Below are 81005 nucleotides of genomic sequence, written 5' to 3'. Positions count from 1 at the left end.
ATCAATTGCACTCAAAGATTAATGATTTATGACTGATTGATTGCATTAATCCATTTTAATAATCCTACTTCTGCAGCCTCTTCCATACAAATCACACCATGCGCTTTGGCAGCAGCAGGATATTCTTATCAATAAAAATAATTTGCGGATATTTTCCTGCAGATCGGATCATCGCAATCGGATTCACCACATTCAGGCTAGTGCCTACAATCACAAAAGTATCCGTGCTTTTTAAATCTTCAATCAGCCAGTGTAAAGCTTCATATTCCGGTGCCATTTCACCAAAAAATACAATGCCGGGCTTTACCATTACACTGCCACAGGCCGCGCATTCACCCGGCTCAAATACATGATCGGCAATATTCCAATAGTGGTAACACTGGCACAAGACATCTGATCCACTCTGCCATGCAATGTAATACATCAGCTGTGCCCGCAGCCTCATGCAATAAATCGATATTGGTTGTAATCACTTTAACCGGCTGTTGTTGCTGGTAATTTTGCAATCGCGGACATAGCCCGCATGAGGTTTTGCCTCAGAATATTGCAATTTACGCTCATTATAAAACTGAAAAGTTAAATCACGAATATTCTGCTCTTTAATAAATCGGGGGAAATTACATACTGATTAATATCATAATTTTCCCAAAGCCCGCCGGTATCCCCTAAAAGTAGGCAAACCCGAATCAGCCGCCATTCCCGCACCGGGTAAAAATATAAATCATCGCATTCACCCCTCTCTGGCCTTAAATATCATGATATTAATCATACGCTCATGCTGCAATTACGATGGGCTGGTGTCCATTTGGGGCAGGTTTTGTAGGTTGGTTAGCAGTCTGCGTGCGAGGTTTACCTCGCTCAGCGATAATCGCGTAACCCAACATGCAAATCACTTTTCTTCCGCGCAAAGCAAAACCCCCGCCTCTTTCGAGTACGGGGGTCTTGGTACGGCTTAGGGTGTCTGGCAATGACCTACTTTCACACAGGTAATCTGCACTATCATCGGCGCTAAGGTGTTTCACTGTCCTGTTCGGGATGGGAAGGAGTGGGACCCCTCGCTATGGTCGCCAGACTTTAACGGGTTAACTCGTTGCACTTTACTGCTCTGCAACGCGTTCAGTTCAATAGAAGAAGTAATATATTACCTTGTACTGCTTGTTTCTCAATTCAGCTCTAATCTTGGGTAGATTATACCGTCGCACACACGCGCTTCAGGTTATAGGATCAAGCCTTACGGGCAATTAGTATCGGTTAGCTTAACGCATTACTGGCGCTTCCACACCCGACCTATCAACGTCCTGGTCTCGAACGACCCTTTAAAAGGCTTAAAGCCTTGGGGAAATCTCATCTTGAGGCGAGTTTCGCGCTTAGATGCTTTCAGCGCTTATCTCTTCCAGATTTAGCTACCCGGCGATGCCACTGGCGTGACAACCGGTACACCAGAGATCTGTCCACTCCGGTCCTCTCGTACTAGGAGCAGCCCCCCTCAAATTTCCAACGGCCCACTGCAGATAGGGACCAAACTGTCCTCACGACGTTTTGAACCCAGCTCACGTACCACTTTAAATGGCGAACAGCCATACCCTTGGGACCGGCTACAGCCCCAGGATGTGATGAGCCGACATCGAGGTGCCAACTCCGCCGTCGATGTGAACTCTTGGGCGGATCAGCCTGTTATCCCCGGAGTACCTTTTATCCGTTGAGCGATGGCCCTTCCATTCAGAACCACCGGATCACTATGTCCTGCTTTCGCACCTGCTCGACTTGTCTGTCTCGCAGTTAAGCCGCCTTATGCCATTACACTATCAGTACGATGTCCGACCGTACCTAGGCGACCTTCGAGCTCCTCCGTTACAATTTGGGAGGAGACCGCCCCAGTCAAACTGCCTACCATGCACGGTCCCCGATCCGGATAACGGACCAAGGTTAGAACCTCAAAGGGGTCAGGGTGGTATTTCAAGGACGACTCCACACAGACTAGCGTCCATGCTTCAATGTCTCCCACCTATCCTACACAAACCACTTCAAAGTCCAATGCAAAGCTACAGTAAAGGTTCACGGGGTCTTTCCGTCTAGCAGCGGGGAGATTGCATCTTCACAAACATTTCAACTTCGCTGAGTCTCAGGAGGAGACAGTAGGGCCATCGTTACGCCATTCGTGCGGGTCGGAACTTACCCGACAAGGAATTTCGCTACCTTAGGACCGTTATAGTTACGGCCGCCGTTTACTGGGACTTCAGTCAAGAGCTTGCACCCCATCATTTAATCTTCCAGCACCGGGCAGGCGTCACACCCTATACGTCGTCTTTCGACTTTGCAGAGTGCTGTGTTTTTGATAAACAGTCGCAGCCCCCATTTCTCTGCGACCCATGTCAGCTCCAGCCGCAAGGGCCTTCACCTAATATGGGCTCACCTTCTCCCGAAGTTACGGTGATAATTTGCCGAGTTCCTTCTCCTGAGTTCTCTCAAGCACCTTAGAATTCTCTTCCTACCCACCTGTGTCGGTTTGCGGTACGGTCAATATAAAGCTGAAGCTTAGAGGCTTTTCTTGGAAGCATAGGATCAATCACTTCAGTCCGAAGACTTCGTCGTCACGTCTCAGCGTTAAAGCAGCCCGGATTTGCCTAAGCCACACGCCTACTCGCTTAAACCCACTATTCCAACAGTGGGCTGACCTACCTTTCTCCGTCCCCCCATCGCACTTTATATCGGTACGGGAATATTAACCCGTTGTCCATCGACTACGCATTTCTGCCTCGCCTTAGGGGCCGACTCACCCTGCGCCGATGAACGTTGCGCAGGAAACCTTGGGTTTTCGGTGTGCGGGCTTTTCACCCGCATTATCGCTACTCATGTCAGCATTCGCACTTCCGATACCTCCAGCATCCTTCTCAAGACACCTTCGCAGGCCTACGGAACGCTCCTCTACCATATGCACATCGTGCATATTCGCGTCTTCGGTTATCAGTTTGAGCCCCGTTACATCTTCCGCGCAGGACGACTCGACCAGTGAGCTATTACGCTTTCTTTAAATGATGGCTGCTTCTAAGCCAACATCCTGGCTGTCTATGCCTTCCCACCTCGTTTTCCACTTAACTGATTATTTGGGACCTTAGACGGCGATCTGGGTTGTTTCCCTCTTGACCATGGACGTTAGCACCCACAGTCTGTCTCCCATGCTCGCACTTGACGGTATTCAGAGTTTGCCATGGTTTGGTAAGTCGCGATGACCCCCTAGCCATAACAGTGCTTTACCCCCGTCAGTGATACATGAGGCACTACCTAAATAGTTTTCGAGGAGAACCAGCTATTTCCAAGTTTGTTTAGCCTTTCACCCCTATCCACAGCTCATCCCCTAATTTTGCAACATTAGTGGGTTCGGACCTCCAGTGCGTGTTACCGCACCTTCATCCTGGCCATGGATAGATCACTTGGTTTCGGGTCTACGCCCAGCAACTATGCGCCCTATTCGGACTCGGTTTCCCTACGCCTCCCCTACTCGGTTAAGCTTGCTACTGAACGTAAGTCGCTGACCCATTATACAAAAGGTACGCAGTCACCCCATTTTTCAAGGGCTCCCACTGTTTGTATGCATCCGGTTTCAGGTTCTATTTCACTCCCCTCCCGGGGTTCTTTTCGCCTTTCCCTCACGGTACTGGTTCACTATCGGTCGATGATGAGTATTTAGCCTTGGAGGATGGTCCCCCCATCTTCAAACAGGATTTCTCGTGTCCCGCCCTACTTGTCGCATGCTTAGTACCAACCAATCTTTTTCGTGTACGGGGCTATCACCCACTGTCGCCAGACTTTCCAGACTGTTCCACTAAAGTTTGATTTATCACATGCAGGCTCTTCCCATTTCGCTCGCCACTACTTTGGGAATCTCGGTTGATTTCTTTTCCTTCGGCTACTTAGATGTTTCAGTTCGCCGAGTTCGCTTCTCATGACCTATGTATTCAGTCATGGATGACCCAAAAGGGCCGGGTTTCCCCATTCGGATATCACGGGATCAATGCTTATTTGCCAGCTCCCCCGTGCTTTTCGCAGGCTAACGCGTCCTTCTTCGCCTATCATCGCCAAGGCATCCACCAGATGCACTTAGTCGCTTGATCCTATAACCTCAAACACGTGTCTTGTTCTATTCATCAATAAAGATAAATAAAGCGATTCACATCTTTAAAGTATCTGATTTCGCTTTGTTTGCGACATCGATTATTCAGTTCTGACTTCGAACAATCGATTTTGATACAATCTACCCTTATTTATTTCTAAATTTGAGTATTACTTCTTCTATTTTTTTAAAGATCAAGTTACTGTCTTGCTGATTTTAGAAATCAGAAATAAACCATCGTCCCAAGCTTTGAATCTCTCTTGAGACAGTGTGTTATTTCTAGTTTCTTTATTCCACCAACCCAAGGGGATGGTGGAGGCTAACGGACTCGAACCGTTCACCCCCTGCTTGCAAAGCAGGTGCTCTACCAGATGAGCTAAGCCCCCAATTACTGCTTACTTTCTTGCAATCAAAACCAAACTGGTCGCTCTGTTGACAGAGCCTTCCAACCATTAAAAAATTAATGGTGGGTCAGACAGGAATCGAACCTGTGACCCCCGCCTTATCAAGACGGTGCTCTAACCGACTGAGCTACTGACCCATTTCAGAATACTCAGGTAGCTAATCTACGCCGCCCGAGCTACTGACCCAATCTGATTTTGTATCTTTGTTTTTTTACAGTCGATGAGTGTGAGTACTCAATCCAAAAGACTTTTCTCTTGAAAGGAGGTGATCCAGCCGCAGGTTCCCCTACGGCTACCTTGTTACGACTTCACCCCAGTCATGAATCCCACCGTGGTAAGCGGCCTCCTTACGGTTAGCCTACCTACTTCTGGTGAAACCCATTCCCATGGTGTGACGGGCGGTGTGTACAAGGCCCGGGAACGTATTCACCGCGACATGCTGATCCGCGATTACTAGCGATTCCGACTTCATGGAGTCGAGTTGCAGACTCCAATCCGGACTACGATCGGTTTTATGAGATTAGCTCCACCTCGCGGCTTGGCAACCCTCTGTACCGACCATTGTATGACGTGTGAAGCCCTAGCCATAAGGGCCATGAGGACTTGACGTCATCCCCACCTTCCTCCGGTTTGTCACCGGCAGTCTCCTTAAAGTGCCCAACTAAATGGTAGCAACTAAGGACAAGGGTTGCGCTCGTTGCGGGACTTAACCCAACATCTCACGACACGAGCTGACGACAGCCATGCAGCACCTGTGTTCAAGTTCCTTGCGGCACTCCCCAATCTCTCAGGGATTCTTGACATGTCAAGGCTAGGTAAGGTTTTTCGCGTTGCATCGAATTAATCCACATCATCCACCGCTTGTGCGGGCCCCCGTCAATTCCTTTGAGTTTTAGCCTTGCGGCCGTACTCCCCAGGCGGTCTACTTCACGCGTTAGCTGCGTTACTAAGGAACGAATTCCCCAACAACTAGTAGACATCGTTTAGGGCGTGGACTACCAGGGTATCTAATCCTGTTTGCTCCCCACGCTTTCGTGCATGAGTGTCAGTATTAGCCCAGGGGGTTGCCTTCGCCATCGGTGTTCCTCCGCATCTCTACGCATTTCACTGCTACACGCGGAATTCCACCCCCCTCTGCCATACTCTAGTTGACCAGTTTGCAATGCAATTCCCAGGTTGAGCCCGGGGCTTTCACATCACACTTAATTAACCACCTGCGCACCCTTTACGCCCAGTAATTCCGATTAACGCTTGGACCCTACGTATTACCGCGGCTGCTGGCACGTAGTTAGCCGGTCCTTATTCTTCCGGTACTGTCATCCCCAATGGATATTAGCCACTAGGATTTCCTCCCGAACAAAAGCGCTTTACAACCCGAAGGCCTTCTTCACGCACGCGGCATTGCTGGATCAGGCTTGCGCCCATTGTCCAAGATTCCCCACTGCTGCCTCCCGTAGGAGTCTGGACCGTGTCTCAGTTCCAGTGTGGCGGATCGTCCTCTAAGACCCGCTACAGATCGTTGCCTTGGTGAGCCTTTACCTCACCAACTAGCTAATCTGATATCGGCCGCTCTAATAACGAGAGGTCTTGCGATCCCCCTCTTTCCCCCTCAGGGCGTATGCGGTATTAGCTATCCTTTCGGATAGTTATCCCCCATTACTAGGTACGTTCCGATATATTACTCACCCGTTCGCCACTCGTCAGCGGTGCAAGCACCCTGTTACCGTTCGACTTGCATGTGTAAAGCATGCCGCCAGCGTTCAATCTGAGCCAGGATCAAACTCTTTAGTTTAATCGCTAAGCTAGTACTTACTGGCTTACTTTATTCGGCACATCCATCGCTGAATGCACCTTACTAATGCAAGCACTTGTTTCGCTTCCGAATCAAGCACTCACACTCATCGACTGTATTTTTTTAAAGATCGTTTCGCTACTGCTCGAACACCGTGTTGCTGTGTGTGCTGCAGCGAGAGGCCGAAATATACGGGCCTAGAGCGTAATGGTCAACACCCTGCTTGCAATAAAGCCAAGGCAATACGGTAAGTATATGATTTTTAATAGTAAGAAAATTATGCAACTAGCGCCGGCAAGCTTCACGGCCAGATAATTTGTGGAGCACACAATAGCAACACCATGTAAATTACGGATCGATTTCTATATTTCCCCCTAAACCAGAGCACCCCATGCCTACTGAGAAGCAGAGCATTACTATAAACAAGGAAATCCGTACGGCTATTTTAAGACTCCACCAGTTGGATGAAGACGAGTGCGCAGAACTGCTGGCTAGCCTGCAAGACATAAGCCTGAGTGATGATTGCTCTATCTTGGAAATCATCGGACTGAACGCCGCTACTGGCTCCGTCTGGCAAACGCTGCAAATGGGTGAATTGAAAACGTTGCTGGCTTTAGCCATTGGCGACAAACACGCTACGCTGCAAGGCTGCGACTGGGTACATCACTTTAGCCAGATGGAAGAATCCCGCCGACGTGTGTATCGCTGTGTGGATAGCCTAATTAATATGCACAAGACAGAGATGTTCCATCACTCATTAGAACTCATGTACGGCACGGAAACGCTATACCTTGCGATGGACTTACTCAAACGCAAGCAACGCTTCTTTGGCTTAGATAAATCCAACTCAGATACATAGCCCGATTTAATACATATTGATTGTTGGCTCAAGCTGAAATCCAACGTGCTGAAGCCCGCTTTAGCAAAATCTCCTATCTGCTCTGTTTGACCCTTACATACGACAGATAGGACAATACATTCCTTCGCGCTAAACGCGGATTTATTTTTTTATATAGTGCAGGCTGTTTTTCGTGCAAACAAATATGACTCCCCCCTCCCGCCGCTACAGCATCGCTCCTATGCTCGACTGGACCGATCGCCATTATCGTTATTTCGCAAGGCTGCTGACTAAGCACACTTGGCTGTACACCGAGATGGTGACCACCGGGGCGATTATTCATGGGGATAAGCAGCGCCATCTTAATTTTGATGAGATTGAAAACCCGATCGCGCTGCAGCTGGGTGGATCTGATCCGATGGCTTTAGCGACTTGCGCCAAGATTGGTGAGAGCTGGGGCTATAACGAGATTAATCTAAATGTGGGTTGCCCTTCCGAGCGGGTGCAAAACGGCTCGTTTGGTGCTTGCCTGATGGCAGAACCGCGTTTGGTGGCCGATTGTGTAAAGGCGATGAAAGATGTGGTGGATATTGATGTCACCATCAAGCATCGTATCGGCATTGATCATGAAGAAAGCTACGACTTTGTGCGCGATTTTGTCGGCACGGTGGCTGATGCAGACTGTAATACATTTATTGTGCATGCGCGTAATGCGATTTTAAAAGGCTTGTCGCCCAAAGAAAACCGCGAGATTCCGCCGCTTAAATATCATTATGCTTATCAGTTAAAACAAGATTTCCCGCATTTAGAAATTATTGTAAATGGCGGCATTACCACGCATGAGCAGGCGGCGGAGCATTTAAAACATCTGGATGGCGTAATGGTGGGGCGCGAGGCTTACCATAATCCCTGGATTCTGACGCAGGTAGACGAGTTGTTTTACGGCGGCGCAGCCCATACTGCCTCCCGCGTGCAAGTGATGCACGCGATGCGACGCTTTATTGAGGCAGAAATGGCGCAAGGCTTGCCGATTCGCTTGATCACCCGCCATATTCTGGGCTTATTCCAGCATCAGCCCGGGGCCAGAACCTGGCGACGGATGCTGTCTGATTCCAAATTGCTTAAAGATGCTGACTTTCAGCTGATTGAGAACGCTCTACGTGAAGTAACCAAAGGCCATCCTTAAATGAAGCGACTCGCCCTTTTACTGACCTTGATGATCCCGCTCGCATTCGCCACCGAAGTAACGCTGCTGGCGGCGATGGGCAATAAGGGCATTTTGCTGATTGATGGGCAAAAAAAGACTTTGGCAATTGGTCAACAAATGGGCGAGGTCAAGTTGCTGGCGGTGAGCAGCGAGCAAGCAACAGTCATGATAGGCACACGCCAGCGTCAGCTGTTATTGGGGCAGGGTTATATTGCCAGCACCAAGGCAGAGAGTGACAGCGCGGGCAGTCTTACGCTGAGCCCGGATGCACAGGGGCATTATTTTGCCGATATTGCCGTGCGTGGTATCAGCCAGCGCGGCATTATTGATACCGGCGCCAGTTTTTTATCTTTGCCGCGTAATCTGGCCAGCAATATGGGCGTGGATTATAAACAGGGCGAGGAAAGCCGGACGCAAACGGCCAATGGCACGATTAAATCTTGGCAGCTTACGATTGCACAAATTCGTATCGGCTCCCTACTACTTAATAATGTGCAAGCCAGCATTCGCGACCAAGATAATGGGCCTTTATTGATTGGCAATAGTGTCTTAAACCGCTTTCAAATGAAACGCGAGCAAGAGCTGCTTATCTTACAAAAGAAGAATTACCAATGATGAAACGCATCGTTTTAGCCAGTAATAATGCAGGTAAGGTCAAAGAATTTAACCGCCTATTTGCCGCACTGGATATCCAGATTGTTCCACAGGGCGAGTTGGGTGTGGCCGAATGCGAAGAGCCGCACCACACTTTTATTGAAAACGCCTTGGAAAAAGCCCGCCACGCCAGCAGGATTACTGGCCTGCCTGCGCTGGCCGATGATTCCGGCCTTTGCGTGCATGCACTGGGCGGCGCACCGGGTGTGTATTCGGCACGCTTTGCGGGTGAGCCAAAATCGGATGCGCGAAATAATCAAAAATTGCTTGAGAGCCTTGCCGGGCAAGCAGATCGCAGTGCTTATTACTATGCCGCGCTGGTGCTAGTGCGCCATGCGGATGACCCGCAACCGCTGATTAGCGATGGCATTTGCCAAGGAGAAATCCTTGAAACCAGCAGGGGTGAGGGAGGTTTTGGCTATGATCCGCTGTTTTTGCTGCCGCAGTTTGGCAAAACCGCCGCAGAAATCAGCGCGGATGAAAAAAGCCAGATCTCGCATCGCGGCAAAGCTTTGCGGAAGTTGATCGCTAAACTACAGGAAACAGGCTTATGAGCGCGGCTATCAATCAAGGCGAAACCCGCTGGGCTACTTGGCTGAGAGACGATGCATCGGTGGTGTCTTGCACCGAAAAAGTAAAAGTCATGAATGAGAATTTGGACGAGCTCAAACAAATGGCGCAGGATTTACTAGAAGACGGGCTGCTGATGGAAGTATCAGAAGCCCAGATCAAAGCCGTGCTGCACCGGCTAGTGGATGAGCTGCATAACCCGTATCAGAAATAACGATTTAGCATCAATCAAAAAGGTCTGTAGACACGGAAAATATCGTGTCTTTTAGCTCCTCTTGTTTTGACCACGCTGGCTGTATAGGGGCTTAAAAATCCCCCTTGAAGCACGCCGAACGAGGAATAATCAGCACGGGGTTTCGACGAAGGGGTAGCGAGGCAGCGAGCGAGCAGCCGTAGTCGCCGGGCTGATTATCCGCAGAGAGGGGCCTTCGTGCTGGCTGGGGCGGCTTTCTTTGCTTACTTTCTTGGCCGTTCAAGAAAGTGAGTCCCCGCGGGGACACCGCACCGAAATCAACGAGCCGAAGGCTCTAACAAAGGTTTTCTGTGTTTTCAATTCGCCCCAATGAAGTGGAACCAGCAGTTTTACACGATTTATTACATAAACTCGGCGGGTTTCACCCGCCCTACGATGACACCAAAAGCAATACCCATAAGAAGTGAACACCATGCAATCGATTTCCATGCCCATCGGCAAAGCTAACTGGGCGCTTTCTGCCTTACCGCCTTTGGCGCTGTATATTCACTTTCCCTGGTGCATTAAAAAATGCCCTTACTGTGATTTCAACTCGCATGCGCAAAAAGGCGCGTTGCCGGAGCAGCAGTACATTGCCGCCCTGCTGGCCGATTTGGAATCCTGTTTGCCGCTGATGTGGGGCCGGCCAATCACCAGTATTTTTATGGGTGGCGGCACGCCAAGCCTGTTTTCTGCTGAAGCGATTAATCAATTACTAGAGGGGATTCGGGCGAGAGTGCGCTTGCACCCCGATGCCGAGATCACGCTAGAAGCCAACCCTGGCACCTTTGAGAGCGAAAAATTTGCTGGCTACCGCGCCGCAGGCATCACCCGTTTATCGATTGGTATTCAGAGCTTTAACGCCGAGCATCTTCAAGCGCTGGGCCGTGTGCACGATGATAAAGAAGCGCACCGCGCTATCGAAATCGCCCATCAGCATTTTGATAATTTTAATCTCGATATTATGTATGCCCTGCCTAAGCAAACGCTGGCCGAGGCGCTGCTCGATATCCGCACCGCCATTGCTTGTAAATCCACACATCTTTCGGCTTATCACCTCACCTTAGAGCCTAATACCCTGTTTCACCGCTACCCGCCTGCCTTACCGGATGAAGATTGCAGCGCGGATATGTCGGATGCCATTGAGGCTGAACTGGCCGCCGCAGGCTTTGAGCATTACGAAACCAGCGCCTTTGCCCAGCCCAAGCGCCAAGCCAAGCACAATTTAAATTACTGGCAGTTTGGCGATTACCTGGGGATTGGCGCGGGCGCACACGCCAAGATCAGCTTCCCGGATAAAATCATCCGCCAGATGCGCTATAAACAGCCGACCGAGTATTTGCAAAAAATGGCGGCGGGTTCGGCCATCCAGACAGAAGAACACATCACGCTAGAGCAGCTGCCCTTTGAATTTATGCTCAACGCCCTGCGCCTGACTGGCGGATTTGATTTAAGCCTGTTTGAAGAGCGCACCGGCTTGCCGCTGACTAAAGTCATCCACCGGATTGAACGCGCTGTTGCAGACGGCTTACTGGAGCGCCAACTTAATCATATTCAGCCTACCTTACGCGGCCAGCGGTTTTTAAATACGCTGCTGGAGCGGTTTTTGCCCTAAACAAGGGTATTACGCGTCAAAAACCAGATCTTGAAACACTTTTCTTCCCCACAAGACACGGAGTTTCACAGATAAAAGCCGTTTTATAAGCGAACCATTTGTTTTTGCCATCACCAGCCCCCTGCCTTTCGCCGCAGGGGGCTTTTTTATTTGCCATTCACTGCCGATTAACGGCAAAGCCAACCACTCAACCTTAAAAAAACTCCGCTGCTCGCATGCTTTAGCTAAATCATGAAATGCTGATTAATATTCCATAGGAATAACAAGCAAATGAAGCAAATCGACTAAGGCAAACGAGGCAGATATGCGAAACCCACACGGATTTACCCTGATTGAAGTCATGGTCACCATCGCCATCGTCGGCATTCTGGCCTCGATCGCCATTCCTCAATACACCGACTATGTAACCCGCAGCCGCCTAGTAGAGGCACAAAGCAAGCTCAGTGATACCCGGGTGCGGCTGGAGCAGTTTTTTGTAAACAACAGAACCTATGTTGGCTTCACCTGCACACAGGCCGCAGTAGGGAATGAAAACTTTGGCATCACTTGTACCACGCAGACGGCCAATACCTTCACGATCACGGCAACAGGCACCAATAAAATGACCGGGTTCAGCTTTACGCTGGATGACCTTAACCAAAAGACTTCGGCGATTACGGCAGCAGGCTGGTCTAACCCTTCTCCCAATAATTGCTGGGTCAGCAGAAAACCGAATATTTGTTAGGCGAGCCTGCAAAATGAACTCCTCCCTAAAAAAGCACCATGGTTTCAGCCTGATAGAAGTCATGGTTGTGCTTGTTATCTTTGGCTTACTGGCCGCGATTGCCATGCCCGGGTTTCAAGGCTGGGTACGCAGCGCTAAATTGCGCAGCTTTGCCGAATCTTTTCAAACCGCAGTTCAAACAGCACGATCCGAGGCCATTAACCGCAATGCCTATATAGAGCTTGTTTTAACCAATAGTGCGGTTGGGGCAGATGGCGCCAGAAATGCAAATGCTGTAACGGTCAGTGCAACAGGCACGGCCTGGCTGATCCGCGAATGCACAACCTGCGCCAATATCACCACCGCGGCCACGGCAGCTGAAACCTATCCCTTTATAGGCGGCAAAGTGCTGGCTGAAGGTGGCAGCAATAATCCCCCGGCTCTTAATGCCAGCGCGGGCTTAATCCGCTTTGACGGCTTAGGCAGGGCCGATGCCGCATTTAACTTAATAGTGGCCGATACCGCTGCTGCAGCAACCCCTGCATCATGCAGCCTTGCAGGCGCCGGGCCGGTGACTGATCCAGCCAGAGTTTGTGTCGTTTTAGACAGGGGGGGAAACGCCAGAATGTGCCTGCCCGATGCACCGGCAACCCACCCCAGTTCTTGTGCCAGGAGCTAGAGGCCATGATTTATAAGCATTCTCGCACTAAGCAAGGCGGCTCCATGCTGCTGGAAGCCATGGTAGGCATCACGATTTTTTCATTTGGCGTGCTGTCTATTCTGGCCCTGCAAGGCAACGCCATGCGGCATGTATCCAGCACCTCTTCACGTACATCGGCCATGCAATTGATGCAAAGAATTGATGGCCTGATGAGGGTGAATCCGCGCACCGCCAATTTAGATAGCTTCCGGATGACCAGCTGCACATCTGCCGCCGCAACGTCCACCGCAGGAATTTGGTCCAGAGCCGTTGCCGCGCAGCTGCCCGGCGCCACATGCACCATAGCCATTGATAACGATAACGCAGCCGGGCGCACGATCCGGTGCTTTCGCCGGGCCACCGTAACCATTTCTTGGCCGGTACGGCGTGGTGATCTAACCGGTGCCAGCGGCATTACAGACAGCAGCGGCGGGCAAATGAATGTCGCCACCAATGTGGCTGATATCCAGACGGTGTGGAGCGACACCCCTAACGGCACTCTGTGCAATAACTAAAGAGACATGCTATGCGCCAGTCCAGCGGTTTTGGTTTAGTAGAACTCATGGTTTCAGTGGTTGTTGCACTGGTATCCATGATTTCTATCTATCAAATATTTGGTGTAAATGAGGCCTACCGGCGCAACAGCATGGGCGGCTCAGGCGCGCAAATCAATGGCGGGATTGCCGTGATGCAGATACAAAAAGATGCAGAACGATCCGGCTTAGGCATTGGGGATGCGGGCGCGCTCAATTGCAATGTGGTTTCTAGGGTAGCTGCTCTGAATAATGTGCCGCTTATCCCGGTTTTAATCCAGAGCGCGGGCACATCAGACAGCCTCACATTTTTATACGGCAGCAGCATCATTGGTGGAGGACAGGTGGCCCAGCTAGCAGATATTGAGCACGGCAATGCCGATACTCAATTTGCCAATGTTTTAGGCGGGCAAAGCATGGCCGTCAATGATCTGGTGATTGCATGGCAATCGGGGCTGGCCAATTGCCCGGTGTTTCAGGTGACCTGTACCAATGCCACGCCGTGCGCTGGTACACCCGCTTCAACCGATGGTTTTGCAATTGGCAATGCAGCAAATGCCTGGAACTCTGCAACGCTTAACTCCCCCTTTCCGGCGGCTTTAAGCAAAATCACCCGTTTATATAATTTTGGCCAACTCACCCGGCGCACTTACTGCGTTTATCTCAGTGGCAACAGCAATGGTTGTGCGGGGGCCGGTACCCAAATCCACGGCTCGCTGCTAAGTGCGGATGCGCTGAATGCAACAGCTGCAGCCGATGGCGCATGGCAAGTTGTGACAGAAAATGTGATTCAAATGAAAGCCGAATACGGTTTAGACACCAATGTGGATGGCGATACGATTCCAAATAACGTGGATACATGGCAAAAAGCCGACCCGGCCCAATGGGCACAGGTATTAGCCATCCGCTATGCCGTGCTGGTTCGCGCCAGTAACCCGCAAAAACCCAACCGGGCAGGCACCTGTGTTAACGACAGCGCAAATAACTACACCGCCGCCACGCCCAGTGATGCGTTTACCCTCACCACGGCGGCCTACTACTTAGGCTGGTCAGGCGCTGATGTTTTTACACAGCCCACCAATGCCGACTGGCAATGCTATCGCTACAGCGTGCATGAAACTGTAGTACCGCTGCGCAATCAGATTTTGCTCAATCAGCCCACTACTAATCTCTAAGGAAGACGACAGCATGAGCACGCCACGTATTCCTGCCCGGAGCCACCAACAAGGCTTGGTACTGTTTATCTCTCTGATTGTGCTGGTGATTATGACCCTGGCGGGTATCGCCATGATCAGATCCATCACCACCAGCACCCAGGTTGCCAATAATCTGTCGCTGCGCCAGGGTACTACAGCCGCTGCCGATGTGGCTCTTGAAACAGCACGCCAATGGCTGATTGCCATTTCTGGCACATCACCCGCCACATTAAATGCAGATTCTGCAGTCAATGGCTATAGCGCCACCAACACCACCAGCCCGATCAACCCGAATGACGGCACACAGTGGCGGGCAGGCAGTAACTGGGTTTGGGTGGCCACCACATGCACTCCCAAACCCTGCACACCCGCCGCCATGCCACAAGCCACCAGTACGACTACAGTCACAAACCCGAATGGCTTTAGTGCTTCTTATTTAATTCAGCGTAGCTGCAGCAACGCCGCTGCCCCCACGCTGGTGATTGATACCGTTGCGGCCACGGGCAACCCTTGCAATCTGGTGAAAGCCTGCCCCAATTGCCTGAAAGAAAAAACTTCTTTTAATGTGAATTACCTGATTACGGTAAGAATTCAAGGCCCTAAAAACACCGTCAGCTTTTATCAAGCCTCTATTTATTAGCACACAACAAGTTTCACCCGGCAGCCCGGCATACAAGCCGTTTTTATTAAGGACCAAGCATCATGAAACTCAATCTGTTTACCCTGGGATGGCTTGGCCTTAGTGTCAGCACCTTCGCCGCACAAACTGCAGATAAACCGCTATCAACCTTAACCACAGGCGATGTAAAGCCCAATATTATGTTTACGATTGATGATTCCGGCTCGATGGCCTGGAGCCATATGCCAGATAGCGTGAGCAACTGGCGAACCAAAGTGGGCTATCACAATTCCTATTGCAATGGGGTGTATTACAACCCGGCCACCACCTACCTCCCCCCAAAAAATGCCGACGGCACAAGTAAAGCCAATGCCAGCTACACTGCGGCATGGTATGACGGATTTAATACAGGCACCTCAGGCGGCCCCAATAACAGCAGCACCTATAATTTATCCAGCAATTTCTTTGCTTATGACAATGTAACCGGCGGTGCCAACGCGCCGCTACAAACGGCTTTTTATTGGACTTATTCCACCAGCACACCACCCGATTCGGAATGCAACACATCGCTGCCCTCATCGACCAGCACACTCACGACCGGCTCCTGGACAAAAACAAAAATCCCCAGTGATGCCAGCGCGGCATCAGTGGCTGCACGGCAAAATTTTGCCAACTGGTTTAGCTATTACCGCACCCGTATGATGATGATGAAATCCAGTGCCAGCCTTGCTTTTGCGGATATGGACAGCCGCTACCGTATCGGTTTTTCACGGATCGGCAGGCTGTCTTCCAATAACTTTGCTAGCTCAGGATTTTTAAATATTTCTGATTTTGACGGCACGCAAAAAAGCGCCTGGTACACCATGCTTTTTGGCGTTCCTCCCAGCGGTGGTACGCCTTTAAAAACAGCATTACAAGCCGTTGGGGAGATTTATGCCGGCAATAAAAGCGCGGTGACCGACCCTATCCAGTACACCTGCCAGCAAAACTTTGAAATTTTAACCACCGACGGCTACTGGAATGCCAGTGGCGACAGTGTCTCTGTAGGCAATCAGGACACGGGTTCCGGCGTACCAAGGCCCATGTACGACGGAGCAGGTCAATCAAATAATCTGGCCGATGTGGCCATGAAATACTTTAAAACCGATTTACGTACGGGCATGGCCAATAATGCGCCGGGCATCCCTGCTTTTGATACCGGCCCTGAAGGCAGGCAAATGATGCGTACCTATACCTTAGGCCTAGGGATGGATGGCACGCTCAATTATGTGGATGATTACGAAACCAACAGCAATGCCAGCTTAAATGACTTTGTAGGGATAAAAAATGGCACAAAAAACTGGCCAACTGTCGTTGGGGATCAATTAACCACCATTGATGATTTATGGCATGCGGGGGTGAATGGCGGAGGTAAATATTTTAGCGCCAAAGACCCTAATGCCGTGGCAGCCAGCTTGAAAAGTGCGCTTAACGATATCAGCTCTAGGCTGGGATCGGTGGGCGCGCCTGATGTATCCAACGCGTTTATGACCGCAGCAGACAATAAAGTTTACAACAGCAGCTATAAAACGCGTGACTGGACCGGGGATGTAGCGGCCCGAACTGTTGATGTGAATAGCTCAACCTTTACCACCACAGCTCTTTGGTCGGCGCAGGATTTGCTGGCCACACGCTCATTAACCAGCAATCCCCGTGCTATTTATACCTGCACAGGCAGCTGCACCAGCTTCACTACTTTTGACGCTGCAACCTATGGCAGTAATGCATCCATTACAGCGGGGGTCACCAGCTTAAAAACAGCAAACTCACTGAACGCAGCCCAGCAGACTGCCATTACGGGCAGTAAACTGGTTGATTACTTGCGGGGTGATCAAAGCAATGAGCCCACTACTTCAGTACCTGATTTAGCCGCAACCACAGCGCTCTTTCGCCAGCGCACCAAAATCCTTGGTGCGATTATCCATGGCGGGGTGACCTATGTTAAAAAATCTGAAAAAGCTTATCCGGATGCCGGCTATGGTGCATTTTCACGGACCAACTTAAGCCGCCGAGCCATGCTTTACGCACCGGGCAATGACGGCATGCTGCATGCCTTTGATGCCGCAACAGGGCAAGAAATATGGGCCTTTATCCCACCCAGCCTGTTGCCCAGCCTGTGGAAACAAGCCGACAGAAACTACGACAGCAACTTCCAGTATTTTGTAGATGGATCGCCCACCATTGCCGATATCAATAATGGCAGCAGCTGGAAAACCATTCTGGTAGGCGGCTTGCGAGGTGGTGGCGGTGAGTACTATGCGCTTGATATTACCAACCCTTCGGCCACTGTGCCTGCCGCCCCTTTATGGAGCTTTAAAGACAGCCGCCTTGGTAAAACCTACGGTTTTCCGGTGGTGGGTAAAATAGCAGGACAATGGAAAGTCTTGCTTACAGCGGGCTATGACAATAGCGATAACAAGGGCTACCTTTTTGTTTTAAACGCCGATACTGGCGCTCTGGAAAAAACCTTTACCACTACCTGCACCGCTACCGATGGCACGTGCGGCCTTTCCAAAATTGGCGCTTTATTTACTGAGCCAGATGTTGATGACACCATCAAGATGGTCTACGCGGGTGATTTAGCCGGTAATTTATGGCGCTTTGATGTGGCTGGCGCACAGGGCAATGGCGTATTAGCGGCAACCACAGGCACAAGCGCACTGCGCCAGCCCATCAGCTCTGCCCCGCTGATTAAAGAAATGCCTGCCTATAAAAACAGCAGCGGCATTCCCGCCCATTATGTGAACTTTGGAACGGGTCGTTTTTTAAACCAAAATGATATGAGCAATAGCGATACACAAACCATTTATGGATTATTAATAGATCCCAGCTTAGGCGCTATTGATTCTGCCTTTAATAATTTGGGCACATCCGGTTCTTTAATTGAATTAATTATTGATAAAACCTGCGACAAAACCATTAAAGACAATTTGGGAGGCACAGTCAGCACGCTCGATGGTATTGATGGCACCAGCTTATCTAATAACTGCCCTAATTCTGTTGCGGGTGACTTTAGTAATGGCGATGGCAATTTTGATACGATTACTTTAAAAAGAGCGGCCAATTCTGCATTAGGTACTGATTTAAGCAGCTGCAAAAACAGCACAAAAGGATGGCGGGCTGATTTGCCAATTAGTAAAGAACGAATTCCTAATGACCCATTTCCTTTTGATACCTATGGCGTATTCAGCTCGATTGTTCCCGGCGCAGATTCCTGCACACCAGGCGGGATCAGCCGCGAATACAAAATGCCGCTTAATTTAAGCAAAGACTGGCTATGCGCGAACCCATCAACCAATGTATTTATCAGCGTAGGCAAAAATTCGGATGGTAAATTATCTGATGATCCATCACGCCGAGTTTCAATTACAACGTCTAAATTTGACAGTATTAAAGTCAATGCAGATGGCACAGGCTCTGTTGACTCGGCAAGGCTCAATACCCAAGTAAAAGGAAAACGCTCTTCATGGAGTGAAATTCTGCGCTAAGCCCAGCCCACCTCACCGGCACTTGCATCCGTACCTGTGAGGTGGTTTGATATTCGAAGCGATAAAGAGCGCTGATTTATCAGGCCCTTAGCCCTGAGGAATCAACAGCAGATAAATATTTTATGCGTGGTTTTTTAGCAACAAACATTAGAATTTAATGATATTTATCATGTAAAGCACCATCTAACCCAAACCGAGCCCGCCTCTTTCCCCCTGTTTTTCAGCCTAAAACATCAAATAATCGTTTAAAACCTGCAATTCAAAACTGCAACTACCGTTCGTCCATAAATATTGACCGATGATCAAAATCCATAGGCATTTTAGCCTACTGGATAAATGCTCAACTTGTAAGCATTATGCCCTCAAATACAGTAGGAGCAATAATGCGAGTTTCAGCCGGTTTTACCCTTATCGAAGTCATGATCACCGTAGCAATTATCGGCATTTTGGCGTCTATCGCCATCCCCAGCTACAACGATTACGTCACCCGCAGCCGCCTAGTAGAACCCCAGAGCAAGCTCAGTGAGACGCGAACACAACTTGAACAGTTTTATATGAACAATCACACATATAAAGACTTTGATTGCAAAAGAGACGCAAAACCATCAGAAAGCTTCAGCATCAGTTGCAATCCCCTGAATGCAGAAAGCTTTACCATTATCGCCACAGGTAGCGGAAAAACAGCGGGCTTTACCTTTACGCTGGATGATCAGGGCATTAAAGCCACCACCGCAGCCCCCAGCGGCTGGGCGAAATCTGACAACTGCTGGGTCAGCAAAAAGTCTGGCTGCTGATCATGGATTTACTTATTCCTCAACGCAATCAGCAGGGTTTTACGCTGGTCGAAATCCTGATCACGCTGCTTATTTTTGGCATTTTATTATCGCTGGCTGGCCCGCCATTTCAGGGCTGGGTACGCAGTACGCAGCTTCGAACCTATGCTGAATCATTCCAAAGCGCCGTGCAGCTGGCCCGTGCCGAGGCGATTAAACGCAATGGCTATGTCGAGCTAATCCTTACAAATGACGCCGTTGCAGCCACCAATCGCAATGCCAATAATGTGAGCCCCAGCGCGAATGGCACGGCCTGGCTGATTCGTGCCTGCCCTGCCTGTGCCAATCTCACCACAGCTGCGCCCGCCGGAAGCCGCTACCCCTTTATTGAAGGCAAAACGGTTGCTGAAGGAAACTCGGCCCAATTTAAGCTTAACGCAGATCAATCCATGATCCGCTTTGATGCACTGGGCAGAGCTGATCAGTCTTTGCTACTGATTGTCAGCCAAGATAAATCGGCCGTAGCAGACTGCAACAAGCCCGCTGACGATAACAACATCGTAAAAAACCCGGCAAGGATTTGCATGCGCGTTGATGAAGGCGGCAATACGCAGCTTTGCCTGCCCGATGCCCCGAAAAAAAATCCAGCCAGCTGCTCGAGGTAAGCCCCATGACTATCCATTATTCCCAACGGGGATCGATGCTGCTTGAGTGTTTAATTGGCATCAGTATTTTTTCATTTGGCATTCTGGCCATTAGTGCCCTGCAAGCCAACGCAATGCGGCACTCGGTGAGCAGCAGCTCCCGCACAACAGCCACACAGTTAATCCAGAGATTAGACGGTGAAATGCGCAGCAATGTATCAAGCCTGGACAGCTTTGCTATTGCAAGAACCGAATGTAAGAGTGCAGCGCCGTCCTCTGATGGCGCCCAGAGATGGGCAAAAGCAGTGAGCACAAGCCTGAACGATGCCATTTGCACTGTGGTCGTTCAAAAAAACATCCCCGCCACCAGCACACCATGCTCGCGCCAGGTAACGATCAGCATTAACTGGCCAACACCAAATGGAGCCAAAACCGGGGTCGCTGCTGGTAAAAACGAAGGCATGAATGAAGCCACTACCGTGATTGATATTCCCACTATTTTAGAAACCAGAGACCCACTGGACACGGAGCATATACGCTGTGGATTATAAGATGCGCCCCTCTTATGGCTTTGGCCTGATCGAAATCATGGTTGCCATTGTGATTTCACTACTGGCTTCTCTTGCCATCTACCAGACCTTTAATACCAGTGAAGGCTTTCGCCGCTCTACCTTGGGCAATGGCAATGCTCAAAGCAGCGGCGGGATTGCCATTATGCAAATCCAGAAAGAACTGGAGCGTGCAGGCTACGGTATAGGCTCAAACCGCGCACTGAACTGCAATGTGGTTTCGAAAAACCCCAATTACACCAATTTTCCTCTTGTGCCTGTAAGCATCACATCTCTAGCCGGTGGTTCTGATCAAATTTCTATGCTGTACAGCACATCACCAGCAGCGGGCATGCCAGCCCTGTTTGGTGATGGAACGACGCACACCAATAATGATGATCAATTCGTCAATATCTTACTGGCAAGCCAGTACCGGGCTGGCGATTTAGTTGTGGTATGGCCTGATCCGGGTAAGCAGGCACAAACCGCCTGCCCTTTATTCCAAGTGACTTGCGCCAATGCCGCTTGCACAGGCACAGGCACGCCCGCCTCAACAGGTAAAGACTTTTTACTGCGCCACACCACCAATGCGCTTTGGAATGGCACTGCATTAAACCAGCCTTTCCCTGCAGCGCTGCCAATGAACACCACCCGCTTATTTAACTTTGGCACGATGGTTCGCCGCACCTACTGCGTGTATTTAGCAGGCAACCCCAATCAATGCAGCCAGGCGGACAATAAAACGGATGGCAGCCTGATCAGCATGGATGTGCCTAAAGATAAAGCCATCGATGAAAGCAGCTGGAGCATTACCACAGAAAATGTCATCCAACTAAAAGCAGAATATGGCTTTGATACCAATACAGATGGCGACAATATTCCTAATAACGTCAGCAGCTGGAGTAATACAACCCCCACTACCCTTCTCGGATGGCAACAGCTGATCGCAATTCGCTATGGCGTACTGGTGCGCAGTAACTACCCCGAAAAACCCAAACGGGATGGCAGCTGCAGTACAACGGCAAGCAACGCTGAATTTACATGGGCAGGAGGCTCATTCAGCAAACCCGGCAATGCTCAGCCCAGCAATACCAACTGGCAGTGCTACCGCTACACCGTACACGAAACCGTTGTGCCGCTGCGTAATCAGAAGTTTGCCAATCAGCCTAATTTAATCAGCACGGCTGCGCCGTAAAACAGGTGCCCAATATTGTGAAACCCATTTATAAACGAGCATATATGCCATCTCAAGCGCTGAAAAACAGGCAAAAAGGGCTGGTACTGCTGATTTCCCTGATCGTACTGGTGGTGATGACATTAGCCGCCATTGCCCTTGTCCGATCAATGATAGGCAGCAACCAGATTGCAAATAATCTAGCCCTGCGCCAAGGCACAACCGCAGCAGCGGATATAGCACTGGAAAAGGCCCGCTTCTGGCTGGTAGACAGATCCCAGGTCGCCCCAACTGAGCTCAATAGTGCATCTGACAACAATGGCTATAGCCCGACAAACACCGCCAACCCCATTGCCGGCAATGCATGGGCAGGCGGCATTAATTGGGTTTGGGCTAATCCCCAAACCGGAAACGCCCCATTAGCTCAGGCCAGAAGAAATGAAGCGCTCAATGCCAATGGATACAGGGCAGCCTATTTTATTCAGCGCAGTTGCAGCACGGCAGGGCAAAAAACCCCAAACCGAAGCGCTTGCGACCTGCAAAAAATGTCGCCGAATGAGCCTGAAGGGAATTCCGAATATCAAATGATTTACAAAATAACCGTACGAATCGAAGGCCCCAAAGACACGGTTACTTTTTATCAGGCCACGCTGTTCTAAGCTATTTGAGGTAAAACCATGAAAATTATTGCACTCAGTATTCTAAGCATCAGCCTCAATAGCTGGGCAGCCCAAACGGCAGACAAACCGCTCTCTACGCTCAGCGTGGGTGATATCAAACCCAACGTTATGTTTATCATTGATGATTCTGGCTCTATGGCATGGAGCTTTATGCCAGATAGCGTCATTAATTGGCGCAATAGTGTCGGCTACTATAATTCATCCTGCAATGGCGTGTATTACAACCCTAAGACCACCTACCTACCACCCAAAAACGCCAATGGTACGGACATGCCGAATGCCAGCTTTACAGCGGCCTGGTATGACGGCTTTAGCAGCGGCAGCACTGCAACCTACAACCTGAGTCGTGACTTTTTTGCCTACGACAAGGTTACCGGAGCCAACAATGGCAACTCAAGCAGAGAAGCGGCGTTCTATTGGAACTTTAAACCTGCCAAGGCACCATCTGATGATCAGTGCGCTCAGGGATTGAATTGGCCCGGCTCGGATTGGGAAAAAATAGTTATCCCGCAAGACAATAGCGCAAAATCAGCCGCAGAAAGGCAAAATTTTGCCAACTGGTTCAGCTATTACCGCACGCGCATTTTGATGATGAAATCCAGTGCAGGTGCGGCTTTTTCCAGCATTGGCGACCGCTATCGCGTCGGTTTTTCTTCAATCAACAATCTAACCAGTGGCTACTACAGCGGCGACCGCTATCTTAATATTGATAACTATGCCAACCCTCAAAAAGCGGCTTGGTATGCCATGCTCTATGGCACCTCACCAGGCGGTGGCACACCACTAAAAAGTGCGCTCAACGCAGTAGGAAAAATTTATTCAGGCCAACTCCCCTCTGGAGTGAGTGATCCTATGCAGTACACCTGCCAGCAGAACTTCACCATCCTTACAACAGATGGTTACTGGAACAGGGGCAATAATGCCGGTATTGGCAAGCAAGATAACGCCAGCAATATCCCATACCCAATGAGAGATGACACAAATACAAGTGAAACACTGGCAGACGTGGCCATGTATTACTTTAAGAATGATATTCGCAGCAGTATGGCCAATAACGTGCCTGGAGTAGAGGCCTTTGCAGATGGTGCCAAAGGGCGTCAGCTTATGCGGACCTATACGCTGGGCCTAGGTATGGATGGCCAGCTAAAAAGAAGCGACTACGAGCCACTAACGAATAAACGCGTACCCTGGCCCCAAGTAGTTGGCGACACCCTTACCACCATTGATGATTTATGGCATGCAGCCGTGAATGGCGGTGGTGAGTACTTCAGCGCCAAAGACCCTAACGCCGTAGCGGCAGGGATCTCTAAAGCGCTTAGCGATATTGAGGCTAAAACAGCCTCGGTGGGATCGTCCGATGTATCCAGCTCGTTTATGAGCGAAGGGGATAATTCTATTTATTCCAGCTCTTTTAAAACCATCAGCTGGACGGGCGATGTACAAGCACGCACCCTCAACCTGGAAACCAGTGCATTAGAGGCTGTCACCTGGTCTGCAAACGCTAAACTAGGGGTGCTGGGCCATGCTAACCGGAAGATTTATACCTGCACGCCTGGAGCCTGCACCACTCTTACGGATTTTAACGACCAAAACAGTGCGCTTCGCAGTGCCATGGCCGCAGGCGTTAACGCACTTAAAACCAGCAATGGCACACTCAACTCCGCACAACTTAACCAAAATACAGCCAGTGCACTGATTAATTATTTGCGTGGCGATAAAAGCAATGAGATCAAGCCGGATGCAAAAGATCCAAACTCCTTATACCGTGTGCGTACAGGCTTTTTAGGCTCGGTCATTCATGGTGGCGTCAGCTATGTGAAAAAACCAAACAAAGCTTACAGCGATGCAGGCTATGCTGATTTTGTACGCAGCAATACAAATAGAAAGGCTATGGTTTACGCCCCGGCCAATGATGGAATGTTGCATGCCTTTGACGCAGTAACCGGGGATGAAAAATGGGCTTTTGTTCCTCCAACCGTTATTCCACGCCTCTGGCAGCAGGCCGAGCGTGCTTACACTAACGATTTCAAATACTTTGTTGATGGTGCCCCCACCATTGCCGACATCAAAGTAGGCAATACATGGAAAACAATTCTGATTGGTGGTTTACGTGGCGGCGGCGGTGAATACTATGCGCTGGATATCACCAACCCGACCACTCCAGTCCTTTTATGGAGCTTCAGTGACACACGTCTTGGCAAAACCTATGGCTTTCCTGTTGTAGGGAAGGTTAACAACACATGGAAAGTCTTACTCAGCAGCGGCTACGACAATGCGGATAATAAAGGCTATATTTTTGCCTTAAATGCTGCAACCGGGGTACTTGATAACACCTTCACCAGCAGCTGCAACAACAATACCGGCCTGTGTGGTTTATCTAAAATTGGCGTTTTATTTGAAAACAGAAACGTGGATGACACCATTTTAATGGCCTACGCAGGTGATTTAGCGGGCAATTTATGGCGCTTTAATCCCAAAGATGGCAGCGGGGCATTAGTTGCTAAAACTGGGTTAGACCAGGCGCCACAAGCCATTACCACAGCCCCTATGGTTAAAGCTACAGAATACAAAACCACTTCTAACGAAGCCATGCACTATGTGACCTTTGGAACCGGGCGCTATTTAAATCAGGCTGATATTGCCAACAGCGACACCCATACTTTTTACGGCTTATTAGTTGATCCAAGCGCCAGCGTTATCGACACCGCATTCACTGCCTTACGCAGCTCTCTGGCACTGAACGAGCTCCAATTTGAAAAAAATGGGAATGATATCCAGTTAACCCGCAAAGGCGACAGCAGAGCGCTTGATACACCTGCGGCGCTACTGGAATGCAATAAAAGAACAAGGGGCTGGCGGGCTAATATGTTCATCAACAAAGAACGCCTTGCGAATGATCCGCTGCCACGAGGAGAAAAAGCACGCTTCTTTACCTCTATTCCGGGTGGGGATGCATGTGAAGCGGGCGGGCTCAGCAGAGAATATTTATTGCCACAGGAGATCAGCAGCAATTGGATGTGTGCTAATCCGAAATTTGACCGGTCTATCAATACAGGCAGCGATGTAAACGGCATTATGCTTGATGATCAAAAGCAAATCCCAAGTGTAATCACTGAAAAAGACGATAGCCTCGATATCAAACCAGATGGCACACCAGAACACGGGAAAGCACTTCTCAGGCCCGATTTAAGAGGCCGCCGCTCAGCGTGGACTGAGATTGTGAACTAATAATTTAAAACCTAGAATGGTGAGCAGGCCTTGCTCACCATTCTCAACTAAAAAAACAACAATACTCTTTATAAACCATAATCAAATAACCTTAGACCAAATATAAACATAAATAATTCGAAATCTTATTTCCGCAACACTTTCTAAGCCCTAGACCTAATTGCTTTTTTATCCCGCCTCGTACTCAACCATGCATACTAAAATAAATAAATTCTTTCATAAGCAAAAACCACACAGTTAAGCAAAAAATTAAATTGCTCAGCAGGGATAAAATTTTTTACGAAGATTGCTATATTGCAATCAATATCGTTTAATCTATCTATATCGGTTTAAAAGTGTCAATCTATTGGGCAAAACTGCCCCCTAAAAAAAGTAAAGGAGTATGCAGTGGAACGAATCAACTTCAACGGCAAAGCCGCGAGAAAAGTCGCCGGCGGACTGCTGCTGCTGGCAACGATTATGTTGACGGCTTGCAATGGATCATCTGGTGGCGATAGTTCATCCACTACACCAACGCCAACGCCAGTTCCTAACGCATCGGGCGTTGCTGCAAAAATGGAAGTATTGGCCAGTACACCTAACCTTGCCTCTGATGGCAACACCCCAGTAGTTATAACAGCCAGAGTAAAAGACGCTAATAATGTTGTACTGGAAGGGCAAACAGTCATTTTTAGTACTCAAGACAGTGCACAAATTGCAGTACTGAATGCTGGCCTCACCGATAAGACAGGCAGTGCAACAGCCAATGTCACCACAGGTAGTGATCAATCCAGCCGAAGTATTACAGTCAAAGCAACAGCTGGTGCCATATCAGAGAAAGTAACCATTACTGTAAGCGGAACAAAAATCACGCTTAACGGCAGTAACTCTCTTGTGCTGAATAAAGAAAGCTCGCTGACAATTAGTTTGAAAGATGCTGCAGGTAAAGGCGTCGCAGGGCAAAAAGTAGCATTAACTTCTGCCTTGGGAAATACGTTCAAAGTAAATAACGTCGCAGCAACTGAAGCAACAACTGGGGATAACGGACAAGCCACAATCACATATCAAGCCATTAAAGCAGGTGCCGATGTTGTAAAAACTACGGCTCTTGGTGAATCAGCAACATTAGATATTTCAATTAGCAACAATACTTTTGATTTAACACCCAGCTCTACCTCACAAGGTGCCGTAAATTTTGGCAAAATCCCCGCGGAAGTAAATCTGGATAGTTTTGTTAAACTCGACCTGCTGTATTCAATTGCTGGCGTCCCGCAAAGCAATGTACCTGTCTCTTTCACAGCAACCCGTGGCAATTTAGTGGCCTCCTCAGGTAAGACAGATGCAAATGGTAAAGTATCAGTAACAATCACCAGCACAACAGCTGGTGCATCACAAATCACAGCAACGGCCAGCGGAATAAGCAACAACTATGATGTTGAGTTTGTAGCTACAGCGCCAAGTAAAGTTGTAGTTCAGCCAGATACAACAGTTGTTCGTGCAGGCGCAAGTACGGCCATCACCGCCATTGTTCGAGATGCCTCCAGTAACTTAGTAAAAAACCAAGCCGTCAACTTCAACCTGATTGACCCAACAGGTGGCAGGCTTAGTATTGGTAGTGGTATCACGAACAGCTCAGGCCAAACCAGCACCAATTACACGGCAGGCAATAGCAGCAGCGCCAAAGATGGCGTAACCATTACGGCCACACTGGCAAACAACCCATCGATTAATGCCAAAACTCAGGTTACCGTTGGCGGTAAGTCATTATTTATCCGTTTAGGTACTGGTAACCAAATTGAAGATAAAAACACAACTCAAAACATTACTCCTTACAGCGTAATTGTCACAGACGCAGCTGGTAACCCGGTTGCAGGCGTACAAGTGACGCTCGCGGTTATTCCGACAAAGTACTTAAAAGGAATTTACAAACCGGATGGCGATAGCGATGGCGATGGTAAACCTGACTTCTGGTTACAACACCCATCAGCAACCTGCCTGAGTGAAGATAAGAATAATGACGGTATTCTTGACCCGGGTGAAGATGATCCCGCAGATGGCAATGGCAACGGTAATGGCACACTGGAACCAGGTTTTGTTGCAACGGTCTACGATGCGCTTAACCCAACCAGTAATACAGTAAAGACGGATGAAACTGGCAGCGCATTTATTAAAGTACTTTACGGAAAGAACTACTCGTCTTGGGCAATAGTAAAACTTCAAGCCACAATCAGAGTAGAGGGAAGTGAGTATTCAAATGCTGCAGTATTTAACTTACCAGGCCTAGCTAAAGACTACAACGATATCAAAATTCCACCACCTGGAGTAACAAGCCCATTTGGCACGGCTTCTGTTTGCACTAATCCAAACTAATTCTGCCAATCATTACCCCCACCTGAATCAGGTGGGGGTTTTTCATTCCCCATCCCACAAATACACCTTCAAATCAATCTTCCCCCCCTCCCCAAACATCACGCCCTCGCACTGCAGTAAAAACCGTTGTTCATCATCATTGCCATCCAGCCCACGCGGGCTGACTTTGCCTTGGCCGTTGATGACGCGCTGCCATGGCACAGGCGCGTCTTTATCGTGCAGGCAGCGGCCGACAAAGCGGGAGTGATTGGGATAGCCAGCTAGTTTAGCGATCTGGCCGTAAGTGGCCACTTTGCCGTAAGGGATGCGGGCAATGACGCGGCGGATGGCTGTTGCGATGGCGCTCATAGGCTGACCTTTCAACAAAAGTTCTGTAGGCACAGAGGGCGGGAAGAACACAAAGCGCACTGAGAAAAACGAATCGATATGTAACCGAGCCCGTCATTCCCGAATGCTTGTGTCGGAAATCCAGAGGTACAATGTGGCCCCCAATCCTGTCAACGTAGAGAGACAAAGCTTGGTTTTTATAGGGTGTGCAAGTCGTTTTTCTTGCGCATAGCTCTTGGTGCGCAACGACTACGTCGTTGTACACCCTATAAACTGCATAGGTACAAAAACCCAAATCTCAAACCACGGAGGACACTGAGAACACAGCATTTCACGGAGAAAACACAAGCCTGATTTTTGCTTGGTTTTCTCTGTGTTTTCTCAGCCTTTCTCCATGCCCTCTGTGCGTGCAGATCTTAGGTTTCAGCCTAGGCTTAACCCTTACGCTCAACCTGGCTGACATCACGCACCGCACCAGTATGGGCGGAGGTAGTCATGGCGGCGTAGGCGCGTAAAGCTGGCGAGATATAACGCTGGCGATCAACGGGTTTCCAGGCGTTTTTGCCACGCGCTTCCATGGTCGCTCGGCGGTTTTCCAACATTGCATCATCCACGGCAAGGCGGATGCTGCGTTGTGGGATGTCGATTTCGATGGTGTCGCCCTCACACACGAGGCCAATCAAGCCGCCATCGGCCGCTTCTGGGCTAACGTGGCCAATGGATAAGCCAGAGGTGCCGCCAGAAAAACGCCCGTCAGTGAGCAGCGCACACGCTTTGCCCAAGCCTTTGGATTTTAAGTAGCTGGTTGGGTAGAGCATTTCCTGCATACCGGGGCCGCCTTTCGGGCCTTCATAGCGAATCACCACAATATCGCCCGCCACGATTTGGTCAGCCAAAATACTAGCGACCGCATCGTCTTGCGATTCAAACACCCGGGCACGGCCAGTAAACTTAAGAATGGAATCATCCACGCCTGCGGTTTTAACAATACAGCCCAGCGGCGCGATATTACCCGACAGCACAGCAAGACCACCGTCTTGGCTGTAAGCATTTGCTTTATTACGGATGCAGCCATTTGCACGGTCTAAGTCCAGCTCTGGCCAGCGCATCGATTGGCTAAATGCGATGGTAGTGGCCACACCGCCAGGGGCTGCGCTAAAGAAGCGATGCGCTTCGCTTTCCTTATCGTTGACCACGATATCCCACTTTGCCAACGCTTCACCCATGGTTGGTGCATGCACTGTTTTGGCATCCGTATGAATCAAGCCAGCACGGTTTAGCTCGGCCAAGAGCGCCATCACGCCACCTGCACGGTGCACATCTTCCATATGATATTTTTGCGTAGCGGGTGCAACTTTTGCGAGGCACGGCACGCCGCGCGATACGCGGTCGATGTCCTGCATGGTGAAATCAACTTCAGCCTCAAACGCCGCAGCCAGCAGGTGCAAGACGGTATTGGTCGAGCCGCCCATCGCTACATCTAAACTCATGGCGTTTTCAAATGCGGCCTTGGTGGCAATACTGCGCGGCAGGACAGAGTCATCATCCTGCTCGTAATAACGCTTGGCGATTTCAACAATGGTGCGGCCCGCTTGCAGGAATAATTGCTTGCGATCGCCGTGCGTGGCCAGCATCGAGCCATTGCCAGGCAGGGATAAGCCTAATGCTTCGGTTAAGCAATTCATCGAATTTGCTGTAAACATGCCCGAGCAGGAGCCACAGGTTGGGCAGGCAGAACGCTCTACGGCGGCGACTTCTTCATCGCTCACCCGGCTGTCCGCGGCTTCCACCATGGCATCCACCAGATCCAGCTTACGCACGCCGCCTTTCCAATCTACCTTGCCCGCTTCCATCGGCCCGCCGGAAACAAAAATCACCGGAATATTCAGGCGCAGCGCGGCCATCAGCATGCCGGGGGTAATTTTGTCGCAATTGGAGATACACACAATCGCATCGGCACAATGGGCATTGACCATATATTCAACCGAATCGGCAATCAGATCTCGGCTGGGCAGGCTGTAGAGCATGCCCGAATGCCCCATGGCGATGCCGTCATCCACGGCAATGGTGTTAAATTCTTTGGCGATGCCGCCCGCTTTTTCGATTTCTCTGGCCACCAGCTGGCCTAAATTGTGTAAGTGCACATGGCCAGGCACAAACTGGGTAAACGAGTTGGCAATGGCGATGATGGGCTTATCAAAATCGCCATCTTTCATGCCAGTTGCACGCCACAGGGCGCGGGCACCGGCCATATTGCGGCCATGCGTGGTAGTGCGGGAACGATAAACAGGCATTTTTTAGATCCTTGCAGCGAAGTAATCAATCAGGAAAAAAACTTCAAATATCTGAATAGCCGCTTCTATGGTTTGGCACATCAAAGCTTGGGTAAAAGTGGGACGGCAGTCATAAAAACGGCTGATCGACTCTGCGTAGTTAAAAGTGATTTTGTCACTCCAACATACAGGGCTGGCAAGCCTAAAGGAAATATTCAGACTAAGTGCTTAGGGTATAATCGGCCCATTTTATCGGAAGGCTGGTTTGCATGCTAATTCATCCGCAATTTAATCCCATAGCCATCCAACTTGGCCCCGTGGGTATCCACTGGTACGGGCTGATGTATCTCATTGGCTTTATGCTGTTTTTGTTTTTAGGCCGAATGCGCGCCAAAAAATCCAATAGCTGGAAACCTGAAGAGCTGGACGATCTGCTGTTTTATGGCGTACTGGGGGTAATTCTGGGTGGGCGGCTGGGCTATGTGCTGTTTTATAAACCTGACTTTTACTTCTCGCACCCTCTGGACATTCTGAAAGTTTGGGAAGGTGGCATGGCGTTTCATGGCGGCTTTCTGGGTGTATTGGTGGCGATGTGGGTATTTGGCCGCAAAACCGGCCGTAGTTTTTTTCAAGTCACCGACTTTATCGCCCCGCTGGTACCACTGGGCCTCGCGGCCGGCCGTTTGGGCAACTTTATTAATGGCGAATTGTGGGGGCGTGTTACTTCGGCAGACATGCCGTTTGCGATGATTTTCCCGCAAGCGCACGACGGGCTGCCCCGCCATCCTTCGCAGCTTTATCAGTTTGCTCTGGAAGGGATTAGCCTGTTTATTATTCTCTGGCTTTATTCTGGCAAACCGCGCCGTACCGGCCAGGTTTCTGCGTTATTTTTATTAGGCTATGGCATATTCCGATTTATCGCCGAATATGCCCGCGAACCCGATGATTTCCTTGGCTATCTGGCACTGCATTTATCAATGGGGCAATTACTCAGCCTGCCTATGATCCTGATTGGCATTCATTTGTTTTGGTGGAGCAGCAAAAAAACCCGCCATATTTAAGACAGGCATACTAGGAAGCCATTTCATTGGCAACAGACTAAGGCGCAATTTTTTGCGCCTTAGTCTTATAAGGCGACTATGCCCGATTGTTTTTTATCAAACCTGAGCAAGAACCTTTCAGCCACTTTGCACTCTGACCACCTCAGATAATTCATTCAGGAACAATATGCCCGACTTCTTAAGTGCAGAAACCGCCTGGTGGGTACTTGCCTGGGTTTTAATGATTTCTGGCCTCTTGGGCACCTTGCTGCCTTTTTTACCCTCCACCCCCTTTATTTTTGGCGGCATGCTGCTGGCTGCATATTTAGATCAGTTTGCACGAGTGGGCTACGGCTGGCTAACCGTACTGGGACTGCTGCTTATTCTATCCATGGTGCTGGATTATATTGCCGGGGCGATGGGAGCTAAAAAAGCAGGGGCCAGCCCGGCGGCAGTCTGGGGCGCCTTAATTGGGGGCATTTTAGGGATATTTGCCGGCCTGCCCGGCCTGCTTTTAGGGCCATTTGTTGGTGCCGCCATTGGCGAATTCTGGGCGAGGCAAGATGTGCTGCAAGCGGGCAAAGTGGGCATTGCCACCCTTATTGGCATGCTGATTGGTGCTGTCGCCAAAATTGCAATCGGCTTATCCATGTTTGCCGTCTTTGCTTTTGCATGGTGGGTTTAAATCTTTGCTCCGCCAGCTTATTCAACCTTGCTGCTTTCATTGCCTTTAGCGATGCTTATTAAGAAAATCACTTTAATCAGAGCGATTTCCAGCCCGATATTCTCTGATTAAATCATCCTCCCCAGATACTTTTACCCACAATCCAGCAGCAGATGCTGGATTTTTTTTGCGCGAATAAAATGAAACAGATCAGCTCTTGCCCTGTGAATTAAGGCGTATTAAATAGAGAAAATGCCATTAGCATAACCATTCGAAAGATAAGTTATATGTTCAAAAGCTTTCATAAAGCCAGTAAATAACGCCCTGCCATTTTTATTCAATAAGCATATAACCTACCGTTCGTCGGCAATACTGAAGGAGCTGGGCCGATTATTCTCTCTGAAATATTACATCTATATGATTAATGATTGTGGCATTTATTAAATATATGTATATTCAATATTTCACCAAACTTTCTTGTTTTATACAAATAATTCTGAATTTATTTATAAGACTTAGCAACAATGAAAGTATCACCTAAAGATGTAACCGGAGTGTAGTCATTGAATCAACCCAGAGCTCACGAATTTTCAGCACTTTCTTTTTTTAGCATGCAAAGAAAGCAAGACAGACGCAGCTTGATTAACCACCGTTTTCCCTGCTGTACCGAAGAAGGGCTGGTGCTGGCGGAGCGCCGGGAAGGCAAAGAGCGGCGTGCTCAGCCAGTAGATTCAGAACCAGCGTTTGGCCCTGAAATATAGCGTTAAACTCAGGCCAATCACGGCCATGCCCCCCAATACGGCAAAGTAGCCCCAACGCCAGTGCAGCTCTGGCATCACTTCAAAATTCATACCGTAAATCCCTGCAATTAAAGTGAGCGGCATAAAGATGGTTGTCAGTACCGTAAGCCGCCGCATTTCTATATTCATACGGTTGGATTGCAAAGACATATAGTTGTCTTGCAGTGAATTGACTAAATCCCGCAAGGCCTCACCGCTTTCAATCATTTGCACCACATGATCATAAACGTCACGCAAATAGAGCTGAGTTTCATCGCGGAAAAAATCAGCTTCATCCCGCTGCAAAGTATTCATCACTTCCCGCAGCGGCCACAGGCCCCGTTTTACATATTGCATGGTGCGGCGCAGCGCCTGAATTTCTTGCAGCTGGGCAGGATGAGGGCCGCTGGAAATCGCATCGTCCAAATCTTCGCAGCGCTCGCTAAGCGCTTCGAGCACCAAGAAATAGCGATCTACCAATTTATCCAGCAGGGTATAGACCAGATAATCTGAGCCAAACCGGCGCAGCTGTGACTGGCTGGATTTCAAGCCCTCGCGAATTTGATTAAATGTGCCGCTTGGCTGCTCCTGAAATGTCAGTACGTAATTACGCCCCAAAACAATACTGACATGCTCGCTGCAGATCTCCCCCTGCTCATTCACACTGACAAGACGCAAACAAATAAACACATAGCCATTAAATACTTCGACTTTGGGTCTTTGCTCGGTATTGAGAATGTCTTCCAGCACCAAGGGATGCAAGCCAAAACGCCGGCCTACTACTTTGAGTAAATCAATATTGGCAAGGCCGTGCAGATTCAGCCAAAGCAAGGGATGGCGAGGCTGATAATCTTCGCCATCAGTCAAAGAAGTGAAGTGGGTTTCCTGAAATTCTTCCGCACCATGACCATATTCAATCAGGGAGGCCAGCGTTGGATCGGCATCACGCGGGCCTACATAATGCAGGCTGCCAGGTGCCATACCAACTTTGCTGGCCGTTGGAACCGTTCTTAGCTTACGACGAGCTTCATGCCGATGTTTTGCCACGCGTTAACCTCCTCAGTAAGCGCGTAAGCGGTCAGCGGGTTTGCTTCCAGCCATGCACTGTCCAGCTCTAACAAAAACTGCTTACTATTGGCTTCGCAACGAAGTAAAGGCAGATCGATATCAGTACGTGAGCGGCAAAAAATCGTCGCCAGTCTCAGCGCTAAAATAGCCGACCATTCCACCAGATCGATCATATCGTCACCCAGCTTGCCCAAGCCGCCCCGGTGTGCCAGCACTAGCCGCGCCAGCAATGCCTGCTCGCGCTTGGAAAACCCCGGCATATCTGCATGCAGCAATATATAGGCCGAATGTTTGTGATAGCTGGCATGGGCAATAGAGCGCCCTACTTCATGCAAAGCCGCCGCCATATTCAGGCGATGTGCCCCAACCGCATCATCGGCCACCATACGGGTGAATAATTTACCCGCCAGTATGGCTACTCGTTCTGCCTGATAAGGGTCTACATGATAGCGGCGCTGAAACTGCTCAACCGAGCGATGACGAATATCATGCTCGGATTGCCGCCCGACTAAATCGTATAAAACGCCATCACGCAGCGCACCAAAGGTCACGCCCATACGTTCTACAGCCAGCATATCGAACACGGCCATCATAATGGCAAAGCCCCCTGGCAATACCGGGCGGCGATCAGCCCGCAGGCCGTTGAGCTGCACTTTATCCACATGCCCTGCCGCCAGAATATGCTGACGCAGCTTATCCATCCCCTCGCGGGTGATGCCCAGCGCAGAAAAATCATTCAGCTCTAAAATATCGGCAATCGAGCGGGCGGTTCCAGAGGTGCCCACCGCACGCTGCCATTGCTCATGATTAAAATCCGGCACCAGTGAAAGCAACATACCGCGCGCTGCAAGCTCGGCCTCAGCCAGACGCTCTGAAGTAATTACGCCATCAGGAAAAAAACGTAAGCTCCAGCTCACGCAGCCCATCGGTACGCTTTCAGTACGGAAAATCCTGAAGTGGCTGCCGGTAATCAGCTCGGTAGAGCCTCCGCCAATATCCACAACCAAGCGCTTGTCTCGCGTGGCGGGCAGGCTGTGCGCCGCACCGATATAAATCAGCCGCGCCTCTTCCCGCCCTGCAATCACCTCAATAGGAAAACCCAGAGCGGCTTCGGCCTGAGGCAGAAAAACACTGGCATTTTTTGCAACGCGAAATGTATTGGTCGCCACCGCGCGCACACATTCTACGGGCAAGCCACGCAAACGTTCACCAAAACGCGACAAGGCTTCAATCGCCTGTTGCTGCGCTTCTAGCGTAAGCGCGCCTGAGGCATCCAGACCCGCCCCTAACCTTACGGTTTCTTTCAAGGAATCCAGGGGAAACAGCGCGCCTTCAACCACGCGGGCGATTTGTAAGCGAAAACTGTTTGAACCAAGGTCGACTGCGGCAATGATAGGATAATCAGGCATATATGGCTTCAAGATGAGAGCATGGGCGTTAAGATAACGTGCGCCCGCCTTGCTGGCAAACAGGAAAATCCCCAGATGATAAAAAGGGCAAAGGCGGTTTGTGCCGCCTTTGCCCTTAAACTGCTAAAAATTTCATTTAAAAAAGTCTTAGCCTAAAGCGACGCGATCGACTTCTTCCTGGTTTTTATGACGAACATCCTGTCCTTTAACCAGGTAAATCACCTGCTCGGCAATGCTCACGGCCAAATCACCAATTCGCTCAATTGCTTTTGCAATCCATTGAATTTCAAGGGTAATTGTAATTGCGCGAGGGTCTTCCATCATCACCGTAATCAATTGACGCTGCAATGCGCGATATTCGTCATCAAGGCGCTCATCTGCACGTTTTACATCGGTTGCGGTTACGGCATCCATACGGGCAAATGCATCCAATGCACGAGACAACATATCCAGAGCATGCTCTGCAATATGGTTTAATTCATTAAAGCGGGGCACTTGCAAACGGCCTGCTTCATAAATGTTTTTAGCCCGCTTGCAAATACGCGTTGCCTTATCACCAATTCTTTCCAGATCTTCAACCGCTTTAATCACGGTCATCACCATGCGTAAATCAGAAGCCGCAGGCTGGCGGCGTGCAATCATATGAATACACATATCATCAAGCAATACATGCATTTCATTGACGCGATTTTCTTCTTCCAGCACATGATTAATTGTGCCCATATCGCCAGAAGCCAAAGCCTGCATAGACTGGCGTACTTGTTCTTCCACCAGACCAGCCATCCCCATCACCTGGGAGCGAATTTCTTCCAGCTCAGCATCAAATTGTTTTGAAATGTGTTCAGACATCAGAGAAATGCTCCTGCAGTATATAGATTACAAAATAGCACAAGTATATGACTATTTTATTGCAAGTATTTTGGAAATGGCTGGCAATACTGTATTTACTTCAGTGTTTGCACACCTTTACTGGTGCCTAATAACAAAACATCTGCACGACGATGAGCAAATAAGCCATTGGTAACCACGCCTACAATCTCATTAATCTGGCTTTCTAGTTTATTGGCTTCACTAATTTGTAGCCCATGCACATCTAAAATGATATTGCCATTATCTGTAATCACCCCTTCACGATAAGCAGGATGACCGCCTAATTTAACTAATTGCCTTGCCACATAAGAGCGCGCCATTGGAATCACTTCCACTGGTAAAGGAAATTTACCCAGCACATCAACCAGTTTGCTTTCATCGGCAATACAAATAAACTGCTCTGCTACCGCAGCCACAATTTTTTCACGCGTTAATGCAGCGCCGCCGCCTTTAATCATTTGCAATTGGCGGTTAATTTCATCCGCGCCATCCACATACACAGGTAAATGATCAACCGCATTTAACTCAAACACCGGAATGCCATGCGATTTTAATCGGGCCACACTGGCTTCCGACGAAGAAACTGCGCCTTGAATACGGCCTTTTATTGTGGCTAATGCATCGATAAAACAATTAGCAGTCGAGCCTGTGCCTACGCCCACAATGCAATTGTCCGGCACATAATCAAGTGCTGCACGGCCTACGGCTTGTTTCAATTCATCTTGATTCATTATTGATTCCCAGTTTGGTCATAAATGATTAAATCTATTGTAGCCCGGTAAAAAAACAGGCGTTTGTGCCGTATCAAGGCAGCGTAGCCAAATAATGACGAATTCCTGAAAGCAGCATTTCTACCGCAATCGCCGTTAAGATCAGCCCCATTAAACGCTCAAATGCCGTGGTGACTCGCTCTCCCAGCAAAAGACTGATTTTTTCAGAAAAAGCCAGCGTCAACCCACAAACCAGCATGGTCAGCGCCAACGCGCCTATCCACTCCCAAAGCCTCGCAGGCTCACGCGATACCAGCAATAAAACCGTCGCCAGCGCAGAAGGCCCGGCCAGCAAGGGAATTGCCAGCGGCACAATAAAAGGCTCGCCCTCAGCAGTATCGCCAAATACGCCTTCAGGGTGAGGAAAAACCATCCGCAAGGCAATCAAAAACAAGATTACCCCGCCAGCAATGCCTAAAGATGTTTCAGAAAGATGCATCAATTGCAAAAACTGCTGCCCGAACAGCATAAAAATGACCAGCACGCAAAAAGCCACCGAAACCTCGCGCACAATCATGCGGGTACGGCGCGCTTTGGGCACTTGCTTGAGCAAAGATACAAATAGGGGAATGCCGCCAAGTGGATCAGTCACAAGGAGCAAAAGAATAAAAGCCGAAGCAAAAGAAGAAGTTTCCATAGGCCCGATTCTAACGCGTACAGCATTAAAAACCCATTGGGAAAAACAGGGTGCTATGCCGCTGAATATCAGTAAACCCACGCTTATCCATTAGTCGGCCCAGCCTGCATGACAAACAGTGACAGACCATAGTAGACAAAGCAAAGCAGCATTCAATACTCAGCTGATATCAATCATCAGTAAAACTCACCTTTTACTTACAAAGGACCATAACCATGCCTTTAAGCGATAAAGATATTTCACTTGTAAAAGAAACTCTTGCCCTAGTTTTACCCATTGCAGACACGGCTGCCGAAATGTTTTATCAGCACCTGTTTGAAATCGCCCCTGAAGTAAAACCCCTATTTAAAGGCGACATCAAAAAACAAGGCGCCATGCTGATGACCAGTATCAAACTGGCTGTGGATAATATTAATAAGCCGGAAATCTTGCTGCCCGCCATACAAAAACTAGGCGAGCGCCATGCTCATTATCACGTACAGGAAGAGCACTACACCACGGTTGGGCAAGCGCTGCTCTGGACGCTGGAACAAGGATTAGCCGATGCATTTACCAGCGATGTTAAAAGCGCATGGGCAGCAACCTATACCACTCTGGCCTGTGAAATGATCAAAGCACAGCGTGGCACAGCATGATGGGTAAATAGCCACCGCAGCGGCCATGCCATACAAATATATTTAAGGTATGTGTAATTATTTGCAAATGCGCTCATGTAGAATACTTTCTGAAATACAAGCTGAAACTTAAAACAATATTTCAAAAAACCATATATGAGTAGAGCGAAACCATGCTTTTCAACCCAACAACCGCTTTAAAAAAAAGTCTGAAATACAGTTATCTCGTTCTGATTTGTGCTTTAAGTGCCTGTGGCGGCTCTGAAGAAGACAGCAGCCCAGGCGCAATTCTCAGCTCCAGTGCTTACAAAGATATGTGTGCCAGCCCAAGAACAGGAGCCGACCCCTATAACAATAACCGTGCCTACCCAGACCGGCAGGGTAGTTTAAAAGATGAAAAAAACTGGTTGCGGGCATGGGTAGATGAAACCTATCTCTGGTACAGAGAGGTTCCAAAAAACTTAAACCCGGATCACTACGCAAGTGCTACTGCTTATTTTGCCGCTTTAAAAACCCCTTTAATCACGGCCTCTGGTAAAGAAAAAGATCACTATCACTTTACAGAAAATACTGCTGAGTACAATAAACAAAGCCAGTCTGGCTTAGAGCTTGGCTACGGTATGGCCTATACCTTTATTGCTACAGATGTTCCCCGCAGATTAGTGGTTGCCTATGTGGAGCCCAATTCGCTCGCAGAAAATGCAGGCATCAGCCGTGGCATGGAAATCGAAAGCGTGGATGACTATGATTTACGCACAAGTAATAATACGGATGCACTCAATTCAGGGCTGTTTCCAACGATTGCATATCAACGCCACCAATTTGTTTTCAAAGATTTAAACGGTAAAAAACTTAATAAATCATTAACTGCACTCGAAGTTCAGACAACACCTGTTCAAAATGTAAAAAACTTTCTTAGCGTTAAAGGGAAAGTAGGATATTTAACATTTAACAGCCATAACGCCATTTCAGAATCACAGTTAATCAATGCCGTCACTCAATTAAAAAATGACAATGTATCTGATTTAATCTTGGATTTACGTTACAACGGCGGGGGTGCGCTTTATATTGCAGACGAGTTAAGCTATATGATCGCAGGGCCAGCGCAAACGCTGGGCAAGACCTTTTTTAAATTAAAATATAACGATAAAACGCCGGTTGATCCCAATAATACATGGCCGTTTTATTCAACGTCCGGCTCATCCGGCGCTTTATTGCCTACGCTTAATCTAAAGCAAGTCACCATCCTGGCTGGCAGCGGTACTTGTTCGGCCAGCGAAGCCATTATTAACGGCTTGCGCGGCGCGGATGTGAAAGTCAATTTAATTGGCGGGCAAACCTGCGGCAAACCCTATGGATTTATCCCTCAGGATAACTGCGGCACCACTTACTTTACCGTGCAATTTCAGGGTGAAAATCATAAAGGCTTTGGCGATTATGCCGATGGCTTTAGCCCGACATGTAAAGTGGATGAGGATTTCAAAGCCGCGCTGGGCGATAAGAACGAACGCCTTATTTCTGCTGCACTCAGCTACAACGCCACAGGCCAATGCCCGGCAAACGGGCAGACTTTGGGGCAGTCACGCAGCGAAAGTAGTGCTCCATTACGTCCTGCCCTGCGGGAAATAATGACTCTAGAAAAAGCCAGACGATGAAACGCCTTTCCCTCTGTCTGCTATTAAGCGGCTGCCAAGCATTTGCCCAACGGCCCATTGACGCTGTTTTGCAAAAGCCAAACGAAGAAATACCCCGCACCGTTGCCCAGATGCTAGGTGTTTCTGAAGTGAAGCTGGCAAAAAATGCCTTGATGAACGATAGCCAGCTGCTGATCGAGCGCTCGAAGTTACAAGGTTTAAGCCTAGAAAAACCGGAAGTTTTCAGGCTAAGCCTGCTTGGCAAGCGCTGCTGGTTAACAAGGGTGAATACAGGGGAAAAGCGGGAGTTGAAAGAGGTAATGTGTAAGGAAAAATAAAATCTCTGTGCCTATACCTTTCACCTAGGCAAGCTTTATTCATAATGAATGGCATCTGCAAGGCGGGTAAGACCCCAGTTACACTAAGCCCGCGCTGGCTAAGCGCTCCAAAATCAACGTGCCGAAAGCACTAAAAAGGTCTATTGATTTTGCTTAATGCGCATGGAGTGAAACCCGCCGAGCCCTGCGATGAAATATGAACACGGCGGCTTGCTCCCCCCTGCAGAAACAGCCGCATATCTACGCCATAAATGCACAAAGGGGAGAGCCATGGCCCTCCCCTTTGTTCTGCTCATATCAGACGCCGATTACCAAACGCCCAAAAACTCCAGCATGCCTTCTGCAGCCTGACGGCCTTCAAATACAGCGCGCACTACCAAATCTGCACCACGCACCTGATCGCCACCGGCAAATACTTTTGGATTGCTGGTTTGGTGTTTCAAGGCTTGCTTCTCTGGTGCAATGGTACGTCCACGGCTATCCACCTTAATACCCTGCGCTTCAAACCAAGATGCCGCTTCGGCTTGGAAACCAAAGGCCACGATCACATGATCGCATTCAATGATTTGCTCAGAGCCCGCCACTTCAACCGCTGCCTGGCGGCCATTGGCATCCGGTGCACCCAGCTCGGTGGTCACGAGTTTTAGCCCAAGACTGCCATCGCTGTTTTGGATAATGCCAACCGGCTGACGATTCCACAGAAACTCAACGCCTTCTTCCTTGGCGTTTAATACTTCACGCTTGGAGCCTGGCATATTGGCTTCGTCGCGGCGATAGGCACAAATCACCGATTGCGCCTGCTGGCGAATCGAAGTGCGGTTGCAATCCATTGCGGTATCGCCACCACCCAGTACCACCACGCGCTTACCGGCCATACTGATGTAATCTTCACCCGCTGGTAAGGTATCCATGCTGTTTCTGACGTTATTGATCAGAAACGGCAGCGCTTCCATCACGCCAGGCAAGTCTTCACCCTCAAAGCCACCCTTCATGTATTTGTAAGCGCCCATGCCCATAAATACGGCATCGTAATCACGCAGCAAATCTTCGATCGTAATATCTTTGCCGATTTCAGTATTCAGGCAGAACTCGATGCCCATCCCTTCCATGATTTCACGGCGGGTTTGCATCACTGATTTTTCTAGCTTGAACTCTGGAATACCGTAAGTCAGCAGGCCACCGATCTGCTCATAGCGATCAAACACCACCGGCTGCACGCCATTACGCACCAGCACATCGGCGCACGCCAAGCCTGCTGGGCCAGCGCCAATCACGGCCACCTTTTTATCAGTTTTTACCACGCCCGACATATCCGGACGCCAGCCTTGTTTGAAGGCTTCATCGGTAATGTATTTTTCTACCGAGCCAATCGATACCGCGCCAAAGCCCCCTTGATTTAAGGTACAGGCCCCTTCGCACAGGCGATCTTGCGGGCAAACACGGCCACAGATTTCTGGCAATGAATTGGTTTTATGCGATAGCTCGGCCGCTTCAAACAAACGCCCTTCATCCACCAGCTGTAGCCAATTTGGGATGTAGTTATGCACAGGGCATTCCCACTCGCAATAGGGATTACCACAACCCAAGCAACGCGCAGCCTGCTCACCGGCATCTGGCTTATTCAGCGGAGCGTAAATTTCTTTAAATACAATCTTGCGCGCGGCAGCGTCAACCTTCTCGCCCGGATTCCGGGCAACCTTCATAAACTGGAATACATCTGACATGATCTAAACCTCGGTATTTAAATTTGATGTTGGATTGTGTAAGTTGGGCTCAAGCTAGCCCAACATAGCGATCGTCGGTGAAAGTTGGGCAGATCAATCGCTAGCCCAACCTACCTCATCAATCCTTTAACAGATCATCCAACTTGGCCGCCTTAGGTTTCACCAGCCAGAAGTTATCCTGTGCTTCATCAAAATCGGCCAGGATATCAATGGCGCGAGTCGATCCGGTCAGCTTGGCGTGATCGCGCAATTTACCGCGTAAGAAGGCCCGCACTGCACCGTAAGACTCACCATTAATCAGATTAATATCCACCAGCTCATTATTAATACGGTAAGCAAAACGCTCTTTAGGATCGTAAACCAGCGCAAAACCACCGGTCATACCCGCACCAAAGTTGTAGCCCGTTTCACCCAGCACAATCACGCAGCCGCCGGTCATATATTCGCAGCCGTGATCGCCAATGCCTTCCACGATGGCTGTGGCGCCCGAGTTACGCACCGCAAAACGCTCACCCGCCGTACCTGCAGCAAAGAGCTCACCACCGGTTGCGCCATACAGGCAGGTATTGCCTACAATCACGCCAGCGTGCGATTCAAACTCTGAAGCTTTCGGCGGATAAACCACCACGCGCCCGCCGCTCATGCCCTTACCGACGTAATCGTTAGCGTCGCCTTCCAGCTCAATGGTCAGACCCTTGGCATTCCACACACCCAAGGATTGCCCAGCCGAGCCATGCAATTTGATATGCAGGCAATCATTTGGCAGGCCATCCGCGCCGTGTGCCTTGGCGATTTCACCCGACAAACGCGCACCAATGGAGCGATGAATATTGCGCACTGCATATTCAAGCTTTTGCGGTGTTTGGCTCTTAATACCAGCAATGGCGTCTTTAACCATTTGTTCGGCCAGCTCGCCCTTATCAAAGGACGGATTGCGCTCTTCCACACAGAAACGCGGCTGCGATTCTGGAATCGTGCCTTGGCTAAGCAAGACGCCCAGATTCAGACGGCCTTGACGTTCAGTCGCGCCCGCTGCCAGCTCCAGCATTTCGCTGTGGCCGATCAGATCGGATAATTGACGCACCCCAAGCGCCGCCATCCATTCGCGAGTTTCTTGCGCGATAAAGGTAAAGTAATTCACCACCATTTCTGGCAGGCCAATAAAGTATTTAGAGCGCAGCTTGATCTCTTGCGTTGCCACACCGGTTGCGCAGTTGTTGAGGTGGCAAATTCGCAAGAACTTACAACCCAGCGCCACCATTGGCCCAGTACCAAAGCCAAAACTTTCTGCACCCATCATGGCGGCTTTCACCACATCCAGGCCGGTCTTTAAGCCACCATCAGCCTGCATGCGCACGCGACCACGCAAGCCATTGGCACGCAAGACTTGCTGCGCTTCAGTTAAGCCCAGCTCAAATGGCGTACCGGCGTATTTTACTGACGCCAAAGGCGATGCCCCTGTACCACCGTCGTAACCCGAAATAGTGATCAGATCGGCGTAAGCCTTGGCCACACCCGCAGCAATCGTGCCCACGCCCGGCTCGGCAACGAGTTTCACCGACACCAGCGCATCTGGATTGACCTGTTTCAAGTCAAAAATCAGCTGGGCCAAATCTTCAATCGAATAAATATCGTGATGTGGCGGCGGGGAAATCAAAGAAATCCCAGGCTTAGAGCAGCGCAGCTTGGCAATCAGCGGGCTGACTTTATCGCCAGGCAATTGGCCACCTTCACCCGGTTTTGCACCTTGGGCCACCTTGATCTGCAAGACTTCGGCATTGACCAAATAATGCGGCGTCACGCCAAAGCGGCCAGAAGCCACCTGCTTAATCTTGGACATTTTCACCGTGCCATAACGCGCCGGATCTTCACCGCCCTCGCCCGAATTCGATCTGCCGCCAAGACGGTTCATCCCCTCAGCCAAGGCTTCGTGCGCTTCTGGGCTGAGTGCGCCCAAGCTCATGCCTGCAGAATCAAAACGCTTCAGAATCGATTCAACGGATTCGACTTCATCAATCGAAATCGCCTTCGCGACATCCAGCTTCAAGCCCATCAGATCACGCAACATGGCAACAGGGCGCTGGTTCACCAGATCGGCGTACTTGCGGTATTCCTTGTAATCGCCGTTTTGCACGGCTTTTTGTAGCTGCATCACCACATCAGGGTTGTAAGCGTGGTATTCCTCGCCAAACACATATTTCAACAAGCCACCCTGCGCAATCGGGCGCATGGTGTTGAAAGCCAGCTTATTCAGCTTGCCTTGATCTTCTTGGAAATCAGCAAAATTAGCGCCAGAAATCCGTGAAACCGTGCCGTTTAAGCACAGCTCAACCACTTCTTCATTCACACCAACGGCTTCAAATAGTTGTGAGCCACGATAGGAAGCAACGGTTGAAATGCCCATTTTGGAGAGAATCTTCAGCAGGCCTTTATTAATCCCCTTACGGAAATTATTGGCGGCTTTCTCTAATGGCAAATCAATCTGGCCGATTTCTACCAACTCTTTAATGGTTTGGTAAGCCAGATACGGGAATACTGCGGTAGCCCCATAGCCAATCAGGCAGGCAAAGTGATGCGGATCGCGCGTGGTTGCGGTTTCAACAATAATATTACTTAGACAACGCAGACCTGAATTGACCAGTTCATGGTGCACCGCCCCCACAGCAAACAGCGCGGGAATCGGCAAGCGGCCTTTTTGAATATTTTTATCGCTTAATACCACCACCACGGTTTTTTCATCGCGAACGCTGGCAAGTACATCAGCACGTAGCGCTTCGATCGCCGCTTTGAGCGTGGTTTGAGCCGGGTCAAACGTAATATCAAAGAAAGCCGCTTTGTAATCCGGATCGGTCATGGTGGTCAGGGCATCAAACTTATCTGACGACAAGACCGGCGAGCGAACTTCCAGGCGGCTGGCGTTAAATTCTGTTTCTTTAAACAGATTACGCTCTGGCCCAAAACAGGTGTTCAGCGACATCACGATCGCTTCGCGAATCGGATCGATCGGCGGGTTGGTCACCTGGGCAAATTGTTGACGCAAATAATCATATGGTGAGCGCACTTTCTCGGATAACACCGCCATTGGCGTGTCATCCCCCATCGAGCCGATGGCTTCTTGGCCGTCTGCGGCGAGTACGCGCAAGATTTGATCGCGCTCTTCAAAAGTCAGCTGAAATTGCTTTTGGTAAGTTAGCAGCTCTTCACGACTCATCGCTTCTAGCGGTGAGTTGTCTTCTGCCAGCTCTAAATGCTGGGCGTGTTTCTTTACCCAAGCGCGGTAAGGCTGGGCAGTTTTCAGACGGTTATCAATGGTTTCAGTGTCTAAGAATTCACCATTACTTAAATCGACAGCCACAATCTGGCCCGGTTTAACGCGGCCTTTCTTCACCACATCTTCGGGCTTATAGCCCCACACGCCGATCTCGGAAGCAATGGTCAGATGGCGATCTTTGGTAATTACATAGCGCGCTGGGCGTAAGCCATTGCGATCGAGGGCACAGCCTGCGTAACGGCCATTAGTCCACACGATACCGGCCGGACCATCCCACGGCTCCATATGCATGGAGTTGTATTCATAAAACGCGCGTAAGTCGCGGTCATTGCTATCGACGTTTTGCCATGCAGGTGGCACCAGCATACGGAAAGCACGGAATACATCCATGCCGCCCATCAGCAAGCCTTCGAGCATATTGTCCATCGACATGGAATCAGAGCCATTGGTCTGAACAATCGGACGCACCGTGTCCATATCCAGATGCTCGCTGTCCATAATCGCCTCACGGGCTTTGGCCCATAAACGATTACCGTGCAGCGTATTGATTTCGCCGTTATGCGCCAGATAGCGGAAAGGCTGAGCCAGCTTCCACTGCGGCCAAGTATTGGTCGAAAAGCGCTGATGATAAACGGCAAGCGATGATTCAAAACGCGGGTCTTTCAAATCCAGATAGAACTCTGGCAGATTATCCGGTGTAACCAAGCCCTTATAAGACAGCACATGCGGGCTTAAGGTTGGCATATAGAAAGCAGCATCGTCAGTACAGGCTTTTTCTGCCACACGTCGTGCTTGATAGAGCTTTCTTTCAAAAACCTGGCTTGTCATCCCTGCTGGCGCGTTCACAAACAGCTGGCCAATGGTTGGCAGTGTTTGTAAGGCATATTCGCCACAGGCCTCGATATTCACCGGCACACTGCGTACACCAGCAACTGATAAACCCTGCTCCTCCATTGCGGCAAAGAGCTTTGTTAATGATGCTTGCGCGTTGTAGAAAATAATCCCTACAGCGTATTCATCGGCCACCGTAAATTGGTTTTCTGCGGCCACGGCGCGCAAAAAACTGTCCGGTTTTCGAAACAGCAGACCACAGCCATCGCCTGACTTTCCATCAGCGGCAACAGCGCCACGGTGTGTTAGACATGCAAGAGAGCTAATTGCAGTAGAAACCAGCCAATGCGACGGCTTGTCATCCATTTGAGCAATCAGGCCGAAGCCACAACTATCTTGTTCGAACGTCGGGCTATACAAAGTGCCCTTTAACCAGCCTTGTCGATCCATCACAAAACCCTTAGGGGAAGCAGAAGTTTTTATATCAAATATGCGGCGAAATGGCCTTGATTCTATATGCCAAACCCAAAAGGGAGCAATGTTTTCAAGCAGGAAATCCCTTATATGCACAGATTAAAAGAATACGGGTTTTTACTTACCATTGTTACTGACAAATTACAAAAGAGAATAACAAGTATAAAGAAAGGAAAAACGGTAATACTGTTTATAACTTCATCAGATGCCACTGGTAAAAGGCATATCACAAACTAGAATTAAGCGATTAAATTTCCCCGTGACAGCGGAGGCTAAAATGAAGCCGCAATTTCCTTTACGCCCCTTAGTGCTCGCAATTGCAAGCGCCTTACCGCTGCTGATGGGTGCACCGGCCTTCGCTAATCCTGAGCATGCAAAAATCATTCATGGCTCAGCAGATATTCAGCAGGTGGGCAAAATGCTCACGATCAAGAGCACGCCCAACGCCATTATCGAGTGGCAAAAATTTAATATTGCCAAAGACGAGGCCACCCGTTTCCAGCAGGAATCTGCCAAAAGCATCGTGCTGAATCGCGTTAGCGGCATCGATCCATCACAAATCCTGGGCCAGCTCAGCTCGAATGGCCGTGTATTTCTGATTAATAAAAACGGCCTGCTCGTTGGAAAAGACGCCAGAATTGATACCGCCGGATTTGTTGCATCCACACTTGATATTAAAAATGATGACTTTATCAATGGGCGTTACCGCTTTGATGGCAGTGGCGGAAAAATAGCAGTAGAAGGCATGATACGCAGCCAGAATGGCGATGTTTTCCTGATCTCGCCCGATATAAAAAACAGCGGCCTCATCGAAGCCAGTAACGGTAATGTGGTACTGGCCGCTGGTAAATCAGTCGAGATCGTTAGCCTTAGCTTGGAAGGCATGCGCTTTACCTTACAAGCCCCAAGCGATAGTGTAATTAACTTGGGGCAGATCAAGGGCGATGCCGTTGGCCTGTTTGCGGGCACCTTAAAACACAGCGGAGATATCCGTGCTGTACGCGCCGAACAAGTGGGCGGCAGGGTTTTACTTCGCGCCAGCGATAAAATAGAAACCAGCTCAGGCAGCCGCATCGATGCCAGTGGCGCAGTGGCCGGACAAATTACACTCGACGCCGGGCCAGCAGGAACCCTGCTTGCCAGCGGCCAGATCAACGCAACAGGGCTGAAGGGCGGAGAGGTGCAGCTGCTGGGCAAGCATGTTGGTTTGTTTGATCATGCAGAAGTGGACGCCAGCGGGCAACAGGCAGGCGGCAGTATTTTAGTGGGCGGAGATTACCAGGGTAAAAATAATCTTATCCCCAACTCAGAAGCCAGCTACACCAGCGCAGACAGCACATTACGTGCCGATGCCCTTGCAGAGGGGGATGGCGGTAAAGTTATCGTTTGGGCAGACAAAACAACCCGGGTTAACGGCCAGATCAGCGCCAGAGGCGGTGCTTTGGGCGGGGATGGCGGGCTGATTGAAACCTCAGGAAAAGATTATTTAGATTTCAAAGCCAAAGCAGATACCTCCGCGCCTAAAGGAAAAGCCGGAACACTCTTGCTGGACCCCAACAATATCACCATCGCCACAACCGGCACGCCTGTGACCAATAGTGATGCGCTGGGTGTGTTTGACAATAGTACAGAGCAAAACAGCAGCTATGTTTTAACCGGTGATATTGATAATGCACTCGTTAATAATAATGTAACGGTAAAATCAAGCGGTACGATATCTCTTGCCAATTCATACACCTACAATTCAAGCCGTTCATTAACGCTGGATGCAAGTAATGCTTATCCGGAAAGCAACGGTATTACTACAACCGTTGCCTCAGAGCCTGCAATCTATAACGCCATAACAAATAATGGATTAGGCGATATTATTTTAAAAACTGCACAAAATGCAATTGAAGTGGGTGCTATTACTACAAATGGCAATATAAGTCTTGAGGCATTAAGCCTTACTTTAAATGGCAACATTACCAGTGGCAGCAATAAAAAAATATCAATTAAAGCATTGGGTGAAATAGAGTTTGATGATGGAACAGATACCAGCAAAATGCGGCTCAATGCCGCAGCACTTGCTAAGCTGAGCACCAGCAACCTTGAATTTAAAACAGATGATACGGTTTCAATCAAGCTAGCCATTGATCGTACTGGCAAAAATTTAAGTCTCTATGGCAAAGAAGGGATTAGTCAGTCTTCATCCCATTCTGGCACCAATTACATCACAGCCAGCCATTTAAGTGTTTCCACTCTAAGCCCTGCCCCTAGCGGCTCAACATATATTATTGATTTAGGAAAAGTAGCGAATCGGATTGATCAATTCAGCAGCAAAAGTGAAGGCCCGGTCTATTTAAAAAATGATAAACCATTAGAAATAGTGGCCCACCCAGAACTGACCAGCAGCAGCAAAATGGGCAACCAAAGCTGGATTGAAAACAATGGCAATATCAGCCAATCAGCAGCGATCACCCTTTCAACTAATGCTAATTTTCCGTCACTTTCACTATACACAAGCAGCGGCAATATCAATTTAGATAATAGCAATAATAATATTGCAAGGCTAACCGCAAAAACCGCCTCAAACGGAGCAAGTATTACATTTAAAAACAATAGTGATTTAACGCTTATTACAGACAGCAGTACCGGCCGCAGCGGAGGCGACAGCACAAGTAATATCTCGGACTTAAAAGGCGTAAGTACAAATAATGGTGCAATATCAATTGAGAACTCCGGATCAGTTACTTTTTCAGGTATAGAAGTAAATGCCGGCACTGCAAATACTAGGATTATCACCACGGCAGCCAATAAATCAATCACCATTCCAACATCCAGCTTAAGTGGTGATAAAAAAATAACGGCGGGAAATATAACCCTGCAAGCAGATCATATTAATCTAACTGATAACACAGAAGTAACCGTCTATGGCAGCCTAGCCGCTAGTGGAGGCACAGTCACTTTGCTTCCCACCACATCGGGCACATCATTGCAAATAGGCGGCACTAGCCGCAGCGGATTTGGCATCACCCAAAATGAATTTCAAAATATCACAGCCAATACCATCAAAATAGGCAGTACCTCATATCAGATGGGAGCCGTTGATATAGCAAGCCTAGATTTACTCACATCCAGCCCGAACACAGTATTAGAAATATATTCAATGAGCAGCATTAATCAAAGTGGCCGCATAAAAGCCAAGGGATTAATGGCAAAAGGATCCAGCATCACCCTGAATAATACGGGGAATGTATTCAACGATGGTATTTCATTGAATGCAAGCAGCGATATTAATATTGATTACTCCGGCATACTTAATCTTGGCTTTGTCGGATATACAGATGGATTAGTCAGCAGCAACGACATCAATGCAAGCTCCAGCGGTAATATCGTTATCAATAAAAATATTTCAGCCAAAAATTTAACCATGAATACCACAGGGGGCAGCATCAGCCAAAGTGGTGGCTTTATTACTGCAAACAAAATAACAGCCACATCAGCAAATGCAATCAGCTTGGCGCAGGATAATAAAACAGACACGCTTACCGCCAGTAATAATTCTGGCGACATTTCAATTAAAAACGGTAAAGCACTCACAGTAAACAGCCTGAAGGGAAACGGAAACATTGATTTAAATATTACAGGTGATTTACTTATCAACGGGGAATTATCGGCAACAAATGCCAGCACAATCAATTTGAAAGCGGCAAACTTAAGCGAGGGCAGCAGTGGCAGCGTTACAGCAGCCAATCTAAATATCACAGCAACGGGCGCGGTTGCACTTGATAAAACAAATCAAATCAGTAAGGCCGCCATAAGTGGCAGCAGCCTTAATTTAAATAATAATCAGGCCCTCACACTTGGGGTAATCAATACAGGCTCTGGTGACGTAAAAGTCAGCAATGCAGGCAGTATTTTACTTAATGACACCTTAACAGCAAACACCAGCAACATCAGCAGCGATAATAATATTGATGCCAGTAATACAATAAACGTAAGCACTGCTATATTCAACGCCACAAATAAATTTAGCCAAAGCGGAAAAATAAACAGCAGCACTAGCACCATTAATGCAGGAAACTTAGAATTAAACGGCATAATTAACGCAGACACTACAACACTAAGCGCAAATAAAAACGATATAGTTTTAGGCGGATCGATCCTTAGCAAAACAAGTACCATCAGTGCAACAGCAGGCAGCATCAGTGAACTAAGCAATGGAGCAATCAGCAGTAATCAATTAAATGCTACGGCAGCAACAGGCATCACTCTGGAAAAAAACAATACGATTGACAGCGCTTCACTCAAAACAACAAAAGGCAATGTTTCACTCAATAATAGCAAAATATTATCTTTAGAACAATCAAGAGCTGAACAATTTAAATTAATTAATAGCGAAGGATTAGTACTAAAAGGAAACTTAAGCGCCAGCCAAATTGATATAACAGCAAAAAGTATGAGTGATAGCACTACAGCAACGCTTACCGGTAGTGCAAAAATCAGCAGCACGGGTGACATTGTTCTTAATAATTCCACCCATACTTTAAGCGCACTGGCCGCATCAAGCAGTGGTGATTTAATATTAAAAAACAAAGGTACGCTATCTCTTTTAGAAATAAAAGCTAAGGGTGTAAATATTAGCAATGAAGGCAAATTAAGCACAGATGGCAGCTTTAGCAGCGCTGATATCGGCCAGCTGCAATCAAGCACAGGAATTAGTATTAATAACACGGTTACAGGCAAAAATATAAACTTAAAAACTGATCAGTTTAATATGGGCTCGCAAGGAAAAATAGAGACTACTGATTTTATTTATACGCCAATGACAGCGGATACCATCAAAGTAAGTCTAGGTGGTAATACTAAATCCAATACAGGTGTTGAACTGTTACAAAGTGATTTTGACAGAATAAAAGCCAGCAAAATCATCATTGGCGATGCCAAGGGAAGTAAAGTAGGCGACACTCAAATTAAAGGGTTTAACACTGGAAGTGCTGATTTATTTATTAATAGTAGCGGGGCTCTCAGCCAGAGCAGTGGTGGCAAACTGATCAGCAAAACACTGAATGTTCAGGCGGCAAGCATTAAGCTGACTGAAGAAAATACTGTTGATCAGTTTATACCTGTCAGCAATGGGGATATTTTCTTTTCAAACAGCACCACGCTTGCCCTTGGCGCAATAAAAACCTCAGGATTATTAGCAATTAGTGCCAAAGGGAATATTGGAATCAATGAGCAAATTTCCGCTCAGTCTGTTGCCTTTAATGCAAGTGGCAATGTCAGTGAAATTGCAAACGGTTCCATAAATACAGAACAATTAGCGATCAATGCTGATAGTGGTATAAAACTTGAAAACAGCAACAAAATAAGCCAGACCATTTTAACCAGCCAGACAGGGGATATCTCGCTAAATAACAATAGCGCTTTATTTTTAAGTGATGTAATTGCCAATCAGCTTAAAATAAAAAACAGTGATGCCCTGCTTATTGGTGGAACACTCAACACTAATAAATCAGATATCAGTGGCAGCTCTGTCAGTGACAATAACAAGGCCCAGCTTATGGGCGATGCCATTATAAAATCAGCGGGCGACATTATTTTAAATAACGCCACTCATAATATAAATAAAATATCTGCTTCGGCGGCAGGTGTTTTTTCATTAAAAAATAAAACAGATCTTTCGCTGCAAGATTTCAGTACAAAAAACATGCAAATAAACAGCGATGGGAAAATAGCAGTCGATGGTGTATTAAGCAACACTGAGCTAGCTAAATTACAAGCAGCTGGCGGGATAATGATCAACAATAAAATTAGCAGTAAAAGCATCAATTTTGTTACCGACAAGCTGGCAATGGGATCGCAGGCACAGATAGAAGGCAGTGAATTATTTTACACCCCGCTAAGCAATAATAATGTCAAAGTATTTTTAGGTGGAAATAGTCAATCAAATACCGGGTTTGTTTTAAACAACAGCGATTTAAGCCGCATTAAATCTGCCAATATTATTATTGGTGATGCTAAAGGCAATAAAACGGGTGATGTTCTGATTAGTGGTTTTTCGATTGGGGATGGAAGTCTAACTTTAAATAGTACAGGTGATATTCGCCAGACGGCGGGAGGAACCATTAATGCAAAAAGCCTTAATGCGCAATCTGCCAGCATCAATCTTGGGGAAGCCAATACCGTTGATCTATTTTCCCCCACCAGCAGTGGCGATATTGTTTTTGCCAATACCAAAACACTTGCTTTAGGCGCTATTAATACAGCAGGCCAGCTGCAGATCAGTACAGATGGCAATCTGGGTATAAATGATACGATCGTTGCGAAAAATATAAACCTGAAAGCAAATAGCGGAACAATCATCAGCCTTGCAAGTGGCACACTCAGCACAGATACCTTAAGTGCCACAGCCGGAAAAGGAATTAAGCTGGATAATGAAAACACAATTAATCAAGCCAGTTTAAGCAGTGCAGAAGGTGATGTTTCAATTAATAATGCCAAAGCTCTGACTTTAGGTAAAACAAGCAGCAATGCTAATTTACGTATCAGCGTAAAAGGCAGCCTGACAAGTTCAGACGCAATCAGCAGTAAAACGCTTGATGCAAAGGCCAGCGGCGATATTACGCTTGAAAAAGAGAATGTTTTAGATCAGGCAAGATTAATCAGCGATAGTGGCAACATCAGCTTGGTTAATAATAAGGCACTGGCTTTAGAAGGAAGTAGTAGTAATGGCGGTATAAAAATAAATAACACTGGAGATTTAAATATAAAAGGAAGCTTAACTGGAAAACAACTGCAATTTAAAATATTAAACGGCAGGCTGACTGAGGCCAATGATGCAGTGTTAGCGGCCACCGCATTTGTTGCCGATGCAGAGCTGGGCATTAATTTACAAAACAATAATACTGTTGATACTGCCGGGCTGACAAGCAAGGGTGACATTAACTTTAACAACAGCAAATCAATTGAGCTGGCTGGTGTTATTAGCGGTGGTAGCGTAAATATTAATTCAGCAGATACATTAAAATTAAACGATCAGCTGCAAGGCGGCACTGTTATTCTGAAAGCGAACTCGATTATTGACAGTAGTCAGGCAAAAATAAAAACAAATTCTCTTCAAACTGTTGGGCTAAATCAAATTTCTTTAGACAAGGGAAATCATAGTATCTCCCAATTTTCAGCCAGTAGCAGTGGCGATATTTCATTGCTTAACAATACGGATCTTACAGTTCAGACAATCAATAGCAAGGCTGCTGTGTTAATTGATAACCAAGGCACGCTCAGCGTTATTTCGCCCTTCTCTGCTGATGATACCTCTTTGCTGAGTAAAGGCGATTTAAGAATTAACAGCGGATCATTTAAATCAACAGGCACAATCAAACTCACCAGCAGGGATACGGGTGCGAATAATGACAATATTATTCAAAATACAGATCTGATTGCCGCAGGCGACATCAAAGTAAATGCAAATGATACATTTATTCAAAATGCCAACTTAATTGCAGGTGCCACACAGGCCCAATTAAATTCGGGCAGCAATAATGGTGCACGGGCAGGCGCGCAGCGGGGAGTAAAAGGGACAACCGGTGAAATTTCTGTCGATGCGGCGGTCATTCAGGTCGCCAAAGGTGTGAAAGCGATTTCGGCCAGCGGGGGTGCCATCAGCTATGGCAGCGCCAGAACCATCAGCAATAATATCAGCCCCGATCAAATTCAAACCACGGGCGTTGTTAATAAAATTGGCAAGAATCTGGATTCGCCTTTACTGAATAATCTGCCCTTAACGGCAAGCCCTGAGCAAGTTGAGCAAATTGTTAAAATTATTGTTTTGCAAAACCAAGATCAGCAAAGCCATTTCCAAATTATTGGCACCGGGCAATTACCCTTTGAAGCAAAAAAACCAGAAGAACTTGAGCCCCCCAAAGAGACCATACGCGTTGCCGGAGAAGACGATGCCAACTGCCCTTAAGCTCTTTTTTATTATTTTTTTACTGCAAGTGCCAAGCTATGCGGCCATTGTGGCCGAAGTGGCTTCGGTGCAAGGCGCGGCTTCGGCTCAGGGTAAAAGTGGCGGGCTTAAGCTGATTGGTAAAGGCTCGATTTTAAATGAAGGCGATGAAATCATTACCGCGCCCAATAGCCACGCCGTGCTGAAGTTTAATGATGGTGGCCAGATTACGGTACGCCCTGATACCAGGATGAAAATCGATAGTTTTGCCTTTGGCCAAGCAGGGCGTGAAGATGGCATGGTTTTGGGCCTGTTTAAAGGTGGCCTGCGAGCGGTTACCGGCTTAATTTCTAAGCAATCTGCCACCGCAGCTAAAATTCAAACCTCCAGCGCCACCATCGGGATTCGCGGCACTGATTTTGATGCAAGGCTTTGTGCCGGCGATTGCGCGCAAGAAGCAAAAGAAGCCCCCACTCAGCAAAACAAGGCCATTGAAGTCGCTGCCGCTGCCCGTGTGGTCAGCCTGTCGGGCAAAGCCAATGCCAGAAACAAGGAAGGCGTATTACGCATTCTGGTGCAAGGCGGCGCAGTGTATGTGGGCGAGCGGGTTGAAACCACCGCCGATGGTGCGCTGGTACTGGCCTTCAGGGATGGGGGCAAGGTGTCTTTACGCAGCGACACACAAATGCAGATTGATCGCTTTGAATACAAAGCCACCGCTCCTGCAGAAGGCAGCTTTGGCCTCTCCTTATTCAAAGGGGGGTTACGCGCTTTAACGGGCTTAATTGGCAAAGCCAAACCCGATGCGGTGCAATACACCACCAAAAGCGCCACGATTGGTATCCGCGGCACAGGGGTCGATTTTGAATGCACTGCCGCCTGCGCAGATCCAGCCCTACCCGGCATGGATGGCTTTGGTGCTTATGTATGGGAAGGCCGCATCACGGTCAGCCCTGTAAATGGCCCTGTTCAACAGCTTAATCCTGGTGAGACAGTTTTGATCCGCATCTCCGGCATTATCCGCCCGGCCACACCGCCAGCTGGGCTTGGCAATATGCCTGTGCCACGGCCAGATACTATCCCTGTTGATCTGCAACTCTTATTTGGTCAAAGCGAGGGCAGTAATGATATGCCAGGGCTTTATGTACACGTTCGAGATGGGAATGTTAGTCTTACTGACAATAGTAGCCAGCAGGTGCTATTTTTAGGGAAAGATGAAACAGGGTTCTCAAACAAGAACAACCCAATTCGCTTACGCGAGCTCCCCGTATTTATTGAGTTTGATAAAACCCCCATCGGCATTGTAAAGATTCCGCTGCGTGACATTCTGAGCAAAAACGGCATTCCCTCAAACCTTGGCTGCAAACCGGGTGCGGTCAAATAAACAAGAGCTCCTTCACCTTATGAAATTTCGCCTTTGTTTACTCGCCAGCATAATTTCAGGCTTTGTATGGGCCGAAGAGCCTCTTTTTAATGTGACAGCCTTTAATGTAAGAGGTGAAAATCCTCTTTCTATTCAAGACAGCCAGCAGTTATTGCAAGCTTATCTGGGTAATAACCGCTCGCTAAGTGACTTACAACAAGCCGCCAGCACGTTTGAATCTGCTTTAAGAGAGCGCGGCCATGGCTTTTTACGTGTCACCCTGCCCCCCCAAGAGGTGAGCGGCACGATTACTCTGGAAGTACTGAGCTTTAAACTCAGTAAAGTGAGCATCAAAAACAACACTTTTTTTGATGAAGAAAATCAAAGAAACAGCCTGCCTGCCCTGCAAGAAGGAGGCTCGCCCAATTTTCAAGCCATGACCACTCAGCTGGTTATAGCCAATGAAAACCCCGCAAAACAGACCACCCTCACCTTTAAAGAAGGCGATGCAGACAGCATTGAAGCGATTCTGGATACCCAGCAGCAAAAACCATGGAGTATTTTTGTTTCGGGTAATAACTCTGGCTCGGACGATAACGGCCGCTTGCGTCTTTCTTTAGGCTTGCAGCACGCCAACTTATTTAATAGCGATCATGTTGCCACAGTCAGCTACTCCACCGCCCCCAGCCAGCCAGATAATGTAAGCCAGTATGGTGTTTTCTACCGCTGGCCCTTGTATCAGCTGGGTGGCAGCCTGTCTGCCTATTATGCGCAATCCAAAGTGGATTCCGGCAGCTTGGGCGAAGGCTTAACCATCACAGGGAAAGGTGAATCAGGTGGGCTGCGCTATACCTACTATCTGGCCCCACAGGGGCAATACCGCTCGCAAATTGAAGCCGCAATCGACGATAAATTATTCCGGGGCACAGATATATCCGGTGTTGGCCAGCTCAGCCCCGATGTACGAAGCCGCCCGCTGACTATTGCTTACAACGGCCATTGGCAAAGCGAAGATATCGAGATTAATTTTGGTCTTGATTACACGCATAATCTGCCATCAGGCGTGGGCAATGATGATGAAGCCTATCAGGCCAACCGCAAAGACGCATACAGCAACTGGCAATCATGGCACGCCAAGGCTGAAGGTCTGTATCGCTTTGCAAGCGACTGGCAAGCCAGCCTAAAACTAAGTGGCCAGTTTTCAAATGAAGCACTGATCGCGGGAGAGCAGTTTGCATTAGGGGGCAATAACTCTTTACGCGGCGTGAGTGACCGAAGTGCAACGGGGGACAGCGGAGTGCAAAGCACAATAGAAATCAGCACCCCCAAAATTTATGAAGGCTTACGCTTGCTCAGCTTTATAGACACAGGCGCCATCCACAGACGCTCCCCCGATGCCGGATCAAGTAGCCAGGAAGCGCTCAGCAGCGTGGGTCTTGGATTACGCTGGCAAATTCAGGACTGGGGATTAATCAGCGCAGACTGGGGCTATATCGTGGACGGCAGCAGCTCGCCCAAGATTGAGCGCGGTGAAAGCTTTGGGCATTTAGGGTTTTATATGAAGTACTGATAGGTGGTTAAGTCATGCAGATACTGAGCTGCACAGTGAAAGCCATAAAATCGTTGGTTTTTTTCTCTGTGTAGCTCTGTGTTTTTTGTAGTTCAAGATTTAACTTTCTGACAAAATGGCCACGTGACATACCAATTGGGATTAACTAAAACCATTGCTAGGTTTTCTCAGTGTGCTCTGTATTCTTCCCAATCTCTGTGCCTACAGATCTTTTGCCTTCACGCAGCCCGACTCGCAGGCGGGCGTTTGCAAACCCGATATTGCAAGCGGCTCAGATCAGCCACATGATCACCCTCAGCCTCAACCACTAAAATCTCTGAGGCGATTGCGCCAAAATCGGCACGAAAATGCACGCTGCTTTTTAAGACCAATACCTCTGCCTCGCTGGGCTCTACCCCCAGATGATGAAACATAGCTTGATCAGCAGCCTGCTGCTTACGGCTGCTTACTAATACAGTGACCCCTTTGCATTGCAGGCAGGCCATAGGGCCTAAATCCATCTGGCAGCCTGCATAAAATGGCCCGGTGGCCGCAAACTGCCCAGAGCCCAAACTGATCACCCGCCATTCCCCCTTAGCCTTTCTTCCCTGGCCTATGGCCCGCGATAAAACCCCGCCTACTCCAGCCGCGTGAGCAGCCTGTGCCGTGGCTGGATCGCAGAGAATGCCAACCACCATGGCGGGCATGCCCATCTTCAAGCCATCACTAATAATCCCTGCCGAATCACTACCTGCCCCGCCGCCTGCGTTATCGCAGGTGTCCGCCAAAATAATGGTTTTACCCTGCCCAGCGTATTGCTTGGCGTAGCTTAGCGCCTCATCCACCTGCCACAACCGGCCTGCAAACTCCGGCTCTGCCGCAAGCACTTTTTGCGCCAAAATCTGGGCGGTGGCCTCTGCAAGACGGGCGCTTTGGGCATAGGCCAAGAGGCTAGGCCCGCCATCGGCCACATCCGCCAAGGGAAAGCCGGGGAAGAAACTCACGCTCACAACATCGCCCGTTTCAGCCTGCTCCGCCACCTGCATCAGCCTAGCCACTGGCTCGATTAAGGAACATTGCCATGGCATAGAAATCAAAAAAGGCAGCTGTACAAATGCCGCATGCAGCACCTCTCCTGCCAGCAGATGCTGCAACAAGCTAACCGCCCTTGCCCCCGTTTCGGCCATGTCCACATGTGGGTAGCTGCGATAACCGACTAGGGCGCTGGCTGAACTCACCATCAAAGGGCTGACATTGGCATGAAAATCGAGAGACGCCACGATAGGGATTTGTTTACCCAATAATGCGCGAGTGCGGCGCAACCATTCTCCATCGCCATCGTCATAGCGCTCCGAGACCAAAGCGCCGTGCAAGTCTAAATACACGCCATCCAGTGGGCCAGCTTTTAAAATCGCCACCTCAAACATCGCCCATAGCGCTTCAAATGCGGCATCCTCTACCCGCCCGCTCGGGTTGGCCGAAGCCCAAAGCAGCGGTAAGACTTGAAAATGAGCCGCCTCCAGCGCGTCAACCGCCCCGGCCAAGGGTAAATTAGCCCCCGCCACCGCCGCCAAAACCGCCTCGCCCGTCGTCAGCCCCGGCCAAGCATCTGCCTCGATAAAATGCTGCGTCGTGGTAGGAGCCGCCGAAAAAGTATTGGTTTCATGCTGAATACCCGCTACCGCAATCCGCTGCATAGCTGCTCCAGTGGGGTGATGTTCAGATCTGTATGTGGAAGTTCGCGAACTGGCTAAGCACAGTGCCCCCAAATACAAAAAGAATTTTTTAGTGCCTTCGGCACGTTGATTTAGGTGCGGGCGTCCCGCTGGACCTTCCTTTCTTGTGTGGCCAAGAAACGAAGCCAAAGAAGGCCACCCCACGAAACACGAAGGCCCCTTCGCTGCGGACAATCGAGTCGGCGGCGGGCGGGATTGGCTCGCTGCCTCGCTCCCTTGCCGAAACCCCGTCCCGCTTGTTCCTCACTCCGGCGTGTTTCAAGGGGAAATTTAAGCCCCGTGCTACTAGCGGCGATGCGAATCCTAATTACAGGGTTTTGAAATACTTAAAACCTAGAAAACAACATAATTCAAGGCTTGTTTTTCTCCGTGAAACTCCGTGTTTAAAGATTTGGGTTTGGCAACGCAACATCTGAATGCACACCCCAAACCCCTACAACAATCCATCCAAAGCCGCAGCGCAAATGGCGCGATATTGCTGCGGGGTAAACGGAATTGGATTGGTGCCGTGCGAGCCATCCGCCACGGCCTCGGAGCCTATGGTTTCTAGACAAGATTCGTTAATGCCTATGCTTTTAAGCGTGTGAGGGATACCCACTTCTTCTCTAAGGCGCAGCACCCAGTCCAGGAATGCGGCAAATGATGGATTGGGCAGGCCCAGATAGCGGGCGGCGGCGGTGATGCGCTCGTCTATTTCGGCCTGATTGGCTTTTAAAACATAGGGCATCAGAATGGCATTGAGCATGCCGTGGTGGGCATCGAAACGCGCCCCCAGCGGATGCGCCAGCGCATGCATCGCCCCTAAACCACGCTGAAACGCCGTCGCCCCCATGCTGGAAGCCACCAGCATTTGCATCCGCGCCTCCAGATCTGTGCCATCGGCAACGGCACGCGGCAGCCATTCGCGCACCAGCGCCATGCCTTCCAAAGCAATACCACTGGCCATCGGGTGATAAAACGGCGAGCAATACGCTTCTAAGCTGTGGCTAAGCGCATCCATACCGGTGGCTGCGGTAAGCCTAGCGGGCAGGCCGGTGCTGAGCACAGGGTCTAAAATCACAATCGCTGGCAACATACGTGGGTGAAAAATAATCTTTTTAGCGTGCTCAGCTTCATGGGTAATTACCGATGCACGGCCCACTTCAGAGCCTGTGCCTGCCGTGGTGGGAATCGCCACCAAGGGTGCCATGCCTTCGGTTTTAATCCTCAGCCAGTTGTCGCCTTCATCCACATAATCCCAAAGCGGCCCACTTTGGCCCACCATCATCGCCACTGCTTTGGCTGCGTCCAAAGCCGAGCCACCGCCTAAGGCAATCACGCCATCAAAACCACCTTCCCGATAGGCAGCTACACCGTCGGCCACATTCTGCCCTGTTGGGTTGCCCTTAATCTGGTGAAACAAGCCAGCGTGCAAATCGGCCCCATCCAGCAAGGTCAGGGTGCTGAGTACGGGCGATAAAGTGGCCAGCCCCGGATCGGTAATCAGCAGCGGTTTTTTAATGCCTAAAGATCGTGCCAGCTGCGGCAAATCCTGCACCCGCCCCACGCCACATTTCACATTGGTGGGGTAATTCCAATTTACGGTGTAGCGGTCGAGATTCATTTAAGTACCTATTAAGTAGGGTTGATTTCAACTTCCGCAAACAATGAAAAAACGTAAGAACCACGCTATTGGCGTAGGGCTTAAGAGTCCCCTTGAAACACGCCGAAGCGAGGAACAAGCGGGCGGGGTTTCGGCGAGGACTGTCTGAGCGAAGCGAGTTCCGCAGCCGCCGCTCGATTGTCCGCAGATGAGGGGCCTTCGTGTTTCGTGGGGCGGCCTTCTTTTGGTTCTTTTCTTGGCCGTTCAAGAAAAGAACGCCCCAGCGGTGGCTACCGCTCCAAAATCAACGTGCCGAAGGCACTAAAAAGAACTTTTTAATTTTGTTTAGCGCACAGAAGATTAGCCCTCATCCAATATAAAACTTAAAGCTCACCTCTAAGCCATAGAAAAAATACCCACTACATCTGCTTCAAATGAAACGACTTCGGCCTTGTCAGGTAGTCATATCCCAGTACCGATAAAGTCGCTCCCCGCCCGGTTTGTTTAATCCCGGTCCAAGGTAGCGCCGGGTCGAGATAATCGCAGCGGTTCATAAAGAAGGTGCCGCATTCCAGTTGATTGCCAATATTGAGCGCGATATTTTCATCGCGGCTAAATACGGCGGAAGTCAGGCCGTAGGGGCTGTCGTTCATCAGGCGGATGGCTTCGTCGTCGTTTTTCACCGGCATGATGCCGACCACGGGGCCAAAGCATTCGTCGGCCATCAGCTGCATCTGGTGATTAACGCCGGTAAAAATCCTCGGGGCCAGATATGCGCCTTTGCCGTCGTCCAGCGCAAAGCGGCGGGTATCGACAATCTGGCTTGCGCCTTTGGCCAGCGCATCAGCCTCTACCGCACGCACCGCATTGGCGGCTGCAACCCGCACCACGGGGCCGAGGGTGGTGGTGGCGTCCAGCGGATTGCCCAAAACATATTGCTCGGTCAGCGCCAGCGCGCGATCAACAAACTCCTGATACACAGCCTGATGCACATAGATGCGCTGAGTGCCGCAGCAGCTTTGCCCAGAGTTAAAAAACGCACCATCCACCAGCGTATCCACGGCGTGCGCCAGATCGGCATCGCTGCGCACCAGCGCCGCATCGTTGCCGCCTAGCTCCAGCCCCACACCAATAAAGCGCCCTGCTGCGGCTTGCTCCACGGCGATGCCGCCTGCCACCGAGCCGGTAAAACAAACATGCTTGATTTCTTTAGCCTGAATCAGCTTTTGTGTGCTGGCGTGATCGGTGTGCAAATACTGGAACACGCCAGCTGGCAGGCCAGCCGCCACAAAGGCAGCGTGGATTTGCTCGGCACAAAGCGGGGTTTGCGCCGAGTGTTTTAAGATCACGGTATTGCCCGCCATCAGCGCAGGAATAATCGCGTTCACCGCAGTCAGCAGCGGGTAATTCCACGGCGCCACCACCAGCACCACACCCAGCGCTTCGCGGCGGATAAAGCGGTTAAAACCATCAATGGGTGTAGGCCGGATATCGGCCAAGGCCTCAGGCGCAATCGCCATCATATGCCGCGCCCGCGTATCAAAGCCGACCACTTCATTGGGTGAATAACGAATCGGCCGGCCAATCTGGCGGCTAATCGCCTCGGCAATGGCATTTTTATTGGCAGAAAAAGCATCCACCGCACGGCTCAGTACCGCCATGCGTTCGACCAGAGAAACCTGCCGCCAATCCCGTTGGGCAATCTTGGCACGGCGCAAAGTGGCCGCTATATGGTGCTCATCGGCATACGCCCGCCGCACCACTTCGCTACCATCGATAGGACTAATCGTGATCAGTTCAGACATAGCTACTCCAAGTGAATGGAATGGATTTTAAAAAGGTTTTTTCGACCTTAGATAATTTCAAAATAGCGTTTTAATTCCCAATCTGTAACGTGTTTACGAAATTCTCTTTCTTCCCATTCGCGGGTGGCGGTGAAGTGCTCTACAAAGGGGGAGCCGAATAAGGCGCGGGCGGCTTCGGATGTTTTAAGGCGTTTTGCGGCCTCACCAAGTGAATTAGGCAGATGCAAGCGCTCGGGAAAGGTTTGCGTATAGGCATTGCCCACCACCATTTCTTCTGGCTCCCACTGCTGCTCGATGCCATAAAGCCCAGCGCCTAAGGCCGCGGCCAGTGCCAAATAGGGGTTAGCATCGGCAGATCCAATACGCACTTCGATGCGTTGGGATTTAGCTGAGCCGGGGATGAGGCGTAGTGCGGTGGTACGGTTTTCCAAGCCCCATGTGGCATCTAGCGGCGCCCAATAACCCGGCACCAAGCGGGTATAGCTATTCACCGTTTGCGCAAACATCGCCATAAATTCAGGTAATAAACGCTGTACGCCCGCTAGGAAATGGCGCTGGGTTTTGCTCATATTGTGCGGCTGGGTAGGATCGTAAAATACCGATTTACCACTTTTGATATCGTTTAAAGACAAATGAATATGGCCACTTTGCCCCGGCAATTCATGCGACCATTTGGCCATAAAGGTGGCCATCAGATTATTTTGCTGCGCCAATACCTTACAGAATGTCTTAAACAGAAAGGCTTTATCTCCTGCGCGGCTGGCTTCATCCACGGCGATGGCGGCTTCTAATACACCGGGGCCTGTTTCGGTATGCAGGCCCTCGATGCCCATATCCATGGTTTCGCTCAGTTTAAGCAGCTGGTGATAAAAATCGGCATTCACCGTGCTGCGCAAAATGGAATAACCAAAATAGCCGGGCGTCCAGGGGATGAGGTTTTGATAGTTTTTAGCCCGCACCGATTCGGGTGTTTCTTTAAACACAAAGAATTCGTATTCCAAGGCCGAATAGGCCAGATAACCCATATCGGCAGCTTTTTTAACCATGCGGCTTAAGAGCTGGCGCGGGCAAATGGCTTCGGCATCGCCGCTAAATTCGCCTAGGAAAAACAGCATAGGCTTGCCGTCGACCATCTCCAGCGGCAGCTCACGGCAGCTTTCAGGAATAATATGCGCCTGAGCATCGGGGTAAGCAGTATGCCAGCCTGTGTATTCTACATTGTCGTAAAGCTGATCATTGCTATCCCAGCCCAGCACCACATTGCAAAAGCTTAAGCCACCTTTTAGGATAGAAATAAATTTCTCTACGGAAACGTACTTGCCACGCATCACGCCATCGATATCAGACATGCCCACTTTGATATGCGAAAGCCCGCTGGCCTCAACCACGGCAATGGCATCTTCGATTGTTTTCACTTCACGAGCTTGCATATTGATCCCCTGATGCGGTGTGCGTTTAGTGCCTTCGGCACGTTGATTTTGCTGCGAGCATCCCTCTTGGCATAGGTATCTACATAAGTTGATAGCAGCACTTCTGTGCTGCAGCCTACCCATTTGTCAAAGGGGGACCGAGGGTGATTTGCCTTTGGTTTTTGGCTAATTTCAGCCCAACATCAACGACAAATCCCCCCTAGCCCCCCTTTTACAAAGGGGGGAACAAGTGTGCTGACTTGTGTAGATACTTATGCTTCAAAGGGGGATTTAAGCCCCGTACTGAGACTCGCGATATAAATTTTGCTCAGTTTTAAAATATTAAGAGCCTATACAAATGCCTTAATTCAAAACCTGTTTTTCTCCGTGAAACTCCATACCCTCTGCGCCCTCCGTGGTTCAAGATCTGGGTTTTAATGTTGGCCTTACTTCACCGCATCCCCCACCGTTTGCAGCATTTCATCATGCGGTGCATCTTCTCTGGCTTGGCTAGTCGCTAAGAAATAACCGTAGCCGCCGACCATGAAGCCAATAAAAATCCAAAATATCGTCTGGTTGAAATAAATCATGGCCACTAAAGCAACGAGGGCTAAAGCTAACGCCACCAAGGGGAAGATAGGATAAAAAGGCACGGAGTAAGGGCGATCAAGCTGCGGCTCGCTGCGGCGTAATTTAAACAACGCCGCCATAGAGATGATGTACATCACGATGGCACCAAATACCGACATGGTGATAATGGCTGCGGTGAGCGACATGCCTTGCAGCTGCACCACCGAATCCGCATAAATCGCCGCCACCCCCACCACGCCACCCGCCAAAATCGCCCAGTGCGGGGTTTGAAAACGCTGATTCACGCTGGCAAGGACGCCGGGTAAATAACCCGCACGGCCAAGCGCATAAATCTGCCGTGAATAGCCCATGATAATGCCGTGAAAAGAGGCAATCAGACCAAACAAGCCAATCCACACCAACATATGCAACCAGCCCGAATTAGCCCCCACCACCATTTGCATCGCTTTGGGCAAAGGCTCATTGATATTAGCCAGCTGACGCCAATCGCCCACGCCGCCCGCAAACACCATCACCCCAATCGCGAGCAGCACCAAAGTTAAAATGCCGCTGATATAAGCACGGGGAATGGTTTTACGCGGGTCTTCTGCCTCTTCTGCCGCCATGGCCGCGCCTTCAATGGCCAGAAAAAACCAGATCGCAAAGGGAATGGCTGCAAACATACCGCTATAGGAAGCGCTGCTAAATTGATCCGCCCCAGACCAGCCATGCGCCGCAAAGTTGGCCCAGGAAAACCCCGGCGCAACTACCCCCATAAACACCAGCAATTCTAAAATCGCCAAAATGGTGACGCAAAGCTCAAAAGTGGCCGCAATCGTCACCCCGATCACATTCAAAAACATAAATACGAGGTACGCCCCCAAAGCCGCGTGTTTTGGGTCTAGCCCAGGAAACTGCACCCCTAAATAAGCGCCAATAGCCAGCGCAATCGCAGGCGGGGCAAACACAAATTCGATCAGGGTAGCCATGCCAGCGATATAGCCGCCCGTGGGGCCAAAGGCGCGGCGGGCATAGGCAAAAGGGCCGCCCGCATGGGGAATGGATGTAGTCAGCTCGGTGTAGCTAAAAATAAACGTGGTATACATGGCTGCAATCACGAGGGAAGTAATCATAAAACCCAGCGTGCCTGCCTTATCCCAACCATAGCTCCAGCCAAAATACTCGCCCGAAATCACCAAACCCACCGCAATACCCCACAGGTGAATGGTTTTCAGCGAGCGCTTTAACTCCCGTTTAACTTGCTCTGCCATGATGTTTCCTTTTTTAAAAAGTGAAAGCACTCGCATACAGAAACTAAATCGCCGCAAGATAAGCAAAACGGATGCGGAGACTGAAAGCTGAGATGTCAGTTTATGGCGGAGAAATTTAGAGCGACAACAACTATCGTTTTAGCTTATTTATTACTATTGCTTACACTTATCTTTGCGCGATGCAGCAATAGACTTTCAAGGAAGGGATGAGGAAGGGCGTAAATCGTATGTTTTTGTAGGGTGTCAATAAGCGCAGTGTATTGCACCGCTTTGCTTCATACAGCTTAATAAACCAAGAAGAACCCCAGCGAGTAGCGAGCAGATACCGGACTAAATCCCCAGCACGATCTTTGGTCATAGCCATGAGGTGGCAATGGATATGACTGGGATTTATAAGATCCAGACTTGCATTAGCACAAAGTAAATTCAGCTTGGGTTTAAAAATATGTTAACGCAATACCTAAACCCATCAATTGCGACATTCAGAATATTGAGCGTTTTTTAGAAAAAAAAGGCAGATTGGTGTAACGTAATAAAAAAGGCATCAAAGTATAAATTTAAAATGATTACATTCTATAATAAACACAATTACAGAAAAATACAAACTCTGAAAATATATGATTTACGCATTTATCCTTACACGCTATTTCATTACAAAAATTTAATTTTACCTCATACATCTACTCTAATTTCTTTGCTGCATTTTTCAATGCATCTATCACTTTTTTATTTGTATTTTTGTTAATAGCAATATAGAGATTGCTATCTATTTCACTTAAAGGATACGCAATAGATACGAGTGATGAATCTAGGTTTAATTGTTCCAATTTTGCATTAAGGCCAATTTCAGTCAGAATAGCTACATCACAACGGCCTGCAATAAATTTCTTAAAGTTCATTGTTGAATCATTCGACTCATCAATCATAGGAAATCCACTTCTTTTTAAATACTCCGCACGATAATCTGCACGAACAGCACACACCGAATATTTTTTTGCCTCATTAATATTACTAATAACAATATCTTTTCTGCTTGAAAGTTTGTAAAAAAATACAATTGCATCATATATTTTGTAGATATATTCCAGCTTCTCTAATCTTTCAGGTGTCTTCGCTATAGGATAAATCATAATATTTGGTTTATTCAGCACTTCAATATATGAACGAACCCAAGGTTTAACCTCAATATTTTCTTCTGATAGTTGAATGGCCTTAAGAAAATAATTCAGTTTGTTTGTAGCTAACCCACCAATTTTACCTTTCGCATCAACTATAACATAGGGTGGGTCATTTTCAGTATAGATGGTAAGCCCTTTGAATTCTTCCCCAGCATAGGCCACATCCGATTTCATCAAAAAAATCAGACACGAAAATAAAAAAAATATAATACTTGAGTTTAGTCTTTCAGGCGGAGCCATTGTTTACGCCCTTTAAATAAAAAAACAAAAAATATAAATATTTTAATCCACTAATTTTAATCTATTGACTATAGAAATCCTGTTTACTTAATTTAGAGGATAAAAAGCGATAGCGCAAGCTGTCTAGAAATAACACAGATTATGATGAAAATGTAATTTGCAAAGCTCAAAGGCGTAAAAATCCAGCATTAATCACCTGCGCTCACTCCCGATGGCAACGGCCATTGCATACCTAGCCTGCTCTTATTACTAAGCTTTAACCATCATCCAAAGTGCTTTCATTTAATACATCCGCCCCTTAAATACCGGCACAACAAATCATGCAAGGCCGGTAGGTTGAGCTAAAGTTTTATCAACCCAACGATGTAATAAAGAACTCCACATGTGATATCGAAGAACAAATATAACAGGCGGAATGTATTTTTTGACCGTTAATCTCGCTGATAGGAAAAGCACTTTATTAGTAAATAAATCGTTGGACTGATAAAGCTTTAGCCAATCTACCGGGCTAAATCAAGGGTTCCATAGCAAGAGACATAATCAGGAGATTTGATATGTGCAGAACTTCCTTTGCTGTTTAATAGATGAATAGGTGTAATAACTTATTCCAATTAAGAATATTCTTGTTAAATATTTATTTTGTTTGTTGCAAAATTGTTATGAATTATATGAATTTCTCGGCCCGCTCAACTTGACGTATCTGTATAAGCATTATTTTGGATGGACTGACTGTTTTAGCAATGATGCGTTTTTATTTTTCACATGTACATGCATTGCTCAAGTCAGACCATGCCTCTGTGGATATTTTACTGAGCAATAGAAATAATCAGGTCAATGATTAAATACACTTTATCAAATTAAATAAATAAGGATTAGATCATGAAAATATTTATTGTTATTTTTTCAGTCATATTAAGTCTTTCTGGATGCAATGCCCCTACTAATACAGAAGCCCATATTACTGATCTTGATGTCACCACCAAAGTTAAAACATCACTACTGAACGACAATGAGTTAAAAGCATTTAATATTACAGTTGTAACGACCAAGGGTGATGTGCGCCTAACAGGCGTTGTTGACACGCAGATACAAGTGGATCGTGCGGCTGAAATTACTAGAAAAATTAATGGTGTTCATGCATTGCATGATGAGCTAACCATTAAAAAATAAAACGTGATTTCAAATTGCTTTACCTGATTATGTCTCTTGCTCAATCATGTCCTCATACAGTCATTATCTAGTTTAAGTTAAGAGCGCATGGAATCAGGGCGCTCTACCAATTTCCCCCTCCGAAATAGCTACGTCGTGCAAACAGCGAAATCAAGGGTTCTGGAGAAAGAGAGATAATCAGAGAACCTTTCATGAAAGCAGTGGTTATCAAATTATCACCTCCGGCGCGGTCAATGTAAGTTAAATAGCAAGGAAGCGATTTTAATCAGCATTTCAGCATTAGACAAACTTTCGACAGAGAACAGTAAGATTAGATGCCCCAAAGCGGATATGCAGCATCCAAAGTTAATCGAGGGAATTTGTCTGAGGCTTTAGCGCGACACATCACCCAGCACTATCCTTGGCAATAGCCATGGGGTGGCGGCGGAAATGACAGGCAGATAGCGCTCTTGCATCAGCGCAATGCTGTCGTCAGCCAGTAGCTCGGGCAGATTACCCAGCTCATCGCTACGTGCAAGCAGAGTTAGATCGCGGCAGAATTCGCCCTCAGGCACAGGTAAGCATTGCACTTCGCCCGTTTTGATACCGCCTTGCAACAGGCAAAGTGGCGTGGTTAGCGTCCAGCCCAGACCGGCTTTAACCATTTGTAAAATGGCGTAAGAGTTATCCAGCTCCATGCGCAGGGGCGGATGAATGCTCCATGCTTGCAGCTGGTTTTCTATGGTGCGACCGATCACGGTAGATGGGTTGTAGCGGATAAAATCCAGCGCACTGGCCAGCGTGCGCAAGCTGCTAACCGGCCCTTTGAAACCCAGCGGTAGGACGAGGATAAAAGGCTCACGCAGCAGACGGCGGCGGAAAAGCTCGGGGTGATTGGCTAGGGCATCGTCAGATAAGATGATATCCACCCGCCGATTGAGTAAGGCATCAGCATGCAGATGAGATTGCCCTGTGACCATAGACCAGTGCGCTGTGCGGCGCTTAATCGCGGCCACCAGCTCCTTGCCCACGCTGATGGCTAAGGAATCCACCAAAGCAATCCGCACATGTTTCAGCGGTGTGGCTTCTTGGCGGCGAAACTCTAAGCTGACACGGCGAGCATCGCCCAGCAAGCGATCAGCCTGCTCGTAGAATTTACGCCCTAGGGGGGTGAGCATCGGCGGGCGTTGCGAGCGGTCCAGCAATTGCACATGCAATTGCGTTTCTAAATTAGCAATGCTTTGCGAAACGGACGATTGCGTCATGCCAAGGCGTTGACCGGCAGCGGTCATGCCTCCCGCCTCAACAATGGCGGCAAATACTTCTAGGCTTTTTAAATCAAAACCAATCGGGCTTGCGGCCATGCGATGCCTCTTGAGGGATCAAAGCAGTCGTTAAAAGCGAATTATTCATAAGACAGGAGCGGCTAAAGCCGCTCCTCAGAAAAAATCATGCGATTGATCTAAGTGGATCGCCCGCCAGCATCAATCCACCTGCATGACACCCAACCAATCTCGATCACACAGAAAATCGCTGTATAAACGCGCTTCTGGGCTGCCTGCTTCTGGGTGGTAATCATAGCGCCAGTTCACCACAGGAGGCATAGACATCAGGATGGATTCGGTGCGCCCGCCCGATTGCAGGCCAAATAGCGTACCACGATCAAACACCAGATTAAATTCTACATAGCGGCCACGGCGGAATGCTTGCCAGTCGCGCTCGCGTGCGCCGTATTCGGCGTCTTCGTGGCGCTCCACAATCGGCACATAGGCGGGCAAAAAGGCATTTCCCACGCTTTGCATCATGGCAAAGCTGGCTTCAAAACCGGCTGAGTTGTAATCATCAAAGAAAACACCACCGATCCCGCGTGGCTCATTGCGGTGTTTCAGGTGGAAATAACGATCGCACCAGGCTTTAAACTCTGGATAGAGCGCCGCGCCAAAAGGATCAAGTGCGTCTTTGCAGGCCTGGTGGAAATGCACTGCATCCGCTTCTTGGCCGTAATAGGGGGTGAGATCCATGCCGCCACCAAACCACCATACATCCTGCTCGCTTTCTTTATGCGCCCGGAACAGACGCACATTCATATGCACGGTGGGGATATACGGGTTCACCGGGTGCAAAACCAGCGACACGCCCATTGCCTCAAAGGCACGCCCTGCCAGCTCGGGCCTGCCTGCACTTGCTGATGGCGGTAGCGCATCGCCCATCACATGCGAGAAGTTCACGCCGCCGCGCTCAAACAGATTGCCGCCTTCAATCACCCGCGTCATCCCACCGCCACCGCCTTCTCTTTCCCATTGGTCGGTGTGAAAAACAGATCCGTCGAGCTGCTCTAAGGTGGCGACAATATTTTGTTGCAGGCTCAGGAGGTAATCTTTAACGGCAGTTGAATTCATTAAAAATCCTAGTCAAGAAAAAGGCTGCCGAAAAAGGCAGCCTGTATGGAATCATTTGCAGCAAAGCATTGAATTAAGCAGCTTGCACAGGGGCGTGGTGCTTAATTTCTTTGATCCGGTTGTCCCCATCCACAAACACCAGAGCCGGATGGAAAGCGGCGATTTCTGCTTCTTCAAAATTAGCGAAGGTGGCAATAATCAGCAAATCACCCACTGCAGCACGGCGCGCTGCCGAGCCATTCACCGAAATAATACCCGAGCCACGCTCAGCCTTAATGGCGTAGGTAGAGAAACGCTCGCCGTTATCCACATTCCAGATATGAATCTGTTCGTGTTCAAGGATATTAGCGGCTTCAAGCAGATTTTCATCAATGGCACACGAGCCTTCGTAATGCAGCTCAGAGTGTGTGGTAGTACAGCGATGAATTTTCGATTTAAGCAGAGAACGTTGCATGGTGTTTCTCCAGCCCATTTCTGGGCAGGGCTATTTCAGAAGGGATCAGATTATAATCCCAGAAACGATGCTTGGACAGGATAAATACGCCAAAGAGCCGCTCTTTTGACGCAGCGCAGCAAATAAGAATTTGCTCACTGAGCGATCAAAATCAAGCTTTATCAGCCCCGGTAAATAAAACAACCATCCAGCAGAAACTCACCCGCGGCCACACGGGCATCGGGCGATACACGGTCAAAATTAAGCTGCTGACCATCCACCACCACCCAAGCAGGTATCGGTTTTTGCTGATAGCTGCCAATCACTTCATCAGCGCGTTGAATATTTGCAGGGGTTTTAACCAGTAATGGGGCCGGGCTGGGCTGCACAGGGACAATCTCTGCCTCTTTAGGTGCGGCAGCGGCTTCAATTTCAGCGGCTTGCAATGGCAAATTGCGTAAATACAAATTAAATGCAAACTGCGGCAAGATCAGACGGCGCACTTTTTTCTCGTCATCAATAATGCAGCAGACACCAAATTCTGCATCACACTTCGGGCAACGAGCCTTTGCAGCAATGGCAATATGGTTCTCTACCAAACGCGCAATACCGTACATATCATTGGCTTGCAACATTTCCCCACAGCTCACACAGGGCTTAGAGAACTGGCGAACCTGCGAGCCATTTTTAAACTTCAAGGGCAGGCATTGCTTAAGGCGTTGATTGGGTAGCATTTATAACCATCATTGTTTGTGAAACAGGGAGTGGGTTCTAAGAGTGGAGAATATTCGGACACCCGATGCTCTCCCCTCTCGTCCCCATTGTTAAATAGTCGCCATGCGCGTTTCAAGCACCAGCTCAAGTAAATCAATTTTCATCACTTGTAAACTGACCGTTGTACCAGCCGGTAGTTCCGGTATCCCTGCACGCATCACCAAAGGCATACCATCAACTCGAACTAAATTCTCTTTAATCACCACAGCGGTAATTTCACGTTTGTTTTCCTGCTGCAACCAGCGCAAGCACCAGTATCTTTCCATCTTATCTTGTAATTCGGCGTAAGCAGCGTAGGCAGTGTCAAAACTTCCGATAATCGAATACAGCTCAGCGTCATTTTTTTGAAAGCGCGGCTTGGTATTGCCAATCAGTGCCAGTAACTGCAGCTGATTCACATAATCCACCGCACGGCGCAGTGGGGAGGATGCCCATGAATAGCATTCCACACCCAAGCCAATATGCGGACCAGCCTGTGTGGTTAAGCGCACGCGCCCACCATTCTGGCCACGATAAATACCCGCCACCTGGCCCTGCATCAAATCCTTGCCCCATGTGCTGTTGGCCAGAATCATTAGCTCGGCCACCAGTTTATCCATCGGTGCGCCACGTTTACGCGGCACAATACGCACGCGTTTTTCACCATCAATCTGATCAATATAAAAGCTGTAATCAATTTTCAGCGGCGCAGTCGGGTCAGCCTTGCCACGACGGCCTTCCAAGGCTCCGGCAAAGTGCCAAAGGAAAGTGATTTCTTCTTTCCATGGGAAATCAGGGGCGTCATCCTTACCTGCGGTATTTTCATTAAATACCGGCTCAAGCTGCTCATGACGTAAGTTGGCAGCAATCGGCACCATCTCTACCACGCTGCGATGCGAAAGCACATCAAAACCCAGCGACAGCTCTAAATACATACTCAGTGCTGGGCAGGTTTTGCCTTCTTGCAGGGTAAACACTTCAACCACATCGTTTGGCAACATGGTGATCTTGTCGCCGGGCATATACACGGTAGACAGGCGATCCAAAATAATTTTATCAACGTCAGATCCGGCTGCAATGCCCAGAGCAGGCGCGGCAATATGGATACCCACCTGCCAATTGCCATTAGGCAAACGCTTTAGGCTGAAAGCATCGTCAATTTCTGTTGTGGTGGAATCATCAATACTAAAGGCGCGCACATCGGCCAGCGGCAAATCGCTTGGGCAAGTCACAGGCTCTGTTGGCGCAAAACCACGGCCCTTAGGGAAAGATTCGGCCAGAAAACCATCCAGCAGATAATCGCCCACATCCGGAATAGCGCCAATTTTTTCCATCAAGCGCAGAGTAGACATCTGCATAGCGTCAGCTGCGGCAGCCAGTGTTTTCCACTCAAGGGTATTTTTATCCGGGCGGTGCAGTAATTTGCTGGCCAAAGGGATAAAAGACTCGGGCAAAGCGCCAGCTTGCAGCTCAGCTTGCCAGATTGCCATTTGCTCGGCTTCTTTTTTCTTTTTTTCTAGGCCAGCTAAAGCAGCTTTCAGATTTTCTTCAGGCGCGGCTTTGTAATGCCCGCGACCTTTACGGTAGAAATACATTGGTGCGCCGTGCAGACGGATCAGCGCGGCAGCCTGTTGCTGTACCGAAGGATTAGCACCAAAGTATTCGGCAGCAATTGTGTTAAACGCGAATTCATCCGCGCCACAGCATTCCCAAAGGAAATCGATATCAATTTCATCTGCCGCAGCCTGTGCCGCTTTCAGGAAATCATCCAAGCTAATCCGCTCAAAGCGCAGCAGCACATTGGCCGCTTTTACTTTAAAACGTTTACCACGCGCATCTTCAAGCATCAGGCTTGCAGCCTGCTCTTCCTTGATCGTGGCTACCTTGAAATTACCATCTTCCTCAAAAAAAACATTCATTCTCAAGCCGCCAGCATTCATTTATTGATTTAGCCGAGCATTATAACAAGGTCCGCCCTGTATCGCTTGCTGGTGATCAGCCTGCCCTTATCAAACCCAAATCTTGAACCACAGAGACCACAGGGCACATGGTGTTTCACAGAGAAAACATTTTTATGATGTGTTTTTTCCATGGTCCTGTTTTCCCTATCAAAGCGGTTTCAGATTCAGGTTTTTGTAGAATTACTCCGCCCCGCCCAATTGCGCCAGCAGCTCGGTTTGGTGCTCGTTCACCAGGGCTTGCGTCAGGTCATTCATGTCGCCATCCATGATGTAATCGAGCTTATAGAGCGTCAGGTTAATCCGGTGGTCGGTCATGCGGCCCTGCGGGAAGTTGTAGGTACGGATGCGCTCGGACCGATCGCCCGAGCCCACCAGCGATTTACGTTCAGCAGCTTCAACGGCGTGGCGTTCGCGGTCTTGTACGTCTTTAATTCTGGCGGCCAACACACCTAAGGCGCGGGCTTTATTTTTGTGCTGGCTGCGATCATCCTGGCATTCCACCACAATACCGCTTGGAATATGCGTCACCCGAACGGCCGAATCGGTTTTGTTAATGTGCTGACCACCCGCACCGCTGGCGCGGAAGGTATCAATACGTAAATCGGCAGGGTTGATGGTGATTTCTTCTGCCTCATCAGCCTCAGCCATCACCGCTACCGTACACGCCGAGGTATGAATCCGGCCCTGGGTTTCTGTGGCAGGTACACGCTGTACACGGTGTGCACCGGATTCAAATTTCAGCCATGAATAAGCGCCAAAGCCCACGATACGGGCGATAATTTCGCGGTAGCCGCCCAGATCAGATTCGCTGGCCGACATAATTTCTACCTGCCAGCGATTACGCTCGGCAAAGCGGCTGTACATGCGGAATAAATCACCTGCAAACAAGGCCGCTTCATCGCCGCCCGTACCGGCACGGATTTCCAAAAAGATATTGCGCTCGTCATTAGGATCTTTAGGCAACAAGGCTTTTTGCAGCTCAATTTCTAAAGCCTCGATACGCACTTTGCCTTCTTTGATTTCTTCTTCGGCCATATCCTTCATATCAGGATCGCTCAGCATTTCTGCTGCATCGGCCATATCGGCTTCAATTTGGGTAAAGCGGTGATAAAGGGTGACCACTGGCTCTAATTCAGCACGCTCTTTGGTGAGCTTGCGGTAGCTGGTCATATCACGGGTGGCTTCTTCAGTAGCGAGTAAAGCGTCGACTTCTTCAAGGCGATCAGCAAGTTGCGCCAGTTTGGCAGCAATAGAAGGTTTCATTTCAGTTCCAAAGTATTTGTATTTGAGTCTTTAAAACCCAAATCTTGCACCACGGAAGACACAGGACACACGAAGCTACATGGAGAAAACCCTAGAATAAGTTAAGTACTGTTTGACTGTAACTTAAGCCCTCAGTTTTTCCTCCGTGAGACTCCGTGCTCCTTTTACTCCGTGGTTCAAGATTTGGGTTTTAAAACATTGTTATATGAAATAGTCATCTAGCTGGCAGCGCAGCTACTCGTGCAGGCGGTAGAGGCGGCGCACGGTGGCGAGGGTGTTTTCCTGCTCTTCCGGCAAGACATTGTTTAAAGCGGCCAGCGGAGCGTGCATAAATTTATTGGCCATTTGGCGTGAGAATTCTGCGAGTACAGCTTCTGCGTTTTCGCCTGCAGCCAGTTTTTTCTGGGCTTTTTCCAGCTCATGCCGGGCGATACGGTCAGCATAAGATTTTAAATCTCTGATCGTAGGAACAAGTGCCCGGCTGGATACCCAGCGATGAAAATCCCCGACGCGCTCGATAATAATCGCTTCAGCGGATTCCACCTCACCCGCTCTGGATTCCTGCCCCTGCCGCACGACTTCTGCCAGATCATCCACGGTATACAGATAAACATCTGAAAGATCACCGACCTCTTCCTCTACATCGCGTGGCACAGCCAGATCCACCATAAAAATGGGGCGGTGTTTACGCTCTTTCAGCGCCCGCTCTACCATGCCCTTGCCCACAATCGGCAACGGGGCTGCGGTGGAGGTCACCACGATATCAAACTCGGCCAGTCTGGAGGGTAAATCAGACAGCAAAATCGCTTCACCGCCAAATTTTTGCGCCAGAATTTCGCCCCGCTCTATGGTGCGATTGGCTACGGTAATCTGCTTGGGGCCACGGGCGTGAAAATGCGTGGCGCAGAGTTCGATCATTTCTCCTGCGCCAATAAAGAGCACCTTACAGGATGCTACGGAGGGGAATAATCGCTCTGCTAAGCGCACGGATGCAGCCGCCATAGAGACGGATGCTGCGCCAATCCGTGTTTGTGTTCTAACTTCTTTCGCCACCGAAAAAGCGCGCTGAAAAACGCCATTGAGCAGCACACCCATTGTGCCGGCGTCCCTAGCAAAACGCTCGGCATCTTTAAGCTGGCCTAAAATTTGTGTTTCGCCCAGCACCATTGAATCTAGACCGCTCGCCACTCTAAATGCATGGCTGGCCGCATCGCCACCATTGAGCAAATACAGATGCGGCTCGATATCCTCTACGTTATGCCCGCGCGTATTCGCCAGCCACGCCAGTACCTGCTGCGGCTCTCTGGCATTGCAGTACAGCTCGGTGCGATTACAGGTAGAAACAATAGCGGCTTCTGACACACCATGCTCGGCGCTCAGCATCGCTAAAGCGGTTGGCACTTCTGCCGGAGTAAACGCGAGCCTCTCCCTGACTGCAACGGGTGCAGTGTGGTAATTAACGCCGAGGACAAGCAGATTCATAGGGATTCATCAAAGGCAGGCGGAAGAAAACCGCCTATTTTACCCTGAAACGGTAAGCGGCTCACAGAGTTGTCGCTAATACCACTTGGAATAACAGCTTTATGAAAGGATTTAAATGCAAAATCCATCAGTCATAGAGGCTGCTGCAGCCTGCACTACAACAGGGATTCCTCCGTGATCTGATACTCAAATAAGTCATAGCCCATTTGCTGCTCAACTAATTTCCCTGCCCGGATCAGAACCTCGCCGTCAGCAGTAAGCAAAGATAATTCGCGCAGGCTAATGTATGTGCCCTTAGGCGCAGCCAGCATAGGAGCCTGTTTCAGCGCAGGAATTTCGGGCATCAGCAATGCGGGCTGATATTGCTCACCTTTACGCCCTATCGTAGGACGGAACATCACGGCAGAAGCACGGACCGTCATAATTTGCAGGCCTATTTCCAAGCATTGCTTATCCATTTGCTGCAGCCAGCGCACAGAGGCCACCATCCAGTGATCATGCCCCTGCGCACGCAGCGCAACAATTTCCCCCGCCCTTACCCGCTCAGCCGGCATATTTTCAGAAACGAGGGCATAGCCACCGGGGCTTTCATTAATGACTTTCCAATGGGTAATCGGTAAGGCTTCCTGGTTTTCTTCCAAATCTTCTTCAAAAATATTTTCTGGCTGTAATAAGCGATGGCCATCATTGACGCACAGCACGGCGGCCCTTAAGCCCAAGCACAAGTCAACCGGCGTATTTGAGGCAATTCTTTGAAAAGTACGCTTTGCTGCAATCGTCCACTGGCGGGATACCCGGCGCAAAATTTCTATCCACATCAGCACTTTGCTGCGGTCTTGCGCCAGCGGCGCTTTGGCTTCTAAAGCTGCTAAGGATTTATGTAAATGCCGGACCAGCTCGGATGTATCAAGCAAGACGGCTCCGCCTGAATATCCTTCCAGCGTGCGGGTTCCAAGGTACTGAGGCGGTTTATCTTCTTCTAAATTAACCAAAAAGAAGCCTGCCGCATTGCCAAGCTGTGAAACAGGCTGGAAATGCGCATATCCCGCATAGTTTTCAACAATCTCAATTACTTTATCCAGCTCAGCCCCTGCAAAACGTTGCGGCTCGGCTAAAGCCAGCAGCAAAATATACTTGTAGGTGCGGGCAAGGCTGGGGGATGTTTCTGTTGAGGCCTGATCGATTAAATGCGCTTCAATCGCATATCTGAATAATTTATGCGCCTCCAGCCAGATGCCTTCCGGCATGGCGGAGTAAACACGGCAGCTCAGCTGAAAAAGGCTATAGAACTGAGACAATATTTTTTGAATTAAAACCGGAACAACCTTGTTATTGCCAAAAGAAAGTCTTTTATCCAAACGATCTGTCAGCGCAATTTTGTAGCCATCTGCCAGCTCTAGGCAAAGGCGGCGAGCCAAGTGTGCCGCGGTCTGCGCCTGCTCTTTTAAGGGTAAACCGGGTACGCGGTAAAGCACCGACAACTCAGAAGCCAGCATTCCCTGGATTGCGCTATATTCATCCAGCAATTTAATGCGGTCATCGGCAGTAATTTTAACGCGGTTACACGCAGCCAGTGCATCGCACAGCTGCCGACCCGCAACAAGGGGATTGGCCATAGGCAAAGCGATCAGCCATTCCCTTAAGCGCTTTGGGTTGGTTTCAACACTGGCGGTAAGGTTTGGCTCAAAAGGCGGTAATTTAAGCGACAACGGCATCAATAAACTCCGGGATAACATTTTCCACTACATCTAAAGCAGCCAACGTGCCTGACAATAAATGCGCAGCCTCTGCATCCGTCAGGCAATAGGGCGGCATAAAATAAACGGTGTTGCCAATCGGTCTGAGTAAAATTGACTGCTCCAAAGCTGCAGCAAAAAAAAGCTGAGCAAAGCCAGGCGCAGCATCAAGCACATCAAAAGCCCAGATCATCCCGCTGCGCCGGTAGTTTTGAACTCTAGGATGAGCCGCCAGCGGGGCAAATATCGCTTCCCAGCGCTGTGCTTTTTCAGCATTTACAGCAATCACATCATCATTTTCAAAAATATCTAGAACCGCCAAAGCCGCTGCACAGGCCAAAGGGTTGCCGGTATAAGAATGTGAATGTAAAAAGGCACGATGAATATCGTCGTGATAAAAAGCAGCGTAAATTTCATCCCGGCTCAGTACCACGGCCAGCGGTAAAAAGCCGCCGGTAATCCCCTTAGAAAGACATAAAAAATCTGGTTTTATATTTGCCTGCTTATAAGCAAACATAGACCCTGTACGGCCAAAACCCACAGCAATCTCATCGCAAATTAAATGCACCTGGTAACGATCACAGAGTGCACGCGCTTTTTGCAAATAGCTGAGGTCATACATCGCCATCCCTGCTGCGCCTTGCACCAGAGGCTCAATAATCAGCGCGGCAATTTCCTGATAATGCTGATCCAGCGTAGCAGCCAAAGCCTGAATCGCGCGCTCTGCCACATCTGCAGCCGTTTCGCCTGCCATCGCCTGGCGGGCATCAGGATTCATCACGCAGAAGTTTTCTCTCACCATTGGGGCGTATGCGCTGCGAAAAATCGGCACATCGGTTACCGATAAAGCCCCTACGGTTTCGCCGTGGTAACTATTTTCTAAATAAATAAAACGATTTTTTCCTGCCTGCCCCAAGTTTCGCCAGTAATGCACCGACATTTTCAATGAAACTTCAATCGCAGAAGCACCATCAGAGCCATAGAAGGCATGGCCCAAACCTGTCAGCTTGGCCAGCCGCTCAGATAATTCCACCACGGGCTGATGCGTAAAGCCCGCCAGCATAACGTGCTCCAAGCTATCCATTTGCTGACAAATCGCCGCTTTAATTCTGGGCTCGCCGTGGCCAAATAAATTGACCCACCAGCTGGAAACCGCATCCAGATAACGTTTGCCATCTGCATCGTACAGCCACGCACCCTGTGCACGGGCAATAGGAATCAGCGGAAAACTTTCATGCCGCTTCATTTGCGTACATGGATGCCATACTGCCGCCAAGCTTCGTGCCAGTAAATTAGTGTTTTTCATATTAAAACTTAAAGCTTCGGATAAGCCATTTTAGCCCAGGCAGCTCAATCCCCCAGATAAAAGCACTGACGGTGATAAAAATAATCTGGAAACGAGTAATAAAAAAGGCGGGCCAACTGGCCCGCCCCGATAAAAACATCCTTGTTAAGATGACGCCGGTGATCAATTCAAAAATAAGAAATCAACTAAAAACACCACCAGAGTGATTGATCCTGCTTCACCCTGCACCCGCGAATTCCCGCACAAATGCGCCGGAAGCCCAGTAAGCAAATCAGAATGATTTAGAAATACTGAGTTTGTAATTACGCCCCACCCCGGTTACGCCTTCACTCAGGTATGGCTGGTAATCACGATTAAACAGATTATCAATCGTCAGCCTCGCCTCTAAGCCCTTTAAGACATCGCCCCGCCCTATCCAGCTGGCAAATAGCGTATGCAAACCATAGCCTTTGGATGGCGGCAGACGATACACATTGCCAACAGGTAAAACTTTATCCTGCTCGCCCACAAATTTCCCCTGCCAGCCTGCCGTCACGCCCTGCTCGGGCAGCTTAAAGCCCAGCCCCATCATCAGCTTATCCGGCGCTACACTCGATACCGGCTCATCGCTGCCCCAAGGATCGCGCTGGCTGCCATTTCTTCTGCCGTATTGCATCGATAAAGAAGCATTAGCAAAGAAATAGCGGGTGTTATAGAAGGTTTCGATCTCCATCCCTTCAGTTTTATAGCCGCTTAGATTGCGGTAATTAGAGAGAGCAGGCGGCAATTTATCCCGGTCGGCCGGGGTATAGCCCGCTACCAATACACCAAGGCGCGGGCCGATATTGTCTGCAACCCGGTTTTGATACAGGGTAAAGCGCAGTTGTGCGCTGTCGTTGTCCGTGAACAAGCCCTGCTGATCCCACATTGCGCCTACGCGCGCGGCAGTAATGCGCTCAACATCAAGGCCACGGCTAGTGCCCGGAGTGGATGAACCTTTATCGGCTGAAACGTAGTACTCGCTGGAATACAGCTCATCAATCGTCGGGGCGCGCCATGTCTGGCTGATATCAGCAAAGAATGAAGCA

The 81005-nt window shown here is 49.0% G+C and carries 54 protein-coding genes, 2 tRNA genes and 3 rRNA genes (1 of these 59 only partly in view); 28 read left to right on the top strand and 31 right to left on the bottom strand.

All coding sequences use genetic code 11. From position 1 onward, the window contains the following. Positions 1 to 91: 91 nt before the first annotated feature. The 6 genes from DYD62_RS21660 to DYD62_RS21635 all read right to left on the bottom strand — a co-directional run bounded on the left by DYD62_RS21660 (position 92) and on the right by DYD62_RS21635 (position 6307). Positions 92 to 424, bottom strand: coding sequence for a Sir2 family NAD-dependent protein deacetylase (locus DYD62_RS21660; protein ID WP_172476532.1), 333 nt, complete (start codon positions 422 to 424; stop codon positions 92 to 94). Positions 425 to 959: 535 nt separating this feature from the next. Then, positions 960 to 1072 (bottom strand): 5S ribosomal RNA (gene rrf / locus DYD62_RS21655). A gap of 148 nt (positions 1073 to 1220) precedes the next feature. Continuing rightward, a 23S ribosomal RNA gene (locus DYD62_RS21650) occupies positions 1221 to 4112 on the bottom strand. Between the two features lie 309 nt (positions 4113 to 4421). Further along, positions 4422 to 4497 (bottom strand) — tRNA-Ala (locus DYD62_RS21645). A gap of 78 nt (positions 4498 to 4575) precedes the next feature. Next, positions 4576 to 4652 (bottom strand) — tRNA-Ile (locus DYD62_RS21640). Positions 4653 to 4773: 121 nt separating this feature from the next. Beyond that, positions 4774 to 6307 (bottom strand): 16S ribosomal RNA (locus DYD62_RS21635). Together the 16S, 23S and 5S rRNA genes with 2 tRNA genes alongside form the textbook arrangement of a ribosomal RNA operon. Positions 6308 to 6698: 391 nt before the next feature. Here DYD62_RS21635 and DYD62_RS21630 point away from each other — a divergent pair. From DYD62_RS21630 to DYD62_RS21540, 19 genes are all read left to right on the top strand, one after another. Beyond that, entirely contained in the window at positions 6699 to 7166 is a 468-nt protein-coding gene (locus DYD62_RS21630; RefSeq protein WP_115229971.1) for a hypothetical protein, read from the top strand. Between the two features lie 184 nt (positions 7167 to 7350). Beyond that, positions 7351 to 8331, top strand: a complete 981-nt coding sequence (gene dusA, locus DYD62_RS21625; protein ID WP_115229970.1) for a tRNA dihydrouridine(20/20a) synthase DusA — start codon at positions 7351 to 7353, stop codon at positions 8329 to 8331. Continuing rightward, positions 8332 to 8967, top strand: a complete 636-nt coding sequence (locus DYD62_RS21620; protein ID WP_115229969.1) for a retropepsin-like aspartic protease family protein — start codon at positions 8332 to 8334, stop codon at positions 8965 to 8967. Then, on the top strand, positions 8964 to 9560 hold the full coding sequence (gene rdgB / locus DYD62_RS21615; RefSeq protein ID WP_115229968.1) for an RdgB/HAM1 family non-canonical purine NTP pyrophosphatase: 597 nt from the start codon (positions 8964 to 8966) through the stop codon (positions 9558 to 9560). The genes DYD62_RS21620 and rdgB overlap by 4 nt, the downstream gene beginning before the upstream one ends. Further along, positions 9557 to 9790: a hypothetical protein gene (locus tag DYD62_RS21610; RefSeq protein ID WP_115229967.1), complete on the top strand. Its 234-nt coding sequence runs from the start codon at positions 9557 to 9559 to the stop codon at positions 9788 to 9790. The genes rdgB and DYD62_RS21610 overlap by 4 nt, the downstream gene beginning before the upstream one ends. A gap of 451 nt (positions 9791 to 10241) precedes the next feature. Next, on the top strand, positions 10242 to 11423 hold the full coding sequence (gene hemW / locus DYD62_RS21605; protein WP_373280374.1) for a radical SAM family heme chaperone HemW: 1182 nt from the start codon (positions 10242 to 10244) through the stop codon (positions 11421 to 11423). A gap of 304 nt (positions 11424 to 11727) precedes the next feature. Continuing rightward, complete coding sequence (locus tag DYD62_RS21600; RefSeq protein WP_115229966.1) at positions 11728 to 12147, top strand: type IV pilin protein; 420 nt, start codon at positions 11728 to 11730, stop codon at positions 12145 to 12147. A gap of 13 nt (positions 12148 to 12160) precedes the next feature. After that, a complete protein-coding gene (locus tag DYD62_RS21595) occupies positions 12161 to 12805 on the top strand; it encodes a GspH/FimT family pseudopilin (RefSeq protein WP_165928669.1) in 645 nt (214 codons plus the stop codon). Between the two features lie 5 nt (positions 12806 to 12810). Then, positions 12811 to 13341: a type IV pilus modification PilV family protein gene (locus tag DYD62_RS21590; protein ID WP_115229964.1), complete on the top strand. Its 531-nt coding sequence runs from the start codon at positions 12811 to 12813 to the stop codon at positions 13339 to 13341. 11 nt (positions 13342 to 13352) lie between these two features. After that, entirely contained in the window at positions 13353 to 14534 is a 1182-nt protein-coding gene (locus DYD62_RS21585; RefSeq protein ID WP_115229963.1) for a PilW family protein, read from the top strand. Between the two features lie 13 nt (positions 14535 to 14547). Then, the gene (locus DYD62_RS21580; RefSeq protein WP_115229962.1) at positions 14548 to 15195 is read left to right on the top strand and encodes a pilus assembly PilX family protein; all 648 of its coding nucleotides are present in this window, start codon (positions 14548 to 14550) and stop codon (positions 15193 to 15195) included. 62 nt (positions 15196 to 15257) lie between these two features. Next, entirely contained in the window at positions 15258 to 18701 is a 3444-nt protein-coding gene (locus DYD62_RS21575; RefSeq protein ID WP_115229961.1) for a pilus assembly protein, read from the top strand. 383 nt (positions 18702 to 19084) lie between these two features. Continuing rightward, the gene (locus DYD62_RS21570; protein ID WP_207916528.1) at positions 19085 to 19495 is read left to right on the top strand and encodes a type IV pilin protein; all 411 of its coding nucleotides are present in this window, start codon (positions 19085 to 19087) and stop codon (positions 19493 to 19495) included. 2 nt (positions 19496 to 19497) lie between these two features. Beyond that, a complete protein-coding gene (locus DYD62_RS21565) occupies positions 19498 to 20139 on the top strand; it encodes a GspH/FimT family pseudopilin (protein ID WP_115229959.1) in 642 nt (213 codons plus the stop codon). A 5-nt stretch (positions 20140 to 20144) separates the two neighbouring features. Beyond that, a complete protein-coding gene (locus DYD62_RS21560; protein ID WP_132038664.1) occupies positions 20145 to 20669 on the top strand; it encodes a type IV pilus modification PilV family protein in 525 nt (174 codons plus the stop codon). A 1-nt stretch (position 20670) separates the two neighbouring features. Next, the gene (locus DYD62_RS21555) at positions 20671 to 21861 is read left to right on the top strand and encodes a PilW family protein (protein ID WP_115229957.1); all 1191 of its coding nucleotides are present in this window, start codon (positions 20671 to 20673) and stop codon (positions 21859 to 21861) included. 44 nt (positions 21862 to 21905) lie between these two features. Beyond that, entirely contained in the window at positions 21906 to 22499 is a 594-nt protein-coding gene (locus DYD62_RS21550) for a hypothetical protein (RefSeq protein WP_115229956.1), read from the top strand. An 18-nt stretch (positions 22500 to 22517) separates the two neighbouring features. Next, positions 22518 to 25748: a pilus assembly protein gene (locus tag DYD62_RS21545; RefSeq protein ID WP_115229955.1), complete on the top strand. Its 3231-nt coding sequence runs from the start codon at positions 22518 to 22520 to the stop codon at positions 25746 to 25748. Between the two features lie 387 nt (positions 25749 to 26135). Further along, positions 26136 to 28097: an Ig-like domain-containing protein gene (locus DYD62_RS21540; protein WP_115229954.1), complete on the top strand. Its 1962-nt coding sequence runs from the start codon at positions 26136 to 26138 to the stop codon at positions 28095 to 28097. Positions 28098 to 28139: 42 nt separating this feature from the next. Here the strand turns inward: DYD62_RS21540 and DYD62_RS21535 are convergent, their stop codons facing one another. Next, a complete protein-coding gene (locus DYD62_RS21535) occupies positions 28140 to 28445 on the bottom strand; it encodes an MGMT family protein (protein WP_115229953.1) in 306 nt (101 codons plus the stop codon). 413 nt (positions 28446 to 28858) lie between these two features. Beyond that, positions 28859 to 30718 (bottom strand): dihydroxy-acid dehydratase, encoded by a 1860-nt coding sequence (gene ilvD, locus DYD62_RS21530; protein ID WP_115229952.1) that lies wholly within the window; start codon positions 30716 to 30718, stop codon positions 28859 to 28861. 248 nt (positions 30719 to 30966) lie between these two features. On the opposite strand from ilvD, the gene lgt reads away from it, so the two are divergent. Further along, positions 30967 to 31758: a prolipoprotein diacylglyceryl transferase gene (lgt, locus tag DYD62_RS21525; protein WP_115229951.1), complete on the top strand. Its 792-nt coding sequence runs from the start codon at positions 30967 to 30969 to the stop codon at positions 31756 to 31758. Positions 31759 to 31924: 166 nt separating this feature from the next. Further along, positions 31925 to 32422, top strand: a complete 498-nt coding sequence (locus DYD62_RS21520; RefSeq protein ID WP_115229950.1) for a DUF456 domain-containing protein — start codon at positions 31925 to 31927, stop codon at positions 32420 to 32422. Between the two features lie 710 nt (positions 32423 to 33132). Here the strand turns inward: DYD62_RS21520 and corA are convergent. The 5 genes from corA to DYD62_RS21495 all read right to left on the bottom strand — a co-directional run bounded on the left by corA (position 33133) and on the right by DYD62_RS21495 (position 37934). After that, positions 33133 to 34227 (bottom strand): magnesium/cobalt transporter CorA, encoded by a 1095-nt coding sequence (gene corA / locus DYD62_RS21515; protein ID WP_233702992.1) that lies wholly within the window; start codon positions 34225 to 34227, stop codon positions 33133 to 33135. Then, positions 34191 to 35657: an exopolyphosphatase gene (gene ppx, locus DYD62_RS21510; RefSeq protein ID WP_172476531.1), complete on the bottom strand. Its 1467-nt coding sequence runs from the start codon at positions 35655 to 35657 to the stop codon at positions 34191 to 34193. Before ppx ends, corA begins: the two co-directional genes overlap by 37 nt. 147 nt (positions 35658 to 35804) lie before the next feature. Then, positions 35805 to 36506 (bottom strand): phosphate signaling complex protein PhoU, encoded by a 702-nt coding sequence (phoU, locus tag DYD62_RS21505; protein WP_099396822.1) that lies wholly within the window; start codon positions 36504 to 36506, stop codon positions 35805 to 35807. A gap of 95 nt (positions 36507 to 36601) precedes the next feature. Beyond that, positions 36602 to 37258, bottom strand: a complete 657-nt coding sequence (rpiA, locus tag DYD62_RS21500; protein ID WP_099396823.1) for a ribose-5-phosphate isomerase RpiA — start codon at positions 37256 to 37258, stop codon at positions 36602 to 36604. A 73-nt stretch (positions 37259 to 37331) separates the two neighbouring features. Beyond that, positions 37332 to 37934 carry a MarC family protein gene (locus tag DYD62_RS21495; protein WP_115229948.1) on the bottom strand — a complete coding sequence of 201 codons (603 nt, stop codon included), beginning with the start codon at positions 37932 to 37934 and terminating at the stop codon, positions 37332 to 37334. Between the two features lie 215 nt (positions 37935 to 38149). Between DYD62_RS21495 and DYD62_RS21490 the strand changes: the two genes are divergently transcribed. The 3 genes from DYD62_RS21490 to DYD62_RS21480 all read left to right on the top strand — a co-directional run bounded on the left by DYD62_RS21490 (position 38150) and on the right by DYD62_RS21480 (position 40520). After that, positions 38150 to 38569: a globin family protein gene (locus DYD62_RS21490; RefSeq protein ID WP_099396825.1), complete on the top strand. Its 420-nt coding sequence runs from the start codon at positions 38150 to 38152 to the stop codon at positions 38567 to 38569. A 152-nt stretch (positions 38570 to 38721) separates the two neighbouring features. After that, on the top strand, positions 38722 to 40203 hold the full coding sequence (locus DYD62_RS21485; protein ID WP_115229947.1) for a S41 family peptidase: 1482 nt from the start codon (positions 38722 to 38724) through the stop codon (positions 40201 to 40203). Beyond that, entirely contained in the window at positions 40200 to 40520 is a 321-nt protein-coding gene (locus DYD62_RS21480; protein ID WP_115229946.1) for a hypothetical protein, read from the top strand. The genes DYD62_RS21485 and DYD62_RS21480 overlap by 4 nt, the downstream gene beginning before the upstream one ends. Before the next feature lie 308 nt (positions 40521 to 40828). Here the strand turns inward: DYD62_RS21480 and DYD62_RS21475 are convergent, their stop codons facing one another. Both DYD62_RS21475 and gltB read right to left on the bottom strand, forming a co-directional pair. Then, the gene (locus DYD62_RS21475; RefSeq protein WP_115229945.1) at positions 40829 to 42244 is read right to left on the bottom strand and encodes a glutamate synthase small subunit GltD family protein; all 1416 of its coding nucleotides are present in this window, start codon (positions 42242 to 42244) and stop codon (positions 40829 to 40831) included. A 118-nt stretch (positions 42245 to 42362) separates the two neighbouring features. Next, positions 42363 to 46796 carry a glutamate synthase large subunit gene (gene gltB, locus DYD62_RS21470; RefSeq protein WP_115229944.1) on the bottom strand — a complete coding sequence of 1478 codons (4434 nt, stop codon included), beginning with the start codon at positions 46794 to 46796 and terminating at the stop codon, positions 42363 to 42365. Positions 46797 to 47097: 301 nt separating this feature from the next. Between gltB and DYD62_RS21465 the strand changes: the two genes are divergently transcribed. Genes DYD62_RS21465 through DYD62_RS21455 form a run of 3 tightly spaced genes read left to right on the top strand, consistent with a single transcriptional unit; the run spans position 47098 to position 57686 of the window. Then, a complete protein-coding gene (locus tag DYD62_RS21465) occupies positions 47098 to 54774 on the top strand; it encodes a two-partner secretion domain-containing protein (RefSeq protein ID WP_165928668.1) in 7677 nt (2558 codons plus the stop codon). Continuing rightward, entirely contained in the window at positions 54758 to 56137 is a 1380-nt protein-coding gene (locus DYD62_RS21460; protein WP_115229942.1) for a FecR family protein, read from the top strand. Before DYD62_RS21465 ends, DYD62_RS21460 begins: the two co-directional genes overlap by 17 nt. A 19-nt stretch (positions 56138 to 56156) precedes the next feature. Next, positions 56157 to 57686 carry a ShlB/FhaC/HecB family hemolysin secretion/activation protein gene (locus DYD62_RS21455; RefSeq protein WP_115229941.1) on the top strand — a complete coding sequence of 510 codons (1530 nt, stop codon included), beginning with the start codon at positions 56157 to 56159 and terminating at the stop codon, positions 57684 to 57686. A gap of 218 nt (positions 57687 to 57904) precedes the next feature. Here DYD62_RS21455 and DYD62_RS21450 read toward each other — a convergent pair whose 3' ends face one another. The 6 genes from DYD62_RS21450 to DYD62_RS21425 form a co-directional block, all read right to left on the bottom strand. Beyond that, a complete protein-coding gene (locus DYD62_RS21450; RefSeq protein WP_115229940.1) occupies positions 57905 to 59362 on the bottom strand; it encodes a M81 family metallopeptidase in 1458 nt (485 codons plus the stop codon). Between the two features lie 472 nt (positions 59363 to 59834). Further along, the gene (locus DYD62_RS21445; RefSeq protein WP_115229939.1) at positions 59835 to 61004 is read right to left on the bottom strand and encodes an iron-containing alcohol dehydrogenase; all 1170 of its coding nucleotides are present in this window, start codon (positions 61002 to 61004) and stop codon (positions 59835 to 59837) included. A gap of 398 nt (positions 61005 to 61402) precedes the next feature. Then, positions 61403 to 62788: an aldehyde dehydrogenase family protein gene (locus DYD62_RS21440; RefSeq protein WP_115229938.1), complete on the bottom strand. Its 1386-nt coding sequence runs from the start codon at positions 62786 to 62788 to the stop codon at positions 61403 to 61405. A gap of 47 nt (positions 62789 to 62835) precedes the next feature. Then, positions 62836 to 64218: a glutamine synthetase family protein gene (locus DYD62_RS21435; RefSeq protein ID WP_115229937.1), complete on the bottom strand. Its 1383-nt coding sequence runs from the start codon at positions 64216 to 64218 to the stop codon at positions 62836 to 62838. Positions 64219 to 64643: 425 nt separating this feature from the next. After that, a complete protein-coding gene (eat, locus tag DYD62_RS21430) occupies positions 64644 to 66038 on the bottom strand; it encodes an ethanolamine permease (protein ID WP_207916525.1) in 1395 nt (464 codons plus the stop codon). A 680-nt stretch (positions 66039 to 66718) separates the two neighbouring features. Beyond that, a complete protein-coding gene (locus DYD62_RS21425; protein ID WP_115229935.1) occupies positions 66719 to 67456 on the bottom strand; it encodes a substrate-binding periplasmic protein in 738 nt (245 codons plus the stop codon). Positions 67457 to 68335: 879 nt separating this feature from the next. Between DYD62_RS21425 and DYD62_RS21420 the strand changes: the two genes are divergently transcribed. After that, a complete protein-coding gene (locus tag DYD62_RS21420; RefSeq protein ID WP_115229934.1) occupies positions 68336 to 68626 on the top strand; it encodes a BON domain-containing protein in 291 nt (96 codons plus the stop codon). A gap of 371 nt (positions 68627 to 68997) precedes the next feature. On the opposite strand, the gene DYD62_RS21415 is transcribed toward DYD62_RS21420, so the two are convergent. The 10 genes from DYD62_RS21415 to DYD62_RS21370 all read right to left on the bottom strand — a co-directional run. Further along, positions 68998 to 69969 carry a LysR family transcriptional regulator gene (locus DYD62_RS21415; protein ID WP_115229933.1) on the bottom strand — a complete coding sequence of 324 codons (972 nt, stop codon included), beginning with the start codon at positions 69967 to 69969 and terminating at the stop codon, positions 68998 to 69000. Positions 69970 to 70089: 120 nt separating this feature from the next. Further along, entirely contained in the window at positions 70090 to 71004 is a 915-nt protein-coding gene (gene hemF / locus DYD62_RS21410; RefSeq protein ID WP_115229932.1) for an oxygen-dependent coproporphyrinogen oxidase, read from the bottom strand. A 73-nt stretch (positions 71005 to 71077) separates the two neighbouring features. Beyond that, positions 71078 to 71458 carry an aspartate 1-decarboxylase gene (gene panD / locus DYD62_RS21405; protein ID WP_099396840.1) on the bottom strand — a complete coding sequence of 127 codons (381 nt, stop codon included), beginning with the start codon at positions 71456 to 71458 and terminating at the stop codon, positions 71078 to 71080. 161 nt (positions 71459 to 71619) lie between these two features. Continuing rightward, on the bottom strand, positions 71620 to 72171 hold the full coding sequence (locus DYD62_RS21400; protein ID WP_115229931.1) for a hypothetical protein: 552 nt from the start codon (positions 72169 to 72171) through the stop codon (positions 71620 to 71622). A gap of 90 nt (positions 72172 to 72261) precedes the next feature. After that, positions 72262 to 74109, bottom strand: coding sequence for a ribonuclease catalytic domain-containing protein (locus tag DYD62_RS21395; protein ID WP_115229930.1), 1848 nt, complete (start codon positions 74107 to 74109; stop codon positions 72262 to 72264). Positions 74110 to 74331: 222 nt separating this feature from the next. Then, positions 74332 to 75414, bottom strand: coding sequence for a peptide chain release factor 1 (prfA, locus tag DYD62_RS21390; RefSeq protein WP_115229929.1), 1083 nt, complete (start codon positions 75412 to 75414; stop codon positions 74332 to 74334). 234 nt (positions 75415 to 75648) lie between these two features. Next, on the bottom strand, positions 75649 to 76896 hold the full coding sequence (hemA, locus tag DYD62_RS21385) for a glutamyl-tRNA reductase (RefSeq protein WP_115229928.1): 1248 nt from the start codon (positions 76894 to 76896) through the stop codon (positions 75649 to 75651). A 155-nt stretch (positions 76897 to 77051) separates the two neighbouring features. Continuing rightward, complete coding sequence (locus DYD62_RS21380) at positions 77052 to 78611, bottom strand: cyclic-di-GMP receptor FimW-related protein (protein WP_115229927.1); 1560 nt, start codon at positions 78609 to 78611, stop codon at positions 77052 to 77054. Next, positions 78595 to 79938, bottom strand: coding sequence for an adenosylmethionine--8-amino-7-oxononanoate transaminase (locus DYD62_RS21375; RefSeq protein WP_115229926.1), 1344 nt, complete (start codon positions 79936 to 79938; stop codon positions 78595 to 78597). Before DYD62_RS21375 ends, DYD62_RS21380 begins: the two co-directional genes overlap by 17 nt. Before the next feature lie 271 nt (positions 79939 to 80209). After that, positions 80210 to 81005 carry the 3' end of a TonB-dependent hemoglobin/transferrin/lactoferrin family receptor gene (locus DYD62_RS21370; protein WP_165928667.1) on the bottom strand. Its footprint extends 1478 nt past the window's final position, so the window shows 796 of its 2274 coding nt (coding positions 1479-2274); its start codon lies off the right edge, out of view — the gene reads right to left on this strand; the stop codon is at positions 80210 to 80212.

It is taken from the genome of Iodobacter fluviatilis, assembly GCF_900451195.1.
GTDB classification, from domain to species: Bacteria; Pseudomonadota; Gammaproteobacteria; order Burkholderiales; family Chitinibacteraceae; genus Iodobacter; species Iodobacter fluviatilis.
This window is presented reverse-complemented; position numbering and strand designations above follow the sequence as displayed.

Coding starts and splice junctions, on each gene's coding strand:
- DYD62_RS21420 (WP_115229934.1), top strand. CDS start 68,336: ATGAAAATATTTATTGTTATTTTTTCAGTCATATTAAGTCTTTCTGGA.
- DYD62_RS21555 (WP_115229957.1), top strand. CDS start 20,671: ATGCGCCCCTCTTATGGCTTTGGCCTGATCGAAATCATGGTTGCCATT.
- DYD62_RS21560 (WP_132038664.1), top strand. CDS start 20,145: ATGACTATCCATTATTCCCAACGGGGATCGATGCTGCTTGAGTGTTTA.
- DYD62_RS21440 (WP_115229938.1), bottom strand. CDS start 62,788: ATGTCTGAACTGATCACGATTAGTCCTATCGATGGTAGCGAAGTGGTG.
- prfA (WP_115229929.1), bottom strand. CDS start 75,414: ATGAAACCTTCTATTGCTGCCAAACTGGCGCAACTTGCTGATCGCCTT.
- hemA (WP_115229928.1), bottom strand. CDS start 76,896: ATGAATCTGCTTGTCCTCGGCGTTAATTACCACACTGCACCCGTTGCA.
- eat (WP_207916525.1), bottom strand. CDS start 66,038: ATGGCAGAGCAAGTTAAACGGGAGTTAAAGCGCTCGCTGAAAACCATT.
- hemF (WP_115229932.1), bottom strand. CDS start 71,004: ATGAATTCAACTGCCGTTAAAGATTACCTCCTGAGCCTGCAACAAAAT.
- DYD62_RS21450 (WP_115229940.1), bottom strand. CDS start 59,362: ATGCAGCGGATTGCGGTAGCGGGTATTCAGCATGAAACCAATACTTTT.
- ilvD (WP_115229952.1), bottom strand. CDS start 30,718: ATGCCTGTTTATCGTTCCCGCACTACCACGCATGGCCGCAATATGGCC.
- DYD62_RS21535 (WP_115229953.1), bottom strand. CDS start 28,445: ATGAGCGCCATCGCAACAGCCATCCGCCGCGTCATTGCCCGCATCCCT.
- DYD62_RS21465 (WP_165928668.1), top strand. CDS start 47,098: ATGAAGCCGCAATTTCCTTTACGCCCCTTAGTGCTCGCAATTGCAAGC.
- DYD62_RS21610 (WP_115229967.1), top strand. CDS start 9,557: ATGAGCGCGGCTATCAATCAAGGCGAAACCCGCTGGGCTACTTGGCTG.
- DYD62_RS21550 (WP_115229956.1), top strand. CDS start 21,906: ATGCCATCTCAAGCGCTGAAAAACAGGCAAAAAGGGCTGGTACTGCTG.
- DYD62_RS21630 (WP_115229971.1), top strand. CDS start 6,699: ATGCCTACTGAGAAGCAGAGCATTACTATAAACAAGGAAATCCGTACG.
- rdgB (WP_115229968.1), top strand. CDS start 8,964: ATGATGAAACGCATCGTTTTAGCCAGTAATAATGCAGGTAAGGTCAAA.
- panD (WP_099396840.1), bottom strand. CDS start 71,458: ATGCAACGTTCTCTGCTTAAATCGAAAATTCATCGCTGTACTACCACA.
- DYD62_RS21455 (WP_115229941.1), top strand. CDS start 56,157: ATGAAATTTCGCCTTTGTTTACTCGCCAGCATAATTTCAGGCTTTGTA.
- DYD62_RS21520 (WP_115229950.1), top strand. CDS start 31,925: ATGCCCGACTTCTTAAGTGCAGAAACCGCCTGGTGGGTACTTGCCTGG.
- DYD62_RS21620 (WP_115229969.1), top strand. CDS start 8,332: ATGAAGCGACTCGCCCTTTTACTGACCTTGATGATCCCGCTCGCATTC.
- DYD62_RS21460 (WP_115229942.1), top strand. CDS start 54,758: ATGCCAACTGCCCTTAAGCTCTTTTTTATTATTTTTTTACTGCAAGTG.
- DYD62_RS21585 (WP_115229963.1), top strand. CDS start 13,353: ATGCGCCAGTCCAGCGGTTTTGGTTTAGTAGAACTCATGGTTTCAGTG.
- DYD62_RS21395 (WP_115229930.1), bottom strand. CDS start 74,109: ATGAATGTTTTTTTTGAGGAAGATGGTAATTTCAAGGTAGCCACGATC.
- DYD62_RS21415 (WP_115229933.1), bottom strand. CDS start 69,969: ATGGCCGCAAGCCCGATTGGTTTTGATTTAAAAAGCCTAGAAGTATTT.
- DYD62_RS21570 (WP_207916528.1), top strand. CDS start 19,085: ATGCGAGTTTCAGCCGGTTTTACCCTTATCGAAGTCATGATCACCGTA.
- DYD62_RS21495 (WP_115229948.1), bottom strand. CDS start 37,934: ATGGAAACTTCTTCTTTTGCTTCGGCTTTTATTCTTTTGCTCCTTGTG.
- DYD62_RS21480 (WP_115229946.1), top strand. CDS start 40,200: ATGAAACGCCTTTCCCTCTGTCTGCTATTAAGCGGCTGCCAAGCATTT.
- DYD62_RS21375 (WP_115229926.1), bottom strand. CDS start 79,938: ATGAAAAACACTAATTTACTGGCACGAAGCTTGGCGGCAGTATGGCAT.
- DYD62_RS21380 (WP_115229927.1), bottom strand. CDS start 78,611: ATGCCGTTGTCGCTTAAATTACCGCCTTTTGAGCCAAACCTTACCGCC.
- DYD62_RS21575 (WP_115229961.1), top strand. CDS start 15,258: ATGAAACTCAATCTGTTTACCCTGGGATGGCTTGGCCTTAGTGTCAGC.
- DYD62_RS21660 (WP_172476532.1), bottom strand. CDS start 424: ATGTATTACATTGCATGGCAGAGTGGATCAGATGTCTTGTGCCAGTGT.
- DYD62_RS21445 (WP_115229939.1), bottom strand. CDS start 61,004: ATGAATCTCGACCGCTACACCGTAAATTGGAATTACCCCACCAATGTG.
- hemW (WP_373280374.1), top strand. CDS start 10,242: ATGCAATCGATTTCCATGCCCATCGGCAAAGCTAACTGGGCGCTTTCT.
- gltB (WP_115229944.1), bottom strand. CDS start 46,796: ATGGATCGACAAGGCTGGTTAAAGGGCACTTTGTATAGCCCGACGTTC.
- DYD62_RS21595 (WP_165928669.1), top strand. CDS start 12,161: ATGAACTCCTCCCTAAAAAAGCACCATGGTTTCAGCCTGATAGAAGTC.
- DYD62_RS21435 (WP_115229937.1), bottom strand. CDS start 64,218: ATGCAAGCTCGTGAAGTGAAAACAATCGAAGATGCCATTGCCGTGGTT.
- phoU (WP_099396822.1), bottom strand. CDS start 36,506: ATGTCTGAACACATTTCAAAACAATTTGATGCTGAGCTGGAAGAAATT.
- DYD62_RS21545 (WP_115229955.1), top strand. CDS start 22,518: ATGAAAATTATTGCACTCAGTATTCTAAGCATCAGCCTCAATAGCTGG.
- DYD62_RS21580 (WP_115229962.1), top strand. CDS start 14,548: ATGAGCACGCCACGTATTCCTGCCCGGAGCCACCAACAAGGCTTGGTA.
- DYD62_RS21485 (WP_115229947.1), top strand. CDS start 38,722: ATGCTTTTCAACCCAACAACCGCTTTAAAAAAAAGTCTGAAATACAGT.
- DYD62_RS21475 (WP_115229945.1), bottom strand. CDS start 42,244: ATGTCAGATGTATTCCAGTTTATGAAGGTTGCCCGGAATCCGGGCGAG.
- DYD62_RS21400 (WP_115229931.1), bottom strand. CDS start 72,171: ATGCTACCCAATCAACGCCTTAAGCAATGCCTGCCCTTGAAGTTTAAA.
- rpiA (WP_099396823.1), bottom strand. CDS start 37,258: ATGAATCAAGATGAATTGAAACAAGCCGTAGGCCGTGCAGCACTTGAT.
- DYD62_RS21565 (WP_115229959.1), top strand. CDS start 19,498: ATGGATTTACTTATTCCTCAACGCAATCAGCAGGGTTTTACGCTGGTC.
- DYD62_RS21600 (WP_115229966.1), top strand. CDS start 11,728: ATGCGAAACCCACACGGATTTACCCTGATTGAAGTCATGGTCACCATC.
- DYD62_RS21490 (WP_099396825.1), top strand. CDS start 38,150: ATGCCTTTAAGCGATAAAGATATTTCACTTGTAAAAGAAACTCTTGCC.
- DYD62_RS21590 (WP_115229964.1), top strand. CDS start 12,811: ATGATTTATAAGCATTCTCGCACTAAGCAAGGCGGCTCCATGCTGCTG.
- lgt (WP_115229951.1), top strand. CDS start 30,967: ATGCTAATTCATCCGCAATTTAATCCCATAGCCATCCAACTTGGCCCC.
- DYD62_RS21425 (WP_115229935.1), bottom strand. CDS start 67,456: ATGGCTCCGCCTGAAAGACTAAACTCAAGTATTATATTTTTTTTATTT.
- ppx (WP_172476531.1), bottom strand. CDS start 35,657: ATGCCTGATTATCCTATCATTGCCGCAGTCGACCTTGGTTCAAACAGT.
- dusA (WP_115229970.1), top strand. CDS start 7,351: ATGACTCCCCCCTCCCGCCGCTACAGCATCGCTCCTATGCTCGACTGG.